General features: G+C 63.3%; 105 protein-coding genes and 2 tRNA genes (2 of these 107 cut by a window edge). 53 read left to right on the top strand and 54 right to left on the bottom strand.

Annotation, left to right across the window (positions count from 1 at the left end; genetic code table 11):
• The 3 genes from mprF to AC07PQ_RS11145 form a co-directional block, all read right to left on the bottom strand.
• On the bottom strand, positions 1-856 hold the 5' portion of the coding sequence (mprF, locus tag AC07PQ_RS11135; protein ID WP_493185501.1) for a bifunctional lysylphosphatidylglycerol flippase/synthetase MprF. It extends 1,793 nt beyond the left edge of the window; the window shows 856 of its 2,649 coding nt (coding positions 1-856); its start codon is at positions 854-856; its stop codon lies off the left edge, out of view.
• Positions 857-1,135: 279 nt separating this feature from the next.
• Positions 1,136-1,212: transfer RNA gene (locus AC07PQ_RS11140), tRNA-Met, on the bottom strand.
• Positions 1,213-1,399: 187 nt separating this feature from the next.
• Positions 1,400-1,476 (bottom strand) — tRNA-Met (locus AC07PQ_RS11145).
• Between the two features lie 299 nt (positions 1,477-1,775).
• Between AC07PQ_RS11145 and dinB the strand changes: the two genes are divergently transcribed.
• Positions 1,776-2,837, top strand: coding sequence for a DNA polymerase IV (dinB, locus tag AC07PQ_RS11150; protein ID WP_493185502.1), 1,062 nt, complete (start codon positions 1,776-1,778; stop codon positions 2,835-2,837).
• Between the two features lie 65 nt (positions 2,838-2,902).
• On the opposite strand, the gene AC07PQ_RS11155 is transcribed toward dinB, so the two are convergent.
• The 4 genes from AC07PQ_RS11155 to AC07PQ_RS11170 all read right to left on the bottom strand — a co-directional run bounded on the left by AC07PQ_RS11155 (position 2,903) and on the right by AC07PQ_RS11170 (position 7,694).
• On the bottom strand, positions 2,903-3,856 hold the full coding sequence (locus AC07PQ_RS11155; protein ID WP_007923917.1) for a hypothetical protein: 954 nt from the start codon (positions 3,854-3,856) through the stop codon (positions 2,903-2,905).
• A 17-nt stretch (positions 3,857-3,873) separates the two neighbouring features.
• Positions 3,874-5,589, bottom strand: coding sequence for a proline--tRNA ligase (locus AC07PQ_RS11160; protein WP_007923915.1), 1,716 nt, complete (start codon positions 5,587-5,589; stop codon positions 3,874-3,876).
• Between the two features lie 129 nt (positions 5,590-5,718).
• Positions 5,719-7,296, bottom strand: coding sequence for an AmpG family muropeptide MFS transporter (locus AC07PQ_RS11165; RefSeq protein ID WP_007923912.1), 1,578 nt, complete (start codon positions 7,294-7,296; stop codon positions 5,719-5,721).
• A 44-nt stretch (positions 7,297-7,340) separates the two neighbouring features.
• A complete protein-coding gene (locus AC07PQ_RS11170) occupies positions 7,341-7,694 on the bottom strand; it encodes an MGMT family protein (protein WP_493185503.1) in 354 nt (117 codons plus the stop codon).
• Between the two features lie 164 nt (positions 7,695-7,858).
• Here AC07PQ_RS11170 and AC07PQ_RS11175 point away from each other — a divergent pair, with 164 nt between their 5' ends.
• A complete protein-coding gene (locus AC07PQ_RS11175) occupies positions 7,859-8,866 on the top strand; it encodes a DUF481 domain-containing protein (protein WP_087091469.1) in 1,008 nt (335 codons plus the stop codon).
• Between the two features lie 104 nt (positions 8,867-8,970).
• On the opposite strand, the gene AC07PQ_RS11180 is transcribed toward AC07PQ_RS11175, so the two are convergent.
• Both AC07PQ_RS11180 and AC07PQ_RS11185 read right to left on the bottom strand, forming a co-directional pair.
• Positions 8,971-10,353, bottom strand: coding sequence for a toxin-antitoxin system YwqK family antitoxin (locus AC07PQ_RS11180; protein ID WP_493185504.1), 1,383 nt, complete (start codon positions 10,351-10,353; stop codon positions 8,971-8,973).
• A gap of 161 nt (positions 10,354-10,514) precedes the next feature.
• A complete protein-coding gene (locus AC07PQ_RS11185; RefSeq protein WP_002554837.1) occupies positions 10,515-10,724 on the bottom strand; it encodes a cold-shock protein in 210 nt (69 codons plus the stop codon).
• Positions 10,725-11,076: 352 nt separating this feature from the next.
• Here AC07PQ_RS11185 and dcd point away from each other — a divergent pair, with 352 nt between their 5' ends.
• Both dcd and AC07PQ_RS11195 read left to right on the top strand, forming a co-directional pair.
• A complete protein-coding gene (dcd, locus tag AC07PQ_RS11190; protein ID WP_007923906.1) occupies positions 11,077-11,643 on the top strand; it encodes a dCTP deaminase in 567 nt (188 codons plus the stop codon).
• A 105-nt stretch (positions 11,644-11,748) separates the two neighbouring features.
• Positions 11,749-11,955, top strand: coding sequence for a hypothetical protein (locus AC07PQ_RS11195; RefSeq protein WP_007923905.1), 207 nt, complete (start codon positions 11,749-11,751; stop codon positions 11,953-11,955).
• A gap of 77 nt (positions 11,956-12,032) precedes the next feature.
• On the opposite strand, the gene AC07PQ_RS11200 is transcribed toward AC07PQ_RS11195, so the two are convergent.
• The 7 genes from AC07PQ_RS11200 to AC07PQ_RS11230 form a co-directional block, all read right to left on the bottom strand.
• Positions 12,033-12,797, bottom strand: a complete 765-nt coding sequence (locus tag AC07PQ_RS11200; RefSeq protein WP_493185505.1) for an ABC transporter ATP-binding protein — start codon at positions 12,795-12,797, stop codon at positions 12,033-12,035.
• 13 nt (positions 12,798-12,810) lie between these two features.
• A complete protein-coding gene (locus AC07PQ_RS11205; protein WP_007923903.1) occupies positions 12,811-13,929 on the bottom strand; it encodes a succinylglutamate desuccinylase/aspartoacylase family protein in 1,119 nt (372 codons plus the stop codon).
• A gap of 20 nt (positions 13,930-13,949) precedes the next feature.
• A complete protein-coding gene (locus tag AC07PQ_RS11210) occupies positions 13,950-14,660 on the bottom strand; it encodes an ABC transporter permease (protein WP_007923902.1) in 711 nt (236 codons plus the stop codon).
• Complete coding sequence (locus AC07PQ_RS11215; RefSeq protein WP_009042461.1) at positions 14,657-15,385, bottom strand: ABC transporter permease; 729 nt, start codon at positions 15,383-15,385, stop codon at positions 14,657-14,659. The genes AC07PQ_RS11210 and AC07PQ_RS11215 overlap by 4 nt, the downstream gene beginning before the upstream one ends.
• A gap of 56 nt (positions 15,386-15,441) precedes the next feature.
• Positions 15,442-16,224 (bottom strand): transporter substrate-binding domain-containing protein, encoded by a 783-nt coding sequence (locus AC07PQ_RS11220; RefSeq protein WP_007923900.1) that lies wholly within the window; start codon positions 16,222-16,224, stop codon positions 15,442-15,444.
• Positions 16,225-16,543: 319 nt separating this feature from the next.
• On the bottom strand, positions 16,544-18,967 hold the full coding sequence (locus tag AC07PQ_RS11225) for a penicillin acylase family protein (protein ID WP_493185506.1): 2,424 nt from the start codon (positions 18,965-18,967) through the stop codon (positions 16,544-16,546).
• Between the two features lie 184 nt (positions 18,968-19,151).
• Positions 19,152-19,796 (bottom strand): glutathione binding-like protein, encoded by a 645-nt coding sequence (locus AC07PQ_RS11230; protein WP_007923035.1) that lies wholly within the window; start codon positions 19,794-19,796, stop codon positions 19,152-19,154.
• A 147-nt stretch (positions 19,797-19,943) separates the two neighbouring features.
• Between AC07PQ_RS11230 and AC07PQ_RS11235 the strand changes: the two genes are divergently transcribed.
• Positions 19,944-20,504, top strand: coding sequence for a cysteine hydrolase family protein (locus AC07PQ_RS11235; protein WP_493185507.1), 561 nt, complete (start codon positions 19,944-19,946; stop codon positions 20,502-20,504).
• A 109-nt stretch (positions 20,505-20,613) separates the two neighbouring features.
• On the opposite strand, the gene AC07PQ_RS11240 is transcribed toward AC07PQ_RS11235, so the two are convergent.
• From AC07PQ_RS11240 to AC07PQ_RS11255, 4 genes are all read right to left on the bottom strand, one after another.
• On the bottom strand, positions 20,614-20,814 hold the full coding sequence (locus AC07PQ_RS11240) for an SEC-C metal-binding domain-containing protein (RefSeq protein WP_007923047.1): 201 nt from the start codon (positions 20,812-20,814) through the stop codon (positions 20,614-20,616).
• Positions 20,811-21,305 carry an LEA/WHy family protein gene (locus AC07PQ_RS11245; protein WP_007923049.1) on the bottom strand — a complete coding sequence of 165 codons (495 nt, stop codon included), beginning with the start codon at positions 21,303-21,305 and terminating at the stop codon, positions 20,811-20,813. Before AC07PQ_RS11245 ends, AC07PQ_RS11240 begins: the two co-directional genes overlap by 4 nt.
• A 72-nt stretch (positions 21,306-21,377) precedes the next feature.
• Positions 21,378-21,854, bottom strand: a complete 477-nt coding sequence (locus tag AC07PQ_RS11250; RefSeq protein ID WP_007923051.1) for a YchJ family protein — start codon at positions 21,852-21,854, stop codon at positions 21,378-21,380.
• 4 nt (positions 21,855-21,858) lie between these two features.
• On the bottom strand, positions 21,859-22,356 hold the full coding sequence (locus AC07PQ_RS11255; RefSeq protein WP_493185508.1) for a DUF6231 family protein: 498 nt from the start codon (positions 22,354-22,356) through the stop codon (positions 21,859-21,861).
• A gap of 195 nt (positions 22,357-22,551) precedes the next feature.
• Between AC07PQ_RS11255 and AC07PQ_RS11260 the strand changes: the two genes are divergently transcribed.
• From AC07PQ_RS11260 to AC07PQ_RS11275, 4 genes are all read left to right on the top strand, one after another.
• A complete protein-coding gene (locus AC07PQ_RS11260; RefSeq protein ID WP_007923054.1) occupies positions 22,552-23,244 on the top strand; it encodes a PA1041 family peptidoglycan-binding anchor lipoprotein in 693 nt (230 codons plus the stop codon).
• 102 nt (positions 23,245-23,346) lie between these two features.
• Entirely contained in the window at positions 23,347-24,066 is a 720-nt protein-coding gene (locus tag AC07PQ_RS11265) for a PA1041 family peptidoglycan-binding anchor lipoprotein (RefSeq protein WP_493185561.1), read from the top strand.
• A 119-nt stretch (positions 24,067-24,185) separates the two neighbouring features.
• A complete protein-coding gene (locus AC07PQ_RS11270; protein ID WP_007923058.1) occupies positions 24,186-24,464 on the top strand; it encodes a DUF1145 domain-containing protein in 279 nt (92 codons plus the stop codon).
• The gene (locus tag AC07PQ_RS11275) at positions 24,457-25,215 is read left to right on the top strand and encodes a collagen-like protein (RefSeq protein WP_493185509.1); all 759 of its coding nucleotides are present in this window, start codon (positions 24,457-24,459) and stop codon (positions 25,213-25,215) included. The genes AC07PQ_RS11270 and AC07PQ_RS11275 overlap by 8 nt, the downstream gene beginning before the upstream one ends.
• A gap of 118 nt (positions 25,216-25,333) precedes the next feature.
• On the opposite strand, the gene AC07PQ_RS11280 is transcribed toward AC07PQ_RS11275, so the two are convergent.
• Positions 25,334-25,798 carry a CopD family protein gene (locus AC07PQ_RS11280; protein WP_007923061.1) on the bottom strand — a complete coding sequence of 155 codons (465 nt, stop codon included), beginning with the start codon at positions 25,796-25,798 and terminating at the stop codon, positions 25,334-25,336.
• Positions 25,799-25,897: 99 nt separating this feature from the next.
• Here AC07PQ_RS11280 and dinG point away from each other — a divergent pair, with 99 nt between their 5' ends.
• From dinG to pdxH, 5 genes are all read left to right on the top strand, one after another.
• Complete coding sequence (gene dinG, locus AC07PQ_RS11285) at positions 25,898-28,042, top strand: ATP-dependent DNA helicase DinG (RefSeq protein WP_007923064.1); 2,145 nt, start codon at positions 25,898-25,900, stop codon at positions 28,040-28,042.
• A gap of 95 nt (positions 28,043-28,137) precedes the next feature.
• Positions 28,138-30,561: a beta-galactosidase gene (locus AC07PQ_RS11290; RefSeq protein ID WP_493185510.1), complete on the top strand. Its 2,424-nt coding sequence runs from the start codon at positions 28,138-28,140 to the stop codon at positions 30,559-30,561.
• Positions 30,562-30,781: 220 nt separating this feature from the next.
• The gene (locus tag AC07PQ_RS11295) at positions 30,782-31,927 is read left to right on the top strand and encodes an EstA family serine hydrolase (protein ID WP_009042473.1); all 1,146 of its coding nucleotides are present in this window, start codon (positions 30,782-30,784) and stop codon (positions 31,925-31,927) included.
• Positions 31,928-32,067: 140 nt separating this feature from the next.
• Positions 32,068-33,240 (top strand): OmpA family protein, encoded by a 1,173-nt coding sequence (locus AC07PQ_RS11300; RefSeq protein ID WP_007923079.1) that lies wholly within the window; start codon positions 32,068-32,070, stop codon positions 33,238-33,240.
• A 31-nt stretch (positions 33,241-33,271) separates the two neighbouring features.
• Positions 33,272-33,919 carry a pyridoxamine 5'-phosphate oxidase gene (gene pdxH, locus AC07PQ_RS11305; RefSeq protein WP_007923081.1) on the top strand — a complete coding sequence of 216 codons (648 nt, stop codon included), beginning with the start codon at positions 33,272-33,274 and terminating at the stop codon, positions 33,917-33,919.
• 13 nt (positions 33,920-33,932) lie between these two features.
• Here the strand turns inward: pdxH and AC07PQ_RS11310 are convergent, their stop codons facing one another.
• The gene (locus AC07PQ_RS11310) at positions 33,933-34,169 is read right to left on the bottom strand and encodes a hypothetical protein (RefSeq protein ID WP_009047374.1); all 237 of its coding nucleotides are present in this window, start codon (positions 34,167-34,169) and stop codon (positions 33,933-33,935) included.
• A 173-nt stretch (positions 34,170-34,342) separates the two neighbouring features.
• Between AC07PQ_RS11310 and AC07PQ_RS11315 the strand changes: the two genes are divergently transcribed.
• The gene (locus tag AC07PQ_RS11315; RefSeq protein ID WP_007923357.1) at positions 34,343-34,807 is read left to right on the top strand and encodes an outer membrane lipoprotein; all 465 of its coding nucleotides are present in this window, start codon (positions 34,343-34,345) and stop codon (positions 34,805-34,807) included.
• 79 nt (positions 34,808-34,886) lie between these two features.
• Here the strand turns inward: AC07PQ_RS11315 and nhaA are convergent, their stop codons facing one another.
• The gene (gene nhaA / locus AC07PQ_RS11320) at positions 34,887-36,074 is read right to left on the bottom strand and encodes a Na+/H+ antiporter NhaA (RefSeq protein ID WP_493185511.1); all 1,188 of its coding nucleotides are present in this window, start codon (positions 36,072-36,074) and stop codon (positions 34,887-34,889) included.
• 321 nt (positions 36,075-36,395) lie between these two features.
• Here nhaA and AC07PQ_RS11325 point away from each other — a divergent pair, with 321 nt between their 5' ends.
• On the top strand, positions 36,396-37,502 hold the full coding sequence (locus tag AC07PQ_RS11325; protein ID WP_493185562.1) for a PLP-dependent cysteine synthase family protein: 1,107 nt from the start codon (positions 36,396-36,398) through the stop codon (positions 37,500-37,502).
• A gap of 66 nt (positions 37,503-37,568) precedes the next feature.
• Here the strand turns inward: AC07PQ_RS11325 and AC07PQ_RS11330 are convergent, their stop codons facing one another.
• The 3 genes from AC07PQ_RS11330 to AC07PQ_RS11340 all read right to left on the bottom strand — a co-directional run bounded on the left by AC07PQ_RS11330 (position 37,569) and on the right by AC07PQ_RS11340 (position 40,743).
• Entirely contained in the window at positions 37,569-39,182 is a 1,614-nt protein-coding gene (locus tag AC07PQ_RS11330) for an NAD(P)/FAD-dependent oxidoreductase (RefSeq protein WP_150049342.1), read from the bottom strand.
• 110 nt (positions 39,183-39,292) lie between these two features.
• Positions 39,293-39,976, bottom strand: a complete 684-nt coding sequence (locus AC07PQ_RS11335) for a COG3650 family protein (protein ID WP_009042479.1) — start codon at positions 39,974-39,976, stop codon at positions 39,293-39,295.
• Positions 39,977-40,143: 167 nt separating this feature from the next.
• Entirely contained in the window at positions 40,144-40,743 is a 600-nt protein-coding gene (locus AC07PQ_RS11340) for a short chain dehydrogenase (RefSeq protein WP_007923343.1), read from the bottom strand.
• A 106-nt stretch (positions 40,744-40,849) separates the two neighbouring features.
• Here AC07PQ_RS11340 and AC07PQ_RS11345 point away from each other — a divergent pair, with 106 nt between their 5' ends.
• Positions 40,850-41,758: a LysR family transcriptional regulator gene (locus AC07PQ_RS11345; RefSeq protein WP_493185512.1), complete on the top strand. Its 909-nt coding sequence runs from the start codon at positions 40,850-40,852 to the stop codon at positions 41,756-41,758.
• Positions 41,759-41,889: 131 nt separating this feature from the next.
• Here AC07PQ_RS11345 and AC07PQ_RS11350 read toward each other — a convergent pair whose 3' ends face one another.
• From AC07PQ_RS11350 to AC07PQ_RS11390, 9 genes are all read right to left on the bottom strand, one after another.
• On the bottom strand, positions 41,890-42,393 hold the full coding sequence (locus AC07PQ_RS11350) for a DoxX family protein (RefSeq protein WP_007926625.1): 504 nt from the start codon (positions 42,391-42,393) through the stop codon (positions 41,890-41,892).
• 2 nt (positions 42,394-42,395) lie between these two features.
• The gene (locus AC07PQ_RS11355; RefSeq protein WP_037034843.1) at positions 42,396-43,181 is read right to left on the bottom strand and encodes an HvfC/BufC N-terminal domain-containing protein; all 786 of its coding nucleotides are present in this window, start codon (positions 43,179-43,181) and stop codon (positions 42,396-42,398) included.
• Positions 43,178-44,062: an MNIO family bufferin maturase gene (gene bufB / locus AC07PQ_RS11360; RefSeq protein WP_493185513.1), complete on the bottom strand. Its 885-nt coding sequence runs from the start codon at positions 44,060-44,062 to the stop codon at positions 43,178-43,180. Before bufB ends, AC07PQ_RS11355 begins: the two co-directional genes overlap by 4 nt.
• A 28-nt stretch (positions 44,063-44,090) precedes the next feature.
• Positions 44,091-44,396 carry a BufA1 family periplasmic bufferin-type metallophore gene (locus AC07PQ_RS11365; RefSeq protein WP_007926622.1) on the bottom strand — a complete coding sequence of 102 codons (306 nt, stop codon included), beginning with the start codon at positions 44,394-44,396 and terminating at the stop codon, positions 44,091-44,093.
• A gap of 302 nt (positions 44,397-44,698) precedes the next feature.
• Positions 44,699-45,400, bottom strand: coding sequence for an ABC transporter ATP-binding protein (locus AC07PQ_RS11370; RefSeq protein ID WP_007926621.1), 702 nt, complete (start codon positions 45,398-45,400; stop codon positions 44,699-44,701).
• The gene (gene livG / locus AC07PQ_RS11375) at positions 45,401-46,168 is read right to left on the bottom strand and encodes a high-affinity branched-chain amino acid ABC transporter ATP-binding protein LivG (protein WP_007926620.1); all 768 of its coding nucleotides are present in this window, start codon (positions 46,166-46,168) and stop codon (positions 45,401-45,403) included.
• A complete protein-coding gene (locus AC07PQ_RS11380) occupies positions 46,165-47,421 on the bottom strand; it encodes a high-affinity branched-chain amino acid ABC transporter permease LivM (RefSeq protein WP_007926619.1) in 1,257 nt (418 codons plus the stop codon). Before AC07PQ_RS11380 ends, livG begins: the two co-directional genes overlap by 4 nt.
• The gene (livH, locus tag AC07PQ_RS11385) at positions 47,418-48,341 is read right to left on the bottom strand and encodes a high-affinity branched-chain amino acid ABC transporter permease LivH (protein ID WP_007926616.1); all 924 of its coding nucleotides are present in this window, start codon (positions 48,339-48,341) and stop codon (positions 47,418-47,420) included. The genes AC07PQ_RS11380 and livH overlap by 4 nt, the downstream gene beginning before the upstream one ends.
• Before the next feature lie 231 nt (positions 48,342-48,572).
• Complete coding sequence (locus tag AC07PQ_RS11390) at positions 48,573-49,700, bottom strand: branched-chain amino acid ABC transporter substrate-binding protein (RefSeq protein WP_007926614.1); 1,128 nt, start codon at positions 49,698-49,700, stop codon at positions 48,573-48,575.
• Positions 49,701-50,039: 339 nt separating this feature from the next.
• On the opposite strand from AC07PQ_RS11390, the gene AC07PQ_RS11395 reads away from it, so the two are divergent.
• Positions 50,040-50,363, top strand: a complete 324-nt coding sequence (locus tag AC07PQ_RS11395) for a DUF2288 domain-containing protein (RefSeq protein ID WP_493185514.1) — start codon at positions 50,040-50,042, stop codon at positions 50,361-50,363.
• Positions 50,364-50,678: 315 nt separating this feature from the next.
• Here the strand turns inward: AC07PQ_RS11395 and AC07PQ_RS11400 are convergent, their stop codons facing one another.
• Complete coding sequence (locus tag AC07PQ_RS11400) at positions 50,679-52,862, bottom strand: hypothetical protein (RefSeq protein ID WP_007926612.1); 2,184 nt, start codon at positions 52,860-52,862, stop codon at positions 50,679-50,681.
• A 192-nt stretch (positions 52,863-53,054) separates the two neighbouring features.
• Here AC07PQ_RS11400 and AC07PQ_RS11405 point away from each other — a divergent pair, with 192 nt between their 5' ends.
• Entirely contained in the window at positions 53,055-53,951 is an 897-nt protein-coding gene (locus tag AC07PQ_RS11405) for an NAD(P)-dependent oxidoreductase (protein WP_007926611.1), read from the top strand.
• Here the strand turns inward: AC07PQ_RS11405 and AC07PQ_RS11410 are convergent.
• Entirely contained in the window at positions 53,842-56,130 is a 2,289-nt protein-coding gene (locus tag AC07PQ_RS11410; protein ID WP_493185515.1) for a putative bifunctional diguanylate cyclase/phosphodiesterase, read from the bottom strand. The genes AC07PQ_RS11405 and AC07PQ_RS11410 overlap by 110 nt on opposite strands.
• Before the next feature lie 143 nt (positions 56,131-56,273).
• Entirely contained in the window at positions 56,274-56,633 is a 360-nt protein-coding gene (locus tag AC07PQ_RS11415; protein ID WP_007926609.1) for a YkgJ family cysteine cluster protein, read from the bottom strand.
• A 337-nt stretch (positions 56,634-56,970) separates the two neighbouring features.
• Between AC07PQ_RS11415 and AC07PQ_RS11420 the strand changes: the two genes are divergently transcribed.
• Positions 56,971-58,317, top strand: a complete 1,347-nt coding sequence (locus AC07PQ_RS11420; protein WP_101337035.1) for a spinster family MFS transporter — start codon at positions 56,971-56,973, stop codon at positions 58,315-58,317.
• Between the two features lie 77 nt (positions 58,318-58,394).
• Here AC07PQ_RS11420 and rapA read toward each other — a convergent pair whose 3' ends face one another.
• Positions 58,395-61,241, bottom strand: a complete 2,847-nt coding sequence (gene rapA / locus AC07PQ_RS11425; RefSeq protein WP_493185516.1) for an RNA polymerase-associated protein RapA — start codon at positions 61,239-61,241, stop codon at positions 58,395-58,397.
• Between the two features lie 219 nt (positions 61,242-61,460).
• Between rapA and AC07PQ_RS11430 the strand changes: the two genes are divergently transcribed.
• The 3 genes from AC07PQ_RS11430 (at position 61,461) to ccoM (ending at position 62,454) form a co-directional block, all read left to right on the top strand.
• On the top strand, positions 61,461-61,808 hold the full coding sequence (locus AC07PQ_RS11430; protein ID WP_007926605.1) for a hypothetical protein: 348 nt from the start codon (positions 61,461-61,463) through the stop codon (positions 61,806-61,808).
• A 210-nt stretch (positions 61,809-62,018) separates the two neighbouring features.
• Positions 62,019-62,192 (top strand): hypothetical protein, encoded by a 174-nt coding sequence (locus AC07PQ_RS11435; protein WP_007926604.1) that lies wholly within the window; start codon positions 62,019-62,021, stop codon positions 62,190-62,192.
• A gap of 145 nt (positions 62,193-62,337) precedes the next feature.
• The gene (gene ccoM, locus AC07PQ_RS11440) at positions 62,338-62,454 is read left to right on the top strand and encodes a cytochrome c oxidase subunit CcoM (protein ID WP_007926603.1); all 117 of its coding nucleotides are present in this window, start codon (positions 62,338-62,340) and stop codon (positions 62,452-62,454) included.
• Positions 62,455-62,721: 267 nt separating this feature from the next.
• Here ccoM and AC07PQ_RS11445 read toward each other — a convergent pair whose 3' ends face one another.
• Both AC07PQ_RS11445 and AC07PQ_RS11450 read right to left on the bottom strand, forming a co-directional pair.
• Positions 62,722-64,197 carry an inorganic phosphate transporter gene (locus AC07PQ_RS11445; protein ID WP_007926602.1) on the bottom strand — a complete coding sequence of 492 codons (1,476 nt, stop codon included), beginning with the start codon at positions 64,195-64,197 and terminating at the stop codon, positions 62,722-62,724.
• 353 nt (positions 64,198-64,550) lie between these two features.
• Positions 64,551-64,751, bottom strand: a complete 201-nt coding sequence (locus AC07PQ_RS11450; protein WP_009042495.1) for a hypothetical protein — start codon at positions 64,749-64,751, stop codon at positions 64,551-64,553.
• Between the two features lie 99 nt (positions 64,752-64,850).
• On the opposite strand from AC07PQ_RS11450, the gene AC07PQ_RS11455 reads away from it, so the two are divergent.
• From AC07PQ_RS11455 to pcaC, 12 genes are all read left to right on the top strand, one after another.
• A complete protein-coding gene (locus AC07PQ_RS11455; protein ID WP_037034830.1) occupies positions 64,851-65,048 on the top strand; it encodes a hypothetical protein in 198 nt (65 codons plus the stop codon).
• A gap of 336 nt (positions 65,049-65,384) precedes the next feature.
• A complete protein-coding gene (gene pcaR / locus AC07PQ_RS11460; protein ID WP_007926599.1) occupies positions 65,385-66,227 on the top strand; it encodes a pca regulon transcriptional regulator PcaR in 843 nt (280 codons plus the stop codon).
• 310 nt (positions 66,228-66,537) lie between these two features.
• The gene (gene pcaK, locus AC07PQ_RS11465; protein ID WP_007926597.1) at positions 66,538-67,884 is read left to right on the top strand and encodes a 4-hydroxybenzoate transporter PcaK; all 1,347 of its coding nucleotides are present in this window, start codon (positions 66,538-66,540) and stop codon (positions 67,882-67,884) included.
• Between the two features lie 298 nt (positions 67,885-68,182).
• Positions 68,183-69,040 carry a CoA transferase subunit A gene (locus AC07PQ_RS11470; protein ID WP_009042497.1) on the top strand — a complete coding sequence of 286 codons (858 nt, stop codon included), beginning with the start codon at positions 68,183-68,185 and terminating at the stop codon, positions 69,038-69,040.
• A complete protein-coding gene (locus tag AC07PQ_RS11475; RefSeq protein WP_493185563.1) occupies positions 69,037-69,819 on the top strand; it encodes a CoA-transferase subunit beta in 783 nt (260 codons plus the stop codon). The genes AC07PQ_RS11470 and AC07PQ_RS11475 overlap by 4 nt, the downstream gene beginning before the upstream one ends.
• The gene (gene pcaF, locus AC07PQ_RS11480; RefSeq protein WP_493185564.1) at positions 69,816-71,021 is read left to right on the top strand and encodes a 3-oxoadipyl-CoA thiolase; all 1,206 of its coding nucleotides are present in this window, start codon (positions 69,816-69,818) and stop codon (positions 71,019-71,021) included. Before AC07PQ_RS11475 ends, pcaF begins: the two co-directional genes overlap by 4 nt.
• Before the next feature lie 29 nt (positions 71,022-71,050).
• Positions 71,051-71,755, top strand: coding sequence for a protocatechuate 3,4-dioxygenase subunit beta (pcaH, locus tag AC07PQ_RS11485; RefSeq protein WP_007926590.1), 705 nt, complete (start codon positions 71,051-71,053; stop codon positions 71,753-71,755).
• 1 nt (position 71,756) lies between these two features.
• Positions 71,757-72,323 (top strand): protocatechuate 3,4-dioxygenase subunit alpha, encoded by a 567-nt coding sequence (gene pcaG / locus AC07PQ_RS11490; protein ID WP_124349787.1) that lies wholly within the window; start codon positions 71,757-71,759, stop codon positions 72,321-72,323.
• 130 nt (positions 72,324-72,453) lie between these two features.
• Positions 72,454-73,749 carry an MFS family transporter gene (locus AC07PQ_RS11495; protein WP_007926588.1) on the top strand — a complete coding sequence of 432 codons (1,296 nt, stop codon included), beginning with the start codon at positions 72,454-72,456 and terminating at the stop codon, positions 73,747-73,749.
• A gap of 47 nt (positions 73,750-73,796) precedes the next feature.
• Positions 73,797-75,161: a 3-carboxy-cis,cis-muconate cycloisomerase gene (locus tag AC07PQ_RS11500; RefSeq protein ID WP_493185517.1), complete on the top strand. Its 1,365-nt coding sequence runs from the start codon at positions 73,797-73,799 to the stop codon at positions 75,159-75,161.
• 11 nt (positions 75,162-75,172) lie between these two features.
• Positions 75,173-75,973 (top strand): 3-oxoadipate enol-lactonase, encoded by an 801-nt coding sequence (gene pcaD / locus AC07PQ_RS11505; protein ID WP_007926584.1) that lies wholly within the window; start codon positions 75,173-75,175, stop codon positions 75,971-75,973.
• 10 nt (positions 75,974-75,983) lie between these two features.
• Positions 75,984-76,376: a 4-carboxymuconolactone decarboxylase gene (gene pcaC, locus AC07PQ_RS11510; protein WP_007926582.1), complete on the top strand. Its 393-nt coding sequence runs from the start codon at positions 75,984-75,986 to the stop codon at positions 76,374-76,376.
• Positions 76,377-76,587: 211 nt separating this feature from the next.
• Here the strand turns inward: pcaC and AC07PQ_RS11515 are convergent, their stop codons facing one another.
• The 4 genes from AC07PQ_RS11515 to emhA all read right to left on the bottom strand — a co-directional run bounded on the left by AC07PQ_RS11515 (position 76,588) and on the right by emhA (position 83,917).
• Positions 76,588-77,853, bottom strand: a complete 1,266-nt coding sequence (locus AC07PQ_RS11515) for an OprD family porin (protein WP_007926576.1) — start codon at positions 77,851-77,853, stop codon at positions 76,588-76,590.
• A gap of 299 nt (positions 77,854-78,152) precedes the next feature.
• Entirely contained in the window at positions 78,153-79,613 is a 1,461-nt protein-coding gene (gene adeC, locus AC07PQ_RS11520) for an AdeC/AdeK/OprM family multidrug efflux complex outer membrane factor (RefSeq protein WP_493185518.1), read from the bottom strand.
• On the bottom strand, positions 79,610-82,756 hold the full coding sequence (gene emhB, locus AC07PQ_RS11525; protein WP_101337044.1) for an efflux RND transporter permease subunit EmhB: 3,147 nt from the start codon (positions 82,754-82,756) through the stop codon (positions 79,610-79,612). Before emhB ends, adeC begins: the two co-directional genes overlap by 4 nt.
• A 3-nt stretch (positions 82,757-82,759) precedes the next feature.
• The gene (gene emhA / locus AC07PQ_RS11530) at positions 82,760-83,917 is read right to left on the bottom strand and encodes an efflux RND transporter periplasmic adaptor subunit EmhA (RefSeq protein ID WP_009042509.1); all 1,158 of its coding nucleotides are present in this window, start codon (positions 83,915-83,917) and stop codon (positions 82,760-82,762) included.
• Positions 83,918-84,181: 264 nt separating this feature from the next.
• Here emhA and emhR point away from each other — a divergent pair, with 264 nt between their 5' ends.
• Entirely contained in the window at positions 84,182-84,814 is a 633-nt protein-coding gene (gene emhR, locus AC07PQ_RS11535) for an efflux system transcriptional repressor EmhR (RefSeq protein ID WP_007926568.1), read from the top strand.
• Positions 84,815-84,976: 162 nt separating this feature from the next.
• Entirely contained in the window at positions 84,977-85,864 is an 888-nt protein-coding gene (locus AC07PQ_RS11540; RefSeq protein WP_493185519.1) for a DMT family transporter, read from the top strand.
• A 76-nt stretch (positions 85,865-85,940) separates the two neighbouring features.
• On the opposite strand, the gene AC07PQ_RS11545 is transcribed toward AC07PQ_RS11540, so the two are convergent.
• From AC07PQ_RS11545 to AC07PQ_RS11555, 3 genes are read right to left on the bottom strand one after another with little or no spacing between them, the layout of a single operon-like run.
• Positions 85,941-86,990 carry an alkene reductase gene (locus tag AC07PQ_RS11545; RefSeq protein WP_007926565.1) on the bottom strand — a complete coding sequence of 350 codons (1,050 nt, stop codon included), beginning with the start codon at positions 86,988-86,990 and terminating at the stop codon, positions 85,941-85,943.
• 28 nt (positions 86,991-87,018) lie between these two features.
• Positions 87,019-88,185, bottom strand: coding sequence for an MFS transporter (locus AC07PQ_RS11550; protein WP_007926564.1), 1,167 nt, complete (start codon positions 88,183-88,185; stop codon positions 87,019-87,021).
• A gap of 13 nt (positions 88,186-88,198) precedes the next feature.
• Positions 88,199-88,513 (bottom strand): ArsR/SmtB family transcription factor, encoded by a 315-nt coding sequence (locus tag AC07PQ_RS11555; RefSeq protein ID WP_007926562.1) that lies wholly within the window; start codon positions 88,511-88,513, stop codon positions 88,199-88,201.
• A gap of 153 nt (positions 88,514-88,666) precedes the next feature.
• On the opposite strand from AC07PQ_RS11555, the gene AC07PQ_RS11560 reads away from it, so the two are divergent.
• Complete coding sequence (locus AC07PQ_RS11560) at positions 88,667-89,248, top strand: acyl carrier protein phosphodiesterase (RefSeq protein WP_007926560.1); 582 nt, start codon at positions 88,667-88,669, stop codon at positions 89,246-89,248.
• A gap of 27 nt (positions 89,249-89,275) precedes the next feature.
• Here AC07PQ_RS11560 and AC07PQ_RS11565 read toward each other — a convergent pair whose 3' ends face one another.
• On the bottom strand, positions 89,276-90,070 hold the full coding sequence (locus AC07PQ_RS11565; protein WP_007926558.1) for a lysophospholipid acyltransferase family protein: 795 nt from the start codon (positions 90,068-90,070) through the stop codon (positions 89,276-89,278).
• On the bottom strand, positions 90,070-90,825 hold the full coding sequence (gene olsB / locus AC07PQ_RS11570; RefSeq protein ID WP_007926556.1) for an L-ornithine N(alpha)-acyltransferase: 756 nt from the start codon (positions 90,823-90,825) through the stop codon (positions 90,070-90,072). The genes AC07PQ_RS11565 and olsB overlap by 1 nt, the downstream gene beginning before the upstream one ends.
• Before the next feature lie 140 nt (positions 90,826-90,965).
• Between olsB and AC07PQ_RS11575 the strand changes: the two genes are divergently transcribed.
• The 9 genes from AC07PQ_RS11575 (at position 90,966) to AC07PQ_RS11615 (ending at position 100,484) form a co-directional block, all read left to right on the top strand.
• On the top strand, positions 90,966-91,841 hold the full coding sequence (locus AC07PQ_RS11575; RefSeq protein ID WP_493185520.1) for an acyl-CoA dehydrogenase middle domain-containing protein: 876 nt from the start codon (positions 90,966-90,968) through the stop codon (positions 91,839-91,841).
• 165 nt (positions 91,842-92,006) lie between these two features.
• Complete coding sequence (locus tag AC07PQ_RS11580) at positions 92,007-93,104, top strand: serine hydrolase domain-containing protein (RefSeq protein ID WP_493185521.1); 1,098 nt, start codon at positions 92,007-92,009, stop codon at positions 93,102-93,104.
• Positions 93,101-93,430, top strand: coding sequence for an amidase (locus AC07PQ_RS11585; RefSeq protein ID WP_493185522.1), 330 nt, complete (start codon positions 93,101-93,103; stop codon positions 93,428-93,430). Before AC07PQ_RS11580 ends, AC07PQ_RS11585 begins: the two co-directional genes overlap by 4 nt.
• A 213-nt stretch (positions 93,431-93,643) precedes the next feature.
• Positions 93,644-94,819, top strand: a complete 1,176-nt coding sequence (locus AC07PQ_RS11590; RefSeq protein ID WP_493185523.1) for a M20 aminoacylase family protein — start codon at positions 93,644-93,646, stop codon at positions 94,817-94,819.
• A gap of 108 nt (positions 94,820-94,927) precedes the next feature.
• The gene (locus AC07PQ_RS11595) at positions 94,928-96,238 is read left to right on the top strand and encodes a citrate-proton symporter (RefSeq protein WP_277588041.1); all 1,311 of its coding nucleotides are present in this window, start codon (positions 94,928-94,930) and stop codon (positions 96,236-96,238) included.
• Entirely contained in the window at positions 96,238-97,695 is a 1,458-nt protein-coding gene (locus AC07PQ_RS11600; protein ID WP_493185524.1) for an amidase, read from the top strand. The genes AC07PQ_RS11595 and AC07PQ_RS11600 overlap by 1 nt, the downstream gene beginning before the upstream one ends.
• Before the next feature lie 86 nt (positions 97,696-97,781).
• A complete protein-coding gene (locus AC07PQ_RS11605; RefSeq protein ID WP_007927441.1) occupies positions 97,782-98,549 on the top strand; it encodes an IclR family transcriptional regulator in 768 nt (255 codons plus the stop codon).
• A gap of 185 nt (positions 98,550-98,734) precedes the next feature.
• Positions 98,735-99,325 carry a YceI family protein gene (locus tag AC07PQ_RS11610; RefSeq protein ID WP_053259889.1) on the top strand — a complete coding sequence of 197 codons (591 nt, stop codon included), beginning with the start codon at positions 98,735-98,737 and terminating at the stop codon, positions 99,323-99,325.
• 1 nt (position 99,326) lies between these two features.
• Positions 99,327-100,484, top strand: a complete 1,158-nt coding sequence (locus AC07PQ_RS11615; RefSeq protein WP_053259890.1) for a phospholipase D-like domain-containing protein — start codon at positions 99,327-99,329, stop codon at positions 100,482-100,484.
• A 139-nt stretch (positions 100,485-100,623) separates the two neighbouring features.
• Here the strand turns inward: AC07PQ_RS11615 and bglX are convergent, their stop codons facing one another.
• Positions 100,624-102,945: a beta-glucosidase BglX gene (gene bglX / locus AC07PQ_RS11620; protein ID WP_493185525.1), complete on the bottom strand. Its 2,322-nt coding sequence runs from the start codon at positions 102,943-102,945 to the stop codon at positions 100,624-100,626.
• A gap of 254 nt (positions 102,946-103,199) precedes the next feature.
• Here bglX and AC07PQ_RS11625 point away from each other — a divergent pair, with 254 nt between their 5' ends.
• The 6 genes from AC07PQ_RS11625 to AC07PQ_RS11650 all read left to right on the top strand — a co-directional run bounded on the left by AC07PQ_RS11625 (position 103,200) and on the right by AC07PQ_RS11650 (position 107,866).
• Positions 103,200-103,808, top strand: a complete 609-nt coding sequence (locus tag AC07PQ_RS11625) for a LemA family protein (protein ID WP_063428781.1) — start codon at positions 103,200-103,202, stop codon at positions 103,806-103,808.
• Positions 103,809-103,881: 73 nt separating this feature from the next.
• Complete coding sequence (locus tag AC07PQ_RS11630; RefSeq protein WP_493185526.1) at positions 103,882-104,646, top strand: TPM domain-containing protein; 765 nt, start codon at positions 103,882-103,884, stop codon at positions 104,644-104,646.
• 29 nt (positions 104,647-104,675) lie between these two features.
• A complete protein-coding gene (locus AC07PQ_RS11635; protein ID WP_007927435.1) occupies positions 104,676-105,293 on the top strand; it encodes a TPM domain-containing protein in 618 nt (205 codons plus the stop codon).
• Between the two features lie 237 nt (positions 105,294-105,530).
• The gene (locus tag AC07PQ_RS11640) at positions 105,531-106,748 is read left to right on the top strand and encodes a class I SAM-dependent methyltransferase (protein WP_493185527.1); all 1,218 of its coding nucleotides are present in this window, start codon (positions 105,531-105,533) and stop codon (positions 106,746-106,748) included.
• A 154-nt stretch (positions 106,749-106,902) separates the two neighbouring features.
• Positions 106,903-107,484, top strand: a complete 582-nt coding sequence (locus AC07PQ_RS11645; RefSeq protein ID WP_007927432.1) for a DJ-1/PfpI family protein — start codon at positions 106,903-106,905, stop codon at positions 107,482-107,484.
• Between the two features lie 76 nt (positions 107,485-107,560).
• Positions 107,561-107,866 carry a ribbon-helix-helix domain-containing protein gene (locus AC07PQ_RS11650; RefSeq protein ID WP_009042529.1) on the top strand — a complete coding sequence of 102 codons (306 nt, stop codon included), beginning with the start codon at positions 107,561-107,563 and terminating at the stop codon, positions 107,864-107,866.
• Between the two features lie 185 nt (positions 107,867-108,051).
• On the opposite strand, the gene AC07PQ_RS11655 is transcribed toward AC07PQ_RS11650, so the two are convergent.
• The 3 genes from AC07PQ_RS11655 to AC07PQ_RS11665 form a co-directional block, all read right to left on the bottom strand.
• A complete protein-coding gene (locus AC07PQ_RS11655; RefSeq protein ID WP_007927423.1) occupies positions 108,052-108,405 on the bottom strand; it encodes a DUF6124 family protein in 354 nt (117 codons plus the stop codon).
• 540 nt (positions 108,406-108,945) lie between these two features.
• Positions 108,946-111,519, bottom strand: a complete 2,574-nt coding sequence (locus AC07PQ_RS11660; protein WP_493185528.1) for a TonB-dependent receptor — start codon at positions 111,517-111,519, stop codon at positions 108,946-108,948.
• Positions 111,520-111,639: 120 nt separating this feature from the next.
• Positions 111,640-112,251: the 3' portion of a FecR family protein gene (locus AC07PQ_RS11665; protein ID WP_493185529.1), read on the bottom strand. It continues 345 nt past the right edge of the window; 612 of the gene's 957 nt are visible here — the last part of the coding sequence; the start codon falls outside the window, past its right edge — the gene reads right to left on this strand; it ends in the stop codon at positions 111,640-111,642.

Consider the following 112,251-nt stretch of genomic DNA (forward strand, 5'->3'; position numbering starts at 1 on the left):
TGAGCACGCCGGCCGCCAGGGCCAGCAGGTAGACCAGCAGGAAGGCGCCGAAGGGCGGTGCCTCGGGCAGTAGCAGATAGAGCACAGTGGCTGCGGCGGCGACGTCGAGGGCGGTGATCAGCAGTTGCAGGAGCGTCAGGCGGCGTCCAGGCAGGCGCAGGGTGCGGCGCCCGGCCTTGACCAACAGGTTGTCCGGCAGTGGCTGTTCAGGCAGGCGGCGCCGGTAGATACCGATGACCAGGATCGCGCAGAGCAGCAGTACGGCGCCGGCAATGCTGGCCAGCAGGCCTTCGGAGAGGCGCAGGGCGGCGGAGGCGGCGGGCAGGTTGCTCAGGGTCGCCAGGGCGGCGAGCGGTGGCAGGGCGCAACCCAGGGACAGGCTGGCGAACAGCGTCATATGGGCAACGTCGCCTGCACCCACGCCATGCCGGGCATAGAGGCGGTAACGCACCGAACCACCGGAGAGCAGCGACAGGCCGATGGCGTTGCCGATGGCAAAGGCGGTGAAGCCCCCGAGGGCCAGGGTGCGCGGCGGCAGGTTCACCCCGGCGTAGCGGCTGGCGGACCATTCGTAGCCGAGCAGGATAACGAAACCGACCACGGTCGCGGCCAGGGCGCCGAACAGGGCCGGCTTGGGCACGTCGAGGATCGAATCATGCAGGGCATACAGATCCAGCTCGCTGAGCAGGTGACGACAGGCAATCAGGGCGATGCCGAATAGCAGCAGGGTCACGACCATGCCGATGGGCTGGCGGTATTTGCTCAGTAGCTCCAGCCAGCGCAAGCGGGTGGCAGCAACCGGTTGGTTCGCTGTAACGGTATCGGTGTCTTGTGAGTCAGACGAGTTGGCGCGCATCAATCACCTCGTGGATTGTGCGCGACAGGATGGGGGTATCCAGCCAAGTTACCAATCCCTGCAGAAAAAATAGTTTCAAATATTAACGCGTCTCACCATGGCCCTGCGAGCCCGGACGGCCAGCGTTTTCAAGCGGCTGCCTGACAATGAGCATAGCGGGTTGGAAAGGGTGGGGGAGGTGACTGACGGTTCACAGGAGGTTGCCAGGTCATTGTTGCGAAAAGATTTTTTCGACAGATACAAAAAAGGCCACTCTTTCGAGTGGCCTTTCTTGTTGTTTGGTTGCGGGAGCCGGATTTGAACCGACGACCTTCGGGTTATGAGCCCGACGAGCTACCAGGCTGCTCCATCCCGCGTCTGTGTGGCGGCATTCTACAGACGAACGCCGGAGTGTCAACCGTTAATGGTCCATTGAGTCAAATAAGTGTTGAATGACTCGCAAGGCGGGTTAAGTCCCGGTACTGCAAAGGGTTTTGTTTTGCGCGACAACAAAACGAGCGCGCACAAAAAAGGCCACTCTTTCGAGTAGCCTTTTTTGATGTTTGGTTGCGGGAGCCGGATTTGAACCGACGACCTTCGGGTTATGAGCCCGACGAGCTACCAGACTGCTCCATCCCGCGTCTGTGTGGCGGCATTCTACAGAGGATCGCCGGCCTGTCAACCGATTGGCCGAAAAAAACTGTTCTCGTTCAATTGCTTAGCTTGAAAATACCGCCCCTGGATCGACCCTGAGGGCATGCTGCACAAGGCTTTCAGCTCTATTGAGGGGCTTTGACCGATTGAGAAAATAAATTCATCTTCCGATTTTTCTGGTGGTAGGCAGGAGAAATCAAACTACTGGTGCTATATACAGTTCTCGGTGAGATACTGTCGCCCTGTCTTGTGATCGACTTCTTGCTTCCATGAACTCTGCCTTTATATGACGCAGCGCAAAATCATCCACATCGACTGCGATTGCTTCTACGCCGCCATCGAAATGCGCGACGACCCGCAATTGGCCGGCAGGCCGATGGCGGTGGGCGGCTCGGCGGAGCGACGCGGGGTGATCGCCACTTGCAACTATGAGGCCCGCGCTTTTGGCGTGCGTTCGGCCATGTCCTCGCGGCATGCGCTGACGCTGTGCCCCGACCTGCTGATCGTCAAGCCGCGCATGGAAGCCTACCGGGAAGCGTCGAAAGAGATTCATACGATCTTTCGCGACTACACCGACCTGATCGAGCCTTTATCCCTGGATGAGGCCTATCTGGACGTTTCCGACAGCCCCAACTTCGCCGGCAGCGCCACGCGCATCGCCCAGGACATTCGTCGCCGGGTCTCCAACCAGCTGCATATCACGGTGTCGGCCGGGGTGGCGCCAAACAAGTTCCTGGCCAAGATCGCCAGCGACTGGAAAAAGCCCAATGGCCTGTTCGTGATCACCCCGGACCAGGTCGAGGACTTCGTTTCGGCCTTGCCGGTCAACAAGCTGCATGGCGTGGGCAAGGTCACGGCCGACAAGCTGGGACGCCTGGGCATCGTCAGCTGCGAGGCATTGCGCGAATGGGGCAAGCTGGCGCTGGTGCGCGAGTTCGGCAGTTTTGGCGAGCGGTTGTGGAACCTGGCCCGGGGTATCGATGAGCGGCCGGTGCAGAACGACAGTCGCCGGCAGTCCATCAGCGTGGAAAACACCTACGACGTCGATCTGCCCGATCTGCAGAGCTGCCTGGATAAACTCCCGGAGCTGATGCAGACCCTGGCCGGCCGGATCGAGCGAATCGACAGCAGCTATCGTCCGGGCAAGCCCTTCGTCAAAGTGAAGTTTCACGATTTCACCCAGACCACGCTCGAACAGGCGGGGGCAGGGCGGGACCTGGAGAGTTACCGGCAGCTTTTGACCCAGGCGTTCAAGCGCGGGGACAGGCCGGTGCGGCTATTGGGGATTGGTGTGCGTTTGCAGGATCTGCGTGGCGGGCATGAGCAGCTGGAGTTGTTCAGCCGTTGAAACAGCATCGCGAGCCAGCCCACCCCCGCAGTGCGGAAACAGGCTGGCTCGCGATGGTTATCTGATCAATGGGCGCCGGGATCGGCGACCAGGCGGCCGGCGTTCTTGGTCAGCGACTTGAGAAATTCGCTTTGCAGCTCCGGATCGTTGCGGGTCAGCTCGATCAGGCTCTGCTCCAGTTCGCTGGCTTCTTCTTCCAGGCCCAGTTCGGAGAGACGCTTGACCCGGTGCACCCACTGGCTCACTTCGTCATCTTCGAGGTCGTCGTAGATCAGGTTGTGCGCTTCCAGCAGCTTGCCGCGCAGGGTGTTGCTGATGGCCAGCGACGAGTCGGAATGCACGTCGTCCTGGGCGTCCGCGACACTGATCTGCAGCTTGCCGATGTGGTTCAGGTCCTGCTCGGAAAACGGGCTGTCCAACAGGTTCAGGCGCAGTACGCCGTTGCGGTCGGTGCTCAGCTCATGGGTTTCCTTGCCGGCCTTGACCTGCACCGGGCGCTCGCTCCAGGGCAGGCTCGAATACTCCACGCGCTTGTCGCGCTGGACTTCATCGATCCCCGCCAGGTTCTGCTGCGCCCGACCGTGGGACTGCACGTTCATGAACGGGTTGAGCCCGGCCACGCCGTAGCTGATCCAGTCCTTGGTGACGCTGTCCGGCAGGTTGCCCAGGGCAAACACATTGACCACGTTGGCGCCGACACCCGCGACCACGGCTACCGCACCCAGTGGGATCTCGTAGAGCTCCCGCCAGGGTTGATAGGGCGTGTAGCGATCGTAGCGACGCGTGACTTCGAACTCGGTGACTTCGAAGGTCTTCTGCTCGTGGATGCGTACCCGGCGTTGCGGCAGCTCAAGCACCTTAGGCTCACCGACATCGATCTGCAGGCTGTGATCGAGCAATTTGCGCTCGACACGTTCCTCGTGCTCGCTGCGTTGCGACATCTGGTTGGCACAGCCGCTGAGCAACAGGGCGCCGCACAAGGCGGCGCCACCGAGGCTTAAGGTGTTTCGCTTGAACATGACTTCTCTATCTGGTTTCAGCGACGGATACGGGCTTGGAGGAAGGACAGCACGTCAGCCACCGGCAGCGCTTGCGCCTCGGCTTCGGTACGGCTCTTGTATTCCAGGTTGCCTTCGGCGAGGCCGCGGTCGCTGACCACGATCCGGTGTGGAATGCCGATCAGCTCCATGTCCGCGAACTTGATGCCCGGGCTGGTCTTCTTGTCGCGGTCGTCCAGCAGCACTTCGAAGCCGGCGGCGGTGAGTTGTGCGTACAGCTTGTCTGTGGCTTCGCGAACCTGCTCGGTTTCATAGCGCAGCGGTACCAGGGCGATCTGGAACGGGGCCAGGGTGTCGCTCCAGATGATGCCGTTCTCGTCGTTGTTCTGCTCGATGGCCGCGGCCACCACGCGGGACACGCCGATGCCGTAGCAGCCCATTTCCAGGGTGACCGGCTTGCCGTTCTCGCCCAGCACTTCGCACTTCATCGCCTTGCTGTACTTGTTGCCCAGCTGGAAGATGTGCCCGACTTCAATGCCGCGCTTGATTTCCAGGGTGCCCTTGCCGTCCGGGCTTGGGTCACCGCTGACGACATTGCGCAGGTCGGCCACGGTCGGGACCGGCATGTCGCGTTCCCAGTTGAAGCCGAAATAGTGCTTGTCGTCGACGTTCGCGCCGATACCGAAGTCGCTCATCAGGGCCACCGAGCGGTCGACGATGATTGGCAGCGGCAGGTTCAGCGGGCCCAGGGAGCCGGCGCCGGCGCCGATGGCGTCACGCAGTTCGGTTTCCGAAGCCATGACCAGCGGGCTGGCGACGCCAGGCTGGTTGGCAGCCTTGATTTCGTTCAGCTCGTGGTCGCCACGGATGATCAGGGCGATCAGCTTGCCGGCTTCCTCGGCGTGCACCACCAGGGTCTTGACGGTCTTTTCGATCGGCAGGTTGTAGCCTTCCACCAGTTGCGCGATGGTTTTCGCGTCAGGGGTGTCGACCAGGCGCAGTTCTTCGCTCGGCGCCGGGCGCGAGGTTTCCCGTGGCACGGCTTCGGCTTTCTCGATGTTCGCCGCGTAGTCGGAGCCGTTGCTGAAAACGATGTCGTCTTCGCCGGACTCGGCCAGTACGTGGAATTCGTGGGAGCCGGCGCCGCCGATGGAGCCGTTGTCGGCTTCGACCGGACGGAACTTCAGGCCCAGGCGGGTGAACACGTTGCAGTAGGCCTGGTGCATGCGGTCATAGGTGACCTGCAGCGATGCCTGGTCGGCGTGGAAGGAATAGGCGTCCTTCATGATGAACTCGCGACCGCGCATCAGGCCGAAGCGTGGGCGGATTTCATCGCGGAATTTGGTCTGGATCTGGTACAGGTTGATCGGCAACTGCTTGTAGCTGCTCAGTTCGTTGCGGGCCAGATCGGTGATCACTTCTTCGTGGGTCGGACCGGCGCAGAAGTCGCGACCGTGGCGATCCTTGAAGCGCAGCAGTTCAGGGCCGTACTCCTCCCAGCGCCCGGATTCCTGCCACAGTTCAGCCGGCTGCGTGCTCGGCATCAACACTTCAAGCGAGCCGGCGGCGTTCATTTCTTCACGAACGATGGCTTCGACCTTGCGCATCACCCGCAGGCCCATCGGGAGCCAGGTGTACAGGCCCGAGGCCAGTTTGCGGATCATGCCGGCGCGCAGCATCAGCTGATGGCTGATCACGACCGCATCGGAAGGCGTTTCTTTCTGTGTGGCGAGCAAAAATTGACTGGTGCGCATGGTAGGCCGTTGTCGGTTGCTGAAGACTAGAAATGACGAAGCATTGTACGGGCGAGAACCGTTGGCGTACAGGATTGCGGCCGGGGGAGGTCGGGGCGCCGGATGAATGCCGGTATGCCCCGGGGTTTCCTAGGGTTCTTCGCTGACAGCTGTAGCGGGTGGCGTGGCCGGCGGTGTGGCTTCGGGCGCTTGCGGCGGTTCGGCGCGACGGTTTTCCTGGAACCAGTGCAGGGCGATCAGGACCAGGGTCGGCACGCCGAGCAGGGCAGTGATCAGGAAGAAGTCGTGATAGCCGAACTTCTCCACCATGACCCCCGAATAACCGCCGATCAGGCGCGGCAGCAGCAGCATGATCGAGCTGAGCAGGGCGTACTGGGTCGCCGAGAACTTCAGGTTGGTCAGGCTTGACAGGTAGGCGACGAAGGCCGAGGTGGCCAGGCCCGAGCTGAAGTTGTCCAGGGAAATGGTCACCACCAGCATCTGCAGGTTGGGGCCCATGTCGGCCAGCATCAGGAACAGCAGGTTGGTCGCGGCCGAGGCGGCGCCGCCGATGAACAGGATCGGCAGGATGCCGAAGCGCACGATCAGCAGGCCGCCCATGCCGGCGCCGACCAGGGTCATGATCAGGCCGAAAATCTTGCTGACGCTGGCGATCTGGTCCTTGGTGAAGCCCTGGTCGATGTAGAACACATTGGCCATCACACCCATCACCGTGTCCGACATCCGATAGGTGGCGATCAGGCCCAGCAGCAGCAGGGCTTGCCAGCGGTAGCGCAGGATGAAGTCGTTGACCGGCGTCAGCACCGGGGCTAGGCCGCGGCGACCCATGGCCGACAGGCACAGCGAGGTCAGGATGATATAGAGAATGGCGCGCAGGAACGCCCGGTCTTCCAACAGCAGGTCCAGCAGGCTGGCGCCTTCGAACAGCACGCTGGCGAAGTCGGTGTTGTAGAGCTGGGTGAACATCGCCGGCACGGACACCAGCAGCACGATCAGCACGAACACCGACACCAGCTGGTGCACGAAACTGTAGCGCCCGGCCGACAGCTGGGTGCGCAGCGGCACCGGCGGTTCGCGCATGAACAGGGTGGTCAGCAGGGCCGGGATCATCAGCACGCCGAACAGCACGTAGGTGCCGGTCCAGGCCGCGTGTTTATAGCTGAAACCGGTGGAGCCGAAACCTTCGGCGAAGAACAGGGCGCCAGCGGTGGCCAGCAGGGCGGCGACGCGGTAGCCGGACATATAGGCGGCAGCCAGGGCGGCCTGGCGGCTGTCTTCGGCGATTTCCAGGCGGTAGGCGTCCACCGCGATGTCCTGGGTGGCAGAGGCGAAGGCGACGATAACCGCAATGGCGATCAGCCAGGACAGGTGCTTTTGCGGATCGCAGAACCCCATGCCGATCAGCCCGAGCAGCACCAGCGATTGCGACAGGACCAGCCAGGAGCGGCGGCGTCCGAGTTTGCCCAGCAAGGGTAGGCGCCATTGGTCGAGCAAGGGCGACCAGACCCATTTGAAGGCGTAGGCCAGACCGATCAGGCTGGCGTAGCCAATGGTTTCGCGAGCCACACCGGCTTCGCGCAACCAGACTGAAAGTGTCGAAAACACCAGCATGTAAGGCAGGCCGGCGGCGAAACCAAGCAGCAACAGCACGAGCGTCGAGGGGCTGGCATAGGCGGCGAGCGCGGCGCGCCAGGTTTTACGGGGCATGGGCTGGAGTCTGCCTCAAGAATTACGGAAACAAAGCGCGCACTCTAACCGCTGTGCTCTACCGGACGCCAGCCATGGCGCCGAATATCCACACGATTGTTCAGGATCGAGACACCTTCCATACGCAGTCGCGCGCGCTGTTCGTCGCCCGAAGCGCTGCCCACGGGCAGGCTGATGCGCCCGCCCGCGCCCAGTACGCGGTGCCAGGGCAGGGTGGTGTCGGCGGGCAACTGGCTGAGGGTGCGTCCCACCCAGCGCGCCGCGCGACCCAGGCCCGCCATTTCCGCCAGTTGCCCATAGCTGATTACCTTGCCTTCCGGGACCTGGGCCAGGGTCAGGTAGAGCGCCGTGCGTCGGATTTCGGCAGGGCTTTGGTCGGCGTCGAGCGGTTCGATCACGTTCGGGTTTCCTGATGCAGGCCTGTAAACCGTCTGTAGGACAAAGAGGTTATTAACCGTTGAGAATTGAACTCACTATAGATAGTCGAGTCAGTCCCTACCTGAGGTTTTATTCATGTGGATAATGCCGGTTTTTTTCGCGAACTCGAGCCTTGTATCTGTTTATGTTGTCCAGAACCCTGCTGTGCCTTGCCGTTTTCAGTACCGCCACGCCTTTGCTCGCCGATACCGTCTGGTTGAAGAACGGTGACCGTCTGAGTGGCAAGATCAAGGTGTTCGACGGTGGCAAGTTATTGATCCAGACCGAGTATGCCGGGGCCATCCCGATCGACTGGAAGCAGGTCAAGACGCTGGAGAGCGATCAGGAACTGCTGGTCAAGCAGGATGCCTACACCGGCGAGAAGGCCAAGTCCCTGCACGCGGCGGAAGACGGCAAGGTCACCTTGGCCAATGGCGAGGCGCCGAAGACTGTCGAGCTGGCGAGCATCCAGCAGATCATGAAGCCCAAGCCGGTGGTCGAGGACCTGGTATGGAAGGGCAATGTCGACATGGCGCTGGATTATCAGCGGGCGGAAAAGGACACCGACGACTACGACATCGACTTCAAGACCTCGGCGCGCCATGGCAAATGGCGGCACACGGCGGAAGGTGAGTACAACCGCGAATTCCAGAACGATGTGGTCACCACCGACAACTGGCGCGGCGAATACGCACTGGACCGCTTCCTCACCGATAAATGGTTCTGGCAAGGGCGGTTGAATTACAAGCGTGACAAGGTCGAGGAGCTGGCGCGCCAGCGCGTGGTGGGTACCGGTCCGGGTTACCAGTTCTGGGATAACGAATTGGGTGCGTTCTCCCTGGGTTCGCTGCTCAACCGCACCGACTACGAGTACAAGGATGGCGGCAAAGACAACTTCTATTCCCTGGCCATGAAGTGGGACTACAACCGTTACCTGATTGGCAAGCGGGTCGAGTTGTTTACCAATGGCGAGGTGGGGCGGCCGCTGTCCAATATTGCCGATTACGCCCTGGATGCCGAGATCGGCCTGCGCTACAAGGTCACGGAATGGGCGTCGCTCAACCTCAAGGCCGAACGGGACATCATCAGTGGCACCAAGGACAGCGATCTCAACAAGACCCGCTACACCGCGGGGTTTGGCGTCGCCTGGTAAGCTCGCAGGCCTGGAAATGAAAAAGTCCCGCGGTTTGCACCCGCGGGACTTTTTTGTTTGGCAGCGCAGGAGTGCTGTCTCAATAGCGCTGCGTTATGTCAGCCTCAACTGCATGCACCTTGACGGGTGCCCGTCTGGTACTGGCATTCGCTCTGCAGGCTGCCGTCCTCGTTCCAGAGGCGCATCCAGCCATGCTCTTTGCCATCCAGGTAATCGGTAGATGATTCCATCTGACCGCTGTCGTACCAGGTGACGGCGGGGCCTTCGAGTTTCGCGTCCTTGTAGACCTTGTGCTCCTTGAGCTGGCCGTTGTCGTACCAGGCCTTGAAGTCGCCCTGCTCGCGGTGCTGTTCATCCCATTGCCACTGGAGGGTTTGCACGCCCTGTTCGTTCCAGAGGGCATAACTGCGCTGGGTGCCGTGTTCGTCGTTGAATTGCTTCTGCTTTACCTTGCCGTTGGGGTGGTACTGGATTTGCCAACCCACGGGCTGGTTGTCAACGAAGTCGACTGTGCTTTCCAGTGTGCCGTCAGGGTAATAGGACGGGCTGGGGCCGACTTTCTTGCCGGCAACGAACTGTCCGCTGTCTTTGAGCTTGCCATCCGGGTAATAGCTGGTGATCGGGCCGTCCGGCAGATTCGCCCGGTAGGTGATGCGCCCGACCCGCTTGCCGTTCTCGTCGTATTCCAGGTATTCGCCGTCGACGCGTTTGCCCTGGCGCCAGTTGTAGGACTCGGCGACTTTTCCATTGTCGTGGTAGGTGCTCTGCCAGCCCTCGGGGAGGCCGTCCCTATAGTTCGAGCGTTTAACCACGACACCGCTTTCGGAGTAGGTCAGCGCTTCTCCCTGGCGTTTGCCATTGAGGTCATAGCCAGCGCTGTGGCGGACCTGGCCGTCCGGATAGTAGGTTTTCGAGGCATGAACGGCCTTGCCCGAAACGAAATCTTCGGCGCTGACGAAATAGTCCCGGCGCAGGGTGCCTGATTCGACATAGAAGATTTTCGCGTTCCAGGCTTTTTGCCGCTTGTCGTAGCTCATCGGCATTGTCAGGAAGTACGAGGCCTGGCCTTGGCCCGTCGGCGCATAACGCTCGTCGAGGTAGAGCTTGCCGTCGACCAGGGATGCGGTCAGTTCGCCGCATTCCTGGGCGGTGCAGGGCCGGACCTTTTCGAAAAAGGCTCGTTTTCCGTCGCAGTCCGAAAGGGTCAGCAGGAGTGGGGTCTGGTCATCGATCAGTTGCTGGATTTCTTCCAGGGCCTGGCCGAACGACTCCGCGGGGATGCCTGAGGATTCAGGGGTGAGGTAAACCTCGTTGCTGCCGCAACGATGGGCGCTGGAAAGCTCCAGCAGTACCGCGCGTCGCAACTCGGGTTGTTGCTGCGAGTCCTTGGCAATGTAGCTGGCGCTGCTGTCCATGCCGACGATGATCGTTGGATGGTCGGGGCGAGGTGTGGCGTTGAGTGCGAGAGGGAGGGCGAGTGTGAGCACCGCTGCGCTCAACAACTTCCGGTGTCTGAACGGCATCCTGCAGTTTCCATATGATTGTCCGAGGGGGCGGATCATATAGCCTGGGTGCCATTAAGCAAAAACATCCGGGCACAAAAAAGCCCCGCTTTGAGGGCGGGGCTTTTTTACTGTTTCAGTACAAGTTAGATAACTTGAACTTCTTCAGCTTGCATGCCTTTCTGACCGCGGGTAGCGATGAAAGAAACCTGTTGGCCTTCTTTCAGGCTTTTGAAGCCGTCGGATTGGATAGCTTTGAAGTGTACGAACAGGTCGTCACCGGATTGTGGAGTGATGAAGCCGAAGCCTTTTTCATCGTTGAACCACTTAACGGTACCGGTTTGGCGATTAGACATGGTGTATCTCCTTGGACAAAGTTAACTGCGACTCAGGAAAAGCCCTGGCCGAGACTGAGTGCAAAGAGCAGGAAAAATTCTTGGAGATGGTTGGATCGAAATTCAACATCGTGTAGAGATTCTCAGTGACACAAGCAGCACAGTGGCGCCACCTTAACCCTTTTTCCGGAACCTGCCAATGTTCTTTGCCAAGGATTCGCGCTTTTAGTGACTGGCGGTGCCGTACATACCTTCCAGCCCGCAAGTATTGCGGCTTTCAGCGAGAAAAGCGGCCCAGACTTTGAACCCGCAGGCGCACCCCGGTAAGATGCCGGACAGAATTTTTCCACCTCGCTATTTCAGGACACCCGCCATGAGCATCAAATCGGACAAGTGGATTCGCCGCATGGCGCAAGAGCACGGCATGATCGAGCCTTTCGTGGAGCGCCAGATGCGCGGCGAAGGCGCGGAGCGGCTGATTTCCTTCGGCGTGTCGAGCTACGGCTACGATGTGCGTTGCGCCGATGAGTTCAAGGTGTTCACCAATATCAATTCGGCCACCGTCGATCCGAAAAACTTCGACGCCGGCAGCTTCGTCGACATCAAGAGCGACGTGTGCATCATTCCGCCGAACTCCTTCGCCCTGGCCCGCACCGTCGAGTACTTCCGTATTCCGCGCAACGTGCTGACCATCTGCCTGGGTAAAAGCACCTACGCCCGTTGCGGCATCATCGTCAACGTCACCCCCCTCGAGCCTGAGTGGGAAGGTCACGTGACCCTGGAATTCTCTAACACCACCACCTTGCCGGCGAAGATCTACGCCAACGAAGGCGTGGCGCAGATGCTGTTCCTGGAGTCCGACGAAGAGTGCGAAGTGTCCTACAAGGACCGTGGCGGCAAATACCAGGGCCAGCGTGGCGTGACCCTGCCGCGTACCTGAGTCGTTCATCTGACAAATAGCGGGAATTCCTCAGCGGGCAGATACTCTAACCAGAGACTGCCCCGGTTTGCGCACAGCGGACCGTGCTTAGCTCAGGAGTGCCTCATGAAGATCGATCCGCTTATAAGCGCCACACTTGCCAGACTTGAGCCCAATCAGGTCGGCGTCCTGGCCTGGTCATTGCTGGCGCACCCCAGCGCGGCAGGCGGCATTCCCGGTCAACCCGACCCGGACACCCCGCAACCCGCCGAGCCGACCGAACCTGGCGAACCGACCTTGCCGGACGAACCGCCTCCCGCTCCTGTCGCCTGATTGACGCCAACTCATAAAAAAGGCCAGCCCGCCGGACTCCACCGGCGGGCTGGCCTTTGTCCATAGCGGCGCCTGGCTTACTTCAGGTTACCGCTGAGGAACTGCTGCAAGCGCTCGCTCTTCGGGTTGCCCAGCACCTCTTCCGGCGCGCCTTCCTCTTCCACCAGGCCCTTGTGCAGGAACAGCACCTGGCTCGACACCTTGCGGGCGAAACTCATTTCATGGGTGACCATGATCATGGTCCGGCCTTCCTCGGCCAGGCCCTGGATCACCTTGAGCACTTCGCCCACCAGCTCCGGGTCGAGGGCCGAGGTGGGTTCGTCGAACAGCATCACTTCCGGCTCCATCGCCAACGCCCGGGCAATTGCCACCCGCTGTTGCTGGCCACCGGAGAGAAAGGCCGGGTACTGGCCAGCCACGCGGGAAGGCAGGCCGACCTTGTCCAGGTAGCGCCGGGCGCGGTCTTCGGCGTCCTTCTTGCTGATCCCCAGCACCCGGCGCGGCGCCATGGTGATGTTCTCCAGTACCGTCATGTGGCTCCACAGGTTGAAATGCTGGAACACCATGGCCAGACGGGTGCGAATCCGTTGCAGCTCGTCGGCGTCGGCCACGTGCATGCCATGGCGGTCCTTGACCATGCGGATCGGCTGGCCGTCCAGGCTCATGGCGCCGTCGTCCGGGATTTCCAGGAAGTTGATACAGCGCAGAAAGGTACTTTTGCCCGAGCCGCTGGCGCCGATCAGGCTGATGACGTCGCCGGTCTTCGCCTTGAGCGAAACACCTTTGAGCACTTCATTGTCGCCGTAGCATTTATGCAGGCCTTCAATGGTCAGTTTGTACATGGGGCATGCATCCTCAAGGCGAAAGTAGGTAGCCGCTGCGATAGGCTTCGCGGCCGGCGACATGGGCGATCACCATGCCGGCCGTGGCCATGCGGCGCAGCGAGCGGGCGTAGAGCAGGCCGGCGCAGCTGCAATGAATGGGGGTGACGCGATCGTTGATCGGGTCGATGACTTCGGCCACCTGTTGCCCGGCTTCCAGGTACTCCCCCGGCAGCGCGGTGAACACCAGCAGGCCGCCCACGGGCGTGGCCACAGGTTCCACACCGGCCAGCGGGGTGGCCGGGTAGGGCAACTCGGGCATGGGCGGAGCCTCGCCGGCGATGGCGCCGAAATGGCTCAGATAATCCAGTATGGCTTGGCAATCCCGGCTGGCCAGGTCGTGGTTGACGTCGCCCTGGCCGCGCAGCTCGACGGTGACCGAGAAGCTGCCGTGGGGAATGGCGAAGCGCTCGCCGAAACGCTGCTGCAATTGCCACCAGAGCAGGGTGAAGCACTCGTCGAACGACTGGCCGCCGGAATCGGTGGCCAGCAGGCAAGCTTGCGAGCCGATATAACAGGCCAGCGGTTCGACCTGCGGCCAGGCCTCGGGGGTGGTGTACAGATGGGCCACGGCTTCGAAATCGCAGTGCAGGTCCAGCACCATGTCCGCGTCGCAGGCCAGGCGCTGCAGGGCCAGGCGCTGGGACTGCAACTGGGTGCCGGCGGTCTGCCGCGCCAGGGCGTTGCGCAGGCTGGCGCGGATGATTTCACGGTTATGCCGCGGATCGTCGCCCAGTTGGCCTTCGATGTCGTTGCCGACCTCCTCACCAAGGTCGAGGAACCAGCGATTGAAGTTCTGCCCGCTTTCCAGCTCGTAGCGGCCCAGCGGCACGTCCATCAACACCTGTTCCAGGCCGGCCGGGTTGGCCACCGGCACCAGGACGATTTCGCTGCGCAGGCGGCCCTGGGCCTCCAGTTCCGCCAGGCGTGCCTTGAGGTGCCAGGCCACGAGCATGCCCGGCAGTTCATCGGCGTGCAGCGACGACTGGATGTAGACCTTGCCTTCGGCCCGCTCGGGGCCGAAGTGAAAGCTGTGGATCTGGCGCGAGGTCCCCGGTAGCGGGGCGAGCAGATCATGAGTCTGTTGGCGCATGGATGATGATTTGCCTTGTTCTAGTGAGTCGGCCCGAGGAAGGCCAGCCAGCGGCGTTCGGCGAGGCGGAACAGGCCGACCAGGGCGAAGGTCACGGTGAGGTAGATCAGCGCGGCGATGCCGAAGGACTCGAAGGTCATGAAGGTGGCCGAGTTGGCGTCGCGGGCGACTTTCAGCACATCCGGGATGGTCGCGGTGAAGGCCACGGTGGTCGAGTGCAGCATCAGGATCACTTCGTTGCTGTAGTAGGGCAGCGAGCGGCGCAGGGCCGACGGCATGATCACGTAGGCGTACAGCTTCCAGCCGCTGAGGCCGTAGGCCTTGGCCGCCTCGACCTCGCCGTGGGCCATGCTGCGGATCGCCCCGGCGAAAATCTCCGTGGTGTAGGCGCAGGTGTTCAGGGCGAAGGCGAGGATGGTGCAGTTCATCGCGTCGCGAAAGAACGCGTCGAGCACGGGCTGGGCGCGGATCGCGGCGATGCTGTAGATCCCGGTGTAGCAGATCAGCAGCTGGATATAGAGCGGCGTGCCGCGAAACAGGTAGGTGTAGAACTGCACCGGCCAGCGTAGGTAGAGCTTGGGCGAGACCCGGGCGATGGACAGCGGGATCGACACCAGGAAACCGATGAAGATCGAGGCGCTGAGCAGCCACATGGTCATGGCCAGGCCGGTGACGTTGTAGCCGTCGCTGTAGAGGAAGGGTTTCCAGTATTCCTGCAGGAGCTCGATCATCGCACCGCCTCCCGCGAGCCCGCGGCATAACGGCGTTCGAGCCAGCGCAGGACAATATTGGAAGCGCTGGTGATGACCAGGTAGATCAACGCCGCCAGCACCAGGAAGTAGAACAGCTGATAGGTACTCTTGCCGGCATCCTGGGCCGCCTTGACCAGGTCGGCCAGGCCGATGATCGACACCAGCGCGGTGGCCTTGAGCATCACCATCCAGTTATTGCCGATACCCGGCAGGGCAAAACGCATCATCTGCGGAAACACCACGAAGCGAAAACGCTGGCCGCGCTTGAGGCCGTAGGCGGTGGCGGCTTCTATCTGCCCGCGCGGCACGGCGAGGATGGCGCCACGGAAGGTTTCGGTGAAGTACGCTCCATAAATAAAGCCCAGGGTGATGACCCCGGCGCTGAATGGGTCGATCTCGATGTATTCCCATTCCATGAAGTTGGTGAAGGTGGTCAGCCAGGTTTGCAGGCTGTAGAAAATCAGCAGCATCAGCACCAGGTCCGGTACGCCGCGGATCAGCGTGGTGTAGAGCTGGGCGGGCAGGCGCAGCAGGCCCAGCCGCGAGAGTTTGGCGCTGGCGCCGAGCAGGCCGAGCAGGACACTGAGTAACAGCGACAATACCGAGAGTTTGATGGTCATCCAGGTGCCTTCCAGCAACAACGGACCGAACCCCTTGAGGCTGAAGGCGGAAAGCCCAAGGGTTTGCAGAAGTTCTTCGAACATAAATCAGAGACCTGTGGCGATAAAAAAGGCGCCCATCGAGGATGGGCGCCAGGACCTTATTTACCGCTGTAGAGATTCAGATCGCCAAAGTGCTTTTTCTGAATGGTGGCGTAGGTGCCATCGTCGTGTAACGCTTTGATACCTTTATCCAGAAGCGCCTTGAGCTCTTTGTTACCTTTGGAGATACCGATAGCTGTCTTGGCCGGCAGCAGCGGGCTGTCCACTGGCTTGCTCACCTCGTAGTCGGCGCCTTGCGGCGACTTCAGGAAGCCCAGCTCGGCTTGCAGCATGTCCTGGATCGAGGCATCGAGGCGCCCGGAAATCAGGTCGGCATACACCTGGTCCTGGTTCTGGTAGGCCTGGGTTTTCACCCCAGCCTTGTCCAGCACGGCCTTGGCGTAGGCTTCCTGGATGGTGCCCTGCTCGTAGCCGACAGTCTTGCCCTTGAGCGAGGCGGTGTCTTCGGTCAGGCCGGAGCCTTTCTTGAACACGAAGGAAGTCGGGCCGGAGAACAGTTCGTTGGAGAAGTCGATGACTTTCTCGCGGGCCGGGGTGACGGTCATGGATGAGATCACGCCGTCGAATTTATTGGCTTTAAGGCCCGGGATCATGCCGTCGAAGTCGCTTTCGACCCATTTGCACTTGACCTTCAGTTCGGCACAGATGGCATTGCCCAGATCGATGTCGAAGCCGACCAGGCTGCCATCGGCGGCCTTGGATTCAAAAGGTGCGTAGGACGGGTCAACGCCGAAGCGCAGTTCCTTGTATTCCTTGGCCAGCGCGGAGCCGGCGGCCATGCAGAGAGCCAGTGCAGAAAGGGTCAGCAATGCTTTTTTCATTATTAAATCCCTAAAAACCAATATGAGCGCTTGTGGCGCATTAGTACTGTTACTGCAAAGCGTCAGACTTAATGAAAGTAGCAATTTCCGAACCAGAGTCCCGAACAAGTGTTTTAAAAGGTGGTGCGAGAGCCTGTCGTGGGTTGGCAGCGCCCCAAAAAAGAGCGTGCGCAAGGCCTTGCATCAATAGGGCGCGTGGGAGACTTCGCGCAGGAAAGGGCGCGGCTGCCGAGAGCGTGGCAGGGCCGGATCGGTGAGGGGATTGAAGCGTTACAGGGTGCCAGCCCGCCCCTTGTGCAGAGGGACGGGCTGGCCGGTGTTACTTGCCTGGCGCCAGGGTCAGGCGGGTCTTGCCGTAGAGGCGGTCGAAGTTCTGCGGTTGCAGCGGCAGGCTCAGGTACTGGCCCTTGAGCCAGGCGTCGATGCCGTTCAGGTAGTTCGGGCTGGCCGGGTTGCCGGACTGGCCGCTGCTGTTCATCACGCTCAGCGGTTCGCTCTGGCCGAAATCGACGACCAGCCGTAGTGCCGGAGCCTGGGTCACATTGAAGTCCTGGCCCCAGCGGTACGGCGAACTGTTCAGGGTGCTGTGATCGCCACCGGCCTGCAGCGGCCCGCGAATCACCTGGCCACTGGCGTTCTTCCAGTTGTAGCTGTGCAGCTTGCCCCATTGCCAGGCCCGGCGGTCGCCACCCAGCAGGCTTTCACCGGCGCTGATGGCGGCGGCCAGGTTGCGGGCGAGGATCGCTGGCTTGTCTTCTTTCTGCGGGGTGCGGCTGTCATCCCAGAACGGGCTGTCTTCCTGGCCCAGCAGGTGGTCGGCCTGGGCCGAGTAGGACAGCGCGCCGTTGGCCACCAGGGCTTTCCAGGCGGGGCTGGACTCCGGGCCCAGTTTGTCGAGGAAGATCTGCCGGGCGCTTTCCTGCAGGAACAGCTCATAGATCGCCGCATCGGCCGACACCGGGCTGAGTTTGCCGTCGAACGCCATCAGGCGGCTGTAGGCCTCGCGGGCCTTGCTGCGGTCTGCTTCGGGCAGGGCGTCGATGGCTTTCTTCAGGGGCTGCGCCATGCCGGGGGCTTCGAACATTTTCTTCAGCTTGGCGGCGAAGGTGGTGGTCTGGTCGTACTGCATGGCGATCATGCTGCGCCCGTCGTGCTTGCCGCTGCCGGCCAGCTCGGCCAGGCGTTCGCCACGCTCGGGGTAGTACCAGGAGTTGGACAGTTGCATGCCGTAGCCGTGGGGGATGATCCGCTGGTTGGCGGTGCCCAGCCAGCCTTGTGCCGGGTCCTGGTCATAGGGGTGGAGCATCGGGTCGGCATAACCGTCCCAGTCGTAACGACCTTCCCAGCCCGGCGATGGCAACAGGCCTTCGCCTTCACGGCGATTGGGGAAGCGGCCGGTGACCTGCCAGCCGATATGGCTGGCATCGGCGAACAGCATATTCAGGCCGATGGCGCGGATTTCGCGGCTGGCGTCGGAGGCCCGTTCCACGTTTTGCGCCCGTGTCAGGTCGAAGAACGCATCCAGGCTCTTGTCGTCCGCAAGGTCCGGCTGTTGCAGGGCCAGGCCGTAGCCGGCGTTGAGGTTGCTCGAGCTGTTGAGCAGGGCGCCGTGACGGGTTTCATAGACCGCCTCGCGAATCGGCCGCTGGCCTTTGACGAAGTAGGTTTCGTTGCGCACCACGGCCGGCAGCCATTTGCCGTTGGCTTCGTAATACAGGGCATTGCCCTGGCGCTTGAGTTTCTCCAGGAACAGGTCCTGGTTGTCGCCGGCGACCGAGGTCATGCTCCAGGCCACCTGGCCGTTGAAGCCCTGGACGATCATCGGCAGGCCGGCGATCGAAGCGCCTGCGGCCTGGTACTTGGGCGCGCGGATCTGCACCAGGTTCCACGCCGACGAGTGGCTGTCGGCGGCCAGCAGGCTTCTGCCGCTGCGGCTGCGCTGTGGCGCGATGGCCCAGTTGCTGGCGCCGGCCACGCTCAGCGGGTTGAGTTCGCCGAGCTTGCCGGCGGCGCTGCTGATTTCGCTCAGGCCCGGGACATTCAGGTTGAGACCCTTGAGCTTGTCGCTCTCGGCCAGCGGCAGCGCTTCGTCCGGGTAGCTTGGGGTCAGCCAGGCGAGCTTGTCGGCACCGACTTTCTGCGCCAGCACCAGGGCGTTGATTTCTTCCGGCAGGTTGGCCGACTGGCTGAAGTTCAACAGGCAGAAAATCAGCGCTGAATCTTCCGGCTTCCAGTATTCGGGCTTGTAGCCGGTGGCGGCCAGGTCCGGCGGCAGCTTGTCGCGATAGCGGAACAGGTAGGCGTTGACCCCGCGGGCGTAAACCTCGAAGAAGCGCTTGATCCGCGGGGACGAGGCTTTGTACAGCTCGCCGGCACTGTTCTTCAGGTTGACCGCGCGCATGTAGCGGTCGACGTCCAGTGCATCGGCGCCGGACATCTCGGCCAGCCGGCCCTGGGCCAGCAGGCGCAGGGTCACCATCTGGTTGATCCGGTCGCTGGCGTGCACGTAACCCAGGGCGAACAACGCATCGTGGAAGGTGTTGCTTTCGATCAGCGGCATGCCCATGGCATTGCGCCGCACCGAAACGTTCTGGGCCAGGCCCTTGAGCGGTTGCACGCCGGAGGTCGGCGGCAGGCTGTCCTGGGTGTTCCATGACTGGCAACCGGCCAGGCTGAGAACGCCGGCCACTGCCGCGGCAACGCCGAACCGGGGAAGAAAATGTGAGAGGGCTGGCGAGGCCATGGCAAAGCTCCTGCGGGGGGTAGCGTCAATAAAGGCGCTACGTTAGTGAGCAGGCGAGTGCCGCGCAAGCGGGGGCCGAGAGTATTTCTGCGTTGCCGGATAAATAGCCCGCGCCGCCCGCCCGGTGGCTGCTCGAAACGGAGCAGTCACCGCAGCTGGCGGGCCGGCTATGGACTATCGGGCCTCAGGATTTGGGTGGGTTGATCCGTGCGGCGATGGCGTAGGCGCGCGCGGTCGCCGGGCGATCGAGGATGCGGTTGAACCAGCGGTGCAGGTTGGGGAAGTCTTCAAGGTTCTGGCTTTGCCACTTGTGGGAAACGACCCATGGATAGATCGCCATGTCGGCAATGCTGTATTCGCTGCCAGCGACGAAATCCCGGTCGGCCAGGCGTCGGTCCAGCACCCCGTACAACCGCGCGGTTTCATCGACGTAGCGTTTGATCGCGTAGGGGATTTTCTCCGGGGCGAACTGGCTGAAATGGTGGTTCTGCCCGGCCATCGGCCCCAGGCCGCCCATCTGCCAGAACAGCCACTGCAGGGCTTCCTGGCGGCCACGCAGGTCCTTGGGCAGGAACTGCCCGGTCTTTTCCGCCAGGTACAGCAGAATCGCCCCGGACTCGAACAGCGACAGCGGGGCGCCGCCGTCGGCCGGCTGATGGTCGACGATGGCGGGGATCCGGTTGTTCGGCGCGATCTTCAGGAACTCGGGCTTGAACTGTTCGCCCTGGCCAATGTTGACCGGGTGCACGCTGTAGGGCAGACCGGTTTCCTCGAGGAACAGGGAAATCTTGTGGCCGTTGGGGGTGGTCCAGTAATACAGATCGATCATGGAACTCTCCAGGTAAACGAAGGACATTCTGCTACGGACAGCAAACAGCGGTATTCGGTGGTCCGGTCTACGTTCGACGGCTTGCCTGTCGGAAGAGGTGATGTTGAAGTGCGTGGAATTCAATGACCCAAGGTGAGAAAAGTCAGCATGGAGCTTCAGACCAATGCGGCGCTGATCCTGATCGATCAGCAACAGGGCATCCTGCATCCCCGGCTCGGGCGGCGTAACAACGCCGAGGCCGAGGAACGCATCGCCGAGTTGCTGGCTTACTGGCGCCAGACGGCGCGGCCGTTGATCCATGTGCAGCACCTGTCCCGCAGCGAGCAGTCGGTGTTCTGGCCGGGGCAGTCGGGAGTGGAGTTTCAGCAGCGGTTCATGCCGCTGGGCGCTGAGACGGTGATCCAGAAGCAAGTGCCGGATGCCTTCTGCGCCACGACCCTGGAGGCCGATTTACGCAAGGCCGGGATCGGCCAACTGGTGATCGTCGGCGTGGCGACCCACAACTCGGTGGAGTCGACAGCGCGGACCGCCGGCAACCTGGGGTTCGATACCTGGGTGGTGGAAGACGCCTGCTACACCTTCGACAAGGCCGACTTTTTCGGCCAGGCCCACAGTGCCGAGGAGGTGCATGCCATGTCGCTGGGCAATCTGCATGGCGAGTACGCGACGGTGACCACGACCCAGCAGATCCTTCACTCGCCCTTGTAGAGGAGCGAGCTTGCTCGCGATCAGAACGTCTTGGCACCGCAAGGTCCGAGGCGCCTGCATCGCGAGCAAGCTTCGCTCCTACCGAAGATAAAGGCCGGGCGTTACGCCATCAGGCGCCGTGGCACTTCTTGAATTTCTTGCTGCTGCCACATGGGCAAGGGTCATTGCGGCCGACATCTTTCAAGGCGTTGCGCACCGGCTCCTGGTGAGCGTGGTTGCAATGCGGACCGTGAACATGGCCGTGGTCGTGATCGTGGTGGTCATGATCGTGGTTGCAGTCAGGGCCATGGACATGGGGTTGCTGGGTCATCGAGGTTGCTCCGGAATAAAATCGGCGGGAATTATCTCGCCTTTGCGCGTCAGGTGCACGTCATGGCCGATGAATAATCCGGTTTCCAGCAAACCGTCCAGACGATAGGGGATCGGTTGCTGCGGTTCCTTCAGCCATTTCACCACTTGGCGAATCTGCGGCCACAGGTTGGTGCGCACGGGGACCTGGAAGTAGGCGCTGTGTTTGGGGCCGATGGTGAACCAGTGTTCATGCTCACCCTCCGCCAGCAACACGTCGCCGAGATGAACCCGGTATTCCAGGGCGCGGACGGTCAGGTCGGCATCGTTGGGGTTGTCGACCCGAAAGTGCAGGAGCAGGCGCTGCTCCAGCAAATTCGCCTTGATCACCTCGACCTTGACCAGGTGCACCTGCGGGTCGAGGGTGTCGTCGACGAACCACGAGGCGCAGCCCGAAAGCACCAGCACCGTGAGCAGTCCGAGGGTCCGTAGTGCGCGCAGCTGAACGACCATGGCGTTACTCCGTTTGAACTCCCAGTCTAGCAACCATGGAGCGCACGCGAGGACAGGCTCAGGGGCGGGTATTCAGCTGGTGAAGTAGCCGGCGCAGCACTTCTTGAATTTCTGCCCGCTGGCGCAGGGGCAGGCGTCGTTGCGGCCGGCCTTGAGTTGCACGGTCGGGTCGATGAAATACCAGTGCCCGCTGTTCTGCACGAAGGATGAGCGTTCGCGATGGCTGTGTTCGCCGTGGCTGTCGTGCCAGCGCGCGGTGAAAGTGACGAAGGCGTGTTCCGGTTGGCCGCCGAAGACTTCCGAGCTTTCGACTTCCAGGCCCAGCCAGGTGCTTTGCGCGCTCCAGTCGCCGATGGACTGGCGATCCAGGCCGCCCTGTTGCGCCGGCAGCGTGGTGGCCACCAGATAATCCACCAGGCCCAGCACGTAGGCGCTGTAGCGCGAGCGCATCAGGGCCTCGGCGCAGGGCGCGGGGTGGCCGGCGTGGTAGTGGCCGCAGCAGGCATCCAGCAGGTTGCCGCTGCCGCAGGGACAAATAGAGGTACTCATTGCATTACCACCAGTACTTTCCGAAGTTTTCCGGATTCGCCCAGAACCTGGAATTGAGCCAGTCGGGCACTTGTTTGTATTCAAGCAGATCGTAGGTGAACAGGGTCAGGACCTGTTCGTCGCGCTGGAAACGTTCGCTGGCCTGCAGGGCCAGGGAGAAAAAGTCGGTCTCCTGCCAGCCGCAGGCGTTCAGGTCGGCCAAGACCGCGATGCGGCTGGCGTTGAGGTTGCGGATCCCGCCGAGCAGGTTCAGGCCGTCGCGCTTGGGCAGATGCTCCAGGCAATCGACCGCCAGCGCCAGGTCGAAACGGAGCGCCGCCAGTTCCGCCGGCAAGGGGCCGGGTGCTGTCTGGGCAATGACGGTTTCGGGGTGTGCCTGGCGAAACGCCTCCAGGGCCGGAAATCCGCTGGCACCGATCAGCAGCAGCTGTTGCGGGGCGTAGCGATCGAGCAGGGCGGCCAGGGCCTGCTGGGGCGTGCGCGAAGAAATACCTGCGGTCATCGAAGTTCCTCACTCTTTGAGTGGCAAAGACTAGCCTGCCTGGATCCGCGGGCCTAGAGCCGTTTTGTCTGAAATGACAGCCGATCCTGGGCAAATCCAGGGGCAAAGCCCGCCGGCCTGATGCTGGCGGAGATTTAAAGCCAGGTCTTTACTCCCCCAATCGGTTCCAAGCCGATTCCCTCAGGAGATAACTAGATGAGCATAGTTCGGACAGCATTACCCTTGGTTCTGCTAACCAGTGTGTTGACTGGTTGCGCAGGTTTGCAGAAAACCGATTGGCCGACCTGCGCCGCTGTCGGGGGCGTCGGTGGGGCCGCGTTGGGCGCGATTGAAAGCTCGTCCTGGGCAGGCTACGGCGCCTTGCTGGGGGCTGGTGTCGCGGCCGGTTATTGCTGGGTGCACGGTGATGGCGACGAAGACGGCGATGGCGTGCCGGACAGTCGCGACAAGTGCCCAGGCACGCCTAAAGGCGTGCAGGTGGACGCCAACGGTTGCCCGCCAGAGCCTGTGGCGGTGGTCGAGGAAGCGGTGGTGGTCAAGGAAGAGACCATTGTTATCCGTGATGTGCACTTCGAATTCGATTCGGCCAGGCTGACCGCTGCCGACAAGGCCAAGCTCGACACCATCGCCACGCGCCTGAAGCAGGAAGCGCCAAGTGCGCAACTGCGGGTGACTGGGCACACCGACAGCGTGGGCAGCGATGCCTACAACCAGCGCCTCTCGGAAAAGCGCGCGCGCTCGGTAACCGAGTACCTGATCAGCGCGGGCGTACCCCGCAGCAGTTTCGTTTCGGTCGTCGGTGCCGGCGAAAGCCAACCGGTCGCGGATAACAAGACCGCCGATGGCCGGGCGATGAACCGTCGCACGGAAATCAAAATCAACCGCTGATTGCCCGGCGTGATTGCCTGGCATGGGCGGCTTGTGCAGCCGCCCATGCGGGTCTTTACTCCTGTGTGACCGGTATGGGCCGGTGACACAGGAGCATTCATGATGAGTCTTCTCTCGCGAGCCGCCTTGCCGGTTCTACTGCTCGGCAGCCTGCTCACAGGCTGTGCTACCCACAGCGACGGCACTGCCCCCCTCAACCAGCGTACGTGGCCGGTCTGCAGCCTGCTCGGCGGCCTGGTGGGCGGCGGCCTGGGCGCCATTGAAAGCGGTGGCTGGGCCGCGGGTGGCGCGGCACTCGGCCTGGTGACCGGCGGCTTGATCTGCTACGCCCAGGATGGTGACAAGGACGATGACGGCGTGTTCGACCGCCGTGACCGTTGCCCGGATACCCCGGCCAATACCCCGGTCGACAACCGCGGCTGCCCGCTGCCGCAATACCCGGCCGCACCGGCAGCCGAGCCGGCGGCGCAATCCGAGGTGATCACCCTCAGCGATCAGGGCGATGTGCTGTTTGCCTTCGACTCGGCGCAGCTGACCCCCGAAGCCCAAAACCAGCTGCTGGGGCTGCTGGCCAAGCTGCAGGGCGCTGACGTGCAGAGCATCAAGGTCATCGGTCACACCGACAGCCAGGGGACGGATGAATACAACCAGAAACTCTCCGAACGCCGCGCCAGCAGCGTCGCCGCATTCCTCCTGAGCCAGGGCCTGGCACCGGACAAACTGACCAGCCAGGGCAAGGGCGAGAGCGAGCCGGTCGCCGACAACGCCACCGAAGAAGGGCGGGCGCAGAACCGTCGGGTGGAGCTGCATATTCAGCGTTGATCACCAGGCGCCAGGGCGGCTTGGCAGGCGGCGGCGGGAGAATTTTCGCCGCCCTCTGGCTTATGCCTTGCCGAAGTCGTTACTGTGCGCGCAAAGAAAAACTCGCAAAGGGGGGGCATATGAAGGTGTTTTGGGGGCTGGGCAAGCTGTTGACGCTGCTGTTCTGGTTGCTGGTGCTATTTAATCTGGTCAGCCCGCTGATCAATCCGATTCATCTGTTGCTCAATCTGGCAGGCAGCCTGTTGCTGCTGACTCATCTGATGGAGTTGCTGCTGTTCAACGGCAGCCTCAAAGGCCGTGCCCACCCTTGGCGAGATCGCCTGCAGATTCTCCTGACCGGCATTTTCCACCTGCAAACCTTCAAGGCGGCGAAGCCCGCGGAGGCCGGCCATGCGTAAGCTCTGCCTGCTCGCGGTACTGTGCAGCCCGCAGGTTTTGGCCCAGGTGGTGACAGTCGAGACCCACTCCCTGATGCGCCTGCCCAACACCACCAGCAGCCTGCGACTGGAACGCCTGGAAGTGGCCGACTACGGCACCTTGCTGATTCCGTCCACGGTCACCGAGGTCAAGGTCGGCGAGTTGCGCCTGGGGCGCGAAGCGCGGATCGCTATCGTTCCAGCTGAACAAAGCCTGCAACTGGACGTCGACCATGCCGATCTGGAGGCCGGCAGCCAGATCACCTCTCGCGGGGCTCCGGGGAGCTATGAGAAGGCGGCCAAGCCCGGACGTAACCTGACGCTGCGCATTACCTCGCTGCAGGCCGGGGAGCTTTCGGTGGATGCGCGCGGTGGCACCGGCGCGCCGGGTTATGTCGGCCTCGATGGTGCCAACGGCGAGGAGCCGGGCTGCACCTGGGGTCAGGCCGGGCGTGGCGCCGATGGTGACAACGGCGGTGATGGCCAGCCGGGGGCGGCGGGCGCCCAGGTGCGGGTCGAACTGCCGCGGGATTATCCGGCGGAGCAGATCAAGGTCTTAGTCGATGGTGGGGCCGGCGGTGTGGCCGGTGCGGGCGGCAAACCCGGGGCCGGTGGCAAGTCCAAAGGCTGCTTCGTCTATCGCGCCGACGGTGGCAAGAGCGGCCGTCCTGGTGCCGAAGGCCATGCAGGGCCGGCAGGCCCCGCGGGTTCGGTAACCGTGCAACGCCTGTAGGCGGCCTTCGAACAGGTGCTGCTGACTCTGACGCTATCGCGGGCAAGCCTCGCTCCTACACGATTGTGCTGTCTGTAGGCGCGAGGCTTGCCCGCGATGCTTTTTCCGGTACCCGCTTTTAGAACATCGGCCGGGCCGCCGCCACCGCCACCAGCAACAGGCCGATGATCAGATTGATCCCCACCAATTTCCGAATATTGCCCAAGGTCGTGGCCCCCGTCGGCCAGTCCTCGGCCGCCACCGCCTGACGCAGCGCTGGCAGCTGCAACGACTGGATCCGGATAAACAGCGCGGTCATCACCACATACAGGCCCATCATCACCTGCACATAACGCGGTGCGGTCTCGAAGCCGCTGAAACGCAGGTGGATCAGGCCGACGCCGCTGATCGGCAACAGCACCACCGCGACCCAGACCCAGACGAAAAACCGTGGGAACACTTCTGCCCACAGCTTCAACCGCGCCGGCCCCTCAAGTGCCACCACCGCCGCGGGGCGCAGCACCATCCAGGCGAAAAACATGCCGCCGACCCAGACCAGGGCGGCCAGGACATGCAGGGTGTAGGCAAGGGCAAAGGCTGTCATTCGGGTACTCCGTTCTGCGCGGGATGAATTAGCGGGGTATGATAGCGGCCGATCCGAACCACTGAAAATTTATCCAGCGTTTCTCGCGCCCGAAGAACCATGATCAGCAACGAACTCAAAACCACGATCCAGGGCGCCTACTCGCGTTTTCTCGAAGCCAAGAGCCTGAAACCGCGTTACGGCCAGCGCCTGATGATCGCCGAAGTGGCCAAGGTCCTGGGCGATGTCGACACCGATGACGAAGGCCGGCGCTCCGGCGACCCGGCCGTGGTGGCTGTGGAAGCCGGCACCGGTACCGGCAAGACCGTGGCCTACAGCCTGGCCGCGATCCCGACCGCCAAGGCCGCCGGCAAGCGCCTGGTGATCGCCACCGCCACCGTCGCCCTGCAGGAGCAGATCGTCTACAAGGACCTGCCCGACCTGATGCGCAACAGCGGGCTGAACTTCACCTTCTCCCTGGCCAAGGGCCGTGGCCGCTACATGTGCCTGTCCAAGCTCGACATGCTGTTGCAGGAAGGCCACGCGCAAACCGCCACCGCCCAGCTGTTCGAAGAGGAGGGCTTCAAGATCGAGGTCGACGAGGCCAGTCAGAAGCTGTTCACCAGCATGATCGAGAAGCTCGCCGGCAATAAATGGGACGGTGACCGCGACAGCTGGCCCACCGCCCTGGAGGACTCTGACTGGGCGCGCCTGACCACCGATCACAGCCAGTGCACCAACCGCCATTGCCCGAACTTCGGCCAGTGCGCCTTCTACAAGGCCCGCGAAGGCATGGGCAAGGTCGACGTGATCGTTACCAACCACGACATGGTCCTGGCCGACCTGGCCCTGGGCGGCGGCGCGGTGTTGCCGGACCCGCGCGACACCCTCTATGTGTTCGACGAAGGCCACCACCTGCCGGACAAGGCCATTGGCCACTTCGCCCATTACACTCGCCTGCGCTCCACCGCCGACTGGCTGGAGCAGACCGCCAAGAACCTCACCAAACTGCTGGCCCAGCACCCGTTGCCGGGCGACCTGGGCAAGCTGATCGAACAGGTGCCTGAGCTGGCGCGGGAGATCAAGACCCAGCAGCAGTTCATGTTCACCGCCTGCGAACAACTGGCCGACTTCAAGACCGGCGAAGACATGGAAGGCCGCGAGCGGCCGCGCCATCGTTTTGTCGGCGGGCTGATCCCCGACCATATGCGCGAAATGGGCATCGAGCTGAAAAAAGGCTTCTCGCGCCTGACCGACCTGTTCACCCGCCTGACCGACCTGCTCAAGGAAGGCATGGATGGCGAGGTCAATATCGGCATCGCCAGCAACCAGGCCGAAGAGTGGTACCCGCTGTTCGGCAGCCTGCTGTCCCGCGCTTCGGGCAACTGGGAGCTGTGGACCGCCTTCACCACCGAAGACCCGGAAGACAATCCGCCGATGGCACGCTGGCTGACCCTGGCGGAAAGCGGCTCGCTGTTCGACATCGAGGTCAACGCCAGCCCGATCCTCGCCGCGGAAATGCTCCGTCGCAACCTGTGGAACGTGGCCTATGGCGCGCTCGTGACCTCCGCCACCCTGACTGCCCTGGGCTCCTTCGATCGTTTCCGCATGCGTGCCGGGCTGCCGAAAAAGGCCGTGACGGCGGTGGTGCCCAGCCCGTTCCATCACGCCGACGCCGGGGTGCTGCGCGTCCCCGACCTGCGCGCCGACCCACGGGATGCGCCGGCCCACACCGCGGCGATCATTCGCGACCTGCCGGAGCTGGTGGAAGGCTCGCGGGGCACCCTGGTGCTGTTCTCGTCGCGCAAGCAGATGCAAGACGTGTTCGACGGCCTCGACCGCGACTGGCGCAAGCAGGTGTTCATTCAAGGCAACCTGTCGAAACAGGAAACTTTGAACAAGCACAAGGCGCGGGTCGATGGCGGCGATTCCAGCGTGCTGTTCGGCCTGGCCAGCTTTGCCGAGGGTGTGGACCTGCCCGGCGCTTACTGCGAGCACGTGGTGATCGCCAAGATCCCGTTCTCGGTGCCGGACGATCCGGTGGAGGCCGCGCTGGCCGAGTGGATCGAAGCCAGGGGCGGCAATCCGTTCATGGAGATCTCGGTGCCGGACGCCTCGCTCAAGCTGGTCCAGGCCTGCGGTCGCCTGCTGCGTACCGAACAGGACCGCGGCACCATCACCCTGCTGGACCGGCGCCTGGTCACCCAGCGTTATGGCAAGGCTATTCTCAATGCGTTGCCGCCGTTCCGCCGGGAAATTTCCTGAGCGCGGCCGGCCTGTGGGCCGGTCGCGTTGTCTATTGCATATCCCTCTGATTGCACACAGGCCGCTCATCGGCCGTTAAGGAGCACCAGGTCCCTATGATTCGCCGTTCGTTACCCGCTGTCTTTGCTCTGCTGTTCGCCACGCCGCTGCTCGCCGCGCCCGCGGGGCAACAGACGCTGTTCAACTTTGTCCGGCCTGCCGATGTGGTGCAGGTGGCGACAGTGGATACCAGCCTGCCGCAAGCCAACGCGGAGCAGACAGCCGAGGGCGAAGTGCTGCGCCGGGTGACCTTCAATCCGGCGATTCAACCCAGCCTGCGCCTGACCCCGCAGACCGGTGCCTGGGACTGGTCGCAGTCCGGGGTCATGAGCCTGCGGATCCAGAGCGCGATGAACTGGGCCCTGACCCTGTACGTGAAGATCCAGAGCAATGACGGCAAGACCCTGGTCAGTCGCATCGACCTGCCGGCCGGCCCGGCGCAGACCCTGCTGGTGCCGCTGGTTGCCAGTTCGCCGCTGAGCCAGGGCATGAAGGCCGGTCCGCCGATGCCGATGACCTTCGAAGGCCAGCGCGTACTGCTGGCCAGCAGCAAAGGCGAGCTGGACCGCAGCCAGGTGGTCTCGGTGACCTTGTCCATGGATCAACCGAAAGTCGCCCAGAGCATCCTGCTCGAACGTTTCGGCGTGCAGGACGGCGAGGCGGTGGCCAAGGCGGCCTACGGTGGTCTGGTGGATGCCTATGGCCAGTCGACCCGGGCCAAGTGGCCGGAAAAGATCGCCAGCGACGAGCAGCTCAAGGCCGCCGCGAGCAAGGAACAACAGCAACTGAAAACCTGGCTGGCCGAACGTGAGCGCACCTCCCTGGACACCTTCGGTGGCTGGAGCAACGGACCGGCCTTCAAGGCCAGTGGTTTCTTCCGTACCGAGAAGCGCGATGGCCGCTGGTATCTGGTGACGCCCCAGGGGCATCCGTTCTATTCCCTGGGGGTCAATGCGGTCGCGGCGGACAATAGCCAGACCTACGTTGCCGGTCGTGAGTGGATGTTCGCGACACTGCCCAACATCGGCGAGTCGCTGGCCGGTTATTACGGCGAAGGCGACAACCGCGGCGGCAACGGCGCCGACCAGGGCCGTGCCTACAACGCCGGTCGCTGGTACGACTTCTATGGCGCCAACCTGCAACGCACCTACGGTGTGCCTTGCACCCCGGGCAGCGAAACCAAGGCCGGTGTGGCGGATGCCGCCAAGGCCGACGCCCAGGAGGCACAGGCCGGGCCGGGCACCGAGCCGCCAGCCGCGCCAGCTTGCCCTGCCGCAGCCCTGGACCAGAAACGCTGGGCCAGCCACACCCTGGATCGCCTGCAAGCCTGGGGTTTCAACACCATCGGCAACTGGAGCGCGCCGGCGCTGGGCCTGAACGATCGCGTGCCCTACACCTTGCCGCTGTCGATCGTCGGCGACTATGCAAGCATCAGCACCGGCACCGACTGGTGGGGCGGCATGCCCGATCCGTTCGATCCGCGTTTCGCCATGGCCACCGAGCGCGCCGTGGCCATTGCCGCCCGCGATCACCGCGACGATCCCTGGCTGATCGGCTACTTCGCCGACAACGAACTGGCCTGGGCCGGCCCCGGCGACGACCCCAAGTCGCGTTATGCCCTGGCATACGGCACGTTGCGCATGACCACCGACGTGCCGGCCAAGCGTGCGTTCCTCAAGCAACTGCGCGACAAGTACCGTAACCAGGAGGGCCTGTCGAAGGCCTGGGGCGTCAACTTGACCGCCTGGGAGCTGATGGAAGACCCGGGGTTCGAGCCGCCTTTGCCTAGCCCGGAGCATCCGGAGATCGAAGCCGACTTCAAATACTTCCAGAAGGTCTTTGCCGACACCTACTTCAAGACCATTTCCGATTCGCTGAAGTGGCACGCGCCGAACCACCTGTTGCTGGGTGGACGCTTCGCCATCAGCACCCCCGAGGCTGTGGCGTCCTGCGCCCAGTATTGCGATGTGTTGAGTTTCAACATGTACACCCTCAAACCACAGGACGGTTACGACTTTGCCCGGCTGAACACGCTGGACAAGCCGGTCCTGATCACCGAGTTCAACTTCGGCTCCCGGGATCGCGGCCCATTCTGGGGTGGTGTGACCGAGCTGGTGCGGGAGGAGGATCGCGGCCCGGCCTATACCCAATTCCTCAAGCAGGCGTTGAACGAGCCGTCGATTGTCGGCGTGCACTGGTTCCAGTACCTCGATCAACCGGTCACCGGCCGTCTGCTGGACGGCGAGAACGGCCATTTCGGCCTGGTGGGCATCACCGATGTGCCATTCCAGGGTTTTGTCGACAGCGTGCGCAAGAGCAACCTGCAGGCCCTTGAGCAGTTGGGCAAGGAAGCCGGGAAGGCCAAGGCAGAGGCCGACAAGACCGCTGGTCATGCCGATGGTGGCAAGCCGGGCCATGATGGCAAGGGCGCAGGGCAGGGCGGCGGCCATGCGGGTGGTCATTCGGCGAATGGCCATTGATCGCTGAGCCAGGCCTTTAGGGTACGGCTTCCCTCGCGCGGGCCGGTCCGCCTCTGCAGTCACTCGTAGGGGCTGGCCGGCCCGCGCTGCGTTCAATGTCCGTCGATTTTCTGAACAATTCTTCCGGTGGATCGCCACCGGGCTCGCTTCTGTTCCCAAAACCCTCAAGGGCTGGAACAATGCGCACCACTTTGTAGAGCATGGTCTGGGGGAGTCACGGGTGCAGATTCAGGGTCATTACGAGCTTAAATTCGAGGCGGTGCGCGAAGCCTTCGCGGCACTCTTCGAGGATCCCCAGGAGCGCGGCGCGGCGTTGTGCATTCAGATCGGCGGGGAAACCGTGCTCGACCTCTGGGCCGGCACCGCCGACAAGGACGGCAGCGAGGCCTGGCACAGCGATACCATCGCCAACCTGTTTTCCTGCACCAAGACCTTTACTGCGGTCACCGCCCTGCAACTGGTGGCCGAAGGCAAGTTGCAGCTGGACGCGCCAGTTGCCCGGTATTGGCCTGAGTTCGCCGCGGCCGGCAAGGAAGCGATCACCCTGCGGCAGTTGCTCTGCCATCAGGCCGGGCTGCCGGCCTTGCGTGAGCTGCTGGCGCCGGAGGCGCTCTACGACTGGCAAACCATGGTCGATGCCCTCGCGGCGGAGGCTCCTTGGTGGACACCGGGTGAAGGTCATGGTTATGCGGCCATTACCTACGGCTGGCTGGTGGGTGAGCTGCTGCGTCGGGCTGACGGGCGCGGTCCCGGCGAGTCCATCGTGGCACGGGTCGCTAGGCCGCTGGGGCTGGACTTCCATGTCGGCCTGGCGGACGAGGAGTTTTACCGCGTGGCGCACATCGCCCGGGGCAAGGGCAATGTCGGCGATGCGGCCGCGCAGCGCCTGCTGCAAGTGACCATGCGCGAACCCACGGCCATGACCACCCGGGCGTTCACCAACCCGCCGTCGATCATGACCAGTACCAACAAGCCGGAATGGCGGCGCATGCAACAGCCAGCGGCCAATGGCCATGGCAATGCCCGCAGCCTGGCCGGGTTCTACAGCGGTCTGCTCGATGGCAGCCTGCTGGAAGCGGACATGCTCGAAGAGCTGACGCGCGAACACAGCGTCGGCATGGACAAGACCCTGTTGACCCAGACCCGTTTCGGCCTGGGTTGCATGCTTGACCAGCCGCAGGTGGCCAACGCGACCTTCGGTCTCGGCCCACGCGCCTTCGGCCATCCGGGAGCGGGTGGCTCCATCGGTTTTGCCGATCCTGAGTACGATGTGGCCTTCGGTTTTGTCACCAATACCCTGGGGCCATACGTGCTGATGGATCCAAGAGCGCAGAAGTTGGTGAGGGTTCTGTCGGATTGTCTGTAAAAAAGTTGCTGTCAGGATTTTTTTTGCCTAAACATGAGTAAAGGCATCAGAAAGGAACCCTGTGGCTTTTATACTTTCAAAGCGTCTGTTTGTACGGTTCGTAGAGACCGTAATTTTTGATCTCATTTTGTGGATATCCCATGTCGTCGAACAAGTCTTTAGCCTTGGCTCTTTGCCTCACTGTCACCGGTTGTGCACAAACTCCACAAAATGACGCAGAAGGAGGGCACTGGTGGTCTTTCGGTTCCGATAAGGCCGCCAGCAAGGAAGCGGTGCAACCGGTAGCAAAAGCAGCTGCCAACGAGGTTTCCGCGGCCAAGTCCGCCGCCACATCCACCGCCAAGTCCGCGACCGCTCCTGCAGCGGCCAAGGTCGAAAACGCAACCGCTTCCGCCGCTGCTCCGGCCGCCAAGGCCGAGACCAGCAACTGGTGGTGGCCGTTCCCTTCCAAGGACACGAGCAAAGACGCAGTCAAAGAGCCAGTAGCCGACGCCAAGGCCAAGGCGGACGCCGCGACCGCGACTCCGAAGGTCGCCAAGACCGAGACCGGCAACTGGTGGTGGCCTTTCAATCAGCAGCCCACGTCTCCGACCAAGGCAGATGTTAAAGACATCCCGATGCCGGATCCAAAAATCACTCAGGCCTGGCTGGACGACTACGAGCCGCGCCTGCGTGAAGCCATCAAGGACAGCCGCCTGCAACTGGAGCGTCGCGAGAACACCCTGGTGGTGACCGCCCCGGTCGACGGCTCGTTCAACCCGGATCGCCCGGCCATGTTGCTGCCGGTCACCCTGAGCCCGTTCACCCGCGTGGCCAAGGCCGTGGGTACCGACGCCAAGACTTCCGTGCTGGTACTGGGCCATGCCGACACCACCGGTGCCGCGGCGGCCAACCAGAAGCTGAGCCGTGACCGTGCGCAGTCCGTCGCCGCGATTTTCAGCCTCACTGGCCTGAAGCGCGATCGCCTGATGCTGCGTGGCATGGGTTCGGTGATGCCTCGTGCGGCCAACGACAGCGCCGAAGGGCGTGCGCTGAACCGTCGGGTGGAAATCATCGTCACCCAGCGCAGCACCATGCTGGCCCTGCTGAGCAAGTACAACCAGCCGATTCCATCCGAGGCTGAACTGGTTGCCGTGCAGGATGTTAAACCAGTCGTTCCTGCTGCTTCCTCGAAGAAAGCCGTCGCCGCGAAGAAAGCCGCTCCGGCGAAAAAAGCCCCAGCCAAGAAGCCTGTGGCGAAGAAAGAAACCGCCAAGAAAACCACCACTGCCAAGGCTCCAGCCAAGGCAGCGACCGAACAGGCGAAGAACTGATTCATCAGGCATCGGGCAAAAGGAACCTGCAATGACCCAGGGACTGGCGGACATGCGCCGCGACTACACCCGTGACGGACTGACCGAAGCCCAGGCTCCGGTCGAGCCCTTCACGCTGTTTCACCGGTGGTTCGCGGAGGCGGTGAAAACCGAGCAGCCGCCGGTCGAGGCCAATGCCATGACCCTGGCGACCGTTGACGAAGAGGGGCGCCCCCATTGCCGCATCCTGCTGCTCAAGGGGCTGGATGCGCAGGGGTTCACCTTTTTCACCAACTACGACAGCGCCAAGGGGCAGCAACTGGCCGCACGGCCTTTTGCCGCCATGACCTTCTTCTGGCCGGCCCTGGAGCGTCAGGTGCGTATCGAAGGGCGGGTGGTCAAGGTCACCGCCGAGGAGTCCGATGCCTACTTCCAGGTCCGCCCGCTGGGCAGCCGCCTGGGCGCCTGGGCATCGCCGCAGAGCCAGGTGATCGCCGATCGCCAGGAGCTGGAAGCCTTGCTCAAGAACACCGAGGAGCGCTTCAGCGATACCCAGCCCCATTGCCCCGAGCACTGGGGTGGTTATCGCCTGTTACCGGAGCGCATCGAGTTCTGGCAAGGGCGCGCGAGCCGTTTGCACGATCGCTTGAACTACCGCCTGCAAGGTGCCGACTGGGTGCGTGAGCGCCTGGCCCCCTGAACCAGGAATCAGGTCATTCGCCGGGATAACCGGCCGCGGCGGCTTCTAGCCACTGTGGCAGGTCCCGGCGTTTTACTTTCTGGCGATGAGCATTCGCCAGCTGTTGCAGCATGAAGGATTTCTTCTTCTCGTCCCCGCCGGCCAGCGACAGCGCCAGGTCCCGGTCCATCCAGCGCTTGATCCGTACATACAGCCACCAATGGAAGTACAGACCGGCAACGGTGGTCACGACGATGATGAAGTAATCCATGGAAAATCCTTTGGCCGGTGGCGCAACTCGGGAAATAAGCGCTACCGTGTGAAGAGTTTTTATATACAAGCAGTCTGTACTGCTGCTGAATGGAACACATTTTATCCGGGCGACGCCGTGACAGGCGTCAAGCTGCGGAGTTTAATGATTATCTGTCCTTTGGAGTTGATCCTATGCGTAAGTCTGTTTTGCTGGTTGCTTCCTTTTCCACGATGGCCATGTTGCTCACCGGTTGCCAATCCAATCTGTCCGGTGACTCTTACTCCCGTGACGAGGCGCGTCGCGTACAGACCGTTCGCATGGGCACCATCGAATCCCTGCGCCCGGTGAAAATCGAAGGCACCAAGACCCCGATCGGTGGCCTCGCTGGCGCAGCGGTCGGCGGCGTTGGCGGCAGCGCCATCGGCGGTGGCAAAGGCAGCATCGTGGCGGCGGTCATCGGTGCGGTGGCGGGCGGCCTGATCGGTTCCGCCACCGAGGAAGGCCTGACCCGTACCCAGGGCGTGGAAATCACCGTGCGTGAAGACGACGGCAGCATGCGTGCCTATGTACAACAAGTTGAGCAAAACGAAGTGTTCCGCGTTGGCGAGCGCGTACGCATCATGAGCGTCAACGGCACCAGCCGTGTTGCGCACTAAGCGTTAACCGCGACAAAACAAAACCCCGGCCAGGCAACTGGTCGGGGTTTTGTGTTTTCAGCCCTGGCAACGCCGGCGGTTATGCCGGCAGTTGTGGGCTCTTGCGGCTGGCCGCGGCCGTCACCGCGTAGCCGATCAGGGCGGCGAAGAGCGAGCCGGTGAGGATGCCCATGCGGTCCATGCCGGCGTATTCGCTGCTGCCGGGCACAAAGGCCAGGGAACCCACGAACAGGCTCATGGTGAAGCCGATTCCGCAGAGGATCGCCACGCCCAGCACCTGGCCCCAGTTGGCGCCGCCGGGAAGGGCGGCCAGCCCCATCTTCACCGCCAGCCAGGTCAGGCCGAACACGCCGACGGTCTTGCCCAGCAGCAGGCCGATGGCGATGCCCATGGGCACATAGTGGGTGAAGTTTTCCACGGTGATGCCCTGCAGCGACAGGCCGGCATTGGCGAAGGCGAACAGCGGCAGGATGCCGTAGGCGACCCACGGATGCAGCGCATGTTCCAGGCTCAGCAGCGGCGAAGGCTCGGCATTGCGAGTGCGCAGCGGGATGCAGAACGCCAGAGTCACGCCGGCCAGGGTCGCGTGGACGCCACTCTTGAGCACGCAGACCCAGAGGATCAGGCCGATGATCATGTACGGCCCGAGCTTGACCACCCCCAGGCGGTTCATCGCCACCAGCGCCACCAGGCAGGCAGCCGCGAGTATCAGCGACAGGGTCGACAGGGCGCCGGAGTAGAAAATCGCGATGACGATGATGGCCCCCAGGTCATCGATGATCGCCAGCGTCATCAGGAACAGCTTCAGCGACACCGGAACCCGCTTGCCCAGCAGGGCCAGCACGCCGAGGGCGAAGGCGATGTCGGTGGCCATGGGGATCGCCCAGCCGCTGAGCGCCGGCGGGTTGTCCTTGTTGAGGAACCAGTAGATCAGCGCCGGCACCACCATGCCGCCGATGGCGGCGGCGCCCGGCAGGACGATCTGCGAAGGCTTGGACAGGTGGCCGTCGAGGAGCTCGCGCTTGACCTCCAGGCCGATCAGCAGGAAGAACATGGCCATCAGGCCGTCGTTGATCCACAGCAGCAAGGGCTTGGCGATTTTCAGGGCGCCGATCTGGGCGACCACGGGAGTGTCCAGCAGGCCGTTGTACAGCCAGGACAGTGGTGAGTTGTTGATGATCAGGGCAAGCACGGCAGCGGCAATCAATAACAGACCGCTGGCAGCTTCCAACTGAAAGAAACGTGTGAAAGTGCTACGCAGAGGCAAGGTCGCTCTCCATCAGAAAACTAAAAAGGTGGCACACCCTAACCCGTACTGTTAGTTGTTAAAACAAAAGTTATATTCTTTTTTGTTATATGCAGCGCGGCAGCGGCCTGCTGGAAAACCAGCCTAGCAGTTGTGTTTCCAATTGATTCAAAACTGTACCTGTGAGAGACCGGGGATGTTTCCTAACATGTCCGGCCCCAGCCCGACGGGCCGGGGACTTTTGCCTGTTGCAGCGCCCGATTTTCCTTGTGCCTGGATCGCCTATGCTGGGTGCACTTCATCTTTCTGCGTCCTGTGTGGCGTTCGAGCCAACGAGAAAACATCATGAGTGACAACCGTCAGTGGGCCCGCGAGGCCATCCGGATCATCGAAGCCGACTTCCAGCGCAGCGCCGACACCCACCTGATCCCCTTGCCCCTGCCGGGCCTGCCGGGCCTGCCGGGCATCGAGCTGTATTTCAAGGACGAGTCCAGCCATCCCACCGGCAGCCTCAAGCATCGCCTGGCGCGTTCGTTGTTCCTCTATGCGCTGTGTAACGGCTGGCTCAAGCCCGGGGCGCCGGTGATCGAGGCGTCCAGTGGTTCGACGGCGATTTCCGAGGCCTATTTCGCGCGCCTGCTGGGCTTGCCGTTCATTGCGGTGATGCCGGCCACCACGTCCCAGGAAAAGATCGCGCAGATCGCCTTCTACGGCGGCAAGAGCCACCTGGTGCAGGACCCGACGCAGATCTACGCCGAGTCGGAGCGCCTGGCCCGGGAGGGCGGCGGGCATTTCATGGACCAGTTCACCTACGCCGAGCGCGCCACCGACTGGCGGGCGAACAACAACATCGCCGAGTCGATCTTCCAGCAGCTGCGCTTCGAGCGTTACCCGGAGCCCAAATGGCTGATCTCCAGCCCGGGCACCGGCGGCACCACCGCCACCCTGGGGCGTTATGTGCGGTATCGCCAGCATTGCACCCGGGTGCTGTGCGCCGACGCCGAGCGTTCGGTGTTCTTCGATTACTACCAGAGCGGTGATGCCAGCCTGCGCCTGGATTGCGGTTCGCGCATCGAAGGGATCGGCCGGCCACGGGTCGAGGCGTCGTTCCTGCCCAAGGTGATCGATGCGATGGTCAAGGTGCCGGATGCCCTGTCGCTGGCGGCCATGCATTACCTGGCGCAGCGCCTGGGGCGGCGGGTGGGCGGTTCCAGCGGTACCAACCTGATCGGCGCGCTGATGGCGGCGCAGCAGATGAAACAGGCCGGGGAGAGTGGCTCGATCGTCGCCATCCTGTGTGACGGTGGCGAGCGTTATGCGACCACCTATTACGATCAGGACTGGCTGGCCGCTCAGGGCTACGAATTGAGTGAGTTGATCGAGAGCGTGGCGGCGAGTGTGGAACGTGGCGAGGCGTTGCCGGCCAGCGTATTGCGCGCCGGTATCTGAGGCTGCAAGCCCGCTCCTTGGGGAGCGAGCCTGCCTGTGAAAAGGCCCCTGTAAAGGGGCCTTTTTTTACGCCTCGATCCCGAGGATATTGCGCGCCACCGCTTCGGCGATGCGGATCCCGTCGACACCGGCCGACAGAATGCCGCCGGCATAACCTGCGCCTTCACCGGCCGGGTACAGGCCTTTCACGTTCAGGCTCTGCATCGATTCGTCGCGGGTAATGCGCAGCGGCGACGAGGTGCGGGTCTCGATCCCGGTCAGCACCGCGTCGTGCAGGGAGTAACCCTTGATCTGCCGCTCGAAGGCCGGCAGCGCTTCGCGGATCGCCTCGATGGCGAAGTCCGGCAGGGCCAGGGCCAGGTCACCCAGGGCGACGCCCGGCTTGTAGGACGGCTCGACGCTGCCCAGGGCGGTGGACGGCTTGCCGGCAATGAAGTCGCCGACCAGTTGCGCCGGGGCTTCGTAGTTGCTGCCACCGAGCACGAAGGCGTGGGATTCCAGGCGTTCCTGCAGCTCGATACCGGCCAGCGGGCCGCCCGGGTAGTCCACTTCCGGGGTGATGCCGACCACGATGCCGGAGTTGGCGTTGCGCTCGTTGCGCGAGTACTGGCTCATGCCGTTGGTGACCACGCGGTTTGGCTCGGAGGTCGCCGCCACCACGGTGCCGCCCGGGCACATGCAGAAGCTGTAGACCGAACGGCCGTTCTTCGCGTGGTGCACCAGTTTGTAGTCGGCGGCGCCGAGCTTCGGGTGACCGGCGTACTTGCCCAGGCGTGCGCTGTCGATCAACGACTGCGGGTGTTCGATGCGGAAACCCACGGAGAACGGCTTGGCCTCCATGTACACGCCACGGCCGTGGAGCATGCGGAAGGTGTCGCGGGCGCTGTGGCCGAGGGCCAGGATCACGTGTTTCGAGTGAATCTGTTCGCCGCTGTTGAGCTCGACGCCGACCAGCTGGCCGTCTTCGATCAGCACGTCGGTCACCCGTTGCTCGAAGCGCACTTCACCGCCCAGGGCGATGATCTGCTGGCGCATGTTCTCGACCACGCCGGTCAGGCGGAAGGTGCCGATGTGCGGCTTGCTGACGTAGAGGATCTCTTCCGGCGCGCCGGCCTTGACGAACTCGTGCAGGACCTTGCGGCCGTGGTGTTTCGGGTCCTTGATCTGGCTGTACAGCTTGCCGTCGGAGAAGGTCCCCGCGCCGCCTTCGCCGAATTGCACGTTGGATTCCGGGTTGAGCACACTTTTGCGCCACAGGCCCCAGGTGTCCTTGGTGCGCTGGCGCACTTCCTTGCCACGCTCGAGGATGATCGGCTTGAAGCCCATCTGCGCCAGCAGCAGGCCGGCGAAAATCCCGCAGGGGCCGAAACCCACCACGATCGGGCGCTGTTCCAGGTCGGCGGGCGCCTGGCCGACGACTTTATAGCTGACATCCGGCGCCGGGTTGACGTTACGGTCGTCGGCGAACTTGTGCAGCAGCCTGGCCTCGTCGCGCACGTTCAGATCGAGGGTGTAGATGAAGCACAGCTCGGACGACTTCTTGCGCGCGTCGTAGCTGCGCTTGAACAGGGTGAAGTCGAGCAGGTCCTCGCTGGCGATGCCCAGGCGCTGCAGGATGGCAGGGCGCAGGTCTTCATCGGGATGGTCGATCGGCAGCTTGAGTTCGGTGATTCGTAACATGACAGGGTCCGGTTCGCGGGACGCACCAATGCGTCAGGGCGGTTTTACAAACCGGCGATTATAAGCCGCAAAGCCCGGACCCCGTGAGGTTAAAACGGTTGCCCGTCGCCTCAGTCGCTGCGCGAGCCGCCGAAATAGGCGCAACCGCGCTGGACCTGGCCATCGACCCGCAGTTCCGCCGTCAGGTGCTGCACGCTGCCGGTCTTGCTGTCCACGCAGCGCTGCGGCGCGACCCAGAGTTCGACGTGGCGGTTGTTGGCTTCGCTGCTGAGGTTGAAACGGCCGTCGCCCAGTTGCTCTTCCAGGTAGGGTAGCGCCAGCGCCGGTTGGCCGGCGCGTTCGATGCGCATGCCCTTGGCGCTGACGTCGACGTTCCAGTCCGGGGCCTTGCCACTGGCCCGCAGGATCAGGCGCGGGAAGTCGGGATCGCTGCAGGCGTCGTTCGAGCGTTCGACGCGGTACAGCTGGCTCAGCGCCACTTCACTGTCGGCGCCGCCGGACTTGCTCGGGGAGAAATGCCCGCGCAGGTCGGCGAACAGCGTGCCCTGCTGGTCGGCCAGGCTGGCGGCTTCCTGGAGGATGCTGGTACCGCCGTTGTCCTTGACCACATAACGCTGCTCGCCGACGCAGGGCTTGAACAGCAACTGGCCGTCGGCGGCGGTCAGTGTGCCCTGCATGCGGGTCTGGCCGGCCTGGGACTGCGTCCGGGACTGGCCATCGAACACCGACAGCATCTGGCAACCGGCAAACAGGGGGAGCAGGGCAATACAAACAAGGGAACGGGCGGCACGCATCGTCGGGTCTCCAATCAAGTGCCGCCACGTTACGCAGCCTGACCGTTCATCACAACCCTGGATCCACTCCTGTCTCTGTAGGAGCCAGGCTTGCCGGCGATCCAGGCGCTGCGGCATGCCGGGTGCAATGTTATCGCGAGCAAGCTTCGCTCCTGCAGAGGTGTGGGTCAGCCGACGATATAGGTCTGGCCAGTCTGCAGGCCTTCCACGCTCTTGGCGTAGGCCAGCGCCACATCGGCGCCGGGAACCGGTTTGTAGCCACGGAAGTACGGGGCGTAGCTGTCCATGGCTTCTTCCAGCACGGTCGGGCTCACCGAGTTCACCCGCAGGCCGCGTGGCAGTTCGATGGCGGCGGCGCGGACGAAGCCGTCGATGGCGCCGTTGACCAGGGCCGCCGAGGCGCCACTGCGGATCGGGTCGCGGTTGAGGATGCCGGAGGTGAAGGTGAACGAGGCGCCGTCGTTGGCGAACTCGCGGCCGATCAGCAGCAGGTTGACCTGGCCCATCAGCTTGTCCTGCAGGCCCAGGGCGAAGTGCTGGGCGCTCATCTCGCCCAGCGGCGCGAAGGTGACATTGCCCGCGGCGCAGATCAGTGCGTCGAATGTGCCGGTTTGCTCGAAGAGTGCGCGGATCGAGGCGCTGTCGCTGATATCCACCTGGAAATCACCGCTGTTGCGGCCGATGCGGATGATTTCATGGCGTTGCGACAGCTCTTTGTCGACGGCCGAACCAATGGTGCCGTTGGCGCCGATCAGAAGAATTTTCATGGGGTTGTTCCTCGCGTGGGTTGAACGAGGTTGCAGTCTAGTGCTGGTTTTTCTTGTTGATTAGCGCGCTAATGGGCAACCTTTGATTTTCAAATGGAAACAATCCATGAGCGAGATGGATGACTTGGCGGCGTTCGCTGTGCTGATCGAGGCCGGCAGTTTCACCCTGGCCGCCCAGCAACTGGGGTGCAGCAAGGGGCAATTGTCCAAGCGCATCAGCGCCCTGGAGACGCAGTTCGCGGTGGTGCTGTTGCAGCGCACCACACGGCGCTTGAGCCTGACCGCGGCGGGCGCCGCCTTGTTGCCCCAGGCCCAGGCGCTGCTGGTTCAGGTCGAGCGGGCGCGCCAGGCGCTGGCGCGGCTCAAGGACGACATGGCCGGGCCGGTGCGGCTGACGGTGCCGGTGTCCCAGGGCGAGACCTTCTTCGAAGGCCTGCTGCTGGAGTTTTCCCGGCAGTACCCCGAGGTGCAGATCGAGCTGGAGCTGAACAACAACTACCGCGATCTGTCCCGGGACGGTTTCGACCTGGCGATCCGTTCGGAAGTGGCCAATGACCAACGACTGGTGGCCAGGCCGCTGCTGGCCTGGCACGAGATGACCTGCGCCAGCCCGGTTTACCTGGAACAGTATGGCGAGCCACAGGCGCCCAGGGACCTGGCCGAGCATCGCTGCCTGCTCAACAGCCATTACAGCGGCCGTGAGGAGTGGCTCTATCACCAGCAGCACGAACTGTTTCGGGTACGGGTTTCGGGACCTTTCGCCAGCAATCACTACAACCTGCTGAAAAAGGCCGCGCTGGTGGGGGCGGGGATCGCCCGACTACCGTCCTACCTGCTGCAGGCGGAACTGGCCGACGGGCGTTTGCGCGGGCTGCTGCGCGATTACCAGACCCGCAGCATGCCGATGTACCTGGTGCATCCGTATCAGGGCGGGTTGCCCAGGCGTACCCAGGTCTTGGCCGATTACCTGATCGGCTGGTTCAAACGCAGCGGCGAAGCGCTGGATCGCCTGTAACCGTCAACCTCCCCGCCACACTGCTTCTGTAGGAGCGAAGCTTGCTCGCGATGGCGCCGCCGCGGACTGTCTGAAAAACCGCGTTATCGTTCATCGCGCGCAAGCTGCGCTCCTACAGGATCGGGGAGCGTCTAGCGATAGCGGCGGGCGATCAGGTGGTCGATGGACAACTTGCCGGGGCCGCGGGCCATCAGGTACAGCAGCACCGCCGCCCAGGTGCCGTGGGTCGGGTAGGCGTCGGGGTAGACGAACAGCTGGATGGTCAGGGTCATGCCCAGCAGCGCCAGGGCCGAGAAGCGCGTGGCGAAACCGACCAGGAGCAGCAGCGGGAACAGATGCTCGGCGAATGCCGCCAGGTGCGCGGCCAGTTCGGGGGAGAGCAGCGGTACCTGATACTCGCTCTGGAACAGCGGAATGGTCGAGTCGGCCAGGCGCGGCATGCCGAACTCGAACGTCCCGGAGAACAGGTCGATGGCCAGGCCCTCGATTTTGGTCTGGCCGGACTTCCAGAACACCGCGGCAATGGAGAAGCGCGCGATAAAGGCGATCAGGCTGTGGGGAATACGCTCCAGCAGCTGGATGAGCCGGTTCACCCCATGGGTGAGCGGGTGGTGATTGGTGCAGTGGGTGTGCATGTTCAGACCTCGGAATGGGGGGACAGGCGAGTGATGGCGCCGCGACCGATCAGCAGCGCCAGGGCTTGGCTCGGCTCGAACGCCGGATCGACAGCCAAGGCATTGGCCGCTGCGGCTTGCAGTGGCTGCGAGTGGCGCAGGGCGTGGATGAAGCAGGCGACCCCGGCGTCGATGGCGAACACCTCGACCTCCAGCTCATGACGCAGTACCAGGGCGCTTTGTCCTTGGCACAGGTCGATGCTCTTTAGGTCGACGCCTTGCCAGTCGCCATCGCCCTGGTGGGCGGCCCATACATCGACCACCGGATAGGGCGAGTTCAGCAGGCCGAGCGAGGGATGCAGTTCCAGGCGCAATTGCCCCAGCGTTTGCGGCTCGGCCATGGCCGTTGCGAGTTGCGCCAGTGGCACCGGGCAGGCGTCGGCGGCATGGTAGGCGGTGACCCGCAGGCGCTCCAGGCGCGCGACATCGGCCAGGTAAGGCACGCCGGCGGCGGGAGGGAAACCGCCGATGAAGTCGGCGAAGTCATGGCCATAGTCGCTGAGCACGGCGCTGGTGGGCGGGAAGCGCCTGACGTAGAGCGCGGCCATGGCCCGGAAGAACTCATCGCCCACCAGTTGCGCCACCACCGGATAGGCATCGGCCAGGGCGTTGATCAACGAGCTCTGCACATTGTTGCGGTACACCGCGAAGCGGCTGGCCGGGTCGGCGCCGTTGCCGCAGTACAGGTCCGCAGGGCAGGGTTGCTCGGAGTCGAACAGGGCGCTGGCGAAGCTGGCTTGTGTGTTCACGGCAGCCTCCTGGCGCATTGCAGCAGCTCATCCGCCTGGCGTACTTCAGCGTGCAGCACGGAAAACGCCGGCACCTGGTTGTCGCGCTCGATCAGGGTCGCGGTCGCTCCGATCCGTTCCAGCAGCCGCAGGTACAGCGCCCATACGGCGTTATCGATCGGCGCGCCGTGATCGTCGATCAACAGCCGGTCGCCCAGGCTGTCGGTGTCTTCGGCAAACCCGGCCAGGTGGATCTCGCCCACCGCGTGCAGCGGCAGGGCATCGATATAGGCCAGCGGGTCGCGCCGGTGGTTGATGCACGACACGTAGACATTGTTCACGTCCAGCAACAGGCCGCAGCCGGTGCGGCGTATCACCTCGCGGATGAATTCGGCCTCGTCCATGCTCGACTGGCGAAACTCCAGGTAGGTCGCCGGGTTCTCCAGCAGCATGGGGCGGCGCAGTGTGCTCTGCACCTGGTCGATGTGTTCGCAGACGCGGTTCAGGGTCGGCCGGTCATAGGCCAGGGGCAGCAGGTCATTGAGAAACACCGGGCCATGGCTGGACCAGGCCAGGTGTTCGGAAAAGGACTGGGGTTGATACCGCTCGATCAGCGCGGCCAGGCGCTTGAGGTGCTGTTGGTCCAGCGGACCTTCGGCACCGATCGACAGGCCGACACCGTGCAGCGACAGCGGATACTGTTCGCGGATCAGCCCCAGGTAGTGATGGAACGGCCCGCCAGCGACCATGTAGTTTTCCGCATGGACTTCAAAGAAGCCGATATCGGGCTGTTCCTTCAGGACCTGGCGAAAGTGCTCGGTCTTGAGCCCCAGCCCGGCGCGTTGCGGCAGGCTGGAGACGGTCGCCTGAGTGGCGGGGTGGAGGGGGAGTGGTACGGCCATGTTCATCATCGACACTCAGGCAGGTTGCTTACGACTTGGCTTTGTAGGCTTGCAGTTGGCCGAAACCGGTAGGCGAGGTGCTGCTGGCGGTTTTCTCGCAGGTACCTTTAGGAACCAGCTTCCAGGCGTTGGCCTGGTGGTCGACCTTGGCGGTACCGGCACAAGTGGTGCCCGCGCCTGCCGCGCAATCGTTCTTGCCCTTCATGGCGACGCCAAAGCATTTCTCCATGTCGTCGGCGGCCTGGGCGGTGGTCGGCAGCGCGGCGATGCTCAAGGCAGAACCGAGGGCCAGGGCCAGGGCGGCGGCGGACAGGGTGCGAGTGGTAGCGGTCATGGTGTTTCTCCAGAAAAGGTAGTGGTGTAGGCAGGCATTCGTGCCTGCTTACCCCTCTAGAGAAAGGTCGCTGGGGTTTGTTACAGCCCAGGTGAAAAAAATCCAGTTGTAGCCGCTGCCGCAGGCTGCGATCGACGGCGAAGCCGGCGCAATCACTGGCAGCACGGTGTACCGAGCCTTCCGAGTGGTCAGCCTGTGCGGGGCGTTGCCCCGATCGCAGCCTGCGGCAGCGGCTACAGGAGGGGCGATTTCCAGGCGAAAAAAAACGGCCCCGCAGGGCCGTTCTTGTTTGCAGCAAGTGCTCAGCCGCCCAGATAGGCTTCGCGCACCTTGGGGTCGGTCAGCAGGGCTTCGCCGGTGCCTTGCATCACCACCCGGCCGTTTTCCAGTACATAGGCACGGTCGGCGATCTTCAGCGCCTGGTTGGCGTTCTGTTCCACCAGGAACACCGTCACGCCGTCACGGCGCAGCTGTTCGATGATGTCGAAGATCTGCTGGATGATGATCGGCGCCAGGCCCAGGGACGGTTCGTCGAGCAGCAACAGCTTGGGCTTGCTCATCAGCGCGCGGCCGATGGCGAGCATCTGCTGTTCGCCGCCGGACATGGTGCCGCCGCGCTGGTTGAAGCGCTCCTTGAGACGCGGGAACAGGCCCAGGACCTTGTCCATCTGCTCCTGGTAATCGCCCTTGTCGGTGAAGAACCCGCCCATGGCCAGGTTCTCCTCCACGGTCAGGCGGGCGAACACCCGACGACCTTCCGGCACCACGGCAATGCTCTTGCGCATGATCTGCGCCGAGGTTTGCCCCACCAGTTCCTCACCCAGGTAACGGATGCTGCCGCTGTGGGCCTGCGGCGAACCGCAGAGGGTCATCAGCAGGGTGGATTTGCCGGCGCCGTTGGCACCGATCAAGGTGACGATCTCGCCCTGGCGGATCTCGACGTTGACGCTGTGCAGCGCCTGGATCTTGCCGTAGAAGGTGGAAACGTTTTCGAACTGCAGCATTTACGCTTCCCCCAGGTAGGCTTTGATCACTTCAGGATTGTCGCGGATCTGTTCCGGCGTGCCGTCGGCCAGGGGTGTGCCCTGGTTGATCACGACGATGTGGTCGGAAATGCTCATGACCAGCTTCATGTCGTGTTCGATCAGCAGCACCGTGGCGTTGTGCTCTTCGCGCAACACGCCGATCAGCGCCTTGAGGTCTTCGGTTTCCCGCGGGTTGAGGCCGGCGGCCGGTTCGTCGAGCATGAGGATCCGCGGACGGGTCATCATGCAGCGGGCGATTTCCAGGCGCCGCTGCTGACCGTAGGCCAGGGTGCCGGCGGGACGGTTGGCGAACTCCTTGAGGTTGACCTTTTCCAGCCAGTACTCGGCATATTCCATGGCCTCGCGCTCGCTCTTGCGGAACGCCGGGGTCTTGAACAGGCCGGCCAGGAAGTTGGTGTTCAGGTGACGGTGCTGCGCGATCAACAGGTTCTCGACCGCGGTCATGTCCTTGAACAGCCGCACGTTCTGGAAGGTGCGCACCACACCCTTGAGGGCGATCTTGTGGCCGGGCAGGCCCTGGATCGGCTCGCCGTCGAGCAGGATGCTGCCGGCGGTGGGCTGGTAGAAACCGGTCAGGCAGTTGAACACCGTGGTCTTGCCGGCGCCGTTCGGGCCGATCATCGATACCACTTGTTTCTCTTTGACGGTCAGGGCCACGCCGTTGACTGCCAGCAGGCCGCCAAAGCGCATGCTCAGGCCCGTTACTTTGAGGATCTCACGGCTCATTTGCGCAGCTCCATGTGGGGACGTTGCATGGGCAGCAGGCCTTGAGGACGCCAGATCATCATCAGCACCATCATGGCGCCGAACATCAACATGCGGTATTCGCTGAATTCGCGCATCAGTTCAGGCAGCAGGATCATCACGGTGGCCGCCAGGACCACGCCCAACTGCGAGCCCATGCCGCCCAGCACGACGATGGCGAGGATGGTCGCGGACTCGATGAAGGTGAAGGACTCCGGTGTCACCAGACCCTGGCGCGCGGCGAAGAAGCTACCGGCGAAACCGGCGAAGCAGGCACCCAGGGTGAAGGCCGACAGCTTGATCACGGTCGGGTTCAGGCCCAGTGCGCGGCAGGCGATTTCGTCTTCACGCAGCGCTTCCCAGGCACGTCCCAGGGGCATGCGCAGCAAGCGGTTGATGACGAACAGGGCGAACAGCGCCAGCAACAGCGCGACCAGGTAGAGGAAGATCACCTTGTTGATCGAGTTGTATTCGATGCCGAAGTACTCGTGGAAGGTCTGCATGCCCTCGGCGGCCCGGCGTTCGAAGGTCAGGCCGAAGAACGTCGGTTTATCGATGTTGCTGATACCGTTCGGACCACCGGTGAGGTCGGTCAGGTTACGCAGGAACAAGCGGATGATCTCGCCGAAGCCCAGGGTCACGATCGCCAGGTAGTCACCGCGCAGGCGCAATACCGGGAAGCCCAGCAGGAAGCCGAAAGTGGCCGCCATCAGGCCGGCGATAGGCAGGCAGATCCAGAAGCTCAAGCCGTAGTAGTGCGACAGCAGCGCGTAGCTGTAGGCGCCCACGGCGTAGAAGCCGACGTACCCCAGGTCCAGCAGGCCGGCCAGGCCGACCACGATGTTCAGGCCCAGGCCGAGCATCACGTAGATCAGCACCAGGGTGGCGATGTCCACCGCGCCGCGGGAGCCGAAGAACGGCCAGACCAGCGCACCGATGATCAACGCAATGATGATCCAGCGCTGGGTGGTCGGCAGGGTCAGGAAGTTGCTGGCCTTGGCCGGGATCACCGGCATGTTGGGCGAGGACTTCCAGGCCGCGCTGATCTGCTGGTCGAACAGCACCCGTAGGAACATCAGCACCGAACACGCGGCGATGATCATCAGGGTGGTGGGGCTGGTGCCATGGACTTCCAGGTTGATGCCGACGATGGTCAGTTTCAAACCGAGTATCGGGTAGGCGACGGCCCACACCAGCAAGGCGCTGAAGAACGCCTGTCGAAGATTCCTAGTCATACTTTCTCAACCTCCGGACGGCCCAGCAGGCCGGTTGGCCGGAACAACAACACCAGAACCAGCAGGCCGAACGCCACGACGTCCTTGTACTGGTCGCCGAAGATATCGGCACCGAAGGCTTCCGCCACCCCAAGTACCAGGCCGCCCAGCATGGCGCCCGGAATGCTGCCGATGCCGCCCAGTACCGCGGCGGTGAAGGCCTTGAGACCGACCAGGAAGCCGGCGTTGGGGTTGATCACACCGTATTGCATGCTCAGCAGCACGGCCGCGATCGCCGCCAGCGCGGCACCGATCACGAAGGTCAGGGCGATGATGTTGTTGGTGTTGATACCCAGCAGGTTGGCCATCTTGATGTCCTCGGCGCAGGCACGGCAGGCGCGGCCCAGGCGGGAACGGGAGATGAACAGGGTCAGGCCGAGCATGGCGATCAGGGTCACCACGAACACCACGATTTGCATGTAGGAGATCAGCACTTCATGTGCGCCACCTGGCCCGATGGAGAAGTTGCCCGGGATCAGGTTGGGGATGGATTTGTCCTTGGAGTCTTGCGCCAGCAGAACCGTGTTCTGCAGGAAGATCGACATGCCGATGGCCGAGATCAGCGGGATCAGACGGTTGCTGCCGCGCAGGGGGCGGTAGGCGATCCGTTCGATGCTGTAGCCGTAGGCACTGGTAACGACGATGGTCGCGATGAAGGCCGCGGTCATCAAGAGCGGGACACTGTCGAGTCCCATCATGGTCAGGCCCGCGATGGCAATGAACGCCACATAGGAACCGATCATGTACACCTCGCCGTGGGCGAAGTTGATCATTCCAATGATGCCGTAAACCATCGTATAGCCGATGGCGATCAGGGCATACGTGCTGCCAACGGTGAGACCGTTAACCAGCTGTTGGAAAAAGTGATAGAGGTCAGGCATTACAGCGCTCCTAAAAACCTGATACGCATTTCACTGGTGGAGTCATTTTCCCGCCTGTGCCCCGTGGATCTGCATCCACTTCGGGTCAGGTTTTGCCAGCGAACCGCTGATGACGGTTTTGAGATTTTCAGGTGGGCGGGCTTCCGGATCACGGAAAACAGGCCCAATACGTTCGCAAAACAAAGCCCACGGCACGCCGTGGGCTTTATTGGCAGTCAGTCAGACAGGGCCTTATTGAGGCGAGACTTCGGTTTTAGGTTTGCCGAAGTGCCACTCGTAGACCACGAACTTGAAGTCTTTCAGGTCGCCCTTGGTGTCGAAGCTCAGGTCGCCGGTCGGGGTCTTGAACGTACCGGCGTGGATGGCTTCGGCCACTTTGGTGGCGTCTTCGGACTTGGCGGCCTTGATGCCTTCGGCAATCACTTGGACAGCCGAGTAGGAAGGGAACACGAACGGACCGCTCGGGTCTTCTTTCTTGGCCTTGAAGGCATCCGCCAGGGCTACGTTGGCCGGATCCTGGTCGAAGGATTTCGGCAGGGTCACCAGCAGGCCTTCGGAAGCGTCCTTGGCGATCTGCGAAATGGAGTCGTTACCCACGCCTTCCGGACCCATGAACTTGGCTTTCAGGCCTTTTTCCTGGGCTTGGCGCAGGATCAGGCCCAGCTCCGGGTGGTAGCCGCCGTAGTAGACGAAGTCGACGTTGGCTTGCTTGAGCTTGGCGATCATCGAGGAGAAGTCTTTGTCGCCGGCGTTGATGCCTTCGAACACGGCAACCTTGGTGCCTTTCTTCTCGAGGGTCTGCTTCACGGCGGTGGCGATGCCTTCACCGTACTGCTGCTTGTCGTGCAGCACGGCAACGATTTTCGGCTTCACGTGGTCGGCGATGTAGTTGCCGGCGGCAGGGCCCTGGGCGCTGTCCAGGCCGATGGTGCGGAACACCATCTTGTAACCACGGGTGGTGATGTCCGGGCTGGTGGCGGCGGGGGTGATCATGACCACGCCTTCGTCTTCGTAGATGTCCGAAGCCGGTTGAGTGGAGCTGGAGCACAGGTGACCGATCACGAACTTGACGCCGTCGTTGACGACTTTGTTGGCTACGGCGACGGCTTGTTTCGGATCGCAGGCATCATCGTATTCGACGGCCTGGAGCTGCTTGCCATCGACGCCGCCCTTGGCGTTGATTTGTTCGATGGCCATTTTGGCGCCACTGAACTGCATGTCGCCGTACTGGGCTACAGGGCCGGTCTTGGGGCCGGCGATGCCGATCTTGATGGTGTCAGCTGCGAACGAATGGCTGGCGACTCCGGCCAGAACCATAGCGGCAAACAGTTTGGAAATCTGCTTAGTAGCCTTATTCATAGTGCTCCACTCTTACTGTTGTAATTTTTATAGTCCTGGCGCCGTAGCAGCAGAACCGGGTCAGATATCTCTTGGATATCCCCGGAAAATGCCCCCGGCAACTGTACCGGTACAGTGTAGAGCGCCGATTGTTAGCCTGGGAAGCTGGCGCCAGGGGGCAAAATCAGGGGGTGTCGCTTTATTGAAAGAAAAAGACAGAATCGCGGCGGGGTTTTGACCGTATTCAGCGAGCAATCCCTGGCTCTCCTGCACTTCTCTATCGTTGACGCAATTGCAACCGGGTTTGTCTGCCAGAGCACCGACGTTATCATTGCGCCGATTTCTTTTCGGGACAGGCCCATGACTCAAGAACCTAGCACCCTCTATGCCAAGCTGCTTGGTGAAACCGCATCCATTACCTGGAAGGAGCTGGAACCGTTCTTCGCCAAGGGTGCCCTATTGTGGGTCGACGCCAGCCTGGATTTGATCGAGGCAGCCGAGGCCATGGCCGAGAACCAGGCCGAGAAAGTCTCTGCCTGGCTGGCCGCCGAGAAGGTGGGCAAGGTGTCTGCGACGCGGGCGCTGGATCTGGTGGAGCGCGATCCGCTGCTGTGGGCGGTGGTGGTTTCGCCGTGGATTCTGGTCCAGGAAAGGGCGCAGGGCGAAGACCGAGCACCAAAATAGTGCCTGGTTTTTCCGGCTGAAAGTGTGTAGCCGAGTAACCGCGATCAGGGTGCTGGCAAGTTGCCCGTGGAGAAAGGCCCCACCCATTTCAGGCTGACGGTGACGTAAGCGGAATGGGAACAGTTTGCAAGGCAGCCCGAGGGCTGCCTGATTGTTTCAGGGGATTAACATCACTTCCCTGTAAACGCCATTTCCCCTGGAGCGAAGCTTGCTCGCGATGGCGTCCAGCCTAGTCGACATCGCTTGAGCTCGATGCCGCTGATCGCGAGCAATCGAGCGTCGACCCGCTGTTCCTACAGGTGAGGGGGGCAGCTGTTAGTAAGCCGTCCTGCCCGTATGGTTGTTCAGCGAGATCACCTTGGTCTTGCCGATGCGGTGGCGGTAGATCTCGCGCAGGTACTTGATGGCTTTCTTCACGCAATCGCGGGACAGGCGGATGTCGTTGATCGAGACGAACTTGTCCTTGTCGTTGATCAGCTCGCGGTACTTCTTCTCGTACATCGGCTTGATCGCGTACCAGTTGGTATCGAGGATCTTCGCCGGGTTCTCGAACTCGTTGAGCAACTCGTCGATGCGGCTTTCATCGAATGCCTCGCTGACGATGAAGTCGAGGATCGAGTTGTCCAGGGTCTCGTCGAAGCGGTACGGGTTGCGGGCGAAGCAACGCTTGATAAAGGCCACGATCAGGGTCAGGAAGTCGTCCGACAGGCACGGGCTCTTGGCGATCAGGGTGGTCAGCGACAGGTTGGCCGAAGCGCCGATCACCAGGGCGTAACGCTTGAGGGTGGTATTGGGGAACAGGCTGTTGAGGTGGGTCTTGAGCCGGTTCAGGTCCATGTACGACAGCTTGTAGTCCTTGGGCAGGGAGACGATCGACACCACCGACGAGCAGTTCTTGAAGAAGTGCAGGTCGTGCAGCGCGGCGGCGTCGTAACCGGAAGCCTTGTATTGCTCCAGCGCCGCGCGATAACGCTTGGACTCGATCGGCAGCAGGCTGATGCCTTCGATGGCCTGGGTCACCTTGTTGAAGTGCGGCAGGTCGATGGAGCGGAAGAACAGGTCGTCGATGTTCAGGCGCTGCGGCTCTTTCTCGAACACCTTGAACTTGTCGCCGCTCGGCACCGGGGTTTCCGGAACCACGGACTCGGCATAGGCGATCGCCACCGGGCCGGCCAGGCTCATGAACAGATCGTTGGCATCCAGGCGGATGGTCTCGCCGATGTCGATGCCGGCGCGGCGGAAGTAGTTCTGGTCGTAGTCGGTGGTCACCGCCTGGGCAGTGAGGATGTTGAAGATCTGCTGGGAGATGTACTGGTTGGCGTGCTTCTCCATGGCGTTGACGTCGATGTTCTGGATGTTGCCGTCATCGCTCTCTTCGGCATAGCGCATGATGTCGTTGGAAATCAGCATCATCGCGTTCCATGGGCGGATACGCCCCATGACGCTGGCTTCGCTGCTGTCTTCGTTATCGAAGTTGTAGGAGAAGTCCCATTCTTCCGACAGGTATTTGCACAGCAAGCGTCCGGCGTTGATGTGCAACGCTTCGGACATTTCGCTGCGGTGATCGGAGATGTTCGGCAGTACGCAGATGCCACTGGTGAAGATCGGCTCGAAGACGAAGGAGTGGCCGCTCTTGCTGTCGTGCTCGTCGATCGGCTTGGTGTCGAACGTCTTGTTCATGTACGAGTACTGCTGGGCCAGGCCGAACTCCGAGGCCATGCCCGAACCGGTACCGCCGCCGGCGCTGAAGATCGAGAAGTACAGGCGCGACTGGTTGGCCTTGATGCCGCAGGAGTCGATCAGGTACGAGTGGATCATTTTCCAGTCGGGGCTGGAGAAGCGCTGCGTGTCCTTGTTGAGGATGATCTTGGCCAGGTACTGGCCGAGGATCGGCGCGTTGCCGGCGCCGCCGGCATGGACTTCCGAGAGGTCCATGATCTTCATTTTGCTGTAGTCGCGGATGAAGCCGCTTTTTTCGCCCTTGCGCGAGAAGCGGATGCGCCCGGCGATGTCCTTGTCCAGATCGCCCAGCATCACCAGCGGCTCGACCAGGAACACCGGTTTGCTGGCCTTGCTCTGGCCCAGGCGCAGGTTGTGGCGGATCCACTGGGCGGGGCTGTAGCCCTTGTCGGCATAGGCCTTGTCGTCGGTGTTGAACTCGTTGAGGTAGAACTTGCGGGCGTTGTACACCAGCTCCGCGACATCCAGGGCGATGTTCGACCCGCAGCGGCCCAGGCCGATCAGGCAGACCGAGGGAAACTCCTGCTCGCGGCGCGCCTCGAGTTCGTCTTCCAGGTGCGGCGCGCGGGGAAATACCGAGTCGCGCAGGCCGTCGAGGTTGTCGAGGATGCGGTCGGTGTTGGTTTCGGTGAAGTAGAGGTATTGCTGGGGCGCCTGTGGGCGCGAGCTGGACAATGGCTTCGAATCTGAAAAGCTCTGGCTGCCCGGGGTCAGCGTCAGTTCGGATACTGCGTTGGCAGAATTGTTTTTAGAAGTCATTGTGCGCCGTGTGTCTGGACTGGTCGGCTCGGTGACAAGATATCAAAGAGCCATCAAGTGGGATCTCGCGACTTTACAGCGCGATATTGGCCCCAGCGATAGGGATAAGTCTGATGGCCGCTAGGGGGAATCCTTTCCTAAGCTCAGATAAATCGGCCAGTTTTTGGTGATCTTTAATCAAAAGGAGGCAAGATGATGGCAACGTTACCCACCCTCGGGTTCGCCGGTATTGGCCTGATGGGCTTGCCCATGTGTCGCCGTCTGCTGGCGGCGGGTTATCCCCTGGTGGTGTGGAATCGCAACCGGGAAAAATGCGCGCCGCTGCTGGAGGCGGGCGCGCGACTGGCGCAGACCCCGGCCCGGCTATGCGAGGCAGCGGACCTGGTGCTGCTGTGCCTGGCCAATACCGAGGTGGTGCGCGAGGTGGTGTTCGGTGCCGAGGGTATCGCCCAGGGAGCCCGGGCCGGCCAACTGCTGGTGGACCTTTCCAGCCTGGAGCCGACCGCCACCCGGGAAATGGCCGCGCAACTGGCGAGCAGCACCGGCATGGGCTGGGTCGATGCCCCGGTGTCCGGCGGCACGCCCGGTGCCGAGGCCGGCAGCCTGGCAATCATGGTCGGCGGCGAGGCGGCGGATATCGAACGGGTACGCCCGGTCCTGCTCAACCTGGGGCAACGGGTGACTCATATGGGCGGCGTCGGCGCCGGCCAGGTGACCAAGGCCTGCAACCAGATGATCGTTGCCTGCAATGCCCTGGTGATCGCCGAAGTGGTGGCGCTGGCCGAGCGTTCCGGGGTCGATGCGTCACTGCTGGCCGAGGCGCTGGCCGGTGGTTTCGCCGATTCCAGGCCGTTGCAGATTCTCGCCCCGCAGATGGCCGAAAGCCGTTTCGAACCGATCAAATGGCATGTGCGCACCCTGCTCAAGGATCTGGACGGGGCGGTGAAGTTCTCCCGCGAGCAGGGCTCGGCCACGCCGATCAGCGGATTGGCTGCGCAACTGATGCGCCTGCATGGCGGCCAGGGCTATCTGGAGCAGGATCCCGCGACCCTGATTCGCCTGTATCGCGAACCGACGTCAGAGGGCTGACCGCGGCGACGGCGGGCAGCATGCGCTGCTCGATCTCGTCGATCACCCCGGGCAACTCTTCCAGGGGCAGCGCCCGGCTGAGCAGGTAACCCTGGATGAAGTCGCAGCCGTATTGGGCGAGGAACTCGTACTGCTGCAGGCTCTCGACGCCTTCGGTCACCACCTGCAGGCGCAGGGTATGGGCCATGACGATAATCGCCTGGACGATTTCCTTGTCCTGGGTCGACTGGGGCACGTCCTGGATGAACGAGCGGTCGATCTTCAGGGTGTTGAGCGGTAGCCGCTTGAGGTAGGCGAGGGACGAATAACCGGTGCCGAAGTCGTCGATCGACAGCGACACCCCAAGATTGCGGATCTGCCGCAACAGGGCCACGGTGCTGTCGATGTTGCCCATCAGGGCGTTTTCCGTGACTTCCAGTTCCAGGCGCTGGGGCGCGACACCGGCGCTGCTCAGGGTGTTGGCGATCTCCTCGGCCAACTCCTCCCGCGCCAGGTTCAGGGCCGAGCAGTTCACCGCGATTTTCAGCTCGGCAAAGCCGTGGCGGGACAGGGCGGCCAGGTCCTCGCAGGCCTTGCGCAGGACCCAGTTGTCCAGTTCGGCAATCAGCCCGTTGGCTTCGGCGATCCCGATGAAGCGATCCGGGGCCAGCAGCCCGTGCAACGGATGCCGCCAGCGCACCAGCGCTTCGAGCTTGCTGACCTTGCGGCTGCCCAGGTCGTAGATGGGTTGGTAATACAGGGTCAATCCGGCTTCGTGGCGCAGGGCGTTGCGCAATTCTTCCTCCAGTTGCAGTTCCAGGCTCGCTCGGGTCTTCAGGTTGGTGCTGAAGAAATGCAGGCTGTTGCGACCGCTGCCCTTGGATTGATAGAGCGCCAGGTCGGCATGCTTGAGCAGTTCTTCGCAGGTTGTGCCATCGTCGGGAAAGACGCTGATGCCGATACTGGTGGTCATCACCATGCGCCTTCCTGCCAGCTCGATGGGCTCTTTCATCTTGTTCATGATGCGTTGCGCCATGTACTGGGCTTCGTCGCGGTGGCTCAAGCTCATGAGGATGCAGAACTCGTCTCCACCGAAACGCGCCACCACGTCTTCATGGCTGCGGGTGGAGCTTTTGATGTGGCCGGCAATCACCTTCAACAGTTGGTCGCCGGCATCGTGGCCGAGGCTGTCGTTGATCCGCTTGAAGTGATCGATGTCGAGGAACATCACCGCCAGCATGCCGCCCTGCACGGTCTTTTCGATGAGCTTTTCGGCGAACAGATGATTGAAGCCACGACGATTGATCAGGTTGGTCAGGGCGTCGTAATGCGCCACCTGTTGCAGCGCCACCCGGGCCTGGTCCAGTTGACTCAACAGGGTGTTGACCCGGCGCAGGTCCTGTTCCTTGTGCTGGAGTTTCTTGTCCGCCAGGGCCGCGCTGATGCTGCTGCCGATGATCAACAGGGCGATGACGGCGATGGTCAGGCCCAGTTGCAAGGGGTTGTCATCCACCGCTATCGAAGGCGTGCCCGCCACTGGCATCACCAGTTTCAGCGCCCACATGCCGGTGAAATGCATGGCGACTATGCCGCCCCCCAGCAGCAGGCTGGCCGCGTATTTGAGCATCTGGTGGAGCATGCCGCTGCCATTGCTCAGGTAGCGGGACAGCAGCAAGGCGACCAGGCTCGCGCTGATGGCGATGGCAATCGACAGGCCGAAGAGGTCGGGTTGGTAGTAGGCCGTGGCTTGTGAGCGCATCGCCGCCATGCCGACATAATGCATGACGCAGATGCCCAGGCCGATCCAGATCGACGCCAGCAGGTAGCGCCACAGTTGCAGCTGGGTATGGCTGAGGGTCTTCATCGCCAGCCAGGATGCAATCACCGCGATCAGCAGCGACAGCAGGGTCATCGGCAGGTCGTAATGGGTTTCGATGGGGATTTGCAGTGCCAGCATGCCAATGAAATGCATGGCCCAGATGCCGCCGGCCAGGCAGAAGGCGCCGATCCAGCGCCAGCGTTGCTGGGCGGCTGCCAGGTCGACGTGGCGCACCCGTTCGGCCATGTCCAGGGTGGCGAAGCTGCCAGCGCAGGCCACCAGATAGGCGAGGATCACCAGCACGGGGTTGTGGCTGCAGGTGAGTAATACCTGCCCGCCTTCGGGGAGCTCGGTAAAAAAATGCAGACCAAGCCATTCCATCGCAGGCCCCGTTTCTTGAGTCATCCAGGGCCAGCCCTGATGGCTGACCAATGGGAGTGAGTATAGGGAGCCGAGGCAAGGCCGGGAGCGATGGTGGCAGATTGACTTAAATGATTTTGGAATTCATCCCATAGCCAATTGAGCTAAGCACTCTGTTCGAAGTACAGCGTCGGCTCCAGGGGCGCGAGCCCGAATGCCGCGCGCGCGGCGTCGCAATCGACGTTCTGTTGGCCATTTTCCCAGGACGCCTCGAACTCGCGGCAGGTACTGGAACGCTGGTGATAGATCGAACAGCTGACTTCCTTGCCGACCTCGCCGGTCAGCGCGGTGCAGCGGGTCGGCTTGCAATCGGTACCGAGCATGGCGACCCGGCTGGGGCTGATGGACGCCACCAGATCGTCGGGGACCGTACCGCCGGAAGAGGCGCATTCACCCCAGAAAAAAGACACACGAAAGTGTGAACAGCAGGCACCGCAATTCAGACACGGACTGGCTTCGGACATGGGCGTATTCAAAGGGGAGGAGGTTGATGAGGGGGTCAGCAAGGCCGCTATTCTAGGCTTCGCAACGGCCTTGGGAAGGGGGCGCGCGAGGTATTTTTCAGGCCCTGCGCAAGCCCTTGAAAAATCGGGCTTTAGCCCCGGTATCCGGGGGCTTGCGGCGGATTTTGCGGGGGCGATGGCGTTGTTCGGGCGGCCGTCGAGCGCGGTCGACGACCTGTGCTTCGGATTGCCTGGTATCAGCCTTACGAATCATTACAGACAAGCGCGGCGGGGCTGACTAGATTGCAACTTCCAGGCTCGGTTGCGTCTGGCCGAATAACAATAAAGAGACCGACCCATGCAGAACTCGACCCAAGCGGCGAATGCCTGGCGCATTCTGTTCCTGTTGTTCCTGGCTAACCTGTTCAACTTCTTCGATCGCACCATTCCGGCCATCATCATCGAGCCGATCCGCATGGAGTGGCACCTGAGCGACTTCCAGATCGGCATCATCGGCACTGCCTTCACCATCGTCTACGCCATTGCCGGCCTGCCCCTGGGGCGCATGGCCGATACCGGGTCGCGCAGCAAGCTCATGGGCTGGGGCCTGGCGGTGTGGAGCGGGCTGACCGCGGTCAACGGCCTGGTGGGCAGCTTCTGGAGTTTCCTCGTCGTGCGCATGGGCGTCGGCATCGGCGAAGCCAGCTATGCGCCGGCGGCCAACTCGCTGATCGGCGACCTGTTCCCGGCCCATCGCCGGGCCCGGGCCATGGGCATCTTCATGCTTGGCCTGCCGCTGGGCCTGTTGTTGGCGTTCTTCACCATCGGCGCCATGGTCAAGGCCTTCGACAGCTGGCGCGCGCCGTTCTTTATCGCCGCGGTGCCGGGCCTGTTGCTGGCAGTGTTCATGTTCTTTATCAAGGAGCCCAAGCGTGGGGCGGCGGAAGCCGTCAAGGTCTCCCAGGAGCGCGTCGACCGGCCGATCCGCCGGGTGCTGGCGATCCCGACCTTTCTCTGGCTGGTGCTGGCCGGGCTGACTTTCAACTTCGCCACCTACGCCTGCAACTCGTTCCTGGTGCCGATGCTGCAGCGTTACTTCCTGATGCCCTTGCAGGAAGCCGCGGTGGCGACTGGGGTGATAGTCGGGGTGACCGGCCTGTTCGGCCTGACCCTGGGCGGCTGGGTCGCCGACAAGATTCACCAGCGTGTCGCCAATGGCCGGTTGCTGTTCGCCGCCTTCAGCATGTTGATCTCGACCCTGTGCACCGCCTGGGCCCTGCATGCCGGGCGCATCGAGATCGGGGTGTTCGTCGCGGTGTTCAGTGTCGGCTGGCTGTTCGCCTACAACTTCTATACCTGCGTTTACACGGCGATCCAGGATGTGGTCGAACCACGCCTGCGGGCCACGGCCATGGCGCTGTTCTTCGCCGGCCTGTATCTGCTGGGCGGAGGCCTGGGGCCGGTGGTAGTGGGGGCGTTGTCCGATCACTTCGCCCATGCGGCGATGTACGCCGCAGGAGCCGGGCAGATGACCGAGGCGTTCAAGGCAGTCGGCCTGCATGACGCCATGTACCTGATCCCGGTGGCGTTGCTGTTGACCATGCTGTTCCTGTTCCTGGCCTCGCGCTGCTTCGTACGCGATGCGCAGCGGATGAAGGACGGGTTGGTACCGGGCGAGCCGGCGGGGGCGGCGGTGGCGGCTTGAACAGTGCTTCTACAGAAGCAGATAAAAAAAGGCCCGCATTGTGCGGGCCTTTTCATTTACCGGCAGAGCAGGGGGGATCAGCCCGCCACCAGGACCCGGATCGCTTCCAGGCGCAGCGCGGCTTTCTCAAGCATCGCCAGGCCTTGTTCGCGTTGTTGACGCAGGGCCACCAGTTCGCTGTCGCGCACAGTCGGGTTGACCGCCTGCAACGCGGTCAGGCGCGCCAGTTCTTCGTCGGTGTCGGCGGCCAGGCGCCGTTGCGCCTCGGCCACGCGCTCGGCGTGACGCGGGGCGATCTTCGCTTCGCCGGCGTTGATCTTCGGCGTCAGCTGGTCGCGCTGGGCCTGGATGAATTTGTTGGCGCTGGCCCGTGGCACGCTTTCCAGCTGGTCGTTGAGGGTCTCGAAGGCGACGCGCGCCGACAGGTCGTTGCCGTTGGCGTCCAGCAGGCAGCGCAGGGCAGCCGGTGGCAGGTAGCGGCCCAGTTGCAGCGAGCGCGGTGCCACCACTTCACTGACATACAGCAGTTCCAGCAACACGGTGCCGGGTTTCAGCGCCTTGTTCTTGATCAGTGCCACGGCGGTGTTGCCCATGGAACCGGACAGCACCAGGTCCATGCCGCCTTGCACCATCGGGTGCTCCCAGGTGATGAACTGCATGTCTTCGCGAGACAGCGCCTGGTTGCGGTCGTAGGTGATGGTCACGCCTTCGTCGTCGCCCAGCGGGAAGCTGGCGTCGAGCATTTTTTCGCTCGGCTTGAGGATCAGCGCGTTGTCCGAATGGTCTTCGCTGTCGATGCCGAAGGCGTCGAACAGGGTTTCCATGTAGATCGGCAGGGCGAACTGGTCGTCCTGCTCGAGGATCGCTTCCACCAGTGCATCGCCTTCGCCGGCGCCGCCGGAGTTGAGCTCCAGCAGACGGTCGCGGCCGGTGTGCAGCTCGGCTTCCAGGCGCTCGCGCTCGGTGCGCGCCTCGTCGATCAGCGCTTGCCACTCGCCGTCGTCGGCTTCTTCCAGCAGCGGCAGCAGGCGCGGGCCGAACTGATGCTGCAGGGCGTTGCCGGTCGGGCAGGTATTGAGGAAGGCGTTCAGCGCTTCGTGGTACCACTGGAACAGGCGCTCTTGCGGGCTGGTTTCCAGGTACGGCACATGCAGCTCGATCACGTGTTTCTGGCCGATCCGGTCGAGACGGCCGATCCGCTGCTCCAGCAGGTCCGGGTGCGACGGCAGATCGAACAGCACCAGATGGTGGGCGAACTGGAAGTTGCGACCCTCACTGCCGATTTCCGAGCAGATCAGCACCTGGGCGCCGAACTCTTCGTCGGCGAAGTAGGCGGCAGCGCGGTCGCGCTCGAGGATGTTCATGCCTTCGTGGAATACCGTGGCCGGGATGCCGGAACGTACGCGCAGGGCGTCTTCCAGGTCCATGGCGGTTTCCGCGTGGGCGCAGATCACCAGGACCTTGGTGCGCTTGAGCATTTTCAGCTGGTCGATCAGCCACTCCACGCGCGGGTCGAACTTCCACCAGCGTTCTTCTTCGCTGGCGTCCGGCTGGGCCTGGAAGCTGACTTCCGGGTACAGCTCGGCGTGCTCGCCCAGCGGCAGTTCCAGGTACTCGTCCGGGCATGGCAGCGGGTACGGGTGCAGCTTGCGTTCGGGGAAGCCTTGCACCGCGGCGCGGGTGTTGCGGAACAGCACGCGGCCGGTGCCGTGGCGGTCCAGCAACTCGCGCACCAGGCGCGCACTGGCTTCAGTGTCGCCGTCGTTGACGGCGGCGAGCAGGGCTTCGCCTTCGTTGCCGAGGAAACTGTGGATGGTCTTGTGCGCTTCGGGCGACAGGCGTCCTTTATCCAGCAATTCCTGCACGGCTTCGGCCACCGGGCGATAGTTTTCGCTCTCGGCGCGGAAGGCGGCCAGGTCGTGGAAGCGGTTCGGGTCGAGCAGGCGCAGACGGGCGAAGTGGCTGTCCTGGCCCAGTTGTTCCGGGGTGGCGGTGAGCAGCAGGACGCCAGGGATCACCTCGGCCAGCTGTTCCACCAGCGCGTATTCCGGGCTGACCTGGTCTTCGTGCCACACCAGGTGGTGCGCTTCGTCGACCACCATCAGGTCCCAGCCGGCGGCGAACAGCGCGTCCTGGGCCTTCTCGTTGTCCACCAGCCATTCCAGGGCCACCAGGGCGAGCTGGGTGTCTTCGAAGGGGTTGGCGGCATCGCTTTCGATAAAGCGTTCTTCGTCGAACAGCGCAACCTGCAGGTTGAAGCGCCGGCGCATTTCCACCAGCCACTGGTGCTGCAGGTTCTCCGGGACCAGGATCAGCACACGGCTGGCGCGGCCCGACAGCAGCTGGCGGTGGATCACCAGGCCGGCTTCGATGGTCTTGCCCAGGCCCACTTCGTCCGCCAGCAGAACCCGCGGCGCGATACGGTCGGCGACTTCACGGGCAATGTGCAACTGGTGGGCGATAGGTTGGGCGCGTACGCCACCCAGGCCCCACAGCGACGATTGCAGCTGGCGGCTGGTGTGTTCCAGGGTGTGGTAGCGCAGGGAGAACCAGGCCAGCGGGTCGATCTGCCCGGCGAACAGACGGTCGCTGGCCAGGCGGAACTGGATGAAGTTCGAGAGTTGGGTTTCTGGCAGGGTGACGACTTCGTTCTGCCCGTTGAGGCCGTGGTAGACCAGCAGGCCGTCGACGTCGTCGACTTCGCGCACGGTCATTTTCCAGCCTTCGAAGTGGGTGATGGTGTCACCCGGGGAAAACCTCACGCGAGTGAGGGGCGCATTCCGTAGCGCATACTGGCGAGTGTCGCCAGTGGCCGGATAGAGCACGGTCAGCAAGCGGCCGTCCTGTGCCAGAACGGTGCCTAGACCTAGCTCGGCTTCGCTGTCACTAATCCAGCGTTGCCCCGGTTGATACTGCTGCGCCATGCTGCCTGACTCCCGCCTTGAAAAAGCCGACTATGTTAACGGATCGGCGGCCTCAGGCCAAAGGACTCTAACAAAAACAACTACGCTGGAAGGTAGCGTATCGGGCGCATTTGTCGGGGCTCGGGGCACTATCGGCTGACGACTGGGTCACAAGTTTGCGACCGATGGCTCAAGTCGCCCCCGCAGCAGCCGACAGCCTGCCGACAGGAGACCAATAATATGCTGCCCCCGATGCTGCCCTTGAGTGCCGTGCCCGTGACCTCCCAGCAGGATCCGATCCGGCCGCGCCCGGATATCCCGCCGGTGGTACCGGTGCAACAGAGTTCCAACGAAAGCACCATCGACCTGCACAAGCGCGATGCCGAACAGTCGGCGCTGCTGCTGCGCGAAGAACAGCAGCGCCAGCAGCAAAGGCACAAACGCCAGCGCGAAGCCGAGGCTGCGGACGATCCCGAACTGCACCTGGCTGTGCCCGGGGACGAGTTGAATGCCGACAACACCGTGCCGGTGGCGCCGCTGATCGAGGACGCGCCACGCCAGGGGCTGTGGGTCGACGTCGAGGTTTAGATACCGCTCTTTAAATACCTGCGACAGCGGAGCAGGGGATCACACACCGCAATCCGCGCGGTGCTGGTCAAACGACGGGCCTCCACCTTTAATTGCGCTGAATATCTGCCGATCACTGGTCAGCCGCCGCGTCACGCCGCATTATTGGCAAACCCGCAAGGGCCGTAGCCACACTCTATATAGAGGCTCCGGTCGACATAGACCTGAACGATGCAAGCCAACGCCATGAGCCAAGACGACAACCTGATCGACCTGAACGCCGAACGTGCCAAGCGTGTGCATGACTTGAAGGAAAAGCGCCTGAACGAAGTGCGTCAGGCATTCGAGCAGGCAATGCCTTTGGGCAAGCCGAAGAAGAAACCGAAAAAGCCGAAAAAGCGCTGAACCGGGCGCGATCTGTTGATGTAAGTCAGTTATTTCCCCTTCCTGTCGTCCTGTCTTGGTCGACCATTGACCCCGGTCAATTTTCCCCGCCGCCTCTTTGGTTAACTTAGCCCCATCGCAACAGGGCAAGAGCAGGAGGCCAGTCATGTTTTTCGACAATGTGGTGATCGCCGGAGTGCTGACTGTCGGCCTCATGGTTCTGTTTTTCGCCGGGTTTGGATTTTTCATCTGGAAAGATGCGCATAAACGCAAAAAACCTTAAGTCTTTCCGGTAACGAGCACGCAAGGCATTTTGGGCAACTTCGGTTGCCCTTTTTTTTGCCTGTGTATTTTGTAGGAGCGAGGCTTGCCCGCGATGGCGTCCGTTTGCGCGATACAGGTCTCCAGGTAGAACGCGGAATCAGGTTTCAAGGCTGCCTTGCAGCCCATCGCGAGCAAGCTTCGCTCCTACAGAAGTCGATCATTTATTTCAGGCACAAAAAAAGGTGCGACCCGAGGGGCGCACCTTTTTTGTCGCGGACTGAGCGAATCAGGTCCCGAGGGCTTTTGAGGCCAGCCAGAACAGACCGGCCGACAGCGCCACGGTTGCCGGCAGGGTCAGCACCCAGGCCAGCAGGATGGTGCGTATGGTGCCGCTTTGCAGGCCGCTTTTGTTGGCGACCATGGTTCCCGCCACGCCCGACGACAGCACGTGGGTGGTCGATACCGGCAGGCTGAAGATATTGGCCATGCCGATCAAGCCGGCGGCGGTGATCTGCGCCGACATGCCCTGGGCATAGGTCATGCCTTGCTTGCCGATCTTCTCGCCGATGGTCTGTACCACACGTTTCCAGCCGATCATGGTCCCCAGGCCGAGGGCCAGGGCCACGGCCAGGATCACCCAGAACGGCGCGTACTCGGTGGTGGCGGTCAGGTCTTTGCGCAACTTGTCCAGGTCAGCCTTTTCACGGGCCGCGAGGTGCGGCAGCTTGCCGACTTTCTTCGCGGTGTCATCCAGGCAGAGCAGGTAGCGACGCACTTCGATACGGCTTTCGGCCGGCAGCGAGTGATAGTCGGCTACACCCTTGAGGGTGCCCAGCAGCGCGGCGATGGTCGGTTCGGTCTGCTGCGGGTTGCAGCGGAACTTGCCTGGCAGGTCGTCTTTCACGCTTTTGCCCAGGGCCAGGAACTCGCCCAGGGAGTCCTCGTTACGCTGATAGAACTGGCTCAGGTGCAGGGTGGCGTCGCGGGTACGCTCGATCTGATAGGTGGTGCTGTTCAGGTCGAGCACGAACTGCGCGGGCACGATACCGATCAGTACCAGCATGATCAGGCCGATGCCTTTCTGGCCGTCGTTGGAACCGTGCACGAAGCTCACGGCCATGGCCGAGATCACCAGCACCAGGCGATTCCAGAAGGGCGGGTGTTTCTTGTCGTCGACCTTGCGGCGTTGTTCCGGGGTCTTGTGCATCTTCGAGATCGGGCGCCACCACTTCAGACCGATCAGCACCAGGGCGGCAATCAGGAAACCGGCCATGGGCGAGAACACCAGGGAAGCACCGATGTCGATCGCTTTCTGCCAGTTCACGCCATCGCCCAGCGGGATGTCGTTGAGCAGGGCATTGGCCAGGCCGACACCGAGGATCGAACCGATCAGGGTGTGGGAGCTGGAGGCGGGAATACCGAAGTACCAGGTGCCCAGGTTCCAGGTAATGGCCGCGGCCAGCAACGAGAAGACCATGGCCAGGCCGTGGCCGGTGTTGACATTGATCAGCAACTCGACCGGCAGCAGATGGACGATGGCATAGGCCACGCCGACACCGCCCAGCAGCACGCCGAGGAAATTGAATACACCGGAAAAGAATACGGCCAGGTGCGGCGGCATGGCTTTGGTGTAGATAACAGTGGCAACCGCATTTGCGGTGTCATGAAAGCCGTTGATGAACTCGTAGGCGAGGACAAAAGCCAGGGCGAGCAAGAGGCTCACAAGCACCCAAGCATCCAGTCCGCTGAATAAATCGATCATGAAGGTTTTCTGACCCGGTCATAAGGGGGCGCGATTATGCCAGAAAACCCTGGTAATCGATGCACTAGGTGCTGGTTGGTAACATTCTTCAACGAAAAAGCCGGAGGCAGGCCAATGGCCATGCCTTTTTTCGGGGCATGGGCAAGCCATTGATTTTACTGGGGCTCATCCTCAAGGCCAGGGGCGCAACGCTGAGCCAAACGTCTCAAACGCTTGTATGAAATTTCAGTGCCATGACACTTTTTGAGCCCTTTGGGGCCATTCGCTGCAACGCGGCGGATGCCAGGCCGACCTTGCGATCGACCTTTATCTGCAAGGGCATCGAGCCGTGCGAAAGTTTCAGGCGAACAGCGTCACGGCTGGTCTGCCTTGAGCTCTTTTTCCATCTTTTGCAGTTCTTGGGTGAAGGCCTGGTCGAGAACGCTGGCGCGCTTGCGCCAGGGTTTGCGTTCCGGTTCAGGCTGGGCGGCGTAGGTGGTGACTTCGCCTCCGTAAACTTCCTTGTAACGTTGTTCCTGGCGCTCAAGTTCCGCGCGCAGTTCGTCTTTCGTCACAGTGTTACCTAACTGAGTTGAGATTATCCCGATGATACGCATTACCTAGATCGGGTTTATCAAACCGCCTCGTACTCGGCTCGATTAAAGGAGCCAGGATTGCGATGGGGCTCGCCAAACCGCTTCTTGTTGCATGCGGCCACGCCACCGGACAAGAACAGCTGTCGTAGCAACAGTTACTTTTTTGCAAACGCATTGGCCGGGCATATTGAGATGAGCGTCAAGCGCTTGCTGCAGGAGGCGTCATTTACTCTACGCAGCCTGATGATGCTGCCGGACGCAGAAAAGCGCCGGTGATCACTTTGCTCATTATAGCGGCGGCCATGAATAACTCTATCGGCAATAAGTTAAAAATCATCAACTTGATATCAGGGTTTTGTTACACGAAAGTTTTAATCCGGATGACGAGAGCAGTTCTGTAACAAGGCCTGACAAGTTGCCTGGACTAATGCGGAAGAAATGAGAGTTTTATTGGCGACGAAAAAGCGGCACATCGCATGGCAGGCATTTATCGCGATGGATTGCGATTATCGGTCGATGGTTCGATAATCGCCCAATGTTGGCCGTGCAGGCTTGTGCATCCTCTCCAGTACGGCTTGTAATAAGCCGGACTTCCGTCGCAGAGAACCTGAAATGAACGATCAATTGCGTAATTCCTTCGCTTCCGCCGCGCCGCCGATTGTCGCTTCGCCGGCCAAGCGGATTCAGGCGCTGACGGGTGATCCGGATTTCATGACCTCTCTGGCTCGCGGCCTGGCGGTGGTCCAGGCCTTTCAGGAGCGCAAGCGCCATCTGACCATCGCCCAGATCAGCCACCGTACGGAGATTCCCCGTGCCGCTGTGCGCCGCTGCCTGCATACCTTGATCAAGCTCGGTTACGCCACCACCGATGGCCGCACCTATTCGTTGCTGCCCAAGGTGCTGACGCTGGGGCATGCCTATCTGTCTTCCACACCGCTGGCGGTATCGGCCCAGCCTTACCTGGACCGCATGAGCGAGCAACTGCACGAAGCCTGCAACATGGCCACCCTGGAAGGCGACGACATTCTGTACATCGCCCGTTCGGCCACCACCCAGCGCCTGATCTCGGTCGATCTCTCGGTGGGTGGGCGCCTGCCGGCCTACTGCACATCCATGGGGCGGATCCTGCTGGCGGCGCTGGATGACGCCTCGTTGCGCGAATACCTCGACCATGCCGACCTGCAAGCCAAGACCAGCCGTACCCTGCACACGCCGCAGGCGCTGCTCGAATGCCTGCAACAGGTCCGGCAGCAGGGCTGGTGCATCGTCGACCAGGAACTGGAACAAGGCCTGCGCTCGATCGCCGTACCGGTGTACGACGCTTCGGGCCAGGTACTGGCTGCGCTCAACGTCAGTACCCATGCCGGCCGCGTCAGCCGCGCCGAGCTGGAGCAGCGCTTCTTGCCGGGCCTGCTCAGCGCCAGTCGCGACCTCAGCGCCCAATTGTTCGCTTGAGGGCTGCCTGCTTAAGCTGTTCGATAAACGCACAGATACGCGCTTGCTGAATTGACGCTCTTTCCCTTGCCTCATTAATGTCGCGGCAGCGTCATCCGGCCACTGGAGCACCGCCTCTGCAATGGCCGCGTGACGCCCCCATAATAATGAAGAGGCCAACCCCCCATGAGCATCGCCCGCGCGCCCAGCCGCGCTCCTCTATCCTGCCTTCGCCTGCCGACGGCCTGATCCCGCAAGACCCTTTTCGATCTGAACCGACCAGCTCTGGCTGGCACCTGTGCGCCTGCGTTTTTCGCGTGGAATAAAAATAATGAACCAGCCTCAATCCGCTGTAGGGAACTGCCTCGATGTGCAGTCCTTTATCAATGCCCAGCCGCTGTCGCGCTATCAGTGGCGGGTGGTGATCCTGTGTTTCCTGATTGTCTTCCTCGATGGCCTCGATACCGCGGCCATGGGCTTCATTGCGCCGGCGCTGTCCCAGGATTGGGGTATCGACCGCGCCAGCCTCGGCCCGGTGATGAGTGCCGCGCTGATCGGCATGGTCTTCGGGGCGCTGGGCTCCGGCCCGCTGGCTGACCGCTTCGGGCGCAAAGTAGTCCTGGTGGGGGCGGTGCTGCTGTTCGGTGCCTTCAGCCTGGCGTCGGCCTACAGCAGCAATGTCGACCAGTTGCTGGTGCTGCGTTTCCTTACCGGCCTGGGCCTGGGCGCCGGCATGCCGAATGCCACCACGCTGCTTTCCGAATACACCCCCGAGCGCCACAAGTCGTTGCTGGTGACCAGCATGTTCTGTGGTTTCAACCTGGGCATGGCCGGCGGCGGTTTCATTTCCGCCAAGCTGATCCCGGCATTTGGCTGGCACAGCCTGTTGCTGATCGGCGGGATTTTGCCGCTGATCCTGGCAGTGGTGCTGCTGGTCTGGCTGCCGGAGTCGGCGCGTTACCTGGTGGTGCGCAATCGTGGCACCGACAAGGTGCGCAAGGCCCTGGCGCCCATCGAGCCGGGCACGGTCGGCCAGGCCGCGAGCTTCAGCGTGCCGGAACAGAAGACGGTGAAGGCGCGCAATGTGTTTGCGGTGATTTTCTCCGGGACCTACAGCGTCGGTACATTGCTGTTGTGGCTGACCTATTTCATGGGGCTGGTGATCGTGTACCTGCTGACCAGCTGGCTGCCGACCCTGATGCGCGACAGCGGCGCGAGCATGGAGCAGGCGGCCTTTATCGGCGCGCTGTTCCAGTTCGGCGGGGTACTCAGCGCCGTGGCGGTGGGCTGGGCCATGGACCGCTTCAACCCGCACAAGGTCATCGGCACCTTCTACCTGCTGGCCGGGGTCTTCGCCTACGCGGTCGGGCAAAGCCTGGGCAACATCACCTTGCTGGCAACCCTGGTGCTGATCGCCGGCATGTGCGTCAACGGCGCGCAATCGGCGATGCCATCCCTGGCCGCGCGCTTCTATCCGACCCAGGGCCGCGCCACCGGCGTGTCGTGGATGCTCGGCATCGGTCGCTTCGGGGCGATCCTCGGGGCCTGGATGGGCGCCACGCTGCTGGGGCTGGGCTGGAATTTCGAGCAAGTGCTGACCGCGCTGGTGATCCCGGCCGCGCTGGCGACCACGGCGGTGGTGATCAAGGGCATGGTCAGCCATGCGGATGCGACCTGATCGAATCAGCAAGGCGCTCCTCAAGGGAGCGCTGAATACCTGTAGCCGCTGCCGCAGGCTGCGATAAGGCCGAAGGCCTTCAGCGATCCTGAGATCTTCGCGACCGTTCCGCTCGATCGCAGCCTGCGGCAGCGGCCACAGCACAATCGATAGTCAGACAACAATCTGTTCGATAAACGAACGCTCAGTCGATTATCGGATTGTTTGGGTTTTTCCCTCGGCTTAATCTTCAGTCACTCCGGCGCATCCTTCGGCGCCTTTTTCTTCCAGTCGCTCAATAACAATCGGGAGATCCCCCATGGCTGAAATCCTTTCGCTGCACGACGCGGTGAAGCAGTTCGTCAACGACGGCGATACCGTCGCGCTCGAAGGCTTCACCCACCTGATCCCCACGGCCGCGGGTCATGAAATCATTCGCCAGGGCAAAAAAGACCTGACCCTGGTGCGGATGACCCCTGACCTGATCTACGACCAGTTGATCGGTGCCGGTTGTGCCCGCAAGCTGATTTTCTCCTGGGGCGGTAACCCGGGCGTCGGCTCCCTGCATCGCCTGCGGGATGCGGTCGAGAAGCAATGGCCGCACCCCCTGGAAATCGAAGAACACAGCCACGCCGACCTGGCCAATGCCTACGTGGCGGGCGCCTCGGGCCTGCCATTCGCGGTCTTGCGCGCTTATGCCGGTTCCGACCTGCCGAAGGTCAACCCGCTGATCAAGAGCGTGACCTGCCCATTCACCGGTGAAGTGCTGGCGGCGGTGCCATCGGTACGTCCTGACGTCACCGTGATCCATGCGCAGAAAGCCGACCGCAAGGGCAACGTGCTGTTGTGGGGCATTCTTGGCGTACAGAAGGAAGCCGCCCTGGCCGCCAAGCGCTGCATCGTCACCGTGGAAGAAATCGTCGACGACCTGAACGCCCCGATGAATGCCTGCGTGCTGCCGACCTGGGCCCTGAGCGCGGTCTGCCATGTGCCGGGCGGCGCCCATCCGTCCTACGCCCACGGCTATACCGAGCGCGACAACATCTTCTACCAGGCCTGGGACCCGATCGCCCGCGACCGTGAAACCTTCACCGCCTGGATCAACGAATACATCCGCGGCAGTGCTGACTTCAGCGAATTCCAGGCCAAGCTGGCCGCAGCAACGGGGGCCAAATAATGACTTACTCCACCAATGAAATGATGACCGTTGCCGCCGCCCGCCGCCTGCAGAACGGCTCGGTGTGTTTTGTCGGGATCGGCCTGCCGTCCAAGGCCGCCAACCTGGCGCGCCTGACCTCGTCGCCGGACGTGGTGCTGATCTACGAATCCGGCCCGATCGGCGCCAAGCCCAGCGTACTGCCGCTGTCCATCGGTGACGGCGAGCTGGCCGAGACCGCGGACACCGTGGTGCCGACCGGCGAGATCTTCCGCTACTGGCTGCAAGGCGGGCGGATCGACATCGGTTTCCTCGGCGCCGCCCAGGTCGACCGTTTCGGCAACATCAACACCACGGTGGTCGGCGACTACCACCAGCCGAAAGTCCGCCTGCCGGGCGCCGGTGGTGCGCCGGAGATCGCCGGCTCGGCCAAGAGCGTGCTGATCATCCTCAAGCAGTCGTCGCGTTCCTTTGTCGACAAACTCGACTTCATCACCTCGGTCGGTCACGGCGAAGGCGGCGACTCGCGCAAGCGCCTGGGCCTGCCAGGGGCCGGGCCGGTGGGGATCATCACCGACCTGTGCATCATGGAGCCGGAAGCCGGCACCCATGAATTCGTGGTGACCTCGCTGCACCCGGGCGTGACCCGCGAGCAGGTGGTCGCCGCCACTGGCTGGGCGATCCGTTTCGCCGACCAGGTGGCGGAAACCGCCGCCCCGACCGAGATCGAACTGACCGCCCTGCGTGACCTGGAAGCCCGCACCGCCGCGGCCCATGGCCAAACCCCGGGAGAAGCCTGATGCGCGAAGTGTTTATCTGTGACGCCATTCGTACCCCCATCGGCCGCTTTGGTGGCGGTTTGTCGACGGTGCGGGCGGACGATCTGGCCGCCGCGCCGATCAAGGCGCTGATCGAGCGCAACCCGTCGGTGGACTGGAGCGCGGTGGACGAGGTGTTCCTCGGCTGCGCCAACCAGGCCGGCGAAGACAATCGAAACGTGGCGCGCATGGCGCTGCTGCTGGCCGGGCTGCCGGAAACCATTCCGGGCGTGACCCTCAACCGCCTGTGCGCTTCGGGCATGGATGCCATCGGCACCGCCTTCCGCGCCATCGCCAGTGGTGAGATGGAGCTGGCCATCGCCGGCGGCGTCGAGTCGATGTCCCGCGCGCCCTTTGTCATGGGCAAGGCCGACACCGCCTTTTCGCGCAACATGAAGCTGGAAGACACCACCATCGGCTGGCGCTTCATCAACCCGCTGATGAAGGCTCAGTACGGCGTGGATGCGATGCCGCAGACCGCCGACAACGTCGCCGACGATTATCAGGTGTCGCGTGCCGACCAGGATGCGTTCGCCCTGCGCAGCCAGCAGCGCACCGCCGCGGCGCAGGCCGCCGGGTTCTTCGCCGAGGAAATCGTCCCGGTGCGTATCGTCCACAAGAAGGGCGAGACCGTTATCGAGCAGGACGAGCACCCGCGGGCCGATACCTCGCTGGAGACCCTGAGCAAGCTCAAGCCGGTCAACGGCGCGGACAAGACCGTCACCGCCGGCAACGCCTCGGGCGTCAACGACGGGGCGGCGGCGCTGATCCTGGCGTCGGCCGAGGCGGTGAAAAAGCACGGCCTGACCGCCCGTGCCCGGGTGCTGGGCATGGCCAGCGCCGGCGTGGCGCCACGGGTGATGGGCATAGGCCCGGTGCCGGCGGTGCGCAAGTTGACCGAGCGCCTGGGCGTGGCGGTCAGCGATTTCGATGTGATCGAACTCAACGAAGCCTTCGCCAGCCAGGGCCTGGCAGTATTGCGCGAACTGGGCCTGGCGGACGACGCGCCACAGGTCAACCCCAACGGCGGCGCCATCGCCCTCGGCCATCCGCTGGGCATGAGCGGCGCGCGTCTGGTATTGACCGCGCTGCACCACCTGGAAAAGACCGGAGGCAAAAAAGGCCTGGCGACCATGTGCGTAGGTGTCGGCCAGGGCCTGGCACTGGCCATCGAGCGCGTCTGACGCGCTTCTTATAAGAACGAGGAACGAGCATGACCGACAAGCCCGGTTACCGGCGCCCGCAACCAGGTACTCAGCCTGATTACCTGCACCCGGCCTACAAATCCACCAACACCCGCTCGCCGTCCAAGCCGCTGGTGTTCCTGCCCCATTCGCTGTCGGAAATCACCGGCCCGACCATCGGCGCCGATTACCTGCAGGACAAGGACAACGACCTGACCGCCCAGCATGCCGGCGAGCCCCAGGGCGAGCGCATCATCATTCACGGCCGGGTGCTGGACGAGAACGGCCTGCCGGTGCCGGGGATCCTGGTGGAGATCTGGCAGGCCAACGCCGCCGGTCGCTACAACCACGACCGCGACCTGCATGACGCACCGCTGGACCCGAATTTCACCGGCACCGGGCGCACCGTCACCGATGCCGATGGCTGGTACCAGTTCCAGACCATCAAGCCCGGTGCCTACCCCTGGGGTAACCACCACAACGCCTGGCGTCCGGCGCATATCCACTTCTCGCTGTTCGGCCCGAGCATTCTCACGCGCCTGGTGACCCAGATGTACTTCCCCGGCGACCCGCTGCTGGCCTACGACCCGATCTACAACTGCGTGCCGGACACCCGCGCCAAGGAACGCCTGATCGCCAGCTTCGACCTGGAGAAAACCATTCCGTCCTACGCCCTCGGCTACCGTTGGGACATCGTCTTGCGCGGCCGCGATGCCACGCCGATGGAGAAATAAGATGACGCTGACTGCGACCACATCCCACACCGTCGGCCCGTACTACCACATCGGCCTGACCTGGCTGAACCGCGAAGACCTGACCCGGGCCGAGACCCTCGGCGAGCGGGTGGCGATCAGCGGCCAGGTGGTGGACGGCAACGGCGATTTCGTCAACGACGCCATGCTGGAAATCTGGCAGGCCAACGCCCTCGGCAAGTACGACCACCCGGAAGACGATCAGGCCAAGGCCCTGGACCCGAACTTCCAGGGCTTCGGCCGGGTGCCGGTGGATGGGGAAGGGCGTTTCCGCTTCACCACCATCAAGCCGGGTACCGTACCTGGCCTGAAAGGCTCGACCCAGGCGCCGCACCTGGTGGTACTGGTATTTGCCCGGGGTCTGGTCAAGCACCTGCTGACCCGTATCTACTTCGACGGCGAGCCGGCCAACGCCGCCGACCCGCTGCTGGCCTGCGTGCCTGAAGAGCGTCGCGCCACCTTGCTGGCCAAGGCGGATGCACCGGGCCACTACCAGTGGAACGTGATCCTGCAGGGTACCGACGCGGAAACGGTGTTCTTCGATTATTGAGTGTGCCTGGGGGGAGTGCGGGCTGGTTCGCGATAAGGCTGAACCGGTCGCTCCCCCCAAGGTCGTCTTGCGGAACGGGACTGTTACAAAGTATGTCTAGACTCACCACGTCCCCAAAGAGTGAAAAGCCATGACAACGTTAACCAGTCACTACACGACCGAGGAGCGCAGCAAGAGGATCTTCGCGATCGTCGGTGCTTCCTCCGGCAACCTGGTCGAATGGTTCGACTTCTACGTCTACGCCTTCTGCGCGATCTATTTCGCCCCGGCGTTTTTCCCCTCCGACGACCCCACGGTGCAACTGCTCAATACCGCCGGCGTGTTCGCCGCCGGGTTCCTGATGCGTCCTATCGGCGGCTGGCTGTTCGGCCGAGTGGCCGACAAGCACGGGCGCAAGAATTCCATGATGATTTCGGTGCTGATGATGTGCGCCGGCTCCTTGGTCATCGCTTTCCTGCCGACCTACGCCAGCATCGGCGCCTGGGCGCCGGCGTTGCTGTTGATGGCGCGGTTGTTCCAGGGCCTGTCGGTGGGCGGTGAGTACGGCACCACCGCGACCTACATGAGTGAAGTCGCACTCAAGGGCCAGCGCGGGTTCTTCGCGTCCTTCCAGTACGTGACCCTGATCGGCGGGCAATTGCTGGCGGTGCTGGTGGTGGTGATCCTGCAACAGTTTCTCGACGAGGCGCAGCTCAAGGCCTGGGGCTGGCGGATTCCGTTCGTGATCGGCGCCATTGCAGCCCTGATCTCCCTGCTGCTGCGGCGCTCGCTGAAAGAAACCACCAGCAAGGAAATGCGTGAAGACAAGGACGCCGGCAGCGTGGCCGCGCTGTTCAAGCATCACTCGAAGGCCTTTGTCACCGTGCTCGGTTACACCGCCGGCGGCTCGCTGATTTTCTACACCTTCACCACCTATATGCAGAAATACCTGGTGAACACCGCCGGCATGCACGCCAAGACCGCCAGTTACATCATGACCGGCGCTCTGTTTCTCTATATGTGCATGCAGCCGCTGTTCGGCATGCTGGCGGACAAGATCGGCCGGCGTAACTCGATGCTCTGGTTCGGCGCGCTGGGCACGCTGTGCACCGTGCCTATCCTGCTGACCCTGAAAACCATCACCAGCCCGTTCCTGGCCTTCGTGCTGATCACCCTGGCCCTGGCGATCGTCAGTTTCTACACCTCCATCAGCGGCCTGGTAAAGGCCGAGATGTTCCCGCCGCAAGTGCGGGCGCTGGGGGTCGGCCTGGCCTATGCGGTGGCCAATGCGCTGTTTGGCGGTTCGGCGGAATACGTGGCCCTGGGCCTGAAATCCCTGGGCATGGAAAACACCTTCTACTGGTACGTGACGGCGATGATGGCGATTGCCTTCCTGTTCAGCCTGCGCCTGCCGAAACAGGCGGCGTACCTGCACCACGATCTGTGACCTGTCCGCGTGCGTCCGTCGCGGACGCACGCCCCAAAGGATTGTTTATGAGCACACCGGCGAGCAACCAACTGTTCGATGCCTACTTCACCACCCGCGATATGCGCGCGGTGTTCTGCGACCAGGGGCGGGTCCAGGCCATGCTCGACTTCGAGGCCGCGCTGGCCCGGGCCGAGGCCCGGGTCGGGGTGATCCCGGCCGCTGCGGTGGCGCCGATCGAGGCGGCCTGCCGGGCCGGGCTCTATGATTTTTCCGCCTTGGGCCAGGCTATCGCCACGGCGGGCAACTCGGCGATTCCACTGGTCAAGGCCCTGGGCAAACAGATCGCCAAGAGCGATGCCAGCGCCGAGCGTTATGTGCACCTGGGCGCCACCAGCCAGGATGTGATGGACAGTGGGCTGGTCCTGCAAGTGCGGCAGGCGCTGAGCCTGATCGACAACGACCTGGCGCGCCTGGGCGGCATCCTGGCCGCGCAGGCCCAGCGCTATGCCAGCACCCCCATGGCCGGCCGCACCTGGCTGCAACATGCCACGCCGGTCACCCTCGGCATGAAGATCGCCGGCTGGCTGGGGGCGCTGACCCGCAGCCGCGAGCGTCTGGCGCAGCTCAAGCCACGCCTGCTGGTGCTGCAGTTTGGTGGGGCCTCCGGCACCCTCGCGGCCCTGGGCGAGCAGGCCCTGCCGATTGCCCAGGCCCTGGCCGAGGAGTTGCAACTGAGCCTGCCGGAACAGCCCTGGCATACCCAGCGCGACCGGCTGGTGGAGTTCGCCTCGGTACTCGGCCTGATCGCCGGCAGCCTCGGCAAGCTCGGCCGTGACATCAGCCTGCTGATGCAGACCGAGGCGGCGGAAGTCTTCGAGCCGTCGGCGCCGGGCAAGGGCGGCTCCTCGACCATGCCGCACAAGCGCAACCCGGTGGGCGCGGCGGTGTTGATCGGCGCGGCGACCCGGGTTCCCGGGCTGCTGGCGACGATGTTCAGCGCCATGCCCCAGGAGCACGAACGCAGCCTGGGCCTGTGGCACGCCGAATGGGAAACCCTGCCGGAGATCTGCTGCCTGGTGTCCGGCGCCTTGCAACAGGCGCTGCTGGTGGCCGACGGGCTGGAAGTCGACGCCGCGCGCATGGCCAGGAACCTCGACCTGACCCAGGGGCTGGTGCTGGCGGAAGCCGTGAGCATCGCTCTGGCCCAGCGCCTGGGCCGCGAGACCGCGCACCATCTGCTGGAGCAATGCTGCAAGCGCGCGGTGGCCGAACAGCGGCATCTGCGCGCGGTGCTGGGGGATGAGCCGCAAGTGACCGCCGAGCTGTCGGCGGCGGAACTGGATCGCCTGCTGGACCCGGCGCATTACCTCGGCCAGGCACACGCCTGGGTCGAGCGCGCCGTGGCCGAACATTTAGCTTTGAACGCCTGAAGGAGACTGCCGTGGGATTCGTACAACTCGCCGATGGCGAACTGCATTACCAACTGGACGGCCCGGCCGATGCGCCGGTGCTGGTCCTGTCCAACTCCCTGGGTACCGACCTGCACATGTGGGACATGCAGATTCCGGCCTTTACCAAGCACTTCCGGGTGCTGCGTTTCGACACCCGTGGCCACGGCAAATCCCTGGTCACCGAAGGCCCCTACAGCATCGAGCAGTTGGGGCACGATGTGCTGGCGCTACTGGACGCGCTGCATATCCAGCGCGCGCATTTCTGCGGCCTGTCCATGGGCGGGCTGATCGGCCAGTGGCTGGGTATCAATGCCGGCGAGCGCCTGAACAAGCTGGTGGTATGCAACACCGCGGCGAAGATCGGCGACCCATCGGTATGGAATCCACGCATCGAAACCGTGCTGCGCGACGGCCAGGCGGCCATGGTCGCATTGCGCGATGCCTCGATCGCCCGCTGGTTCACCCCGGACTTCGCCGCGGCGCACCCGGACCAGGCCAAGCTGATCACCGACATGCTGGCGGCCACCTCGCCCGAGGGTTATGCCGCCAACTGCGCGGCGGTGCGCGATGCGGATTTCCGTGATCAATTGTCGGCGATCGAGGCGCCGACCCTGGTGGTGTCCGGCACTGAAGACGCGGTCACGCCGCCCTCGGGCGGGCACTTTATCCAGGAGCGCGTGCGCGGCGCCGAATACGCCGAGTTCCATGCGGCGCACCTGTCCAACGTCCAGGCTGGCGCTGCGTTCAGCGAGCGGGTCGTGGCATTTTTGCTGGCCGACCAGCGTATTTAAGGAGCCCCCCGTGGACGAGAAACAACGTTACGCCGAAGGCATGCAAGTGCGTCGCGCGGTGTTGGGCGATGCCCATGTCGATCGCAGCCTGAGCACCCTGACCGAGTTCAACTCGGAGTTCCAGGAAATGATCACCCGGCATGCCTGGGGCGATATCTGGACGCGTCCGGGCCTGCCGCGCCATACCCGCAGCCTGATCACCATCGCCATGCTGATCGGCATGAACCGCAACGAAGAGCTCAAGCTGCACCTGCGTGCCGCCGCCAACAACGGCGTGAGCCGCGCCGAGATCAAGGAAGTGATCATGCAGAGCGCGATCTACTGCGGCATTCCGGCGGCCAACGCGACCTTCCACCTCGCCGAGTCGGTGTGGGACGAGCTGGGTGTCGAATCCCGCGGCTGATAACCCACGCCTATAAAGGAGCGCGGCGCCGAGCAACTCGGCGCCGCTGCCGGAGCGAGCTTGCTCGCGATGAACCTGAGAGCACCACGTTCAGCCAGTCAGTACGCGTCATCGTTGACGATCATCGCGAGCAAGCTTCGCTCCTACAAAAACAAGGCCAGCCCCGGGGAATGGGGCTGGCCTTGTTTTTTGTGTGGGCGAGCGAGTGTGCTTACAGCAGGCTGATCGGGTAGCTGATGATCAGGCGGTTCTCGTCGAACTCGTTGGTGCTGAAGTCGCGGCGCATGGTCGAGTTGCGCCATTTGACGTTGAGGTTCTTGAGCGTGCCGCTTTGCACGGTGTAGGCCAGTTCGCTCTCGCGTCCCCATTCCTTGCCGTCGGTGATGGTGCCGGTGTGCACGTTGTCGCCCTTGATGTAGCGGTTCATCAGGGTCAGGCCGGGGATGCCGACCGCGACGAAGTTGTAGTCATGGCGCAACTGCCAGGATCTTTCCTGGGCGTTGTCGTAGCTGGCGTTGTAGCTGTCGTTGGCCAGGGTGCCGCCGCTGGTGCCGTTGACGCGCATCCAGGCGTTGTCGCCGGTGAGCTTCTGCAGGCCGACGTAGAAGGTGTGGCCGCCGTACTTGGCCGAGAACAGGCCCGACCAGGTCTTGTTGTCCAGGTCGCCGGCGCGGGCGCTGCCATCCTCCTTGCCGTAGAAGAAGCCGATGTTGGCGCCCAGGGTCCAGTCGCCCAGCGGCTGGCTGTGGATCAGGTTGAGGTATTGCTGGCTGTAGATGTCCTTGAGCTGGGCGTTCCACACCCCGACCTGGGTGCGCTTGTCGTTGAAGCTGTATTCGCCGCCCTGGAAGTTGAAGCGGTCGGAGGTGAAGGCCGCTTTGCCGGTCATCGACATGTCGCTCATGCTGCTGTCGTCACGCGGGCTGTTGGCGCGGAACTGGCCGCCGTAGAGGGTCAGGCCGTCAATTTCCTTCGAGGTGATCTGGCCGCCGCGGAAGGTCTGGGGCAGGGAGCGACCGTCGTCCGAGCGCAGGATCGGCAGCACCGGCATCCATTCGCCGACCTTGACCTCGGTCTGCGACAGGCGGGCCTTGAATGCCACGCCCGTGCGGCCGAAGTGGTCGGCCGGGCGCCCGTCGTGATCCAGCGGCAATAACTGGGTACCGCCGGTACCCTTGCCGCCATCGAGCTTCACCGAATACAGCCCCAGCACGTCCATGCCGAAGCCGACGGTGCCCTGGGTGAAGCCGGATTTGGCGTCGAGGATGAAGCTCTGCGTCCATTCTTCAGCCTTGCCCTGGGCCTTGCCCGGGTTGGTGAAGTTGCGGTTGATGTAGAAGTTGCGCAGGTTCAGGTTGACCTTGGCGTCTTCGAGAAAGCCGGACTCCGCGGCCATGACCGGCAGGGCCGTGCTGGCGATGCTGACAGCCAGCAGGCTGGGCAGCAGTGAATAGGGAGTGCGAGTGGATGGCTTCATGGATCGGGCTCTCTAATTGTTAGGGGTGAGGCTGGGCGCTGCCGCAACGTCAGGTTGCAGACAAGGTTGAAACCGGGAGGGTGGATGGAACGGAATCAGCCGGAGCGGGCAGGGCGCGGGGTCATGATGACGAACCTGTTGTTATTGGTTTTTGTAGGTGCGGGGAATGGTGCGTTGGATCAACGGCCCTGTTCAATTGGCCTTGGCGGGTTTTGGGCGATTAACGAACACAAGTGACGGCGGTCTGCGGCCCATAAAAAAACCCACCGCAAGGTGGGTTTTTTTCAAGCGTCATGCACTCAGAACAGCTTCAGTGGCGGTGCCTCTTTGCTCACTTCCGCTTGCTGCGAACCTTGCTCGTTCCAACCGCCGCCCAGGGCCTTGTACAGGTTGACCTCGCTGGTCAGCTGCGCAAGCCGGTCGGTGATCAACGCTTGCTGCGCGCTGAACAGCGAGCGCTGAGCGTCGAGGAAGGTCAGGTTGCTGTCGACACCGATGCGGTAGCGACGCTCGGCCAGGCGGTAGTAATCCTGGTTGGCATTGACGAAGTCACGCTGGGCCTGCAACTGCTGGTTGTAGGTCTGGCGTGCGGCCAGGCCATCGGAGACTTCCTGGAAGGCGGTCTGGATGGACTTCTCGTACTGCGCGACGTTGATGTCTTTCTGGATTTTCGAGTAATCCAGGCTGGCGCGCAGGCTGCCGGCGTTGAAGATCGGGATATTGATCTGCGGCGCGAACGACCAGGTGCCCGAGCCGCCCTTGAACAGGCCGCCCATATCCGGGCTCAAGGTCCCGGCATTGGCGGTCAGGCTGATGCTCGGGAAGAACGCCGCGCGTGCCGCGCCAATACTGGCGTTGGCGGCTTTCAGGTTGTGCTCGGCGGCGAGGATGTCCGGACGGCGTTGCAGCAGTTCCGACGGCAGGCCGGCGGGCAACTCGCTGAGCAGGTCGGCCGACAACGGCTGCGGGCTCGGCAGGTTGGCCGGGATCGAGGTACCCAGCAGCAGGGTCAGGCTGTTTTCGTCCTGGGCCACCTGGCGGGTATAACGCGCCAGTTGCACCCGGGCGTTTTCCACCGAGGTCCGCGCCTGGCTCAGGTCCAGGGCCGAGGCCACGCCGACTTCGTTGCTGCGCGAGGTCAGGCGGTAGCTCTCCTCGTAGGCCGCCAGGGTGTCCTGGGTCAGCTTGAGCAGTTCCTTGTCGGCCTGCCAGGTCAGGTAGGCGTTGGCCACGCTGGCCACCAGGCTGATCTGCGTGCTGCGCCGGGCTTCTTCGCTGGAGAAGTAGGTCTGCAAGGCCTGCTCGCTCAAGCTGCGAACGCGACCGAACAGGTCCAGCTCATAAGCGCTGACACCCAGGGTTGCCGAGTACTGGCTGGAGATGGCCGCTTCACCGGTCTGCGACAGCCGTGCCGGGGTGCGTTGACGGCTGCCGCTGCCGTTGGCCGAGATCGCCGGGAACAGGTCCGCGCGCTGGATCTGGTACTGCGCGGCGTAAGCGTCGATGTTCAGCGCCGCGACCCGCAGGTCGCGGTTGTTCACCAGCGCGGTCTGGATCAGCTGCTGCAGGGCAGGGTCATGGAAGAACTGCCGCCAGCCCTGTTCGGCGGCTGCCTGGTTGGCAGCCTCCGCAGGCGAATAGGCCGACCCTTGCGGGTATTGCGCCGCGACCGGCGCTTGCGGCTGCTGATAATCCGGTATCAGCGAGCAACCACTCAGCACGGCGGCGGTGATTGCGAGGGAGAGTAGCGACTTGCTCATTGGCCAGCCTCTTCAGGAGTTTCGGTAGGTTGCGCTTCGATTGCCTTGCGGCGGCTCATCGACGACACGGTGACGAAGAACAAAGGTACCCAGAATATCGCCAGGACAGTCGCGGTGAGCATACCGCCAATCACCCCTGTACCGATCGCATGCTGGCTACCCGAGCCGGCGCCGGTGGAGATGGCCAGCGGTACCACACCGAGCACGAAGGCCAGGGAGGTCATGACGATCGGACGCAGACGCATGCGGCAGGCTTCGATCGCCGCGTCCACCAGGCTGCGGCCCTCTTCGTGCAGTTCCTTGGCGAACTCGACGATCAGGATGGCGTTTTTCGCCGCCAGGCCGATGGTCACCAACAGCCCCACCTGGAAGTACACGTCGTTGGACAGGCCGCGCAGACTGGTTGCCATCAGCGCACCGATGATCCCCAGCGGCACCACCAGCATGACCGCGATCGGAATCGACCAGCTTTCATACAGCGCCGCCAGACACAGGAACACCATCAGCAGCGACAAGGCGTACAGCGCAGGTGCCTGCGAGCCCGACAGACGTTCCTCGTAGGACAGACCGGTCCAGGAGATACCGACACCGGCCGGCAGCTTCTTGGCGATGGCTTCGACTTCGGCCATGGCTTCACCGGTACTGTAGCCCGGTGCCGGGGCACCCAGGACTTCCACCGCTTCCACGCCGTTGTAACGGGCCAGTTTCGGCGAACCGTAGATCCACGTGCCCTTGGCGAAGGAGGCGAACGGCACCATGGTCCCGGCGCTGTTGCGCACGTACCACTTCTTCAGGTCCTCGGGGCTCATGCGAGCGTTAGGCTGACCCTGGATGTACACCTTCTTCACCCGACCGCGGTCGATGAAGTCGTTGACGTAGCTACTGCCCAGGGCAATCGACAAGGTGTTGTTGATGTCGGAGATGGTCACGCCCAGGGCGCTGGCCTTCTCATCATCGATTTCCAGCTGGTACTGCGGCTCGTCGTTCAGGCCGTTCGGACGCACCTGGGACAGGATCTTGCTCTGCGCCGCCATGCCGAGGAACTGGTTGCGCGCTTCCATCAGTTTCTCGTGGCCGATACCGGCGCGGTCCTGCAGGAACACGTCGAAACCGGTGGCGTTACCCAACTCCAGTACCGCCGGCGGGGCGAAGGCGAACACCATCGCGTCACGGAAGCTGAAGAAGTGCTGCTGGGCACGGGCGGCCAGGTTGAACACGCTGTTTTCCACGGAGCGTTCGTCCCACGGCTTGAGCATGATGAACGCCATGCCCGAGCTCTGGCCACGACCGGCGAAGTTGAAGCCGTTCACGGTAAAGACCGAGGCCACGGTGTCCTTTTCCTTGTCCAGCAGGTAGGCGCGCATTTCATCGACTACCACCTGGGTCCGCTCGGAACTGGAACCGGCCGGGGTCTGTACCTGGGCGAACAGTACGCCCTGGTCTTCTTCCGGAAGGAACGCAGTCGGGATGCGGGCGAACAGCCAGATCATGCCGACCACGATCAGCGCGTAGGCCAGCAGATAAGGCGCCTTGTGCCGCAGGATGTTGCCCACGCCACGCTCGTAGCTTTTGACGCTGCGGTCGAAGGTACGGTTGAACCAGCCGAAGAAGCCGCGTTTCGGCGCGGCGTGTTCGCCGTGGGGAATGGCCTTGAGCATGGTGGCGCACAGGGCCGGGGTGAAGATCAGGGCAACCAGTACCGACAGGGCCATGGCCGAGACCACGGTGATCGAGAACTGCTTGTAGATCACACCGGTGGAACCGCTGAAGAATGCCATCGGCAGCAGTACCGCCGACAGTACCAGGGCAATACCGACCAGGGCGCCCTGGATCTGGCCCATGGACTTCTTGGTCGCTTCCTTGGGTGACAGGCCTTCCTCGGCCATTACCCGCTCGACGTTTTCCACCACGACGATGGCGTCGTCCACCAGCAAGCCGATGGCCAGCACCATACCGAACATGGTCAGGGTGTTGATGCTGAAGCCGGCGGCCGCAAGGATACCGAAGGTACCCAGCAACACCACCGGAACGGTCATGGTGGTGATGACGGTGGCGCGGAAGTTCTGCAGGAACAGGAACATCACCAGGAACACCAGCACGATCGCTTCGACCAGGGTTTCAACCACACCCTTGATCGACTCGGTCACCACCGGGGTGGTGTCGTACGGGAATACCACTTTCATCCCTTCCGGGAAGAACGGCTCCAGGTCGCTGATGGTCTTGCGCAGGGCCTTGGCGGTGTCCAGGGCGTTGGCGCCGTTGGCCAGTTTCACGGCCAGGCCGGAAGCCGGGGCACCGTTGAACTGGGCACTGACGGAGTAGTTTTCACCGCCCAGGGCCACATCCGCGACATCGCCCAGACGCACTTGCGAGCCGTCCGCGTTGACCTTCAGCAGGATTGCCTTGAACTGCTCGGCAGTCTGCAGGCGGGTCTTGCCGATGATGGTGGCGTTCAGTTGCTGGCCTGGCAGGGCTGGCAAACCACCTATCTGGCCGGACGACACCTGGACGTTCTGCGCCGCCACGGCGGTTTTCACGTCGACCGGAGTCAGGTTGAAGTTGTTCAGCTTGGCCGGGTCGAGCCAGATACGCATGGCGTACTGGGCACCGAACACCTGGAAGTCACCCACGCCCGCGGTCCGCGAGATGGGGTCCTGCATGTTGGACACGATGTAGTTCGACAGGTCGTCCTTGGACATGCTGCCGTCCTCGGAAACCACACCGATCACCAACAGGAAGTTCTTCACCGCCTTGGTCACACGGATACCCTGTTGCTGCACTTCTTGCGGCAGCAGCGGGGTGGCCAGGTTCAGCTTGTTCTGTACCTGGACCTGCGCGGTGTCCGAGTTGGTGCCCTGCTCGAAGGTCGCGGTAATGGTCATGCTGCCGTCGGAGTTACTTTCCGAGGACACATAACGCAGGTTGTCGATACCGTTGAGCTGCTGCTCGATGACCTGGACCACGGTGTCCTGCACGGTCTGTGCGGAAGCGCCTGGGTAGGTCACGGAGATGGCGATCGCTGGAGGCGCGATGCTCGGGTATTGGTTGATCGGCAATTTGAGGATCGATAGAGCCCCGACCAGCATGATCACCAGGGCGATTACCCAGGCGAAAATCGGACGGTCGATAAAAAATTTCGACATGGTTTACTCCCCTTTGCCGCCTGCAGCTTTGTCAGTTGCCTGTGCAGTGGCCGGGTTTTTTGCTGGAACGTTGGTCGCTTCGCTGGCTTTGACTTCGACGCCAGGTCGGACGAATTGCAGCCCTTCGGTAATCAGGCGATCACCGGCCTTCAGGCCGTCCTCGATCAGCCATTGGTTGCCGACGGTGCGGCTGGCCTTGAGCTGACGCAGTTCAACCTTGTTGTCCGGACCAACCACCAGGGCGGTCGGTGTGCCCTTGAGGTCGCGGGTCACGCCTTGTTGCGGGGCGAGGATCGCCGCGGCATTCACGCCGGCCTGCAGTTGCGCATGCACGAACATGCCGGGCAGCAGGGTGTGTTCCGGGTTCGGAAACACCGCGCGCAGGGTCACGGAACCGGTGGTTTCGTCGACCGACACTTCGGAGAACTCCAGCTTGCCGTCGAGCTTGTACTGGCTGCCGTCTTCCAGAGTCAGCTTGACTTTGGCGGCGTTGTCGCCAGCCTTCTGCAGGCGACCGCTTTCCAGCTCGCGGCGCAGTTCGAGCAGTTCCACCGACGACTGGGTGACGTCGACGTAGATCGGGTCGAGTTGCTGGATGGTTGCCATGGCGGTGGACTGACCGTTGCTGACCAATGCGCCTTCAGTGACCGAAGAACGGCCGATACGCCCGGAGATCGGCGACAGCACCTTGGTGTAGCGCAGGTCGATCTGGGCGCTCTGCAGCGCGGCTTCCGATTGCAGGCGGTTGGCGACGGCGGTGTCGTATTCCTGGCGGCTTACGGCTTGCTCGTCGACCAGCTGCTTGTAGCGATCGGAGATCGACTTGGTCGATTGCAGGTTGGCCTGGGCGCTCTTGAGGGTCGACTCATAGACCGACGGATCGATCTGATAGAGCTGCTGACCTTCCTTGACGTCGCCGCCTTCCTTGAACAGACGCTTGAGAATGATGCCGTTGACCTGAGGACGGACTTCGGCGATCCGGAACGCAGTGGTGCGCCCTGGAAGCTCGGACGTCAGGGTAAAGGCTTGAGGTTGCAGGGTGACTACGCCGACCTGAGGGGCTTGTGGGGCGGGAGCCGCCTCTTCCTTTTTACATCCGCTGAGCAGCGATGCCAGGGCGACGGCAGTGACCAGAGCGGTAACAGCTGGCTTGAGTTGCATGAAGATCCTCGGGTCAGGCGCGCAAAATGCGCACTCGAAAAGTGGAAGGGTAAAAAACGAGTGCTGAGTGGATAAGTAGCTTGCTAATGAATATACTTACGTTCATGGTTGTTTGTAAATACCTTGGCGGCGTACCCATTCGGTTACAAAAGCCGTTGCAAGTGTCGAATTGTAGGCTGGGCAAACGGCACCCGAGATGCCGTTCCATATTTATTCAGATGAGCTTCATGCATCGCTGAAACATCCTGATCGAGGTTTACTGCCATGGTCCGTCGTACCAAAGAGGAAGCTCAAGAAACCCGCAAACAGATACTCGAGGCGGCTGAAAAAGCCTTCTACGAGCGCGGTGTGGCGCGTACCACCCTGGCCGATATCGCGGCTTTGGCCGGTGTCACGCGTGGAGCTATTTACTGGCATTTCAGCAACAAGGCGGATCTGGTGCAGGCCATGCTCGATACCTTGCGCGAGCCGTTGAATGAAATGGCCAGGGCCAGTGAAGACGAAGAGGAAGTCGACCCGCTGGGGTGCATGCGCAAGCTGCTGATTCATTTGTTTCATCAAATTGCCCTGGACCCGAAAACCCGACGCATTAATGAGATTTTGTTTCACAAGTGCGAAATCACCGATGAAATGTGCGACATGCGGCGCCAGCGTCGCGCGGCCAGCCTGGATTGCAACGTGCATATCGAGCTGGGGTTGCGCAATGCCGTGAAGCGGGGACAACTGCCCGCGAATCTCGATACTGCCCGGGCGGCCATCAGCATCCACGCCTATATTGATGGCATTCTTTATCAGTGGCTGTTGGCGCCGGACAGTTTCGAACTCCATAAGGAAGCGGAGCGCTGGATCGATACCGGATTGGACATGCTGCGCCTGAGTCCCAGCCTGCGTAATTAAGACAAAATGCGGAATTACGTCGGCAGATGTCAACGTTTGCGCGTTATAAAACGCGATGTTTCATTCGTCACGGTTCACCGGGATGCCTTTATATACGTGCCGACCTTATCTTGATAGATAGCGAGCTACGTATTTTGTAGGGAAATTGTTGCGAGTATGTGAATGAGTGTGAGTACCGCGGCTTACAAGGGCACCGAGCAACCGGTCAAAGGTATAGCACTGATTTGCCTGGCGGTTTTACTGTTCGCCAGTCATGACACCCTGTCCAAATACCTGTCCGGGTTCTATCCCATCGTCATGGTGGTCTGGGCCCGGTATGTGGTGCACACGCTGTTGATGCTGGTGGTGTTCGTGCCGCGCAGCGGTTTCTCCGCCGTGGTGCGTACCAAGCGTCCGGGCCTGCAACTGTTGCGCGCCTTGTGCCTGATCGGCACCAGCCTGTTTTTCACCACCGGCCTGCGTTATATCCCCCTGGCCGAGGCCACCGCGGTCAACTTCCTCGCGCCTTTGCTGGTTACCGCCTTGTCCGTGCCGCTGCTGGGCGAGCGGGTGACCCGCAGCCAGTGGCTGGCGGTGCTGGCCGGTTTCGTCGGGGTATTGATCGTGATTCGTCCGGGCGGCGCCTTGTTCACCCCGGCGATCCTGCTGCCGCTGTGCTCGGCCTTGTGTTTCGGCTTCTATCAGTTACTCACCCGTAAGCTCAGCGGTGTCGACAGCCCCACCACCAGCAACTTCCTCACCGGGATTCTCAACAGCCTGATCATGAGCGCGGCGCTGCCGTTCTTCTGGAGCACGCCGACCCTGGGGCATGCCCTGTTCATGATCGGCCTAGGGACCTGCGGCATGCTCGGCCACCTGTTGCTGACCCAGGCTTTCCGCCATGCAGCGCCGGCGATGCTGGCGCCATTCAGCTACGGGCAGATCCTGTTCGCCGGCATGTACGGCTACCTGATTTTCGATCACACCCCGGACAGCTTCGCCATAGTCGGGATCGCGGTGATCTGCCTCAGCGGCCTGGCCGTGGCCTGGGACCAGCGCAAACGCGGCTGATCGCGCCCCACCTTCAGGTGAACGCGAATGAAAAAGCCCCGGCTCTTGCGAGTCCGGGGCTTTTTATTGAAGCGTCTTACAGTGTCGGGTAGTCGATATAGCCGACCGGGCCCTTGGCGTAGAACAGCTCGGGACGCGCGTCGTTCAGCGGTGCATCGGCCTTCAGGCGGGCCGGCAGGTCCGGGTTGGCGATGAAGGGCACACCGAAGGCCACGGCATCGGCCTTGCCGCTGGCCAGCCAGGCGTTGGCGCTGTCCTTGGTGAAGCGTTCGTTGGCGATGTAGGGGCCGCCGAAGGCTTCTTTCAGTTGTGGGCCGAGGCTGTCGGCGCCTTCTTTCTCGCGCGAGCAGATAAAGGCGATACCGCGTTTGCCCAGCTCGCGGGCGAGGTAGGTGAAGGTTTCCGAGAGGTTCTCATCACCCATGTCGTGCAGGTCGGCACGGGGCGACAAGTGCACGCCCACACGGCCGGCGCCCCAGACTTCGATCGCCGCGTCAGTCACTTCCAGCATCAGCCGTGCACGGTTTTCCAGGGAGCCGCCGTACTGGTCGGTGCGCTGGTTGGTGGAGCTTTGCAGGAACTGGTCGAGCAGGTAGCCGTTGGCGCCGTGGATTTCCACGCCGTCGAAGCCGGCGGCCTTGGCGTTCTCGGCACCGACGCGGTAGGCATCGACGATGTCGGCGATTTCAGCGGTTTCCAGGGCGCGCGGGGTCGGGAAGTCGGCCAGCGGGCGCACCAGGCTGACGTGGCCCTTGGGCTGGATGGCGCTGGGCGCGACCGGCGCTTCGCCGTTCAGATAGCTCGGGTGGGAGATCCGGCCCACGTGCCACAGTTGCAGGAAGATCTTGCCGCCCGCGCCGTGAACGGCCTTGGTCACGTTGCTCCAGCCGCGCACCTGGTCGTTGGACCAGATGCCCGGAGTGTCCGGGTAACCCACGCCTATCGGGGTCACCGAGGTGGCCTCGCTGAGGATCAGGCCGGCGGAGGCGCGTTGTACGTAGTACTCGGCCATCAGCGCGTTCGGTACGCGGCCTTCGTCGGCGCGGCAGCGGGTCAGCGGCGCCATGATGATGCGGTTGGCCAGCTCGAGGTCGCCGAGTTTGATCGGATCGAAAATAGTCGTCATGAAATACACCCTTCTTTAGATGAACGTATCAGTTGGTGGCAGGAGCCAGTTCGGCATTGCCGCCCTGGCGAAAGGTAATCAGCGTCACCAGCAGGGCCAGGACCGCCAGCGCGGCGGCCGCCAGCGGCACGTTGACCAGGCCGTAGCCGTGGGCGATGACGCTGCCGCCGACCCAGGCGCCCAGGGCGTTGCCGATGTTGAAGGCGCCGATGTTCAGCGTGGACACCAGGTTCGGCGCGGCCTTGCCGAAGGTCACCACGTTGACCTGCAGGGCGGGCACCGCGGCGAAGCAGGCGGTGGCCCAGAGGAACAGGGTGACTTCGGTGGGAATCAGCGCGACGCTGGTCCAGGTCAGCACGGAACTGGTCACGGCCATGGCGATCAGCACGCCGACCAGGGTTCCCGACAGGCTCTTGTCGGCCATCTTGCCGCCGATGATGTTGCCCAGGGTCAGGCCCAGGCCGATCAGCACCAGGGTCCAGGTCACGCCCTGGGGCGAGACGCCGGTCACCTCGCCCAGCAACGGGGCGACATAGGTGAACAGGGTGAACACCGAGGCGGAGAACAGCGCGGTCATGCTCAGCGACAGCCAGATCCCGGCGCCCTTGAGGGCGATCAGTTCCGAACGCATGTCGAGCTTCTCTTCGTCGCGCTTGGCGGGCAGGAAGCGGATCAGGCCGATCAGGGCAATCACGCCGATCACGGTCACCGCCCAGAAGGTCGAACGCCAGCCGGCCTGCTGGCCCAGGGCGGTGCCCAGCGGTACGCCGAGCACGTTGGCCAGGGTCAGGCCGGTGAACATCAGGGCCACGGCGGAGGCACGCTTGTTGGCGGGCACCAGGCCTGCCGCGACCACCGAACCGATACCAAAGAAGGCGCCATGGCACAGGGCGGTGACCACACGGGCGAACATCAGCACGTCGTAGTCACTGGCCAGCGCACACAGCAGGTTGCCGACGATGAAAATCCCCATCAACGCCACCAGGGCGGCCTTGCGTGGCAGCCTGGCGGTGGCCAGGGCCATGAACGGCGCGCCGATCGCCACGCCCAGGGCGTAGCCGGTCACCAGCCAGCCGGCGCCGGGGATCGATACACCCAGGTCGTTCGCCACATCGGGCAGCAGGCCCATGATGACGAACTCAGTGGTGCCGATGGCGAAGGCGCTCAAGGCCAGGATGAGGAGCGAGAGGGGCATTGTCGGGTCCTTGTCAGTCTTTGATGCGAAGTTCTGCGGTCAGCTTCTCGAGGAAGGCCTGGATCACATCTTCGTTGCGTTTGAAAAAGTGCCACTGGCCGGCTTTCTGGCTGCTGATCAGGCCGGCCCGCTGCAAGGTCGCCAGGTGCGCGGAGACGGTCGACTGCGACAGGCCGCAGCGTTGGTCGATCTGTCCGGCGCAGATGCCGTACTCGTGGTTGTGGGTCTGATCGGGGAACTGGACCTTCGGGTCCTTGAGCCAGATAAGGATGTCTCGTCGTACTGGGTGCGCCAGGGCTTTTATTATTTCGTCGAGGTCGATGGACATGGCGGTGCTCGTTTTCCGTAAAACGTTATATCGCGATGAGGCGAACTTTAAATCGCTATTTCGCGATATACCAATATGATTTTGATCTGAGATCAGCGTTAATCGGTATATCGGGTTATAACGATATGTGAGGCGCGGTGCTAAGCTGCGCGAATGAATTATCTCGCACATCTGCATCTCGGCGGCCAGCGCCCCGGTCAATTACTCGGCAGTTTGTATGGCGACTTTGTCAAAGGGCGCCTGCAGGGCCAGTTCGACCCGGAAATCGAGGCGGCGATCCAGCTGCATCGCAGCATCGATATCTTTACCGACCGCCATCCGTTGGTGGGCGAGTCGCTGTCGCGTTTTTCCCTGACCCGCCGGCGTTATGCCGGCATCGTGCTGGACGTGTTTTTCGACCACTGCCTGGCCCGGGACTGGGCGCTTTATGCCGACCGGCCGTTGGAGTTGTTCACTTCGGATGTGTACCGGGTGCTGGCGGCCGAACCCCGGTTGCCTGGGCGTCTGGCGCAGATCGCACCGCATATGGCCGCCCATGACTGGCTGGGTTCCTACCGCGAGTTCGAGGTGCTGGAGCAGGTGTTGCGGGGGATTGCCCGGCGCCTGTCACGCCCGGAAGAACTGGCGGCGGCGATGGGCGAGCTGGAGCGGCTGTATCAGCCGTTGAGCGAAGACTTCCGGGCGTTCTACCCGCAGTTGCAGGCATTCGCCGCGCAACATATGCAGCCGCGGTAGGAGCCGGCAAGGCCGGCTCCTCCAGGCTCAGGCGGCGATCAGGTCGCCGGCACGCCGTGGCTCGGCTGGCTGGGCGATGTCGCCAAACAGAACCTTCTGCACCGCCTGTTGCGCCTGGAACGCCAGCGCGGCGCGCTCCTGGCCCTGACAGGCAATCGGCTTGAGCAGATGGATTTCCACCCGGCCCTGATCGTTGGCGAACAAACGCATCAAGTGCGACAGCAAGTCGTCGTCGCCGATGAACGGCGCCAGCGGATCGATATCGCCATCGCGCAGGTAACGAATGGCCACCGGCTGCAACGCCACGTCGGCGTCGATGGCGCTGGCCAGCAGGCGACCGTGGAACGTACGCAAGCTGCGGCCGTCGGTGGTGGTGCCTTCTGGGAACATCAGCAGCGGGTGGGTTTGCTGCAGATGGCGGGTCATCTGCTTGCGGATCAACTGGCTGTCGCCCGAACCGCGGCGGATAAACAGGCTGCCCGCCTTGGCGGCCAGCCAGCCGGCGACCGGCCAGGTGCGCACTTCGGCCTTGGACAGGAACGACAGCGGTGTCAGTGCGCCGAGCAACGGGATATCGGTCCAGGACACGTGATTGCTGACCCACAGCATCGGCTGCTTCGGCACCTCGCCGTGCACCGTCACGCCGAAGGGCAGGGCATTGCTCAGGCGCGCCATGAAAAAGCGCGACCAGCGCTGGCGCCGGACCATGGAATGGGCGACGCCCAGGCGCTCGAACACGCCGAACACACTGGCCATGCTCAGGCCCAGCGCCACCACCAGCAGCACCCGGGCGATGCGCCCGTAGACCCGTAGCCGGCGCATCACACGGCCGCCTTGAAGTGACGGGCGTAGCGCGGGCACAGCTCATCGCGCTTGAGCAGGATGAACACGTCGGCCACCTGGAAATCCTGGTCCCAGCACGGCTCGCCGCAGATCTTCGCGCCCAGGCGCATGTAGGCCTTGAGCAGCGGCGGCATCTCGGCGATGACGTTGGACGGGATATCGAGGTTCGGCAGCGGGTTCTTCGGTTCGGCGCGCAGGTGCTCGGTGCACAGGTAGCGCTCGCGCAGGCGCTGCATGATCGCATGGGCCTGCACGCCGCCGTCCTGCATCGGGATGCTGGCGCAGCCCATCAGGTAGCTGTAGCCGCCCTGGTTGAGCACTTCGGCCAGCTCGCCCCAGAGCACGGCGATGGTGCCGCCGTTGCGGTAGGCCGGGTCGACGCAGGTCCGGCCGATCTCGAGGATCGGGCCCTTGAGCTGGACCAGGCCGTGCAGGCTGAATTCTTCTTCGCTGTAGAAACGCCCCAGGCTGCTGGCGGCCTGGTGGTCGAGCAGGCGGGTGGTGGCGACCAGGCGGCCGCTGTTCAAGTCACGTACGCCGATGTGGCTGCAGTGGACATCATAGTCATCCATGTCCAGACCCAGTTCCGCGCCTTTCAGTTTGGCGTTGAACTCGCCGCTGAAGACGTTGAAGCGCAGGGCCTGGGCTTCTTGCAGGGCCGCGGCGCCAACCAGGCGCTCGGCTTGCAGGCGGCGTTCATTGCCGGTGTCGCTGATGCGGGCGATCTGAGTCATTGTGAATCTCCGTGCGGGCCACTGACCCGCCTTGGGTTGCAGCCGATCGACTTTGTTGTGCAAAGTCAGGCTATGTAGCCCCGGTGTCATCGCCATGAAGCTTTGGTGATGCTTATATGACAGCCCCTGAGGACCCGCTTATGCCCTGGCAAGCCCTGCTGCACAGCCGTCGCCGACTGCCCGCCCACCCGGACCTGGCCGAAGGTTATGCCGCGTTGTTACAGGAACTGGGACCGGTGACGCCCTTCGAACTGGCGGTGCGCGGCGGTCGGCTGATGGCCACCCCGGGGTTGGCCTTCCTGGTGGGCTACCAGGCGGCCTTGCGCATGCTCTGGCCCAGCGCGCCGCTGAGCCTGGGTGCGCTGTGCGCCACCGAGCAGCGCAGCCTGCGCCCGGCCGACATGCAGACCCGCCTGCGGGACCTGCACCTGAACGGGCGCAAGGATTTTGTCACCGCCGGCGATGCCGCCGACTGGCTGCTGATCGCCGCCCGCTGCGAAGCGCCAGGCGAGTCGCCGCGCCTGAACCTGGCGGTGGTCCATGCCGGCGAGCCCGGGGTCAAGGTCGACAAGCTGCCGGCGATCCCGCTGATGCCGGACATCAGCCACGGCCGCCTGCAACTGGATAACGCCCTGTGCGAGCTGCTGGCGGGCGACGGTTGGGATGCCTACGTCAAACCCTTCCGCACCCTGGAAGACATCTATGTACTCAGCGCCATGACCGCCTGGCTGTATGGCGTCGGCCAGGACAACGACTGGCCGCAGACCCTGCTCCTGCAATTGCTGGCCTTGCTTGCCGGTTGCGCGGAAGTCAGCCGGCAGAACCCGTCGCTGGGCAGCGGGCATGTGTTGCTGGGAGGCCTGTTCGCCCAGTTCGACGGGCTCAAGCCGGCCCTTGAGCAGGCCTTTGCCGATGGCCCGCCGCAGTGGGCCGAATTGTGGAAGCGCGATCGGGCGGTGCTGGACCTGGCGGCGGGGGCGCGGAGCAAACGCCTGGCCAAGGCTCTGGCTCTATAAGGAGGGGCCGCTGCGCGGCCCATCGCGAGCAAGCTCCTACATAAGCAGCGTCGCTTTTCTGTAGGAGCGAGCTTGCTCGCGATAGGTTTGCAGGACCATCGGCCGGACAAAAACTGTCATCTCCCTGGTCTACCCTCAGCAGGTTGCCCAGTCCGAGTTCCCGCCATGCTCAAAGGCTCGACCCTGCTGCTTGCGTTGCTGTTGATGCTCCCACCCGCCTGGGCCGAGAACTGGCCCGGCGCGCAATGGAGCAAGGGGCCCGCAGCCAGCGGCCCGGCCCTTGAGGCATTGGAGGCTTATGCCTTCGCGCCCCGGAACGAGGCGACCCGCCTGGGCATCCGCAGCGACGCCTTGCTGGTGATCCGCGACGGCCAGTTGATCTATGAGCGTTACGCCGGCCCGACCAACGCCGACACCCCGCACCTGACCTGGTCCATCAGCAAGAGCCTGTTGGCCGCGGTGCTGGGCGTGGCCTATGGCGAAGGGCGTTTCCAGTTGCAGGACAAGGCCGTCCGCTTTCTTCCGGCGTTGCGCCAGCACCCGGATATCCGCATGGCCGACCTGCTGCACTGGGCCTCGGGCCTGGACTGGCAGGAGGATTACGAGTACGCGCCCCTCAAGTCCTCGGTGGTGGCCATGCTCTACACCCGCGGCCACGGCGATATGGCGAGCTTTACCGCCGAGCACCCGGCCTTCAGCCCGCCAGGGCAGGTGTTTCGCTATTCCAGCGGCGACAGCAACCTGCTGTCGGCGGCCCTGAAAGGCATGCTGGGCGCCCAGCGTTATGCCGATTACCCGTGGCAGGCGCTGTTCGAGCCCCTGGGCATTACCCACGCCGTGTGGGAAAGCGACGCCACCGGCACCTTCGTCGGTTCCTCCTATGCCTACCTCACTGCCCGCGACCTGGCGCGGGTCGGTTTGTTGATGCTGCGCGATGGGCGTTGGGGCGAGCGCCAGTTGCTGCCCAGGGACTGGGTCGAGTTCAATCGCACGCCGTTCGCCGGTTATCAGGCCAATCAGGACGAGCTGGTGCCAGGCGGCCATTGGTGGCTCAACCGCGCCGTTGGCGGAGCTCCGCCGCCCTGGCCGGATGCGCCGGCCGATACCTTCACGGCACTGGGGCATTGGGGGCAGGCGTTGTACGTGATCCCCAGCGCCGGGCTGGTGATCGTGCGTTATGCCGACGACCGCGACGGCAGCTATAGCCACAACACATTGCTCAAGCTGGCGCTGGCGGCCTTCGCCCGGCAGGTGCAGCCATGAGCCGGCGCCCGTGGGTCCTGCGCCATCCTTTTGGCAGCTTGCTGTTGCTGGCGCTGTTGGCCTTGCTCGGCTGGGGCTGGAGTGAGCGGGTCGCCCTGCGGGCCTTCCCGGACATCCTCAGCGCCTACAGCGCCAAGGAGTACTGCTCCTGCCGGTACGTGATGCATAACGCCGCCGAGTACTGCGAAGGTTATGTGCAGCAGTACTTGCCACTGAAAAGCCTGCAGGACGATGCCGAGCACAAGCGGGTCAGCGCCAGCGGCCTGGGGCGCAGCCACAGCGCGGTCTGGCTGGGCGAACGCCAGGGCTGTCGACTGGAACCCTGAACGGCGCCGCGCAACGATCGGTAATCCTTTCCCGGGGCTTCCAGCCCCATGCTTATTGGCTCCCCGCACAAGGTTCCACCCTGTGGAACCACATTTGATTGTCGCGGGCGACGGCTCGCGGTTATCTGAGGGTACGCCGCGATCACGCCTTGCCGCACCGTGAGACGCTCCGAAAAAAAGAACGGGATTACACCCGGCCCGAGGAGATACGTCATGACCCGTTTCCCGCATATCTTTGCCTGGCTCGACGACGTCGCCAGCGACCTGCGCGCCGTGCGCCAGGACATCCACGCCCATCCCGAACTCGGTTTCGAGGAGAACCGCACCTCGGCGCTGGTCGCCCGCTCCCTGGAGGAGTGGGGTTACGAAGTGCATAGCGGTATCGGCAAGACCGGCGTGGTCGCTGTGCTGCGCAATGGCAACAGCCCGCGCAGGCTTGGCCTGCGCGCCGACATGGACGCCTTGCCGATCATCGAGAACAGCGGCGTGGCCTACAGCAGCCGCCACAGCGGTTGCATGCATGCCTGCGGGCACGACGGCCACACCGCCATGCTCCTCGGCGCGGCGCGTTACCTGGCGGCCACGCGCCAGTTCGACGGCACCCTGACCCTGATTTTCCAGCCGGCCGAAGAAGGCCAGGGCGGCGCCGAAGCGATGCTCGCCGACGGCCTGCTGGAGCGTTTCCCCTGCGACGCGCTGTTCGGCATGCACAACATGCCGGGGCTGCCGGCCGGCCACCTGGGGTTTCGCCAAGGGCCGATGATGGCCTCCCAGGACCTGCTCACCGTGACCCTTGAAGGCGTGGGCGGGCATGGTTCGATGCCGCACCTGACGGTCGACCCGCTGGTGGCGGCGGCCAGTGTGGTGATGGCCTTGCAAACCGTGGTGGCGCGCAACATCGATGCCCAGGAGGCGGCGGTGGTGACGGTCGGTGCGCTGCAGGCCGGCGAGGCGGCCAACGTCATCCCGCAACAGGCGCTGCTGCGCCTGAGCCTGCGGGCGCTGAACGCGCCGGTGCGCGAGCAGATGCTCGAACGGGTCAAGGCGATCATCCACACCCAGGCCCAGAGCTTTGGCTGCTCGGCCAGCATCGAACACCGCCCGGCCTATCCGGTGCTGGTCAACAGCCCGGAGCAGACCGAATTCGCCCGTCAGGTCGGGGTGGCGCTGCTGGGCGAGCAGGCGGTCGACGGCAACACGCGCAAGCTGATGGGCAGTGAAGACTTCGCCTGGATGCTGCAACGCTGTCCCGGCAGCTACCTGTTCATCGGCAACGGCCTGTCCCGGCCGATGGTTCACAACCCCGGCTACGACTTCAACGACGACATCCTGCTGACCGGCGCCGCCTATTGGGCCGCGCTGGCCGAGAGCTGGCTCGAGCTGGCCTGAGTTTTCCCTTTCTTCTGCCGCTGAATCGGGCGCCGTGGCGCCCGGCACTTCCCATAAGGGCCCGACTCGTTACCCGAGAGGCCCGACAAGAATAGAAGGACAGCGCTCATGCACACCTCGAATTCCAGTGTTTCGCGTACCCGGCAAGTGGTCGCCGCGGTGATCGGCAACGCCCTGGAGTGGTACGACTTCATCGTCTACGGCTTTCTGGCCAGCATCATCGCCCGGCAGTTTTTTCCCTCCGACGACGAATACGCCTCGCTGCTGATGGCCCTGGCCACCTTCGGCGTGGGCTTTTTCATGCGCCCGGTGGGCGGCGTCCTGCTGGGTATGTATTCCGACCGCAAAGGCCGCAAGGCCGCCATGCAACTGATCATCCGCTTGATGACAGTCTCCATCGCCCTGATCGCCTTTGCCCCCAACTACGCGGCCATCGGCATGGGCGCGCCGCTGATGATCGTGGTCGCGCGGATGCTGCAGGGCTTCGCCACCGGCGGCGAATACGCCAGCGCCACGGCCTTCCTGGTGGAAAGCGCGCCGGCGCACCGCAAGGGCCTGTATGGCTCCTGGCAATTGGTCGGGCAATGCCTGGCGGTGTTCTCCGGGGCGGCGATGGTGGCGTTGGTCACCCATCTGTTCTCGCCCGAGGACCTCGATCTGTGGGGCTGGCGCCTGCCGTTCGTCATCGGCTTGCTGATCGGCCCGGTGGGCCTGTGGATCCGCAAGTACATGGAAGAGCCGGAAGCCTTCGTCGAGGCCCGCAGGCAGGTGCGCGGCAACGGCCCGGGCCTGATGCAGGTGCTGCGCGAGCACCGGCGCAGCATCCTGGTGTCCATGGGCCTGGCCTGCGGGGCGACGGTGTCGTTCTACGTGGTGCTGGTGAACATGCCGACCTTCGCCCACAAGAACCTCGGCTTACCGCTGGACCAGGTGTTGCTGGTGCAGATGTTCGCGGTGGCGCTGATGACAGTGGTGATTCCATTGTCCGGCGCGCTGTCGGACCGGCTGGGGCGGCGCCCGGTGTTGCTGGCCTTCACCCTGGCGTTTTTCGTCATGGTGTACCCGCTGTATGTCTGGGTCGCCGCGGCGCCCTCGATCGAGCGGCTGCTGGTGATGCAGGTGCTGCTGTGCAGCGCCATCGGCGGCTTCTTCGGCCCGGCGCCGACGGCACTGGCCGAACAGTTCCCGGTGCAGGTGCGCTCCACCGGGGTGTCGGTGGCCTACAACGTGGCAGTCATGGTCTTTGGCGGTTTCGCTCCGCTGATCGTGACCTGGCTCAGCAAGGTACTGGGCACCCCGGTGGCCCCGGCGTTTTATGTCTTGTTTGCCTGCGTGTTGACGCTGCTGGGCACTTATTGCCTGCATGAGGCACCCAAAGAGAAGAAACCGAGCACACTGAATTTCGGGGTGAAGCCTTGATGGATATCGCAATACAAGACCTTGGACCCATTGTCGAGCTGGGCGCCGTCGAGCTGTCCCGGGCGATCCACGCCCGCAGGTTTTCCTGCCGCGAAGTGATGTCGGCCTACCTGGACCGGATCGAGCGCTGCAACCCCCGGGTCAATGCCCTGGTGTCGTTGCGTGAGCGCCAGGTACTGCTGGCCGAGGCCGAGGCGCGCGACCGCCAGCTGGACCGGGGCCAGTCCCTGGGCTGGATGCACGGCATGCCCCAGGCGATCAAGGACCTGGCGGCCACCGCCGGGCTGCGCACGACCCTGGGCTCGCCGCTGTTCGCCGAACAGATCCCGGCCCATGATGCCATCTGCGTGGAGCGGGTCCGGGCCAGCGGGGCGATCATCGTCGGCAAGAGCAACGTGCCGGAGTTCGGCCTGGGCTCGCAGACCTACAACAAGGTGTTCGGCACCACCGGCAATGCCTACGACCCGACGTTGAATGCCGGCGGCAGCAGTGGCGGGGCGGCGGTGGCCCTGGCGCTGCGCATGCTGCCGGTGGCCGATGGCAGCGACATGATGGGCTCGTTGCGCAACCCGGCGGCCTTCAACAATGTCTTCGGCCTGCGCCCGTCCCAGGGCCGGGTGCCCCACGGCCCGGCGCCGGAGCTGTTCGTCCAGCAACTGGCCACCGAGGGCCCGATGGGCCGCAGCGTGGCCGATATCGCATGCTTGCTCGCCACCCAGGCCGGGTACGACTCGCGGGTGCCCTTGTCGCTCAAGGACGACCCGGCGATCTTCAACGAGCCCTTGCAGCGGGACTTTCGTGGCACGCGCCTGGGCTGGCTGGGGGACTACGACGGCTATCTGGCCATGGACGATGGCGTGTTGGCGCTGTGCGAGTCGGCGCTGGGGGATTTTCGCCAACTGGGCTGCGAGGTCGAGGCCTGCCAGCCGGCGTTTTCCATGGCGGCGCTGTGGCAGTGCTGGCTGGTGCACCGGCATTGGCTGGTCCAGGGCAACCTGGGGCCGCTGTATGCCGACCCGCAGAAGCGTCAGTTGCTCAAACCCGAGGCGCAGTGGGAAGTCGAGGGCGGGCTGCGCCTGAGCGCGGCGGATGTCTACCAGGCCTCGCAGATTCGCAGCGACTGGTACCGGGCCCTGGAGCGATTGTTCGAACGTTACGATTTCCTGCTGTTGCCCAGCGCCCAGGTGTTCCCTTTCGATGCAGGGGTGCCTTGGCCGCGCCTTGTCGGAGGGCGGGAAATGGATACTTACCATCGCTGGATGGAAGTGGTGATCGGCCCGACCCTGGCCGGCCTGCCGAGCCTCAGCGTGCCGGTCGGCTTCAACCCGGCGGGCTTGCCCATGGGCATGCAGATCATCGGCCCGGCCCAGGCCGACCGGGCGGTGTTGCAGCTCGGTCATGCCCACGAACAACTGACGCAGTGGGTCAGGCGCCGGCCGCCGGGTCATCCGTTGTAACCCTCGAACCGGGGTGTACGGGTTTATCGGGCCCGCATCTTGCTGCGTAAAACGCTCATCCATCCGCTTATCAGGGAGGTCGGCATATGGCCAGCAAGGTAGAAACCGGCAGTGTGCGTTCGGTCGAACGGGCGTTGGCGATCGTCGAACTGCTGGGCCAGCACCAGGCCCTGGGCCTGGAGGAGCTGCATTACCTGACGGCGCTGCCCAAGGCCACGGTGTCGCGCATGCTCCTGACGTTGCAGGAGCAGGGCTGGATCTATCGCGGCCTGAGCGACCGGCGCTACCGGCTGTGCGCCAGGCGGCTGTTCGGCGACCAGCAGCAACGCTTCAAGCGGCAGTTGGTGGAGCGTGCCGCGCCCTGGTTGCAGGCCTTGAGCGAGCGCACCGGGCTGGTGGTCGACCTGTCGTGTTTCGACGGCGAGCGCCTGGAGGTCATGGAAAGTTCGATCCCGGCGGTGCTGCGCAAGCGTTATCCGCATAACTGCCAGATCGTCGGCCACTATTCGAGCCTGTTCCATTCGGCGATGGGCAAGGCGTGCCTGGCCGAGCTGGATCACGAGCAGGTCCAGCGCCTGGCCGTCCGCGAGCGGGTGCCCCAGGAGGACCAGTACCGCGCCTGCGAGCAATCCCAGCATCAGGGTTTTGGCCAGCGCACCGAAGGTTATTGGGAGTACCCGGTGCGGCTGCCGTTCCTGATCCGCGCCGTGGCCTTGCCGATTCGTGACCAGGGCCGGCTGGTGGGCAGCATGGCCCTGCACTGGCCGATGGACCAGGCGCCGGTGGAGCGGGTGCTGAGTTTGCACCTGGACAGCCTCGCGGCGACTGTCCACGATGTCGAGCGCAGCCTGTAGCCGCTGCCGCAGGCTGCGATCGGCCGGCACGGCCGTGACATTCTCGCGGGCGCGGGAGGTCCTGCGGACCTTTCGCAGCCTGCGCCAGCGGCTACGGAATTCACCGTTCGGGGCTGGTCGCTGTTTGCAAGCGCGCGCGGGCCGGTTAAGGTTCGGCTCAGATTTCTCGACCCCATGAGTCTTCCATGTTCAACGCTTCTTTCCCCAAGGCCCTGGGCGCTTTGCTGCTGGCCTGCGCGGCCTGGCCGGCCCAGGCCAACTGGTACCTGGACAACGAGTCCTCGCGCCTGTCGTTCGTCACCACCAAAAACGCCAATGTTTCCGAAGTCCATCGTTTCCTGGTCCTGCACGGCAAGGTCGACGCCAAGGGCATGGCGCAGCTGGAAGTCGAGCTGGACTCGATCAACAGCGGGATTCCGCTGCGCGACGAGCGCATGCGCAAGGAGCTGTTCGAAATCGAGCGGCATCCGGATGCCCTGATCAACGCACAGATCAACCTGCGCCCGATCAACGACCTGGCGCCCGGCGCGCAGATCGAGCTGCGTCTGCCGGTCAACGTCACCCTGCACGGCAAACAGCACGAATACAGCGCCGAGCTTTTGGCCACGCGCCTGGACGATCGGCGCTTCCAGGTGGTGACCCTGGAGCCGCTGGTGCTCAACGCCGCCGATTTCGACCTGGTGCCGGGGCTCGAAACCCTGCGCAAGGCGGCCGGCCTGTCGGCGATCAGTCTATCTGTGCCGGTGGGTGCGGTGCTGATCTTCACGGCGCGCTGATATGGCGGGCGCGGTCTTTCCCTGGCGTGAAGGCAATCGCTTCGAGTTGCTGATCGACGGTCCGAGTTTTTTCCCGCGGATGCTGGTGGCGATCGCCCGGGCACGTGAGCAGGTGGAACTGGAGCTGTACCTGGTGGAGGCGGGCGCCTGCGCCGAGGCCATGGTCCAGGCCCTGACCCAGGCCGCCGAGCGCGGGGTGCGGGTGCGTTGCCTGTTCGACGACTACGGCAGCCTGGCCTTCACCCTGGGTCTGCGCCAGCGCCTGACGGGCGCCGGGGTCGAACTGCGCTTCTACAATCGCCTGAGCTGGCGTCGCGGGGTGCGCAACCTGTATCGCGACCACCGCAAACTGTTGCTGGTGGATCAGGAACTGGCGGTGGTCGGCGGCACTGGGGTGACCGATGAATTCTGGAACCCGCTGCAAGACAGCTGCGACTGGCATGAAGTCATGGTGGAGATCAGCGGCCCGCTGGTGCTCGACTGGCAGATGCTGTTCGACCGGCAGTGGATCGCCAACCGCTATCGCACCGCCTGGAAGCCGGCGTCGAACTTCGGTCTGCCACGCCTGCCGCGCGTGCCGGCCCAGGGCGAGGGCATGGGCCGGGTGGCCTATGCCGACGCCCGGCAACATCGGGATATTCTGCAATCGCTGGTGCGCGCGCTGAACAGCGGGCAACGGCGAATCTGGCTGGCGACCCCGTATTTCCTGCCGACCTGGAAGGTCCGCCGCTCCCTGCGCCGCGCCGCCGGGCGCGGGGTGGACGTGCGCCTGCTGCTGACCGGGCCGCGCACCGATCACCCGTCGGTGCGTTATGCCGGGCATCGTTATTACCCGCGCCTGCTGCGGGCCGGGGTGAAGATTTTCGAATACCAGCCGCGTTTCCTGCACCTGAAGATGGTGCTGATCGACGATTGGGTGAGCATCGGCTCGTGCAACTTCGATCACTGGAACCTGCGCTTCAACCTCGAGGCCAACCTCGAAGCCCTCGACCTGCCGCTCACCGATGCGGTGGTTGCAAGCTTTCTCGCCGACTTCGACCAGAGCCAGGAGGTCAGCCTCGAAGCCTGGAAGAACCGCCCGCTGTGGCGGCGGGTCAAGCAGCGGATCTGGGGCTGGGTGGACCGGCTGGTGGTCAACCTGCTCAATCGCCGCGACTGAACCCGGCCCGGCCCAGCTTTGGCTTCTGTAGGAGCCAAGCTTGCTGGCGATCCAGGCAACGCGGTGTATCAGGAGAATCGCTATCGCGGGCAAGCCTCGCTCCTACATGGGGGGGCAGGAGCGAGGCCGAGGGGGAGGGTTACAGCAGTTCGAAGCTCTGTTGCTTGACGTCCCGGGAGTCCAGGCCGATCTCGACCTTGAACTCGCCCGGTTCCGCGGCGTACTTGAGCTGGGCGTTGTAGAACTTCAGGTCGTCTTCGCTGATGCTGAAGTGGATCACCTTCTGTTCGCCGGCCTTGAGCTGCACTTTCTGGAAGTTTTTCAGTTCCTTGATCGGGCGGATCATGGAGCCGGCGACATCCTGGATATACAGCTGCACCACGGTTTCACCGTCGCGCTTGCCGGTGTTTTTCAGGGTCACGCTGGCGTCGAGCTTGCCGCTCTTGTTCAACGTGGTCGACGACAGGGCCATGTCCGACAGGCTGAAGGTGGTGTAGCTCAGGCCATAACCGAACGGAAACAGGGGACCGGTGGTGTCGTCGAAATACTGCGAGGTGTAGTTGCCTGGTTTGCCCGGGGTGAACGGCCGGCCAATGGTCAGGTGGTTGTAGTAGGTCGGGATCTGCCCCACCGAACGCGGGAAGGTGATCGGCAGCTTGCCGGACGGGTTGTAGTCGCCGAACAGCACGTCGGCGATGGCGTTGCCGCCTTCGGTGCCGCTGAACCAGGTTTCCAGGATCGCGTCGGCCTGTTCGTTCTCATCGAGCAGCGCCAGCGGCCGGCCGTTCATCAATACCAGCACCAGCGGTTTGCCGGTGGCCTTGAGAGCCTTGATCAGCTCGCGTTGGCTGGCCGGGATGTACAGGTCGGTACGGCTGGAGGATTCGTGGGACATGCCCCGCGATTCGCCCACCGCCGCCACCACCACGTCAGCCTGCTGCGCGGCCTTCACCGCTTCGTCGATCAACTGTTGGGCCGGGCGCGGGTCGTCCACCACTTCCGGGGCATCGAAGTTGAGGAAGTTCAGGTAGTCGACCACCGCCTTGTCGGCGGTGATGTTCGAGCCACGGGCGTAGATCAGTTGTGCCTGGTCGCCCAGGGCGCGGCTCATGCCGTCGAACAGGGTGACCGATTGCGCCGGCACGCCGGCGGCGGCCCAACTGCCCATCATGTCGATCGGCGCCTTGGCCAGCGGACCGACCAGGGCGATCTTGCCGGCCTTTTTCAGCGGCAGGGTTTCATTGGCGTTCTTCAGCAGCACCAGGCTGCGGCGCGCCACATCGCGGGCATCGCTGCGGTGCAGGCGGCTTTCGGCGTTGGTGTCGGCCGGGTCCTGCTCGGCCTTGCCGATACGCAGGTACGGGTTGGCGAACAGGCCCATGTCGTACTTGGCGGCCAGCACTTCGCGCACGGCGTTGTCCAGGTCGCGCTGGCTGACGTCGCCGGACTTGATCAGCCCCGGCAGTTCCTTGGCGTACAGCGAGTCGTTCATGCTCATGTCGATGCCGGCCTTGATCGCCAGCTTGGCGGCTTCGCGGCCGTCCTTGGCGACGCCGTGGCGCATCAGTTCGACGATGGCGCCGTGGTCGCTCACCGCCAGGCCCTTGAAGCCCCACTCCTTGCGCAGCAGGTCGTTCATCAGCCAGGTGTTGGAGGTGGCCGGCACGCCATTGATCGAGTTCAGCGCCACCATCACCCCGCCGGCACCGGCGTCGATCGCGGCGCGGTAGGGCGGCAGGTAGTCCTGGTACATCTTCACCGGGCTCATGTCGACGACGTTGTAGTCGCGACCGCCTTCCACCGCGCCGTACAGGGCGAAGTGCTTGACGCTGGCCATGATGCTGTCGGCGTTCTTCGGGCTGTCGCCCTGGTAGGCCTTGACCATGACCTTGGCGATGCGCGAGACCAGGTAGGTGTCTTCGCCGAAGCCTTCGGAGGTGCGGCCCCAGCGTGGGTCGCGGGAGATGTCGACCATTGGCGCGAAGGTGATGTCCAGGCTGTCGGCGCTGGCTTCCTGGGCGGCGATGCGCCCGGAGCGGCCGATGGCATCCATGTCCCAGCTCGACGCCAGGGCCAGGGGGATCGGGAAGATCGTGCGGTGGCCGTGGATCACGTCATAGGCGAAGAACATCGGGATCTTCAGCCGGCTGCGCATGGCCGCGTCCTGCATCGGCCGGTTTTCCGGGCGGGAGATGGAGTTGAAGGTGCCGCCGATGCGCCCGGCGGCGATTTCCTTGCGGATCAGCTCGCGGGGCATTTCCGGACCGATGCTGATCAGGCGCAACTGGCCGATCTTTTCATCCAGGGTCATCTGCTTGAGCAGGTTGTCGATGAAAGCGTCCTTGTTCTGCAGGACCGCGTCCGAAAAGGGTTTTTCCTGGGCCGATACCGGCGTGGTGGCGGCGAGGGCAGGGTGACTGGCCAGGCTGATCAGCAAACCCAGCAAACACAGCTTCTTCATGAATATTGTTCTCTAGGGCCTAAAACAGACGCGATCAGTACGCGTCGAGCGGCCGAAAATTGGGAGAGCGGCTAATAAAGGAACGACTATTGTTGTTCGGATAAATGCAGCACACTTCTGAACTCTTTTTCGCGCTGGGCATCTTTTAGCCGATTGGCCCGATGCAATCCAGTGGTGGCGGCAGATTATGCCCGATGCACTCGATTCAAAGGGTTACAGGTTCCATCCCCTAGGTTGCAAGGAGCGTCACCACCATGAACGTACGACAGAGCCTTCGCTCAAGCTGGCCCGTGATGGCATTGCTGCTGCTCAGCAGCCTGCTCAGCGGCTGCGGGATCAACAACATCCCGACCCTCGACGAACAGGCCAAGGCGGCCTGGGGTCAGGTCCAGAACCAGTACCAGCGTCGCGCCGACCTGATCCCCAACCTGGTGGAAACGGTCAAGGGCTACGCCAAGCACGAACAGGAGACCCTGACCGCGGTGATCGAGGCGCGGGCCAAGGCGACGTCGATCCAAGTCGATGCCAGCACCCTGGACAACCCGGAAAAACTCAAGCAGTTCCAGCAGGCCCAGGACCAGCTGACCGGCGCCTTGAGCCGTTTGATGGTGGTGTCCGAGCGGTATCCGGACCTCAAGGCCAACCAGAACTTCCTGGCCCTGCAGTCGCAGCTCGAAGGCACCGAGAACCGCATCGCCGTGGCGCGTCGCGATTTCATCCTCGCGGTGCAGAAGTACAACACCGAGATCCGTACCTTCCCCGGCCGCCTGTGGCACAGCGTGATGTACAGCAACCTGCCGGTGCGCGAGACCTTCGAGGCCACCAGCCCCGACGCCGACAAAGCCCCAGAAGTGAAGTTCTGATCAGCCGCGGCTACCCGCGGATCGCGTGAGCGGCCGCGGGATCCGCCCCGGCGTTACCACGGATGAGGTTCCAATGCGCGTGTTGAGAGTGGGTGTGGTGCTGTTGCTCTGGGTGTTTGCGATAACGGCCCAGGCCGAGCTGAAGTTCCCGGCGCTGAGTGGGCGGGTGGTGGACAACGCCCAGATGATCGAGCCGGCGGTGCGCCAGCAACTGACCCAGGAGCTGGCCTCCCACGAACAGTCCACCGGCGAGCAGGTGGTGGTCGTGACCCTGCCGGACCTGCAAGGCACCAGCATCGAGGACTTCGGCTATCAGCTGGGGCGCTACTGGGGCATCGGCCAGAAGGACAAGAACAACGGCGCCTTGTTGATCGTCGCCCGCGATGATCGCAAGCTGCGCATCGAAGTCGGTTACGGCCTGGAAGATCGCCTGACCGACGCGCAAAGTTCGGTGATCATCAACCAGGTCATCACCCCGGCCTTCAAGGCCGGCCATTTCAGCAAGGGCATCAGCGATGGCGTATCGGCCATGTTGCTGGTGCTGGGCGGCAATCCGCTGGACGAGCCGAGCGCTGCCTATGACGGTGGCGGCGAGCGCGGCAGTGAGTTTTTCGAGCGGCATCCCGGCGTCCTGGTGTTCCTGGTGCTGTTGTTTATCGTGACGATCTTCGTCTGCCAACTGCTCGGCATCCTGCCCAGCGGTGGCGGCGGGCGTGGCGGTTCCGGAGGCTTCGGCGGGGGCGGTTTGGGTGGCGGAGGCTTTGGCGGCGGAGGCGGTGGGGGCTTCAGCGGCGGCGGTGGTAGTTTTGGCGGCGGCGGATCGTCAGGCGGCTGGTGACTAACAATAATCGATGAGTATGGGAAGACATGGCACTACTGAGTGAGTACGAACAACGGCAGGTCGCCGAGGCGATCGCCCGGGTCGAACAGCAGACCGATGCCGAACTGGTCACCGTGCTGGCCGCCCGCGCCGACGACTACGCCTATATCCCGTTGCTCTGGGCCAGCCTGCTGGCGCTGATCGTGCCGGGCGTGGTGCATTACGCCACCGGCTGGATGAGCATGCACCTGTTGCTGCTGGTGCAATGGGTGACCTTTATCGTGCTCTGCCTAGTGTTTCGCATCCCGCGGATCACCACCCGCCTGATTCCGCGCTCGGTACGCCACTGGCGCGCCTCGAACCTGGCCCGCCGCCAGTTTCTCGAACAGAACCTGCACCACACCGTCGGCAGCACCGGGATGCTGATCTTCGTCTGCGAAGCCGAGCGCTATGTGGAAATCCTGGTGGACGAGGGCATTTCCAGGCGCCTCGACGACAAGACCTGGGACGCCATCGTCCAGGCTTTCACCCAGCAGGTGAAGCAGGGGCAGACCCTGCAAGGCTTCATCAACTGCATCGAGGCCTGCGGCGAACTGCTCAAGGTGCATGTGCCGGTGACCCATGTGCGCAACGAACTGCCCAACCGCCTGGTGGTCCTGGCCTGATTTCCCCCGTCCCTGTAGCCGCTGCCGCAGGCTGCGATCGGCCGCAAGGCCGTGGCGTTCTGAAGATCGCTGGAGGTCCTGCGGACCTTGCGCAGCCTTCGGCAGCGGCTACAGGAGGCCCCATCGCCTGGAATTCTGCGCCGTCGGGTAAATAACTCCGTGCCCCGGCGGGCCATCCCCCCTAAAATACCCGCCATTCCCCGATTCACACCCCGCATCGCCCGAGGCACCTTTTACATGTCTGCAACCGCAACCCCCGCCAGCCTCGCGCCGGATCATCACGCCCAGTTTCTCGAATTGCTGGAAACCAGCCTGGCGCAGAACGCCTTTATCAAACTGGTGCTGGCCAAGCATGTGGGGGCCGAGGCGGATTTGCAGCGGCTGATCATCAAGCAACTGACGGTCAAGGAGCAGCCGTGCCTGTCCCTCGTCTACCGCTACAAGACCCGCGACATCACCAAGAACTTCCCCCTCGATGAAGGCGTGGCGCTGATCGCCGGGCTGCTGCCGGCGTCGTTCAAGAACGCGCACCTGCTGTCGCTCACCGATGAGGTGCAGCTCGAATACAGCAAGAAGGGCAAAAGCTCGCTGTTCAAGGGCAAGGCCCAGCAGCAGCGCGAAGTGCCGTCCGCCGAGCACAACCGCGAGAAGAACCGCTACCTGGAGCTGAGCCGGCCCTTCCTCACCGACCTGGGGGTGACCAACAAGCAGCACGAACTGATCCCGGCGATGTCGCGCAAGTGGAAGCAGATCAACAAGTTCATCGAGGTTTTCAGCCATGCGCTGAGTTCGTCGCCGATCGATCTGCAACAGCCGGTGCGGGTGGCGGACTTCGGCTCCGGCAAGGGCTACCTGACCTTCGCCATCCACGACTACCTGTGCAACACCTTGCAGGCGCAAGGGCAGGTGACCGGCGTGGAGCTGCGCGAAGACATGGTGACCCTGTGCAACGCCGCGGCGGCGCGCCTCGACCATCAGGGCCTGGAGTTCAAGTGTGGCGACGTGCGCAGCGTGGCGCCGAGCGAGCTGGATGTGATGATCGCCCTGCATGCCTGCGATATCGCCACCGACTACGCGATCCACACCGGCATTCGTTCCGGCGCGGCGATCATCATGTGCTCGCCGTGCTGCCACAAGCAGATCCGCCCGCAGATGCAGAGCCCGGCGCTGCTCAAGCCGATGCTGCAATACGGCCTGCACCTGGGCCAGCAGGCGGAGATGGTCACCGACAGCCTGCGCGCGCTGTTCCTCGAAGCCTGCGGCTACGAGACCAAGGTCTTCGAGTTCATCTCCCTGGAACACACCAACAAAAACAAGATGATCCTCGCGGTCAAACGCGCCGAGCCCCAGGACCCGACCCAGCTGCTGGCGAAGATCGGCGAGCTCAAGGCGTTCTACCACATCAGCGAGCACTGCCTGGAAACCCTGCTGCGGGCCGACGGCTACCTGGGCTGAGGGTTGCCTGCTGCCGTAGGAGCGAGGCTTGCCCACGAAAAACGATGACGCAATGCCCGGCAGCATTACTGGCGTAGTACCGGGTTATTACCCGGCCCCGCGGATAGGGACTACCTTGAATACTCCTGTTTTCCCTTGAAGAGGAGTCATCTCCATGGCCGCGAAAAAAATCCTCATGCTGGTCGGCGATTACGTCGAGGACTACGAAGTGATGGTGCCGTTCCAGGCGCTGCTGATGGTCGGCCACACCGTGCATGCGGTGTGCCCGGACAAAAAGGCCGGGCAGACCGTGCGCACCGCGATCCACGACTTCGAAGGCGACCAGACCTATAGCGAAAAACCGGGCCATCAGTTCGCCCTGAATTTTGACTTCGCCAAGGTCGAGGCCGCCGATTACGACGCGCTGCTGATCCCCGGCGGTCGTGCCCCGGAATACCTGCGGTTGAACGAAAAAGTCCTGCAACTGGTGCAAGCCTTCGACCAGGCCGGCAAGCCGATCGCCGCCGTCTGCCACGGCGCCCAGCTGCTGGCCGCGGCGGGCATTCTCGAAGGCCGCGAGTGCAGTGCCTACCCGGCCTGTGCCCCGGAAGTGCGCCTGGCCGGCGGTACCTACATCGATATCCCCGTGACGGACAGCCACGTCCAAGGCAATCTGGCGACGGCCCCGGCCTGGCCGGCGCACCCCAGTTGGCTGGCCGGTTTCCTCGGCCTGCTGGGCACCCAAATCACCCTGTAAACGGATGGCTTGCCGGCGCTGCTTTTCTGTCAGGAAGCAGCGCCATCATCCTACCTTCAACCGAGGAGCGCCCAGCATGTGCGAGCTCTACGTCAAAGCCGACCCGATCCTCTACGAGTCCCGTTCGCGCTCGCTGCGCATCTGCGGGGTGGTCACCACCCTGCGCCTGGAAAACCAGTTCTGGGACATCCTCAGCGAAATCGCCGAGGTCGATGGCATGACCACCAACCAGCTGATCGCCAAGCTCTACGAAGAGGTGATGGACTACCGCGGCGAAGTGGTGAATTTCGCCTCGTTCCTGCGGGTCAGCTGCACCCGCTACCTGAGCCAGCGCCGCAGCGCCACGCCGGAACTCAGCGTGGTGCGCAGCGCCACCAAATAACCCCGCACCCTGCACCCTGCACCCTGTAGCCGCTGCCGAGCCTGCGAGGCTGCGATCGCCCGCGTAGCGGGCGCCAAGCCAGGCAACGCCACGTATCAGACATACCGCGTTGTCAGGTTTTACGGGGCTGTGCCCCGATCGCAGCCTCGCTGGGGCTCGGCAGCGGCTACAGGATTCGTTTCATATCAAGAGGTCGGGCGGGTGCCATCGAGCAGGGCATCCACCACTGCCCGAGCCATTTCCACCGAATGCACCATGGACCAGATCAGCCCGCGTTCGATGCCGCTGGCGCGTTCGGTGATTTCATCGGACACCTCCTCGGCGCATTTGAGCAGCAGGGACACGTGCATCAGCGCGTCTTCGGCATTGACGCCGGGCTGCACGGCGAACAGGGGATGGCCCTGGCCATCGCGCAGGCCAAAGGGGCGGCGGCGCGTGCCTTGCAAGGTGGCGATCAGGCTGGCGTTGGCGCGATCCAGTTCCGGGTCGCGCAGTTTACGAGGGGATTGCAGGGGTGGATCGGGGACGAGCTTTTTCATGAGGTGATTTCTCCAGTCGTTCAAGGAACCGCCGGATCTCACTTCCACATGAGAGGTGGCAGCCGTACGTGGGTGTGGAAGACCGGACTGAAGAACCGGCGCACCCGAGGGTGCCCCACGTACAGCCGCCATAAAACGAGCTCACCAGGACCGAAAATCACTGGTGTTCGTATTGAGCGAATTGCACGTTCTTCAGATCCGGACTTCCACATCCGGGCCGCTGTTTTTGCAGCGGCCCAGGCAGACTGCCTGATCGGTTTGAGGGGTACAAGGCGCTCAAAGGCGTTGGGGATTTTCTAGGAAATACCTTACAAAACAAAGCGAAACTTCTTCTCCGTCCAGCACCTCTCCCTGACCAATACCTGTAGCCGCTGCCGAGCCTGCGAGGCTGCGATAGGTCCGCAGGACCTCAGACGGTCGCGAGATCGCCGCGCCCCTTCGGGTCGATCGCAGCCTCGCAGGCTCGGCAGCGGCTACAGGGGTTACAGCGATTGCAGGGATTACAGCGGTTACAGCGGTTATAGGGGCAGCGCACCCGGTTCAGAAGAACCGGGTCACGCTGATCTTGGCGTTACGCCCAAGGCTGGAGGCGTTTTCGCCGCTCAGGGGCGGGCGGTAATCGCGGTTGAACATGTTGTCCAGGGTGAAGTTGACTTCCGTGCCCTTGAGGTACGGCTGCTGCGGTTTCCAGTTGGCGAACAGGCCCTGCACGTTGTAGCGGTCGTTCTCGTACTGGTCCCAGTAGGAGTCGCCCAAGGCGCTGGCCGGGCCGCTCGGGTAGACGTCGCTCGGCACGCGGTCGGTCTGGCGTACCCACTGGCCCTGCCAACCCACCTGTGCATCCCACTGCGGGATTTTCACCCCCAGGGTGGCGACCCACTTGCGCGGCGGAATGTCCCGCGCCCAGACATTCGGCCCCCAGGGATTGGTGTAGGCGCCTTCATGCTTGCCGGTGATCCAGGAGTAGGACAGCGAGCCGAACAGGTAGGTCGAATCGTAGAAGCTCTCGACCTCGAAGCCCTTGATGGTCAGGTCGCCGATATTGCGGTAGACCCCGATCGTCGGCTGGTTGCACACCTGGCCGATGTTCTTGCCGCTGCTCAGTTGCTCGGGGCAGCCGATCCCCAGGTTCTTCATGATTTCGTCCTTGATCTCATTGCGGAACACGGTGGTGCGGATCTGCACGCTATCGGCATCGCTGAACACATTGGCGAAGCTGGTGATGTTACCGGCGCGCAACGCGGTGATGCGCTCCGGGTCGAGGTCGCGGCTGGTGGCCGAGCGGGTGGTGCCCGGCGCCTGGACTTCGTACTGCTCGTCGATCACTGGCGCGCGCCAGGTCTTGCTGTAGTCGGCGAACAGGGCGAATTGCGGGGTGACCGTCCAGAACGCCGACAGCCGTGGCGACCAGCCAGTGTAGGTCTTGTCGCCATAATCGTGGCCGACCACCGGGTTGGGGCTGTTATAGATCGGCGCGTCGTTTTTCTGCCCACGGTTGCGCACATGGTCGTAGCGCAGGGACGGGGTCAGGGTGAAGTCGCCCAGGGTGATCGCGTCCTGGATATAGAAGGCGTTGTTGTCGACCTTGCCATGGGGCATGAAGCCCGGCTGGTAATGCCCGTTGTTGTACTTGGGCACCTCATAGGTCTTGCCCGGCATCCACATGTCCACCTCGCGGGTGTGCTTGCGGATCTGGATGCCATGGGTCAGGGCATGTTCCAGCGGGCCGGTGTTGAAGCGGCTGGTGTTTTTCAGCGAGAGGATCCTGTCCTCGTAACCCACGGTGATCTTGCGTCCACCGGAGGCGGGCTGGGTGTAGGCGTTCGGGCCGCGCTCGTCGGTCTGGTCGGTCTTGGAATCGGAGTACTTGGCCTCGAAGTCGATCCACGGGTTGTCCAGCGGCGTGTACTGGTACTTGGCCTGCCAGGTGGTGTCGACGGTATTGCGCTGGGCCAGGAAGCGCCGGGTGGCGCCGTCGTAGCCGTATTTGTCGATATCGCTCTGGGTCGGTGGCGTCGGGTAGCTCTTGGCCGAGAAGGGCGCCCAGATGTCGCTGTTGGAACGCATGTAGCTCAAGCCCAGACGATGTTCGTCGGTCAGTTGCATGTTCAGCTTGAACAGCTCGCCGTCCAGGTCCTGGGCGGTGTTGGGCAGGCGCTTGGGGTTGATCGGGTAGGCGTTGCGCGGGTCCGGCTGGGCGCTGGCCAGCTTCATGTCGTCGCCGTCGCGTTTGGTCCAGTAGGCCAGGGCATCGAAACGCCGGTCCTCGGTACGTCCGTACACCGCGCCGGTGTAGGCCTGCTCATGGCTGTTGCTGCTGTAGCCGTACTTGAGCATGGCGCCGCTGTCGCGGCCTTCCTGCAGCAGGTCGGGGGCGTCCTTGGTCTCCATGTGCACGGTGCCGCCGAAACCGCCGTTGCCGGTCTCGGGCGAGTGCGGGCCCTTTTCCACTTCGATGCGCTTGATCAGTTCCGGCTCGATGAAGATCGAACCCTGCTGGTAGCGTTCGAAGCCGCTCTTGGTCGCGCCGTCGACGCTCATCGGCACGTCTTCGGCGTCGCCCAGGCCCCAGATGTTGATGGTCTGGCCGCCGGGCTTGAGCGAGCCGCCGAGGCTGACGCCGGGCAGGGTGGCGATCAGGCTGGGAATGTTGGTGGCCTGGTGGCGATCGATCTCGGCCTGGTTCAGGGTCGAGCGGCCGACCGTGGCGGAGTCCACTTCCAGGCCGCTGCCGATGACGCTCATGGCCCCCAGTTGCAGCGCCGAACTGCGGGTGCTGCTGTTTTCCGCGGGGCGCACCACGTAGGTCTTGTCGACCTTGACCAGGCTGAACTCGCTGCCGCCCAGCAATTGCTGGATCGCCGCCTCGGGGCTGAAATCGCCCTTCAGCGCCGGGGCCTTCACGTTGCGCAGCAACTCTTCGTCGAACAGCAACTGGATCTTCGCCTGCTGCGCCACCTGGCTCAGCGAGGCCGCCAGCGGTTGGGCGGGCAGGGCAAAGTTGAACGATTCGACTTGAACCTGGGCCTGGGCCTGCAGGCTGAACGCCAGGCAGGTGGCGAGCAGGGTCGGACGCGAACAGATGAGCTGCAAGTGATAAGGCGCGCGAAACATGAAATCCCCCGGAGCGGCGACAAAGGCCAGAAAAGGTGTGCGTAAACAACGCAGACCGGAGGAAGACGCGTCAGCAAAATAAAACCTCATATGCGAATGCAAAATATTCGCATATGGGTTTCAGCGTCGGGCTTCGATACGCACGCGGCCGTCGGCCAGGGCCACGGTTTTCACCGGGATCAGCGCCGGCAGGGCCTTGATCAGGGCGTCCGGGTCCTGCACATCGAGGTTGCCCGAGACCTTGAAGTTGCCCAGCGCGCCATCGGCCAGCAACACCGGCTGGCGGCGATAGAGGTTCAGCTCGTCCACCAGGCTGGCCAGGTCGCGATTGCGAAAGGCCAGGTGGCCGCCGCGCCAGTCGGCGACCTCATCGAGGTTCACCGCCTGTTCCCGCAGGGTGCCGCTGGCGTAGTCATAGATGCCGCGCTGGCGGGCGCCGAGCAGCAGCGAATCGGGCTTCTGCGCGTCGGGAACGAACGCCACCTGGCCGTGGGCGACGCTGACCACCAGTTGTTTCTCGCCGCGGCGCACATCGAAGCCGGTGCCGACCACCCGCACCTGGGCGTTGCCTGCATGCACCCACAGCGGCCGTTCCTTGTCGGCGGCCACTTCCAGGTACAGCTGGCCCTGGTCCAGGTAGAGGTTGCGCTGCTGCGCGCTGAAGTCGATGCGCAGGCGGGTGTTGGCGTTGACGTACAGGGTGCTGCCATCGGGCAGGTTGAAACTGCGCAT

Source organism: Pseudomonas sp. GW821-FHT09E12, assembly GCF_059416085.1.

Bases quoted from the DNA above. Each gene is read 5' to 3' on its own strand.
- dinB (WP_493185502.1), top strand. From the start codon at position 1,776: ATGACGCAGCGCAAAATCATCCACATCGACTGCGATTGCTTCTACGCC.
- dcd (WP_007923906.1), top strand. From the start codon at position 11,077: ATGAGCATCAAATCGGACAAGTGGATTCGCCGCATGGCGCAAGAGCAC.
- AC07PQ_RS11615 (WP_053259890.1), top strand. From the start codon at position 99,327: ATGGCGGGCGCGGTCTTTCCCTGGCGTGAAGGCAATCGCTTCGAGTTG.
- AC07PQ_RS11165 (WP_007923912.1), bottom strand. From the start codon at position 7,296: ATGCCCCGTAAAACCTGGCGCGCCGCGCTCGCCGCCTATGCCAGCCCC.
- AC07PQ_RS11300 (WP_007923079.1), top strand. From the start codon at position 32,068: ATGTCGTCGAACAAGTCTTTAGCCTTGGCTCTTTGCCTCACTGTCACC.
- AC07PQ_RS11575 (WP_493185520.1), top strand. From the start codon at position 90,966: ATGCCCTGGCAAGCCCTGCTGCACAGCCGTCGCCGACTGCCCGCCCAC.
- AC07PQ_RS11215 (WP_009042461.1), bottom strand. From the start codon at position 15,385: ATGTTCGAAGAACTTCTGCAAACCCTTGGGCTTTCCGCCTTCAGCCTC.
- AC07PQ_RS11415 (WP_007926609.1), bottom strand. From the start codon at position 56,633: ATGTCCGAAGCCAGTCCGTGTCTGAATTGCGGTGCCTGCTGTTCACAC.
- AC07PQ_RS11245 (WP_007923049.1), bottom strand. From the start codon at position 21,305: ATGGTCGTTCAGCTGCGCGCACTACGGACCCTCGGACTGCTCACGGTG.
- AC07PQ_RS11625 (WP_063428781.1), top strand. From the start codon at position 103,200: ATGAACGTACGACAGAGCCTTCGCTCAAGCTGGCCCGTGATGGCATTG.
- pcaG (WP_124349787.1), top strand. From the start codon at position 71,757: ATGACGCTGACTGCGACCACATCCCACACCGTCGGCCCGTACTACCAC.
- AC07PQ_RS11200 (WP_493185505.1), bottom strand. From the start codon at position 12,797: ATGTACAAACTGACCATTGAAGGCCTGCATAAATGCTACGGCGACAAT.
- AC07PQ_RS11545 (WP_007926565.1), bottom strand. From the start codon at position 86,990: ATGACGACTATTTTCGATCCGATCAAACTCGGCGACCTCGAGCTGGCC.
- AC07PQ_RS11630 (WP_493185526.1), top strand. From the start codon at position 103,882: ATGCGCGTGTTGAGAGTGGGTGTGGTGCTGTTGCTCTGGGTGTTTGCG.
- livG (WP_007926620.1), bottom strand. From the start codon at position 46,168: ATGAGCCGTGAGATCCTCAAAGTAACGGGCCTGAGCATGCGCTTTGGC.
- AC07PQ_RS11335 (WP_009042479.1), bottom strand. From the start codon at position 39,976: ATGCGTGCCGCCCGTTCCCTTGTTTGTATTGCCCTGCTCCCCCTGTTT.
- AC07PQ_RS11275 (WP_493185509.1), top strand. From the start codon at position 24,457: ATGCGTAAGCTCTGCCTGCTCGCGGTACTGTGCAGCCCGCAGGTTTTG.
- AC07PQ_RS11205 (WP_007923903.1), bottom strand. From the start codon at position 13,929: ATGCGCCAACAGACTCATGATCTGCTCGCCCCGCTACCGGGGACCTCG.
- AC07PQ_RS11270 (WP_007923058.1), top strand. From the start codon at position 24,186: ATGAAGGTGTTTTGGGGGCTGGGCAAGCTGTTGACGCTGCTGTTCTGG.
- AC07PQ_RS11370 (WP_007926621.1), bottom strand. From the start codon at position 45,400: ATGCTGCAGTTCGAAAACGTTTCCACCTTCTACGGCAAGATCCAGGCG.
- AC07PQ_RS11350 (WP_007926625.1), bottom strand. From the start codon at position 42,393: ATGCACACCCACTGCACCAATCACCACCCGCTCACCCATGGGGTGAAC.
- AC07PQ_RS11500 (WP_493185517.1), top strand. From the start codon at position 73,797: ATGAGCACACCGGCGAGCAACCAACTGTTCGATGCCTACTTCACCACC.
- AC07PQ_RS11400 (WP_007926612.1), bottom strand. From the start codon at position 52,862: ATGACTTCTAAAAACAATTCTGCCAACGCAGTATCCGAACTGACGCTG.
- AC07PQ_RS11595 (WP_277588041.1), top strand. From the start codon at position 94,928: ATGCACACCTCGAATTCCAGTGTTTCGCGTACCCGGCAAGTGGTCGCC.
- AC07PQ_RS11445 (WP_007926602.1), bottom strand. From the start codon at position 64,197: ATGATCGATTTATTCAGCGGACTGGATGCTTGGGTGCTTGTGAGCCTC.
- AC07PQ_RS11515 (WP_007926576.1), bottom strand. From the start codon at position 77,853: ATGAAGCCATCCACTCGCACTCCCTATTCACTGCTGCCCAGCCTGCTG.
- AC07PQ_RS11590 (WP_493185523.1), top strand. From the start codon at position 93,644: ATGACCCGTTTCCCGCATATCTTTGCCTGGCTCGACGACGTCGCCAGC.
- AC07PQ_RS11555 (WP_007926562.1), bottom strand. From the start codon at position 88,513: ATGTCCATCGACCTCGACGAAATAATAAAAGCCCTGGCGCACCCAGTA.
- AC07PQ_RS11470 (WP_009042497.1), top strand. From the start codon at position 68,183: ATGGCTGAAATCCTTTCGCTGCACGACGCGGTGAAGCAGTTCGTCAAC.
- AC07PQ_RS11225 (WP_493185506.1), bottom strand. From the start codon at position 18,967: ATGGCCTCGCCAGCCCTCTCACATTTTCTTCCCCGGTTCGGCGTTGCC.
- AC07PQ_RS11250 (WP_007923051.1), bottom strand. From the start codon at position 21,854: ATGAGTACCTCTATTTGTCCCTGCGGCAGCGGCAACCTGCTGGATGCC.
- dinG (WP_007923064.1), top strand. From the start codon at position 25,898: ATGATCAGCAACGAACTCAAAACCACGATCCAGGGCGCCTACTCGCGT.
- livH (WP_007926616.1), bottom strand. From the start codon at position 48,341: ATGCCTGACCTCTATCACTTTTTCCAACAGCTGGTTAACGGTCTCACC.
- AC07PQ_RS11310 (WP_009047374.1), bottom strand. From the start codon at position 34,169: ATGGATTACTTCATCATCGTCGTGACCACCGTTGCCGGTCTGTACTTC.
- AC07PQ_RS11380 (WP_007926619.1), bottom strand. From the start codon at position 47,421: ATGACTAGGAATCTTCGACAGGCGTTCTTCAGCGCCTTGCTGGTGTGG.
- AC07PQ_RS11430 (WP_007926605.1), top strand. From the start codon at position 61,461: ATGCTGCCCCCGATGCTGCCCTTGAGTGCCGTGCCCGTGACCTCCCAG.
- AC07PQ_RS11230 (WP_007923035.1), bottom strand. From the start codon at position 19,796: ATGATCGATCTGTATTACTGGACCACCCCCAACGGCCACAAGATTTCC.
- AC07PQ_RS11160 (WP_007923915.1), bottom strand. From the start codon at position 5,589: ATGCGCACCAGTCAATTTTTGCTCGCCACACAGAAAGAAACGCCTTCC.
- AC07PQ_RS11435 (WP_007926604.1), top strand. From the start codon at position 62,019: ATGCAAGCCAACGCCATGAGCCAAGACGACAACCTGATCGACCTGAAC.
- AC07PQ_RS11330 (WP_150049342.1), bottom strand. From the start codon at position 39,182: ATGTTACGAATCACCGAACTCAAGCTGCCGATCGACCATCCCGATGAA.
- AC07PQ_RS11565 (WP_007926558.1), bottom strand. From the start codon at position 90,070: ATGCGCCGGCTACGGGTCTACGGGCGCATCGCCCGGGTGCTGCTGGTG.
- AC07PQ_RS11220 (WP_007923900.1), bottom strand. From the start codon at position 16,224: ATGAAAAAAGCATTGCTGACCCTTTCTGCACTGGCTCTCTGCATGGCC.
- AC07PQ_RS11550 (WP_007926564.1), bottom strand. From the start codon at position 88,185: ATGCCCCTCTCGCTCCTCATCCTGGCCTTGAGCGCCTTCGCCATCGGC.
- AC07PQ_RS11280 (WP_007923061.1), bottom strand. From the start codon at position 25,798: ATGACAGCCTTTGCCCTTGCCTACACCCTGCATGTCCTGGCCGCCCTG.
- AC07PQ_RS11340 (WP_007923343.1), bottom strand. From the start codon at position 40,743: ATGAAAATTCTTCTGATCGGCGCCAACGGCACCATTGGTTCGGCCGTC.
- AC07PQ_RS11210 (WP_007923902.1), bottom strand. From the start codon at position 14,660: ATGATCGAGCTCCTGCAGGAATACTGGAAACCCTTCCTCTACAGCGAC.
- AC07PQ_RS11410 (WP_493185515.1), bottom strand. From the start codon at position 56,130: ATGGAATGGCTTGGTCTGCATTTTTTTACCGAGCTCCCCGAAGGCGGG.
- pdxH (WP_007923081.1), top strand. From the start codon at position 33,272: ATGACCCAGGGACTGGCGGACATGCGCCGCGACTACACCCGTGACGGA.
- AC07PQ_RS11395 (WP_493185514.1), top strand. From the start codon at position 50,040: ATGACTCAAGAACCTAGCACCCTCTATGCCAAGCTGCTTGGTGAAACC.
- pcaR (WP_007926599.1), top strand. From the start codon at position 65,385: ATGAACGATCAATTGCGTAATTCCTTCGCTTCCGCCGCGCCGCCGATT.
- ccoM (WP_007926603.1), top strand. From the start codon at position 62,338: ATGTTTTTCGACAATGTGGTGATCGCCGGAGTGCTGACTGTCGGCCTC.
- AC07PQ_RS11235 (WP_493185507.1), top strand. From the start codon at position 19,944: ATGGAGCTTCAGACCAATGCGGCGCTGATCCTGATCGATCAGCAACAG.
- bufB (WP_493185513.1), bottom strand. From the start codon at position 44,062: ATGGCCGTACCACTCCCCCTCCACCCCGCCACTCAGGCGACCGTCTCC.
- AC07PQ_RS11660 (WP_493185528.1), bottom strand. From the start codon at position 111,519: ATGTTTCGCGCGCCTTATCACTTGCAGCTCATCTGTTCGCGTCCGACC.
- pcaK (WP_007926597.1), top strand. From the start codon at position 66,538: ATGAACCAGCCTCAATCCGCTGTAGGGAACTGCCTCGATGTGCAGTCC.
- AC07PQ_RS11260 (WP_007923054.1), top strand. From the start codon at position 22,552: ATGAGCATAGTTCGGACAGCATTACCCTTGGTTCTGCTAACCAGTGTG.
- AC07PQ_RS11580 (WP_493185521.1), top strand. From the start codon at position 92,007: ATGCTCAAAGGCTCGACCCTGCTGCTTGCGTTGCTGTTGATGCTCCCA.
- AC07PQ_RS11610 (WP_053259889.1), top strand. From the start codon at position 98,735: ATGTTCAACGCTTCTTTCCCCAAGGCCCTGGGCGCTTTGCTGCTGGCC.
- bglX (WP_493185525.1), bottom strand. From the start codon at position 102,945: ATGAAGAAGCTGTGTTTGCTGGGTTTGCTGATCAGCCTGGCCAGTCAC.
- AC07PQ_RS11345 (WP_493185512.1), top strand. From the start codon at position 40,850: ATGAGCGAGATGGATGACTTGGCGGCGTTCGCTGTGCTGATCGAGGCC.
- AC07PQ_RS11390 (WP_007926614.1), bottom strand. From the start codon at position 49,700: ATGAATAAGGCTACTAAGCAGATTTCCAAACTGTTTGCCGCTATGGTT.
- emhB (WP_101337044.1), bottom strand. From the start codon at position 82,756: ATGTCGAAATTTTTTATCGACCGTCCGATTTTCGCCTGGGTAATCGCC.
- AC07PQ_RS11605 (WP_007927441.1), top strand. From the start codon at position 97,782: ATGGCCAGCAAGGTAGAAACCGGCAGTGTGCGTTCGGTCGAACGGGCG.
- AC07PQ_RS11255 (WP_493185508.1), bottom strand. From the start codon at position 22,356: ATGACCGCAGGTATTTCTTCGCGCACGCCCCAGCAGGCCCTGGCCGCC.
- AC07PQ_RS11600 (WP_493185524.1), top strand. From the start codon at position 96,238: ATGGATATCGCAATACAAGACCTTGGACCCATTGTCGAGCTGGGCGCC.
- AC07PQ_RS11585 (WP_493185522.1), top strand. From the start codon at position 93,101: ATGAGCCGGCGCCCGTGGGTCCTGCGCCATCCTTTTGGCAGCTTGCTG.
- adeC (WP_493185518.1), bottom strand. From the start codon at position 79,613: ATGAGCAAGTCGCTACTCTCCCTCGCAATCACCGCCGCCGTGCTGAGT.
- AC07PQ_RS11265 (WP_493185561.1), top strand. From the start codon at position 23,347: ATGAGTCTTCTCTCGCGAGCCGCCTTGCCGGTTCTACTGCTCGGCAGC.
- olsB (WP_007926556.1), bottom strand. From the start codon at position 90,825: ATGACTCAGATCGCCCGCATCAGCGACACCGGCAATGAACGCCGCCTG.
- AC07PQ_RS11240 (WP_007923047.1), bottom strand. From the start codon at position 20,814: ATGACCCAGCAACCCCATGTCCATGGCCCTGACTGCAACCACGATCAT.
- emhA (WP_009042509.1), bottom strand. From the start codon at position 83,917: ATGCAACTCAAGCCAGCTGTTACCGCTCTGGTCACTGCCGTCGCCCTG.
- AC07PQ_RS11645 (WP_007927432.1), top strand. From the start codon at position 106,903: ATGGCCGCGAAAAAAATCCTCATGCTGGTCGGCGATTACGTCGAGGAC.
- AC07PQ_RS11155 (WP_007923917.1), bottom strand. From the start codon at position 3,856: ATGTTCAAGCGAAACACCTTAAGCCTCGGTGGCGCCGCCTTGTGCGGC.
- AC07PQ_RS11635 (WP_007927435.1), top strand. From the start codon at position 104,676: ATGGCACTACTGAGTGAGTACGAACAACGGCAGGTCGCCGAGGCGATC.
- pcaH (WP_007926590.1), top strand. From the start codon at position 71,051: ATGACCGACAAGCCCGGTTACCGGCGCCCGCAACCAGGTACTCAGCCT.
- emhR (WP_007926568.1), top strand. From the start codon at position 84,182: ATGGTCCGTCGTACCAAAGAGGAAGCTCAAGAAACCCGCAAACAGATA.
- rapA (WP_493185516.1), bottom strand. From the start codon at position 61,241: ATGGCGCAGCAGTATCAACCGGGGCAACGCTGGATTAGTGACAGCGAA.
- AC07PQ_RS11405 (WP_007926611.1), top strand. From the start codon at position 53,055: ATGATGGCAACGTTACCCACCCTCGGGTTCGCCGGTATTGGCCTGATG.
- AC07PQ_RS11185 (WP_002554837.1), bottom strand. From the start codon at position 10,724: ATGTCTAATCGCCAAACCGGTACCGTTAAGTGGTTCAACGATGAAAAA.
- AC07PQ_RS11560 (WP_007926560.1), top strand. From the start codon at position 88,667: ATGAATTATCTCGCACATCTGCATCTCGGCGGCCAGCGCCCCGGTCAA.
- AC07PQ_RS11650 (WP_009042529.1), top strand. From the start codon at position 107,561: ATGTGCGAGCTCTACGTCAAAGCCGACCCGATCCTCTACGAGTCCCGT.
- AC07PQ_RS11420 (WP_101337035.1), top strand. From the start codon at position 56,971: ATGCAGAACTCGACCCAAGCGGCGAATGCCTGGCGCATTCTGTTCCTG.
- AC07PQ_RS11655 (WP_007927423.1), bottom strand. From the start codon at position 108,405: ATGAAAAAGCTCGTCCCCGATCCACCCCTGCAATCCCCTCGTAAACTG.
- AC07PQ_RS11195 (WP_007923905.1), top strand. From the start codon at position 11,749: ATGAAGATCGATCCGCTTATAAGCGCCACACTTGCCAGACTTGAGCCC.
- AC07PQ_RS11540 (WP_493185519.1), top strand. From the start codon at position 84,977: ATGAGTGTGAGTACCGCGGCTTACAAGGGCACCGAGCAACCGGTCAAA.
- AC07PQ_RS11290 (WP_493185510.1), top strand. From the start codon at position 28,138: ATGATTCGCCGTTCGTTACCCGCTGTCTTTGCTCTGCTGTTCGCCACG.
- AC07PQ_RS11640 (WP_493185527.1), top strand. From the start codon at position 105,531: ATGTCTGCAACCGCAACCCCCGCCAGCCTCGCGCCGGATCATCACGCC.
- AC07PQ_RS11315 (WP_007923357.1), top strand. From the start codon at position 34,343: ATGCGTAAGTCTGTTTTGCTGGTTGCTTCCTTTTCCACGATGGCCATG.
- AC07PQ_RS11495 (WP_007926588.1), top strand. From the start codon at position 72,454: ATGACAACGTTAACCAGTCACTACACGACCGAGGAGCGCAGCAAGAGG.
- AC07PQ_RS11365 (WP_007926622.1), bottom strand. From the start codon at position 44,396: ATGACCGCTACCACTCGCACCCTGTCCGCCGCCGCCCTGGCCCTGGCC.
- AC07PQ_RS11175 (WP_087091469.1), top strand. From the start codon at position 7,859: ATGTTGTCCAGAACCCTGCTGTGCCTTGCCGTTTTCAGTACCGCCACG.